Genomic DNA, 109,841 nt, shown 5'->3' with positions numbered 1-109,841 from the left:
CGGCAAGGTGAACCTCTACCTCGAGGTCGGCGACCGCCGCGCGGACGGCTACCACGAGCTTTCCACCGTCTTCCACGCCGTGTCGCTGCTCGACGAAGTGACGGTCAGCACCTCGGATGTGCTGACACTCGAGGTGGCGGGTGAGGGCGCCGAGTCGCTGCCCACCGACGACCGCAATCTCGCCTGGCGGGCGGCCGAACTGATGGCCGAGCACGTCGGCCGCGCCCCGGACGTCGCCATCGCCATCGACAAGACCATTCCGGTGGCCGGCGGCATGGCGGGCGGCAGCGCCGACGCGGCCGCGGTGCTGGTGGCGATGAACGAGTTGTGGGAGCTCGGGGTGCCGCGGCGCGACCTGCACGCGTTGGCCGCGCAGCTGGGCTCCGACGTGCCGTTCGCGCTGCACGGTGGCACTGCGCTCGGCACCGGGCGCGGTGAGGAACTGGCAACGGTGTTGACCCGCAACACCTTTCACTGGGTGCTCGCGTTCTCCGACGGCGGTCTGTCGACCGCGACGGTGTTCTCCGAGATCGACCGGCTGCGCGAAGCGCAGGACCGCACGCTGCCGCCGCGGCTGGAGTCCGCCGAGCCGGTGCTGGCCGCGCTGGCATCGGGGGATCCGGCCGAGCTCGCGCCGTTGCTGGGCAACGACCTGCAGCCCGCCGCGCTGACGCTCGACCCGTCGCTGCGCCGCACCCTGCGTGCGGGCGTCGAGGCCGGCGCGTTGGCGGGCGTCGTCTCCGGGTCGGGACCGACCTGTGCGTTCCTGTGCACGTCGGCCGGTTCGGCTGTCGACGTCGGCACCGAACTGGCGGGCGCCGGCGTGTGCCGGACCGTGCGGGTGGCCAGCGGGCCGGTGCACGGCGCGCGGGTGGTGCCGAGCCCGTCGGCGTCGGTGTAGGCGTCCGCGGGACCGGATCGCCAGAACTGTGACAAACGCCTCAATACACGCGCGCGTTTGGCAGTTACTTAAGAGTCTCCTAAGATGAGCGACGGTGAGAGCTAGCGGTCGAGCAGTGGACGCGAATTCCTCCGTCGCTACCGACGGTGGGCGTCCGAACGGATCCGGCCGCGCCGCGGCGACATCACCGATTCGAGACGAAACCGCTGCCCAAACGTGTGCGCGCCTCCATGCGAAGGTCGTTCAACAGGCGGAACATGGCAAACGCGCATGTGCACAGGGGCAGATGTCGGCGAGGAGGTCGTCGTGAGCAAGTTCACCGAGAAGATGTACCGCAATGCCCGCACCACCACCCGGGGCATGGTCACCGGCGAACCCCATGAGCCGGTTCGGCACACCTGGGGCGAGGTGCACGAGCGGGCTCGGCGCATCGCCGGTGGACTCGCCGCAGCGGGCGTCGGGCGCGGGGACGCGGTCGGCGTGCTCGCCGGGCTTCCCGTCGAGATCGCTCCGACGGCCCAGGGCCTGTGGATGCGCGGTGCCTCGCTGACGATGCTGCACCAGCCCACCCCCCGCACGGACCTCGTGATGTGGGCCGAGGACACGATGAACGTCATCGGCATGATCGAGGCCAAGGCCGTCATCGTCTCCGAGCCGTTCCTGGTGGCGATCCCCGTGCTGGAAGAGAAGGGCATCACGGTCCTGACCGTCGAGGACCTGCTGGCCGCTGAGCCGATCGATCCGATCGAGGTCGGCGAAGACGACCTGGCGCTGATGCAGCTGACGTCCGGTTCGACCGGGTCGCCCAAGGCCGTGCAGATCACGCACCGCAACATCCACTCCAATGCCGAGGCGATGTTCATCGGCGCGCAGTACGACGTCGAGACCGACGTGATGGTGAGCTGGCTGCCCTGCTTCCACGACATGGGCATGGTCGGCTTCCTGACCATCCCGATGTACTTCGGCGCCGAGCTGGTCAAGGTCACCCCGCTGGACTTCCTGCGCGACACGCTGCTGTGGGCCAAGCTCATCGACAAGTACAAGGGCACGATGACCGCCGCCCCGAACTTCGCCTACGCGCTGTTCGCCAAGCGGCTGCGCCGGCAGGCCAAGCCCGGCGAGTTCGATCTGTCGACGTTGCGGTTCGCGCTGTCGGGCGCCGAGCCCGTCGACCCCGCCGACGTCGAGGACCTGCTGGACGCGGGCAAGCCATTCGGCCTGAACCCCGGGGCGATCCTGCCGGCCTACGGCATGGCCGAGACCACGCTGGCGGTGTCGTTCTCGCCGTGCAACGCGGGCCTGGTGGTCGACGAGGTCGACGCCGACCTGCTGGCCGCGCTGCGCCGCGCCGTGCCGGCCACCAAGGGCAACACCAAGCGGCTGGCCGATCTCGGCCCGCTGCTCACCGACCTCGAGGCCCGCGTCATCGACGACCACGGCAATGTCATGCCGCCGCGCGGCGTCGGGGTCATCGAACTGCGCGGCGAGTGCGTGACGCCGGGCTACATGACGATGGGCGGTTTCATCCCCGCGCAGGACGAGCACGGCTGGTACGACACCGGCGACCTCGGCTACCTGACCGAGGACGGCCACGTCGTGGTCTGCGGCCGCGTCAAGGACGTCATCATCATGGCCGGCCGCAACATCTACCCGACCGACATCGAGCGCGCGGCGGGCCGCGTGGAGGGTGTGCGGCCGGGGTGTGCGGTCGCGGTTCGCCTGGACGCCGGGCACTCGCGGGAGACCTTCGCCGTCGCCGTCGAGTCCAACGCCTGGCAGGACCCCGCCGAGGTGCGCCGCATCGAGCACCAGGTCGCCCACGAGGTGGTCGCCGAGGTCGAGATGCGGCCGCGCAACGTCGTCGTGCTGGGGCCGGGCAGCATCCCGAAGACGTCGTCGGGCAAGCTGCGCCGTTCGACCTCCGTCTCGCTGGTCACCTAGCCCCTCCTTCCGCGAGCGAGCGTGTCTGGACGCGACACGCCGCGTGTGGACGGCACGTCACGCACGCTCGCGGCCGGTGGGCGGCAGGTAGTCGCCGATGAGCTCACGGTTCCACCACCGCCGGTCCTCGCGGAGTTCGCGCCAGGACGTGAAGCGGTACTCGTACAGTCGGGCCCGCACGTAGCGTGGCGGCGCGTCGGGGAACGGGTTGTGGCCGAACAGTCGCAGCGTGGCGGGGTCGCCGCGCAGCAGCCGGTCCATCAGCGGTCCGAACCACTCTCGCGCATAGGCCGGCGACAAAGCGGCGAACCACATCAGCCAGTCCAGCCGCAGGTGGTAGGGCGCCCACTGACGCGGCATCCGGTGCGGATCGCCCGGTTTGCCCCGAAAGCCGTACTCCTTCCACACCGCATCCGGCGTGGGCTGGGCCGCGTCGGTGCCTTCGATCACCACCTCGTGGCGCACGCGCCCGACGGTGCCGAACGCCCCATAGGTGTTCACCAAGCGCAGCGCGTTGAACGACGCGTTCATCTTCTGTGCCCGGCCGATCATGTTGGCCACCGGCCAGTAACTCAGCACCACCGTCGACGCCGCGCCCGCGATCACGAGGGCGGCGAACCACCCCGGTGTCGCCGTCACTGAGGGAGCCGCGGGCACGGGCAGCACCGTGGCGAACGCGGCCCGGTCGACCGCACTGAACGCGAGGAGGATCGTCAGCCAGTTCAGCCACGCGAAGTTCCCGGACGCCACCAGCCACAGCTGCGTGACGATGATGACCGCCGCCGCGATCGATGCGACAGGTTGCGGAAAGAACAGCCCGAACGGCACGACCAACTGGGCGACGTGGTTGCCGGCCACCTCGACGCGGTGCAGCGGCCGGGGCAGGTGATGGAAGAACCAGCTCAGCGGCCCCGGCATCGGCTGCGTCTCGTGGTGGTAGTCCAGGCAACTCAGGTCACGCCAGCATGGATCGCCGCGCAGTTTGATCAGCCCGGCGCCGAACTCGACGCGGAACAGCAGCCAGCGCAGCAGCCACAGGGTCAGCAGCGGCGGGGACGTCTCGTCGTTGCCCAGCAGCATCATCAGGACGCCCGCCTCCAGCAGCAGCGACTCCCAGCCGAACCCGTACCAGCGCTGGCCCACGTTGACGATCGACAGGTAACCCACCCACAGCGTCAGCCACGCCAGCGTCGCCACCCACAGCGGGACCGCGTCGTCGGCTCCGGCGACGATCGCGCCCGCCAGTGCCGCGCCGGCCCAGCAGACCGCGGCGAAGAAGCGGTCGGAGTAGTGCAGGTGAAAGATGCTGGGCGCGATCCGGAACGGCACCCGCGTGACGAAGTGCGGTATCGGCAACAGGCCATCGCATCCGAGCAGCGCGCGGAACTGGCGGCCCGCACCGATGAACGCGATCAGGTACACCGCCGCCACGCCGCGCTGCAGCACCTCCCGGGCCAGCCAGTATCCCGGTGCGGCGAACCAGTCCGCGTGCACGGTTTCAGTCAACGCCGTCGCCTGCCGCGGCAAAAGCATTGGCCGGATGTCGGTCGGCGCGGATACCGTCGAGGCCATGGACCCGGCCATCGAAGCGATCGACCTCGTCAAGCGGTTCGGTGACCACACCGCGGTCGACGGGGTCAGCTTCGCCGTCCCGCCGGGCAGCGTGCTCGGTCTGCTGGGACCCAACGGCGCGGGCAAGACGACCACGGTGCGGATGATGACGACGCTGACCGAACCCACCAGCGGCACCGCGCGGGTGGCGGGATACGACGTGCGCGCAGAGCCCGACCAGGTGCGCCGCCACATGGGGCTGACCGGTCAGGTCGCGACGGTCGACGAGTTGCTGACGGGCCGGGAGAACATCCGCATGATCGGCGGCCTCTACGGCATCCGGCGCCGAGCGCTGGAGAAGCTGGGAGATCAACTGCTGCAGCAGTTCTCGCTGACCGAGGCGGGCGACCGGGTGGTGAAGTCCTACTCAGGCGGCATGCGCCGCCGGCTGGATCTCGCCGTCAGTCTGCTCGCCTCGCCGCCCGTGCTGTTCCTCGACGAGCCGACCACCGGCCTCGATCCGCGCAGCCGCAGCGAGCTGTGGGAGGTGCTGCGCGGGCTGGTGGCCGAGGGCACCACGCTGTTGCTGACCACGCAGTATCTCGAAGAGGCCGACCAGCTGGCCGACAACATCGTGGTGATCGACCAGGGCCGCATCATCGCCGAGGGTTCCCCGCTGCAGCTCAAGCAGCAGGCCGGCCGGGCCAGCCTGGTGATCACGGTCGGCGACGCGGCGGATCTGCCGGCAGCGCAGGACCTGCTGCGACGCACCGGGGCCGAGGTGTTCGTCGACGCGGCGGCGCGGCGGCTCACCGCGTCGGCCGACGGGCTGGACGACATGATCGCCGTCGCCGGCTGGTTCCGCGACAGCGGCATCGGCGTCGACGACATCGGGTTGTCCCGGCCCAGCCTCGACGACGTGTTCCTGAGCTTGACCGGCCACCGTACCGACGAATCCGAGGAGGTCGGCGCATGACCGCGCTGGACACCGAACACCCCGCGGCCGTGCGCGTCGACCGGGTGCCGACGCGCCCGACGAATCTGGTTCAGCAGTCGTGGATCATGGTGAAGCGCAACATGATCCACACCAAGCGGATGCCCGAGATGCTCAGCGACGTGACGGCGCAGCCCATCATGTTCGTGCTGCTGTTCGCGTTCGTGTTCGGCGCGTCGATCACCAACACCGGGGGAGCCTCCTACCGGGAGTTCCTGCTGCCGGGCATCCAGGCGCAGACCATCGTGTTCTCGGCGTTCGTGGTGGCCTCGGGCATCACCGCCGACGTCGAGAAGGGCATCATCGACCGGTTCCGCTCGCTGCCGATCTCCCGGTCGTCGGTGCTGATCGGGCGCAGCGTCGCGAGCCTGATCCATTCGTCGTTGGGCGTGGTGGTGATGGCGCTGACGGGGCTGGCGATCGGCTGGCGCATCCGCGGCAGCATCGCCGAGGCGGTGCTGGCGTTCGCCCTGATCCTGGTGTTCGGCTTCGGGATGATCTGGTTCGGCATCCTGGTCGGATCGCTGATGCGCACCGTCGAGGCGGTCAACGGCGTGATGTTCACCGTGCTGTTCCCGGTGACGTTCCTGGCCAACACCTTCGTGCCGACGGAGCCGATGCCGCACTGGCTTCGGGTGATCGCCGAGTGGAACCCGGTGTCGTCGTTGGCGCAGGCGATGCGCGAACTGTGGGGCAACGGCGGGCCGGCGGCCCCCGATGCGCAACTGCCCCTGCATCACCCGGTGCTGTCGACCATCCTGTGGTCGCTGGCGCTGACCGCGGTCTTCGCGCCGTTCGCGCTGGCCGCCTACCGGCGCCGCACGTCCGGCTAGCACCGCGAGGCTGAGTATTGTGTACGATACTCAGCATGGCGCAGAAGTTGCCCCCGCGGCTGGCCGACCATCCGACCGTCCGGAAGGTGCAGGCGCACCCGTCGCGTCCTCCCGGCGTGATCGACGCGGACTGGTTGCGCGCGATCTGCCGGGAGGCGGGCGTCGACGACGTCGGGTTCGCCCGCGTCGCCGATCCGGCCTTGGCCTCCGAGGTCGAGCACGTGCAGGCGGCGCTGCCGGGCGCCGTCAGCTACCTCTCGCTCGTCGTCAAGATGAACCGCGACAACGTCCGCTCGACGGCACGCAGCGTCGCCAATCAGGAGTTTCACCGCAGCGGCGAGATCATGAACGAGGCCGCCCACCGCATCACGCGCATCCTCCAGGACGCGGGGCACCGCGTGGTCAACCCGTCGGCCACCTTCCCGATGGAGATGGATCGCTACCCGGGCCGCATCTGGGTGGTGGCGCACAAGCCGGTCGCCGTCGCCGCGGGCATGGGCGTGATGGGCATCCACCGCAACGTCATCCACCCGCGATTCGGCAACTTCATCCTGCTCGGCACGATCCTGGTGGCCGCTGACATCTCCACTTACGATGCGCCGCTGGACTATTCGCCCTGCCTGGAGTGCAAGCTCTGCGTGGCGGCCTGCCCGGTCGGGGCGATCAAGAAGAACGGCGACTTCGACTTCGTCGCGTGCTCGGTGCACAACTACCGCGAGTTCATGGGCGGCTTCACCGACTGGGTGCAGACCGTTGCCGACAGCGAGGACGCCGAGGACTTTCGCTCCCGGGTCAGCGATTCGGAGAACGCGTCGATGTGGCAGAGCCTGTCGTTCAAGGCGAACTACAAGGCGGCCTACTGCCTGGCGGTCTGCCCGGCGGGGGAGGAGGTGATCGAGCCCTACCTCGATGACCGCAAGGGGTTCATGGATCTCGTCCTCAAACCGTTGCAGGACAAGGTGGAGACGCTGTACGTGCTCCCGGGTTCGGAAGCCGAGGCGCACGCCGTCAAGCGGTACCCGCACAAGCCGGTGAAGCGGGTCGACAGCGGCATCCGGGGTGTCCGCGGCCGGTGACGTATCGCGGCGAACGGTCGCGGGATCACCGGCGCGGAGGTTAGATGAGGCTGGCTGCCGGCCAGACGCTGTGCCTGCGCCGAGGTGGCCGCTGGAGGAGGAACGAATGGTGTGGATCCGTGGCCTGTCGGCCGGACTGCTGTGCGCGGTCGCGCTGGCGCCACCCGCGTGGGCCGGCGGACCCGGGGGAGTAGTGGACACCGGTGTGGTGTCCCGGGCCGTCGGATCCGGACTGCGGGACGGAACGCTGATCGGCTTCACGGCCACCGGCCCCACCAACGAGATGGCCGCCTCCGCGGTGATCGCCGCCTGCCAGGCGGCCGGGGCGGAGCAGTGCAGCAGCGACGAACAGACCAACGACGTGTTCTGCATCGTGTCGGTCGGGGCCGACGACGGCAGCGGCATCGTGTCGGGCGGCGCGGGCGCCACCCCGGAGGCGGCACGCGAGGACGCCTTCCGTCATGTCGGCCAGGCGAATCTGACACTCGACCCGGCTGCCCGCATCCTCGCGTCGTCCTGCCCGTGACTCACGCTCTCGGAAGTGGAGTGACCATGACCAGTTTCTGGAAGTACGCGTCGGCGGCACTGATCGCGAGTGGCGTTGCCGCCGGCCTTGTTTCGGCGCCGACGGCCGTCGCGCAGGCGACCTGCCAGGAGGCCGGCGGCCTGACCCGGTGCGAGACCAACGGCAGCGTCTCGATCAAGACGGTGCCCGGAACGCGCGCGCCGAACGTCGCCGACACGATCCCCCGCAACAACAACCGGTCGGGCATCGTCCTGACCTGGTAGCCGGTCAGGCCCAGGCGTGCACCACGTTCTGGGCCGGTTCGAGGCCCTGGCCGATCAGCAGTTCGACCGCGTCGGCGGCCTGCTCGCAGATGGTCGCGATCTCCGGGCGCTCCCGGGAGTTGAACGGTTCCAGCACGAACGACGCCCCCGACTGCCGTCCCGGCGGCTTGCCGATGCCGACCCGGACGCGGTGAAAGTCGTTGCTGCTCAACGCCGATCCGACCGAGCGCAGGCCGTTGTGCCCGGCCACCCCGCCGCCGTACTTGAGCCGGATCCGGCCGAACTCGATGTCGAGTTCGTCGTGGACGATGATCACGTCCCGCGGGGCCACCGAGTAGAACTTGGCCAGCGGGCCGACCTGGCGCCCGGACTCGTTCATGTAGACGCGCGGTTTGGCCAGCACCACCGGGCGGCCTGCCAGCCGCCCGGTGGCCACGTCGGCCCCGGACTTCTTGTGCACCTTGAACGTCTCGCCGATGCGGTCGGCGAGGATGTCGACGACGAGGAAGCCCAGGTTGTGCCGGGTGAGCGCGTACTGCGGGCCGGGGTTGCCCAGGCCGACCACCAGCTGGGGTTCGGCCACGACGACGGCGTCCTACTCGGAGTCGCCGGCGGACTCGCCCTCGCCGCCCTCGGCCTCGGCTTCGGCCTCGGCAGCCTCGGCGGCCTGCTCCTCGATCGACTCGCCGCCACCCTCGGCCTCGAGCTCCTCCTCGGTCGGCGCGGGCACCACGTTGACCACGAGCAGCTCGGGGTCGGACACCAGCGTCACACCCGAGGGCAGTTCGACGCCGCCGGCCAGGATCTGGGTGCCTTCCTGGGCGCCCTCGACCGACACGGTGAGCTGCTCGGGGATCGACTGCACGTCGGCCTCGATCTCGATGGAGTTGGCTTCCTGGGTGACCAGGGTGCCGGGGGCGGCGTCACCCTCGACGGCGACGTTGACCTCGACGGTCACCTTCTCGCCGCGGCGCACGACGAGCAGGTCGGCGTGCTGGATGTTGCGACGGATCGGGTGGATCTCGAGCGACTTGGTCAGCGCGAGCTGCTCCTTGCCGGCGATGTCGAGCGTGAGCACGGCGTTGGTGCCGGCGTTACGCAGCACCGCGGCGAAGTCGTGGCCGTCGAGCTCGAGGTGCTGGGGCTCGGTGCCGTGGCCGTAGAGGACCACGGGGACGCGGCCCTCGCGGCGGGCGCGGCGCGAGGCGCCCTTGCCGGTCGCGGTGCGGACCTGGGCGGTCAGATTGTTCGGGGCGTTCTTCGCCATGTTCGGTACTCCTGTGCCGGTGGTGTCGGACACGGCCAGGGTCACACGAACTGCAGATGCTCAGTTCCCGTCGATAACGGCGGCCCGTCGGTTGGCCACCCTCGCCGTGATGCGTCGACCAGGGTAGCTCAGCACCCGGCTACAGCGGAAATTCGACCTCGGTGAGCTGCTCGGACAGCGTCCACAACGCGGCGGCCTTGGCGCGGTTGCGGGCGGCGGGGGTGCGCCAGGCCGCGCCGGTCGGGCCCCGCATCGCGAACCGGGGTCCGACGAACGTGTCGCCGGGCAGGTCCTGCGCAGTGGCGTAGAGCGTCTGGCGGGCGCCGAAGTCGGCGTCGGTGGCGAAGAACTGGTTCCCGGCGTCGTAGATGCGGCTGCCGAACCGGCTGCCCGTCTGGCCCTGCAGGTTGGTGGCCGAATAGCCGGGATGGGCGGCCAGCGCCCGCACCGGTGAGCCGGCCGCGGTCAGCTTGCGCTGCAGTTCGCTGGTGAACAGCAGGTTGGCCAGCTTCGACTGCGCGTAGGCGGGCCACGCCAGGTAGGGCCGGGACTTCCAGTTGAGGTCCTTCAGGCTCAGGCGGCCGAAGACGTGCATGAACGACGACACCGTCACCACCCGGTCGGTGAGCCGGGGCAGCAGCAGGTTCGTCAGCGCGAAGTGACCCAGGTGGTTCGTGCCGATCTGGCTCTCGAATCCGTCGACGGTCAGCGCGTACGGCACCGCCATGATGCCCGCGTTGTTGATCAGCACGTCGACCCCGGACACACCGTCGGCGAACGTCCGGATCGACGACAGGTCCTGCAGATCGAGGTGGCGCACCTCGACGTCACCGGTCATGCCGTCCGCGGCCGCCTGGCCCTTGTCGGTGTTGCGCACGGCGAGGATGGTCCGTGCGCCCACGCGTGCCAGCTCGCGGGCGGTGACCAGGCCCAGTCCGCTGTTGGCGCCGGTGACGATCACGGTGCGGCCGGTGAAGGAGGGAAGGTCCGCGGCGGTCCACTGGCTCATGGCCACCACCCTAGAGTCGCGCCGAAACGGCATTCCGGCAGGCCCTCAGTCGAACTTCCGCTGCCGGAATGCCGTTTCGGCGGGGACGGGGGAGGACGTCAGCGGATGCTGGGCTTCGGCACGGTGACCGAGAAGCCGCCGATGATGGCCTCGATGTCGCCGGCCTGCTCGGCGGCCTTGTCGGCGAAGCCGGTGACGGTGAATTGGATCAGGTAGCGCTGCGACTTCGGCGGCGCGCCGGTGGCGATGACGATCCGGTTGTAGCTGTGCATCCGCGCACCGTTGAGGTCGTAGCTGCCCTCGATCATCGACGACGGGAAGCCGTCGAACGGGTCCGTCGAGGCGCCGAGCTGCGTGAAGTTCTGACTCATCTGGGCGTCGACGTTGGCGTGCGTGAGCGCCTCGGCGACGTTGAAGTCGCCGTTGAGCTCGAACACCATCAGCATCGCGGTCGGGTAGGTGTCGCCCTTGGCGATCATCCGGGTGCCCGGCGCGAGGTTGGTGTTCTGGTAGGGCCGCCAGCCCGGCGGCGACGGCATCGTCACCGTGATGTCGGTCAGCCGGTCAGGCGCGACGGGCTGACCGGCGACGCCGGCCTGTTCGAGGTAGGCGGCGATCGGCACGGGCGCGGCGCCGGGCGCCGTGGAGGTCGGCGCCGCGCTGGGCGCGCTGGACGTCGACCACACCGCCTGGTAGTCGGGCGCTTCGGGCGCGCAGCCGACCACGCTCAGCATCACCGCGGCAGCCGCGGCCACCCGGCGAGCCGTCACAGAATCTCGCGAACGTTGTCGATCGGGCGCGCCAGCCGGGTGCCCTTCGGCGTCACGACGAACGGGCGCTCGATCAGGATCGGGTGCTCGGCAAGAGCGTCGAGCAGTTCGTCGTCCGAGGCCGACGCCAGCCCGAGTTCGGCGTAGAGCGGTTCGCGGGTGCGCACCGCGGCACGCACATCGATGCCGGCCTCGGCGATCATCGTGGCGAGCTCGGAGCGTGACGGCGGGTTCTTCAGGTAGAGCACGATCTCGGGGTCGATGCCGTTGTCGCGCAACAGGTCCAGCGTCTTGCGCGACGTCGAGCAGCGGGGGTTGTGCAGGATGCGAGCGCTCATGCCGATCCGTCGAACAGCCCTGTCACCGAACCGTTCTCGAACACCGCGCGAATGGTGTTGGCCAGCAGCGGCGCGATCGAGAGGACCGTCAGCTGCGGGAACATCTTGTCCTCGCCGATCGGCAGGGTGTTGGTGACGATGACCTCGCGCGCTCCGCTGTCGGCCAGCCGCTCCCGGGCCGGGTCGGAGAGCACGCCGTGCGTCGCGGCGATCACGACGTCGGCCGCGCCGTCCTGCTTGAGCAGACGGACCGCGCCGGCGATGGTGCCGCCGGTGTCGATCATGTCGTCGGTCAGGATGCAGGTCTTGCCGCGCACGTCACCGACCACGCGGTTGGACTTCACCTGGTTGGGCACCAGCGGGTCGCGGGTCTTGTGGATGAATGCCAGCGGGACGCCGCCCAGGGAGTCCGCCCATTTTTCGGCGACGCGCACGCGGCCGGAGTCGGGGGAGACGACCACCATGTCGTGGTCGGCGTAGTTCTCGGCGATGTAGCCGGTCAGCAGCTTCTGCGCCCGCATGTGGTCGACGGGGCCGTCGAAGAAGCCCTGGATCTGGTCGGTGTGCAGGTCGACGGTGACGATCCGGTCGGCGCCTGCAGTCTTGTAGAGATCGGCGACCAGGCGGGCGGAGATGGGTTCACGACCGCGGTGCTTCTTGTCCTGCCGGGCGTACGGATAGAACGGCAGGATCGCGGTGATGCGCTTGGCGCTGCCGCGCTTGAGCGCGTCGATCATGATCAGCTGTTCCATCAGCCACTGGTTCAGCGGCCACGGATGGCTCTGCAGCACGAACGCGTCGCAGCCGCGCACCGATTCGTCGAAGCGGACGAAGATCTCGCCGTTGGCGAAGTCCCGCGCGGTCTGCGCGGTGACGGCGACGTCCAACTCCTTGGCGACCTGCTCGGCCAGTTCGGGGTGCGCCCGACCCGAGAAGAGCATCAGATTCTTGCGGTTGTCGGTCCAGTCGTGGCTCACAGCGCTGCCCTCGGCTTCTCGTCATCGATGGGGGGATCGATTCCCGGGCCATCGTACGTAGCGGTGACTCGCGCACGCTGGCGGGTTACCAGAATGCCAATAAACGGCGACGAATCGCTACTCGCCGGTAGCTTCAGCGGCCGCCCGGGCCGCTGCCGCAGCCTGTGCCGCCGCGCTACCGGGGCGTTTGCGTTCCACCCAGCCCTCGATGGTGCGCTGCGGTCCGGCGGAGACGGCCAGCGCGCCGGGCGGTACGTCCTCGCGCACGACGGTGCCCGCTCCGGTGTAGGCGCCGTCGCCGATCGTCACCGGGGCGACGAACATGGTGTCCGATCCGGTGCGGACATGGGAGCCGATCGTGGTGCGGCTCTTTGTCTCGCCGTTGTAGTTGACGAAGACGCTGGACGCCCCGATGTTGCTGTGGTCGCCGATGTCGGCGTCACCGACGTAGGTCAGGTGCGGCACCTTGGTGCCGGTGCCGATGGTGGCGTTCTTCACCTCGACGAACGCCCCCAGCTTGCCGGCCTCCCCGAGCACGGTGCCGGGACGCAGGTAGGTGAACGGGCCGACGGCGGCGTCGTCACCGATCACGGCGAGCTGGCCGTGGGTGCGCACCACCGACGTGCGGTCGCCCACCTCGACGTCGGTCAACGTGGTGTCGGGGCCGATCTCGCAGCCCGCGCCGATCTCGGTGGTGCCGAGCAGCTGGGTGCCGGGCCGCACGACGGTGTCGCGGCCGATGGAGACCTCGACGTCGATCCACGTCGTCGCCGGATCGATGATCGTCACGCCGGCGCGCTGGTGCGCGGCGACGATGCGCCGGTTCAGCTCGGCGCCCAGCGCAGCGAGCTGCACGCGGTCGTTGACGCCGGCCACCAGCGCGGGGTCGTCGACGTGCCGGCCGAGCACTGGGTGGCCGTCGCTGCGCACGATCGCGAACACGTCGGTGATGTAGAGCTCCTGCTGGGCGTTGTGGGCGCGCAGCCGGCTCAGCGCCGAGCGCAGCACGCCGGCGTCGAACGCGTACACCCCGGCGTTGACCTCGGTGATCGCCTGCTGGGCCGGGCTGGCGTCGGCCTGCTCGACGATGCCGATCACCTCGCCGTCCTGGGTGCGCAGGATCCGGCCGTAGCCGGTGGGGTCGGCGGTCGTGGTGGTGAGCACCGTGGCCGCGGCGGCGCCCGCGGTGTGGGTGGCGATCAGCGCGGCGAGGGTGTCGGCGTCGAGCAGCGGCACGTCGCCCGAGGTCACGACCACCACGCCGGCGAAGTCGTCGGGCAGCGCCGCGAGCCCGCATCCGACCGCGTGTCCGGTGCCGCGCTGCTCCTCCTGGACGGCGATCTCCACGCGTCGCCCGACGGCGGCGCCGATCTCCAGCGCCGCCGGGGCCACCCGTTCCCGGTCACGGCCCACGACCACGACCAGATGCGTCGGCGCCACCGCGGCGACCGAGCGCACGGCGTGGGCGAGCATGCTGCGGCCGGCGAGGGTGTGCAGGACCTTCGGGGTGTCGGAATTCATCCGGGTGCCGGATCCCGCGGCCAGAATCAGGACGGCTGCGTTGCCTGCGTCGCCCATCGTTGTCGTCCTTCCCCTGCGCGAGCGTGCGTGTCTGTACCCGACACTCCGTCCGCGGGTGTCACTGTGCGCACGCTCGTCGCGAGTGAGTGCTCCGTCGCCAGGACTCGAACCTGAACTATCTGAACCAAAATCAGAGGTGCTGCCGATTACACCACGACGGATCGGTGACGTAATACGCGTGCGACTCTAGCTCAACGGGAGATCAGGAACCCGGGTGCGCGAACCCGCGCGATTCCGACCTGGCGGGCTGGTGAGCGCCGAACGGGACGGCCGCCAGGAGGGTCACACGCTGACTGCGTCCGGTCGGCAGCCGGTAGCTGCACTGCCGGCCGGGCGTCGCCCCGAGGAGCGCGCTGCCCAGCGGTGAGTAGACGGTGTAGACCTCCAGTTCGTCGTCGGTCGTGCCGCGGGTGCCGAGCAGGAACGTCTCGGTGTCCCCGGTGTCGTCGAACCGGACCGTGAGAACCATGCCGGGCTCGGCGACGCCGTCGTCGGGCGGGATGCGGGTGTGGCCAGCCCTGCTGAGCAGTTCATGGATCTCACGGATGCGGTGTTTGCGGGCGAGCCACGCGTCGACGACCTGATCGGTGCGGGCCTCGGCGTCCGCCGCGTGCGGCAGGGTGAGCAGGCCCGCCAGTTCGGCCTCCAGCGCAGTGCGGGTGTGCGGCGTCATCCAGACGCTGTCGTGGTTGGTGGGCACGTGGTGTCCTTCCGGTGTGGTGATCGTCGTCAGGGGCGGGTCGGATCGGCGCCGCCCCTGACGACCGGGAACCCTCGTACGAGGGGAGATTCAGCGTCGTCGCAGCGGATCGAACGCCCGTGCCGCCTCGGTCTGCTTGCCCGTGACGATCTGCTCGGCGAGCAGACGGCCGGTGGCGGGACCGTGCGCGAGGCCCCACATTCCGTGCCCGCCCGCGACGTACAGACCGCGGTCGACCTGCCCGATCAGCGGCATGCCGTCATCGGTCACCGGCCGGGAGCCGACCCATTCGGCATGGCGTTCCTGCCAGCGCACCCCGTCGAGCAGCGGGGCTGCGGACGCGACGATCGCCTCGATCCGGCGCCGGAACAACGGCTCCTCGGGGCGGCGGAACTCCATGGTCCCGGCGACACGCAAGCCCGTGCGGTATGGCGTGCACGCCACACGCGCCTCAGGCAGATAGATCGGACCGGGCAGCGGCCGGTCGACCGGAACCGAGAAGGAATAGCCACGTCCCGCGTGCAGCCCGACGCGGATCCGACGGCCCCACAGGGAGGTCAACCAGGCGCCGGTCGCGACGACTGCGGCATCGGCGTGCAGCGGTTCCCCGGCGCGCACCTCGACGCGCACCCCGCCGGGCACCGGAAGCACCCGTTCGACGTCCCCGGTGCGGATCGTGGCGCCGCGCTCGACGACAGCGCGGGCCAGCGCATGGGTGAAGCGGCCGGGGTCGACGAAGCGCTGTCCCGAGACAGCGACGACGCTGGCGATCTGCGCCGACGCGATCGGCACGTGGGTGCGCAGCGCCGCGCCGGCCAGCACCTCGACGGTCGGCTTGTGCACCCCCTGAATCCGGTCGAGCTCACGCCGGAAGGCGACCGCACGGTCGGCGTCGCGGAACGCGACGGCGATGGAGGTGTCGGTCACCGGGGCGTCCACCCCGTTGGCCACCAGCACGTCGAAGGTCTCGAGCGCCTCGTCGTTGAGCACCGCATTGGCCCGCGCCGCCCGCTGCCAGACGCCGGGCCGGCAGTTCGCGGCGAACCGCACCAGAAACCGCGCCAGGACGGGGTCCGCGCGCAGCGGGATGTGCAGTGCCGCGGCGGGATCGGCCATCGCGCGCAGCCCCTCGCGCAGCACGGACGGCGAGTTCAGCGGCGCTGTCAGCGCCGGGGACACCCAGCCGGCATTTCCCCACGACGCTCCTGCCGCGACACCGGTGCGGTCGACGACGGTCACATCGACCCCGCGGTCCTGCAGGAACCACGCCGTCGACAGCCCGACGATGCCCGCGCCGACGACGACCACAGACCGGGGACCGCCGTCCATCCCGGACCTGCCCGACATCGCATCCTCCTTCTCCGATGACCGATGACTCCATGGTCGGGTCCCGGAGAGACGCAGCTGTTGTGCTGGCAGGACAAACAAGCAGGCGCACAGTGTCGAATCTCGACAAAGAGCTCAGTCGCGGACAGCGAGTTCGATCATCATGGCGAACCGCTTGTCGGCATCGTCGAGCTGCAGCTCGGTGAGTTCGGCCATGCGGCGAATGCGGTACCGCACGGTGTTCTCGTGGACCCCGAGCCGCAGCGCGGTGCGGACAGGGTCGCCGTGTTCCTGCAGCCACGCGCGCAGGGTGACCACGTAGGCCGTGCCGTGCGCGGCGTCGTGCGCCCTCAACTCGGCGACGGCCCCGCGGTGCGGACGACGGCCCACGCCTGCCGCCGTCTTGAGGCGTTGCAGCACCACGTCGTTCCACGACTCGTCGTAGGCCGGGGGATCCGCGACACCGGTGCCCTCGTGCAGTGCCAGGCACTCGTCGGCTTCGCTGCGCGCCACCGCGAGATCGGTGGCGGTCGCCGGTGCGCTGATTCCAGCATGGACCGTCAGCTGGCGGGGCAGTGCTGTGATCAGCGCGGTCACCCAGGCCCGGGCGATGGCTGCCTCGTCGGCTGCGAGCACGGTGTACACCGTGGTGTCGGCCAGGGCGCTGCGCGAAGGGCGCGACCAGCCGAAGCCGGCGGTCGCGAGCTCGAACGCCTGCAGCAGCGCCGCGTGCCGTTCGCCGCCGTCCTGGGCGCGCAGGGCGATCACCCGCAACGCCGAGGGCGGCAGTCCCAGGCGGCTGGCCAGGGTCGCCGAGTCGGCCGGCGCCTCGAGCAGCCGGATCACCAGTTCCGACTCGACCTGACGTTCCAGGTCGGCACTGGCCCGCGAGCGCAGCACATGCAGGGCGACGGTGTGCGCGCCGTCCGCAAGCGCCCTTCGCTGTTCACCGGCGAGTGCGCGGGGCGTGGCGACCCACACCGAGCCCAGGACATCCCGGCCCGCGCGTGCCGCGACGACCATCCGGCCGGTCAGCCCGGCGTCCGGATCGGCCGGCACGAAAAGGGGCTCGTCCGACACCGACAGGTGGGCGAACACCCCGGCGGCCTCGAGGCGGGCGCGCACGTCCACAGGAGCCTGGCGGGCGAGGATCGTCGCCGCGCGCGCCGGGTCGGCGTCCTGCTGGCCGCGCGAGAATGCCAGCACCCGTGACTGCCGGTCCTCGATGACGACGGCGCCGCCGACCGCCCCGGACAGGCTGTCGGCCAGGGCGAACAGGTCCGTCGGTCCTCGGCCCGAATCGGTCTCCCGCCCTTCCAGAACGAGGCCGTAGACGACCGCGGCGAACTCGCTCCACGACATCGCGGAGTCGATGACCACCAGCGCGATGCCCCCGGCGTCGGCGATGGTGCGGTCCGCCGCGCGGGTGAGCACGACGACCGCGCCTGCGGCGGTGGCCCAGTCCAGCGCCTCGGCCTGGTTCGACGCGCCCACGGCGAGCAGTACGTCGCCCGGCATCGTGCGTCCGTCGACGACCTCGGGCAGCACGACGCTGCGCAGCTCGGTCGACCGGTCCGCCGTGCCGGCCTGCCAGCGGGCGCCGTAGCCGCCGAGGACGTTGATCAGCCGATCCAGCGTGATCACGGAGCTTGACGGTACGCCGGGGCGCCGCGGTTTAGGCTGGGACGCGTGGCCGCAGCCGACAAGGAAGTCCGCGCCCCCCGCGCCCGGATGACCGGCAGCGAGCGCAGGCAGCAGCTGATCGAGATCGCCAAGTCGCTGTTCGCCGAGCGCGGTTTCGACGGCACCTCCATCGAGGAGATCGCGCTGCGGGCCAATGTCTCCAAGCCGGTGGTCTACGAGCATTTCGGTGGCAAGGAGGGCCTCTACGCCGTCGTCGTCGACCGCGAGATGTCCGCGCTACTCGACGGCATCACCGCGTCGCTGACCAACAACCGCTCCCGCGTGCGCGTCGAGCGGGTGGCGCTGGCGCTGCTGACCTACGTCGAGGAGCACACCGACGGGTTCCGCATCCTGATCCGGGACTCGCCGGCCAGCATCACCTCGGGCACCTATTCGACGCTGCTCAACGACGCCGTGAGCCAGGTCTCCTCGATCCTGGCCGGGGACTTCTCCCGGCGCGGCCTGGACCCCGACCTCGCACCGCTGTACGCCCAGGCGCTGGTCGGTTCGGTGTCGATGTCGGCGCAGTGGTGGCTCGACACCCGCGAGCCGAAGAAAGAAGTGGTGGCCGCGCATCTGGTGAACCTGATGTGGAACGGCCTGACCCATCTCGAAGCCGACCCCCACCTGCAGGACGAGTAGCGGGATCGGTCGCGCCGCCGGCGGGGCCTACGATGGGGGCATCATGACCGCATCGGGGACCCTTCATGTCCACACCCCGATCGCGGGCCTCGTCGAGCTTGCGCTGCGCGACCCCTCTCTGCAGGAAGTCACGCGCCGTGCCGCCGACCGGCCCGCCGATCTCGATCTCGTCGGCCCTGCCAGCGCCCGGCTCTTCGTGGCCGCCGCGCTCGCGCAGGCCGGCCCGCTGCTCGCTGTCACCGCGACGGGGCGCGAAGCCGACGACCTGACCGCGGAGCTGAAGGGTGTGTTCGGCGACGCGGTCGCGATGTTCCCGTCGTGGGAGACGCTGCCGCACGAACGGCTGTCGCCCGGCGTCGACACCGTCGGCGCGCGAATGATGCTGCTGCGCCGCCTCACCCATCCCGACGACGACCGGCTGGGCTCGCCGCTGCGGATCGTGGTGACCACCGCGCGGTCCTTGCTGCAGCCGATGGCCCCGGACCTGGCCGACATCGAACCGGTCACCCTGACCGTCGGCTCCGATGCGGACTTCGACGCCACCGTCGCGCGCCTGGTCGACCTGGCCTACACCCGCGTGGACATGGTCGGCAAACGCGGTGAGTTCGCCGTGCGCGGCGGCATCCTCGACGTGTTCCCGCCCACCGCCGAGCATCCCGTGCGCGTCGAGTTCTGGGGCGACGAGGTGTCCGAGATGCGGATGTTCTCGGTCGCCGACCAGCGGTCGATCCCCGAGATCGACGTCACCACCGTGATCGCGGTGCCGTGCCGCGAGGTGTTGCTAACCGCCGACGTGCGCCAGCGTGCGCAGGCGCTGGCCGCCGAGCATCCGGTGCTGGAGAACAGCGTGCCGGGCAGTGTGCCCGACATGCTGGCCAAGCTCAGTGAGGGCATCCCGGTCGACGGCATGGAAGCGCTGCTGCCGCTGTTGCGCCCGGCCGACCTGGTGACGCTGCCGTCGCATCTGCCCCCCGGGACGCCGCTGCTGATCTGCGATCCGGAGAAGGTCCGCAGCCGCGCCGCCGATCTGATCAAGACGGGGCGCGAGTTCCTCGAGGCGTCCTGGTCGACGGCCGCCGTCGGCGGCGACGCTCCGATCGACCTCGAGGCGCTCGGCGCGTCGGGGTTCGTCGGTTTCGACGACGGACGCGACGCGGCGCGGGCCGGTGGGCACCCGTGGTGGACGCTGAGCCAGCTCACCGCCGAGGCCGGCCTGACCCTCGACATCAGGCCGGCGCCGTCGGCGCGCGGTCAGCAGCATAATCTCGACGAGATCTTCGTGATGCTGCGCGCCCACGTCGCCACCGGCGGCTACGGCGTCGTCGTCACCCCCGGCACCGGCACGTGCATGCGGGTGGTCGAGCAGCTCGGCGAAGCCGACACTCCCGCAACGGTTCTCGAGCCCGGTGCGATGCCCCGCGAGGGCGTGGTGGGCGTGATGAAGGGTCCGCTGCACGACGGCGTGGTGATCCCCGGCGCCAACCTGGTGGTGATCACCGAGACCGATCTGACGGGCAATCGGGCCGCCGCCACCGAGGGCAAGCGGCTCGCGGCCAAGCGGCGCAACGTCGTCGATCCGCTCGCGCTGACCGCCGGGGACCTCGTGGTGCACGACCAGCACGGCATCGGCCGGTTCGTCGAGATGACCGAACGGGTGGTCGGCGGCGCCCGTCGCGAGTACCTGGTGCTCGAGTACGCGTCGGCCAAGCGCGGTGGCGGCACCGACAAGCTGTACGTGCCGATGGACTCGCTGGACCAGCTGTCGCGCTACGTCGGCGGTGAGGCGCCGACGTTGAGCCGCCTCGGCGGCAGCGACTGGGCGAACACGAAAACCAAAGCGCGCCGGGCGGTTCGGGAGATCGCGGCGGAGCTGGTCACGCTGTACGCCAAGCGCCAGGCCTCTCCCGGGCACGCGTTCGCCCCGGACAGCCCCTGGCAGACCGAGATGGAGGACGCGTTCGGGTTCACCGAGACCGTCGACCAGCTCACCGCCATCACCGAGGTCAAGTCCGACATGGAGAAGCCCGTTCCGATGGACCGGGTGATCTGCGGCGACGTCGGCTACGGCAAGACCGAGATCGCGGTGCGCGCGGCGTTCAAGGCCGTGCAGGACGGCAAGCAGGTCGCGGTGCTGGTGCCGACGACGCTGCTCGCCGATCAGCATCTGCAGACGTTCAGCGCGCGCATGACCGGGTTCCCCGTCACCGTGAAAGGCTTGTCGCGCTTCACTTCTCCATCGGAATCCAAGGCCGTGCTGGAGGGGATGAAGGACGGCTCGGTCGACATCGTCATCGGCACGCACCGGCTGCTGCAGACCGGGGTGACGTGGAAGGACCTGGGCCTGGTCATCGTCGACGAGGAGCAGCGCTTCGGCGTCGAGCACAAGGAGCACATCAAGTCGATGCGCACCCACGTCGACGTGCTCACGATGAGCGCCACCCCGATCCCGCGCACGCTGGAGATGAGCCTGGCGGGCATCCGGGAGATGTCGACGATCCTGACCCCGCCCGAGGAGCGGTACCCGGTGCTGACCTATGTCGGCCCGCACGACGACAAACAGGTCGCGGCCGCGCTTCGCCGCGAGATGCTGCGCGACGGGCAGGCGTTCTACATCCACAACCGGGTGCGTTCCATCGACCAGGCCGCCGCGCGGGTGCGCCAACTGGTGCCCGAGGCGCGCGTGGTGGTGGCGCACGGGCAGATGCCCGAGGAGCAACTGGAGCGGACGGTCGAGGGTTTCTGGAACCGGGAGTTCGACATCCTGGTGTGCACCACGATCGTCGAGACCGGCCTGGACATCTCCAACGCCAACACGTTGATCGTGGAGCGCGCCGACACGTTCGGGCTGTCGCAGCTGCATCAGCTGCGCGGCCGCGTGGGGCGCTCCCGTGAGCGCGGATACGCGTATTTCCTGTACCCGCCCGAGGTTCCGCTGACCGAGACGGCCTATGACCGGCTCGCGACGATCGCGCAGAACAACGAGTTGGGCGCGGGGATGGCCGTCGCGATGAAAGACCTCGAGATCCGCGGCGCGGGCAACGTGCTCGGCGCCGAGCAGTCCGGCCACGTCGCCGGGGTGGGTTTCGACCTGTACGTGCGGCTGGTGGGCGAGGCGGTCGAGGCCTACCGGGCGGCCGCGGACGGGAAAACCGTTGCCACACCGGAGGAACCGAAGGATGTGCGGATCGACCTGCCGGTCGACGCGCATCTGCCGCCTGACTACATCGGCAGTGACCGGTTGCGGTTGGAGGCCTACCGGCGGCTGGCCGCCGCGCAGGACGACGCCGCCGTCGACGCGGTCATCGAGGAGCTCAACGACCGGTACGGCCCGCTGCCCGAGCCGGCGCAGCGCCTGGTCGCGGTGGCGCGCCTGCGCCTGCTCGCCCGGGCGCACGGAGTGACCGAGGTCGGTGCGCCGTCGGCGTCGACGGTGCGGATCTCGCCGCTGACGCTGCCCGATTCGGCGCAGCTGCGGCTCAAGCGGCTCTACTCGGGTGCCACCTACCGCGCCACCACCTCGACCGTGCAGGTGCCGATTCCGCGGGCCGGCAGTGGCGTGGGGGCGCCGCGTATCCGCGATCTCGAGCTCGTCGCGTTCGTCGCGGGTCTGCTTCTCGCCATCGACGGGAATCCGCAGGCGCAAGTTGATATAACCAAGTTCGGAGGTGGCTCATGACGGTTGTCCTGGTGGACCCGCGCCGCCCCTCGCTGGTGCCCGTCGAGGCGATCGAGCTGCTCTCCGGTGACGTGCAGTACACCGAGGAGATGCCGATCAAAGTGCCGTGGTCGCTGCCGTCGGCCCGGCCCGCCTACGAGGGCGATCCCGCACCCGTGCTGCTGTCGTCCGATCGCGACCACCCGTCGGTGGCCGCGCGGCTGGCCGCCGGCGAGCGGGTGATCGCCGCGCCGGAGCCCGCGCCCGGCGAGCATCTGGTCGACGCCGTGGCGATGATGGACAAGCTGCGCACCGCGGGCCCGTGGGAGAGCGAGCAGACCCACGACTCGCTGCGGCGGTATCTGCTCGAGGAGACCTACGAGCTGTTCGACGCGGTGCACGGCGGAGACCTGACCGAGTTGCGCGACGAGCTCGGCGACGTGCTGCTGCAGGTGCTGTTCCACGCCCGTATCGCCGAGGACGCGCCGGAGAACGCGTTCGGCATCGACGACGTCGCCGACGCGCTGGTCCGCAAGCTCGGCAATCGCGTGCCCGCGGTGCTCGCCGGCGAGTCGATCTCGCTGGAAGATCAACTGGCACAGTGGGAAGCACGCAAGGCGCTGGAGAAGTCGGCGCGCCAGTCGATCATGGACGACATCCCGACGGCGCAACCCGCGCTGGCGCTGGCGCAGAAGGTGCTCGCCCGCGCCGAAGGCGCCGGCTTCCCGCCGGAGCTGGTGCCCGATGCGCTCACCTGGATCACCGTGACGGCCGATTTCGACGCCGAGAACGCTTTGCGCTCAGCGGTATTGGAGTTCATGGCCGATGTCCGTGCCGCCGAGCGGTCCGCGGCCGCGGCGCAGCGCGGCGATGACGTCGCCGAGGAGCTCGACGACAGCCCGCACGCGGTGATCTCCGCCGACGAATGGCGTGCCCACTGGCCGCACGCGATCGTCGACGACCCCGAGTCCGAGTCGGCGGAGGCGGACGAGGAGGCTGAGCGCGAGGCCGAGGAGCCCGAGCGCGAGGACTGACCGCGACGAGATCCACTGTGTGCAGCGATCTGGTCGAACTTTCTCCGCAGAGCGTGGATTTCGTGCGTTCCGGATTCTCAGGAGTCGCAGGTATGCACGTTGTGCACCGGTGCACTCGCACTTCGTCTGCACATCGTGCAGAGATGTGACTGCTGTGGCGGCCGAGTCCCCGCCCGAGGTCAGTCGAACAGTGTCGAGCCCCAGAACGTCGACGTGTCGCCCTCGCGGATGCCCGGCGGGCAGGCGAACAGCGCGGAGCTCGTCGGCGTGATGTATTCGTTCAGCGCGTCCTTGCGCGACAACGCATTCTGCATCGGGATGAATTGCGTGAGCGGGTCGCGGACGAATGCAATGAAGAACAGCCCGGCGTCGAGGTGGCCGAAGCCGTCCGAGCCGTCGGTGAAGTTGTAGCCGCGGCGCAGGATCTCGATGCCGCCGAGGTTCTCCTTCGACGCGAGCCGCACGTGCGCGACCTCGTCGATCAGCGGCTTGTCCTTCTTGTCCTTGAGCGAGAAGTTCAGCTCGTCGAACTCCTCGGACTGACCCATCGGCGCGCCGCTGCCCTTCTGCCGGCCGATGACGCGTTCCTGCTCGAGTAGCGTGGTGCGGTCCCACTGCTCGATCCGCATCCGGATCCGCCGCGCCACCAGATAGGTGCCGCCGGTCAGCCAGGCGGGCCCGTCGCCGTCGCCGACCCACACGAACCGGTTCAGCTTGTCGGTCTCGTCGGAGCGCAGGTTCGCCGTTCCGTCCTTGAAGCCGAACAGGTTTCGCGGCGTCGTCTGGTCGCGGGTGGTCGACGACGTGCGGCCGAAGCCGAGCTGGGAGTAGCGCACCGCGACGGTGCCGAAGCCGATGCGGGCCAGGTTGCGGATCGCGTGGACGGCGACCTGCGGGTCGTTGGCGCAGGCCTGCACGACGATGTCGCCGCCGCTGCGGGCCGGTTCGATCTTCTCGTTCGGGAACTTCGGCAGGTCGACCAGCTGCGCGGGCTTCTTGTCCGCGATGCCGAACCGGTCGACGCCGTCCTTGACGAAGAACGACGGGCCGAATCCGATCGTCAGCGTCAACTGCGACGGCGGCAGGCCGAGCGCCTCACCGGTGTCCGTCGGTGGGGCATAGGGGTTCTGGCCGGTGGCCCCGTTCTTGAACGCCTCCTGGCCCTGCGTCATCCGCTCGGCCATCTCGGTCCAGTCGGCCAGCATCTTGATGACGTCGTCGCGGCTGTTCGTCGTCACGTCGAACGTCGCGAAGTGCATGCGGTCCTGCGCCTCGGTGACGATGCCCGCCTGGTGTTCACCGCGGAACGGGACCGCGGTCTCCAGGTGCACGGCGGGCGCGGCCGCGGTCGCGCGGCCGGCCAGCGCTCCGGCGCCGGCTGCGCCGACCACCGCGGCGCCGACTCCGGCCGCGCCGAACAGCTTCCGCCTACTCAGCCCCTGCCGTGCGGGCACGGGCTCATTGGGGTGCGATGACACCCTGCACCTGGCTCACCTCTTTGCTCAACGCGTCGATCGCGCGCGAGAGCTCCTGACGTTCGGGCTCGGTGACGCTGTCGTAGCCGACGAATCCGTCGCCCTGGCGGTACTTCTCGAGCAGCTTCTCGGCCTCGGCGAACCGCTGGTCGACGCGCTTGCCCAGATCGGCGTTGCGCTCGTCGAGGATCGGCCGCACCGACGCCACCGCGGTCTGGCTGCCCTGCAGGTTGGCGTTGAAGTCCCACAGGTCGGTGTGGCTGAAGATGTCCTCTTCGCCGCTGATCTTGCTGGTGGCGATCTCGTCGAGCAGACCCTGTGCGCCACCGGCGATCTGGGTGGAGTCGATCGTGTAGTCGGGCGCCTTCACGCCGGCGTCGAGTTCCTTGACGTCGGCCACCAGCTGGTCGGCGATCGCGTTGGTGTCGGGCTGCAGCCCGCTGACCCACAGGTCCTTCTCGAGCCGGTGGAACCCGGTCCACTTCTGGCCCGGCTCGAGGTCGGCCTCCCGCAGGTCGATGCGCGGGTCGAGGTCGTTGGGGAACGACTCGGCGACGGGCTCGATGCGCTCGTAGTAGGTCCGCGCCGTCGGGTACTGCGCTTTGGCGGCCTCGATGTCACCGGACTTGATCGCGGCGACGAACGACTCGACGGCCGGGATGAGGGCGTCGCTCTGGCTGTTGATGTAGCGCTTGTAGCTGTCGGCGGCTTCCTTGAACTTGCCCTCGGTGTCGATCTCGACGGCGTCGCCGGTGACGGTGAAGTCGCCGCGGATGCCGTCGCCGATCATGCCGGGCTTGCAGGCCGTCTGATAGGTGCCGGGTTGGGAGAGCTGGACGACGAGCTTGCGCTGCAGTCCGGGGGAGATGTTCTCCACCTCGCCCATCACGCGCTCACCCTCGCCGTAGACGTAGAACTCGGTCACCTTGTTGCCGTTGTTCGTGATCACGAACGTGTTCGTTCCGGTGGTGCCGGCGGACCCGGACAGCTGGCACGAGGTGTCGGAGGCGTCGACGGTGATCTGGGCGGGCGCTTCGGAGCCCTCGGCGGCACCTGCGGACTCCTCCTTGGCCTGGCAACCGCTCAACGCCAGGGCGGCCAGGGCCGCGGTGAGCACGACGGGGTGAACCTTCACGTGGTGGACCTTTCGGGATCGGGTAGGGGAGCGGGTCGGGCCGGGCGAGCCGGCGCCGGGGTGGGACGCAGGAACAGGGCGAGCACGACGGCGAGGTAGGCCAGCCAGCTGACCAGCTGCAGCACCGTCGGGGTGGGGGTGACGTTGAAGACGCCCTGGATCACCTCGCCGTACCAGGAGGACCAGTTGAACCAGGTGGTGATGTCGAAGGCCTTGGTGGCCAGGCCGGGGAGCCAGCCGACCGTCTGCAGGGCGCCGATGCCGTAGGCGAGGATGCCGGCGGCGACGACGATCAGGAAGACGCCGGTGTAGGTGAAGAACTTGGCGAGGTTGATGCTCAGCGCGCCGCGATACATGCCGTAGGCGATGACCCCGGCGATCAGCACGCCGACGACGAGTCCGACCAGCGGCCAGTTCGTCGTCGCCTCGGCGTACCCGACCATGAACAGGGCGGTTTCCACGCCTTCGCGGCCGACCGCGAAGAAGGCCAGCAGCGCGACGGCCGGCGGGCCGGTCTCGAGGGCCTGGGCCATGTCGTTGCGCAGTTCGCCTGACATCCCGGCGGCGGCTCTGCGCATCCAGAGCACCATCGTGGTGACGATGACCACGGCGATCAGGGACGCGACTCCCGCGATGGCCTCGGCGGCCAGGCCGGTGATGGTGTTCTCGCCGAACTGGATGACCAGGAACACGGTCAGCGTCAGCGCGATCGCGGCGCCGACGCCCAGCCACACCCATCTGAGCGCGTCGCGACGGTCCGACTTGACCAGGAAGGCGACCAGGATCGACACCACGATGGCCGCCTCGAGGCCCTCACGCAGGCCGATCAGGCCGCTGCCGAACAGCTGGGAGGTGATGTTGGGGGAGGCTGCCAGGGTGGTCGAGGACATGCTGACCGGCAGGTCGGTGATCATGCTCATCGAATCGTCCTCGCTACGTCTGTGGCACCTAGCCTTGCCTAAGCAAAGCAAGGTGTGGCTCACCTTGCTTAGCGTTGCGCTAAGTGAATGTACACCGCCCCTCCGCGGCCCGGGATGAGTCTTAAGTCCTTTGGTGCGTGGCAGCATGGCTAGGAACCAGAGTGGGTTGAGGAGTCCGGTGACACGGGTGCGTTGGCTGCAGGCGGTGGCCGTGATCGGTGCGACAGCGCTGCTCCTGGCCGCCAGCTGTTCCTGGCGGCTCGGCAGCCCGATCCCCGACGGGGTGCCGCCGCCCGCCGGCGATCCCGTCCCTCAGATCGACACCTATGCAAAGGGCCGGCCCGCCGATGCGCTGCACGAATGGGCCGCGCAGCGCGCCCCGGCGCTGGGCATTCCGGTGACGGCACTGGAGGCCTACGCCTACGCCGCCCGCGTCGCGGAGGTGGAGAACCCCGACTGCCACCTGAAGTGGACGACGCTGGCGGGCATCGGCCAGGTGGAGAGCCACCACGGCACCTACCGCGGCGCGACGATCGCGCGCAACGGCGACGTGACGCCACCGATCCGCGGTGTGCTGCTCGACGGCACCGGCGGCAACCTGGAGATCCTCGACAACGACTCGGTCAGCCACGACCCGGCCGTGGAGAGCAAGGGTGACGAACCGTTCGCCCGGGCCATGGGGCCCATGCAGTTCATCCCCGAGACGTGGCGGCTCTACGGCGTCGACGCCAACAACGACGGGCAGATCAGTGCCGACAACATCGACGATGCGGCGCTGTCGGCGGCCGGCTATCTGTGCTGGAGCGGGAAGGACCTGGCGACGCCGCGCGGCTGGATGGACGCGCTGCGCGCCTACAACCACTCCGACCAGTACGCGCGCACGGTCCGCGACTGGGCGACCGCCTACGCCGGCGGACACCCGCTGTAGAGCACGCCACGCGAACGGCCACCCTCTAGGCTCAGTGCTGATCGTTCGTCCGAAGACCAAGGAGGCAGTCGTGCCCATCATCGAGCAGGTCGGAGCCCGCGAGATTCTCGACTCCCGGGGCAACCCGACGGTGGAGGTCGAGGTGGGTCTGCTGGACGGCACCGTCGCCCGCGCCGCCGTGCCCTCGGGCGCCTCCACCGGCGAGCACGAGGCCGTGGAGCTGCGCGACGGCGGGTCGCGCTACCTCGGCAAAGGTGTCCAGAAGGCCGTGGAGGCGGTGCTCGACGAGATCGCCCCGGCGGTGATCGGCCTGGGCGCCGACGAGCAGCGGCTCGTGGACCAGGCGCTGGTCGATCTCGACGGCACCCCCGACAAGTCGCGGCTGGGCGCCAACGCGATCCTCGGCGTCTCGCTGGCGGTGGCCAAGGCCGCGGCCGACAGCGCCGCGCTGCCGCTGTTCCGCTACGTGGGCGGGCCGAACGCGCACATCCTGCCGGTGCCGATGATGAACATCATCAACGGCGGCGCGCACGCCGACACCGGCGTCGACGTCCAGGAGTTCATGATCGCCCCCATCGGCGCGCCGAGCTTCAAGGAGGCGCTGCGCTGGGGCGCGGAGGTCTACCACGCGCTCAAGTCGGTGCTCAAGAAGCAGGGCCTGGCCACCGGGCTGGGCGACGAGGGCGGCTTCGCCCCGGACCTGCCCGGCACCAAGGCCGCGCTGGATCTGATCGGTACGGCCATCGAGGCGGCGGGCCTGAAGGTCGGCAGTGACGTGGCGCTTGCGCTCGACGTCGCGGCCACCGAGTTCTACACCGAGGGCACCGGCTACGCGTTCGAGAAGGAGACCCGCACCGCCGAGCAGATGGCGGCCTTTTACGAGCAGCTGATCGGCGCGTACCCGCTGGTGTCGATCGAGGACCCGCTGTCGGAGGACGACTGGGACGGCTGGGTCGCGCTGACCACCGCGATCGGGGACCGGGTGCAGCTCGTCGGCGACGACCTGTTCGTCACCAATCCCGAACGGCTCGAAGACGGCATCGAACGCGGCGCCGCCAACGCGCTGCTGGTGAAGGTGAATCAGATCGGCACGCTGACCGAGACGCTGGACGCGGTGTCGCTGGCCCACAACGCCGGTTACAAGACGATGATGAGCCACCGCAGCGGCGAGACCGAGGACACGACGATCGCCGATCTCGCGGTGGCGGTCGGCAGTGGTCAGATCAAGACCGGCGCCCCGGCCCGCAGCGAGCGCGTCGCCAAGTACAACCAGCTGCTGCGCATCGAGGACGAGCTCGGCGACGCCGCCCGCTACGCCGGTGACCTGGCGTTCCCGCGATTCGAAGGCGGAGCGAAATAGCCTGTGCCCGAAGCGAAACGGCCCGATCCCCGGCGGCGCACGTCCCGGCCCGCGAAGCCGGGTAAGCCCGGCGATGCCGGACGGGCCAAGCCGCGCGGCACCTCGGTCCGGCGCGAGCGCCCTGTGGCTCAACTCCCCGCGCCGGAACGCGAGCCGGGGCAGGAGCTCGAGCTGCAGCCGGCGGGGACGTCGATCCGCGAGTCGATCGCGGCGTCGGTGGAGGCCGCCGCCGATCAGCGGTTCGGGTCGACAGCGCGGCGCGCGGCGATCCTGGCCGCGGTGGTGTGTGTGCTGACCCTGACGATCGCGGGTCCGGTGCGCACGTACTTCGGGCAGCGCACCGAGATGAAGCAGCTGCAGGCCTCGGAAGCCCAATTGCGGGACCAGATCGCCGATCTCGAGGCGCAGAAGGCCAAGCTGGCCGATCCGGTGTTCATCGCGGCGCAGGCGCGCGAACGGCTGGGCTTCGTGATGCCGGGGGAGATCCCCTATCAGGTGCAATTGCCGCCCGGAGCCACACAGCCCGGCGCGGCGCCGGAGGGCCAGACCGCGGTCACCAGCTCCGACCCCTGGTACACCGCGCTGTGGCACACCATCGCCGATGCGCCGCACGGACTTTCGCCCACCGCGCCCCCGCCCGTACCGCCGGCACCGCCCGGGCCGCCACCACCGCCGCCGCCCGGTGGTTGAGCCCGAAGATCTCAAGATCGTCGCGCGGCAGTTGGGCCGGGAGCCGCGCGGTGTGCTCGAGATCGCCTACCGCTGCCCCGACGGCGACCCCGCCGTGGTCACGACGGCGCCGAGACTGCCTGACGGCACCCCGTTCCCGACGCTGTACTACCTCACCCATCCGGTGCTGACGGCCGCAGCCAGCCGGCTGGAGTCCTCGGGGCTGATGCGCGAGATGACCGAGCGGTTGGAGCACGATCCCGAACTGGCGGCCGCCTACCGGCGGGCGCACGAGTCGTATCTGGCCGAGCGCGACGCGATCGAACCCCTGCACACCACGTTCTCCGGCGGCGGCATGCCCGACCGGGTCAAATGCCTGCACGTGGTGATCGCACACGCGTTGGCGAAGGGCCCCGGCGTGAACCCGTTCGGTGACGAGGCGTTGGCGATGTTGGCGACCGAGCCGGCGATGACCGGCATTCTCGATCCGGAGGTGTGGACCAATGGCTAGGGTGGCCGCCGTCGACTGCGGGACCAATTCGATGCGGCTGCTGATCGCCGACGTCACCGACGGTCGGCTGGTCGATGTGCACCGCGAGATGCGGATCGTGCGACTGGGTCAGGGTGTGGACGCGACCGGGGAGTTCGCCCCCGACGCGCTGGCCCGGACCCGCACGGCGCTGAGCGCCTATGCGGCATTGATGCGCGATCACGACGTGACCGCGGTGCGGATGGTCGCGACATCGGCGGCCCGCGACGTCAGCAACCGCGAGGAGTTCTTCGCGATGACCTCGGAGGTCCTCGGCGCCGTGGTCCCCGGTTCGGTGGCCGAGGTGATCACCGGCGCGCAGGAGGCGGAGCTGTCGTTCCGCGGCGCGGTCGGTGAATTGGACCCGGCCGGTGCGCCTTTCGTGGTCGTCGATCTCGGCGGCGGCTCGACCGAGGTGGTGCTCGGCTCGGATGACGTCGCTGCCGCCTACTCCGCGGACATCGGCTGCGTACGCCTGACCGAACGCTGCCTGCACTCCGATCCGCCCACCGACGACGAGATCGCCGCGGCGCGCGCGGTGGTGCGGGAGGCGCTTGGCGAAGCGCTACGGGTGGTGCCCGTCGAGCAGGCTCACACGTGGGTCGGGGTGGCGGGCACGATGACCACGCTGGCCGCGCTGGCGCGCCGGATGACGACCTACGATTCCGACGCGATCCACCTGTCGTCGGTCGGCTTCGACGACCTGCTGCCGGTGTGTGCCGACCTGCTGGCGATGACGCGCGCGCAGCGCGCGGTGCTGGGCCCGATGCACGAGGGCCGCGTCGACGTCATCGGCGGGGGCGCGCTGATCGTGCAGGAGCTCGCGGAGATGCTGGGTCAGCGCGCCGGCATCCACACGCTGGTGGTCAGCGAGCACGACATCCTGGATGGGATCGCGCTGTCGATCGCGTGAGACCGGCTCAGTGACTGGCCGCCCGCCGCATCCGCGGCCGGCGCTTGGTCGGGTCGTGCTGACCGGCGAGGGTGATCGCGAGCAGCACCATCACGGCGCCGACGCCGGCGTGCAGCCAGTTGTCGGCGCCGTTGAGCGGTAGGACGTGGGCGTCGCTGCCCCGCTCGACGAACAGGCCGTAGAGCCACAGCGCGAGGTAGATCAGGCCGCCGACCAGGAGGTAGGCGCGTGCCGCGGCATAGGTGCGGGCGCCCGCGAACCCGGCGACCCCCACCACGATGTGGATGATGTTGAGCAGGGCCGACACCGCGAAGGTGCCGAACAGGAGCGCGCCGGGGCGCTGACCGGTCCAGCTCAGCTGGTCGACGCCGGAGGTCACCCCGGGAACGAAGCCCAGCACGCCGATCACCGTCAGCGCGACGGCGACGATCAGCGCTGCACCCTGCACCGCCATGTATTTCGGGGCGTTGGCCATCCCGACTCCCTTCACGTCGTCGTTATTGACGTGCGTGCTGGAGAGGTACCCATCGTGGCGCCCGGATAACACCCGGGCGGCGGTCAGGGCCGCAGGATCGGGGCGAGCTTGTCCAGCACCGTCGGGTCCTCGATGGTGGAGGGCACGGGTTCGTCGCGGCCGGTGGCCAGCCCCCGCATGGTCTTGCGCAGGATCTTGCCCGACCGGGTCTTGGGCAGGGCGGGCACGACGTCGACGAGACGGAACGCGGCCACGGCACCGATCTCGTCGCGCACCAGTTGAATCAGCTCCTCGGCCAGTCCCTCGGTGGACGCGCCGGCCTTGACCACGACGAGCCCGCGCGGCGCCTGGCCCTTGATCTCGTCGGGCACCCCGATCACCGCGCATTCGGCGACGGCCGGGTGGGTGGCCAGCACCTCCTCGATGGCGCCGGTGGACAGCCGATGCCCGGCGACATTGATGACGTCGTCGATGCGGCCCATCACGAACAGGTAGCCGTCCTCGTCGAAGTGGCCGCCGTCGCCGGTCAGGTAGTAGCCGGGGTGCTCGGTCAGGTACGACGACTCGTAGCGGGCCTCGGCGTTCCACAGCGTCGGCAGCGTGCCCGGCGGCAGCGGCAGCCGGATGCAGATGGCGCCCTCCTGCCCGGGCCCGCAGCCGTATCCGTCCTCGTGCAGGATGCGGACGTCATAGCCGGGCATCGGCACCGTCGGTGACCCCGCCTTGATCGGAAGCGGCTCCACGCCAACGGGATTGGCGGCGATCGCCCAGCCGGTCTCGGTCTGCCACCAGTGGTCGATCACCGGGACGCCGAGCTTGTCCGACGCCCAGTGATAGGTGTCGGGGTCGAGGCGCTCGCCGGCCAGGAACAGGTACTTCAGCGCCGAGCGGTCGTAGTCGGCGAGGTACTTGCCCTCCGGGTCCTCCTTGCGGATGGCCCGGATCGCGGTCGGTGCGGTGAACAGCGCCTTGACGTTGTGCTCGGAGATCACCCGCCAGAACGCGCCGGGGTCGGGGGTGCCGACGGGCTTGCCCTCGTAGAGCACCGTCGTCGCGCCCAGAAGCAGTGGCGCATAGACGATGTAGGAGTGGCCGACCACCCAGCCCACGTCGGAGGCGGCCCAGAACACCTCGCCGGGGGCGATGTCGTAGATGTGGCGCATGCTCCACAGCAGCGCGACGGCGTGGCCGCCGTTGTCGCGCACGATGCCCTTGGGTTTGCCCGTCGTGCCAGACGTGTAGAGCACGTAGAGCGGGTCGGTCGCGGCGACGGGAACCGGGTCGACGGGCGCGGCGGCCATCACGTCGGCCCAATCCAGATCACGGCCGTCGGTGAGCTCGCAGCGGTGCCGGTCCCGCTGCACCACAACGCAATTTCGTGGTGGGTGCGCCGTCATCTCGATCGCCGCGTCGAGCATCGGCTTGTACTCCACGATGCGCGTCGGTTCGATGCCGCAGGACGCGGAGACGATCACGGTCGGCTGCACGTCGTCGATGCGCACCGCCAGTTCGTGCGGCGCGAACCCGCCGAAGACGACCGAATGCACGGCGCCGAGCCGTGCGCAGGCCAGCATCGCGATGACGGCCTCGGGGATCATCGGCATGTAGATGACGACCCGATCGCCCTTGCCGACGCCCAGGGCCCGCAGCGCGCCGGCGAACCGGGCGGTGTGGTCGAGCAGTTCGCGATAGGTGTAGGTGCGCTGGGTGTCGGTGACGGCGGAGTCGTAGATCAGTGCGGCCTGCTCACCCCGGCCCGCCTCGACGTGGCGGTCCAGCGCGTTGGCGCAGGTGTTGAGTTCGGCGTCCGGGTACCAGCGGTAGAACGGCGGGTGGCTGTCGTCGAGGATCCGCTGCGGCGCGCGAGACCAGGTCACGGCGGTGGCGGCGTCGGACCAGAAGGCTTCGGGGTCGGTGATGCTGGCGTCGAAGAGGTCGCGGTACCCGGGCATATCAGCACCGTAAACCCTCCCCGTTAGTCTCAGGGGCATGACGAACCAACCCCCGCCGATCGGAGGGGTCCGCCGGAGTCATGTGACTGCCCGAGGGGTGCGTTTTCATGTCACCGAGGCCGGGCCGGAGGACGGCAGGCCGGTGCTGGCGCTGCACGGCTGGCCGCAGCACCACTGGGCCTATCGCGACCTGTTGGCCGATCCGCCGCCCGGGCTGCGGATCATCGCGCCCGACCTTCCCGGGTACGGATGGTCAGGCCCGGCGCCGCACAAGTGGGCCAAGGAGGACGTGGTCAGCGACCTGGTGGCGCTGATGGACGCCCTGGGTCTTGAGCACGTGCTGCTCGTCGGCCACGACTGGGGCGGTTACATCGGCCATCTGCTGGCCCTGCGGGTGCCCGAGCGGATCGACGGCTACCTGGCGCTCAACATCGCGCACCCGTGGGTGTCGACCAAGACGCTGGCGCCGCACCTGTGGCGGTTCCTGCTGTACCAGCCGTTCGTGGCGTCGATCGGGGTGCCGCTGCAGCGCCGCACCCGCTACCTGGAGCGGGTCGTCTTCGGGGCGGCGGCGCCGGAGATCGACCGCGAGACGGCCCGGGTGTACGCCGACGCGTTCCGCGATCCGATGGTCGCCCGCACTGCGCGCGACACCTACCGCACGTTCCTGCTCCGGGAGGTGCGCGAGGGTGCGCGCACCCCGGAGCGGCGCCGGTCCACGGTGCCGACGCGGGTGTTGTTCGCCCAAAAGGACCTCGCCATCCACCCGTCACTGGCGGCGGCCGAGACGGCCCGCGCCGACGACTACACGCTGGAGTTGGTCGACGGCGGGCACTTCATTCTCGACGAGCAGCCGGAGTTGGTGCGCGCCAAGCTGATCGAGCTCGTCAACGAGGTGCCTGCCCGGTAGCTTCCCGTAAAAGGTGAGCACCGGGGCGTCAAGATGTCGCAAGGGGCGCCCACTGGCCGCCCGTGTCCGCGTAGACCGAGAGCATGGCTGTTCTCGACCTCCCGCGTCCCGCCCATCGCCTCCCGTCGTCGATCCGGTGCATTCGGCGGATCCTGCCGACGGCGGCGTGCGGCATTCCTGCGCGAGCTCTCGGTGATCCGGCGGTGGCCGCCTGGGGGCGCGCCCACGGCATCACGGTGACCGTGTGTGGCGACGACGAGGTGGAGCAGGTCGGGCGGCTCGGCATCCGGCCCGAGCATGTCGTCCTCCGATGCGGTCCGTCGACGGCGACGATCGGGAACGCGGTCGGCGCCGGGGTGGTCCGATTCATCGTCGCGACCGATCGACACGTCGATGTCCTCGCGGGAACCGGGCGCCCCGGAATCGGGGTGTACCTCGACGAGCAGGGGCCGGGGGTGATCGGGGAACGCCGCATCGACGTCATCGGGCTGCACGCCGATGTCGATGACTCCGACGGCGCGCTCGAGTGGGGAGTCGCGGCCGAGCGGATGCTGTGCCGGATGTCGGTGTTGCGCACCTGCGGGCTGGCGCTGGCGCGGATGAGCCTGGCCGGCGGGGACGCCGGCGCGTGGGTGTACGGCGCCGGAGTGACCAGTCGGGCGGCCGCGACGGCCGTCGACGACGCGTTGACCGAGGGTTGCGCGAGGTGGCGATTGCCGCGGCCGGCGGTGCTGCTGGGACCGCGGGTCGCGTGAATCAGCGGCCCACCAGCCCTGCGGCCCGGGCGCGGGCGACGCTGTTCTCCCACGCACATTCGCCGGCAGCCAGCACGACGAGCGCAGTGAGCAGCGCCAGCGTGGAGACCGTCCACGACAGCAGGGGAGACGCCGATCCCGGGGTGGCCAACAGCATCACCGCCAGGCTTGCGGGCAGCGCAAGGACGGCTGCGCACCCGAGCAGTCGGGTGTCGATCGCGCGAGACATGACTCAACGGTGCGACCCGCCGCTGAGAACTTGCTCACCGTCGGCTGTGGAAAACGTATGTAATTCCGCCGATCAGGCGGGGGGAGGTTCCTTGGTGAGCGCCTGGTAGCCGCGGGCGCCGGCCCGCTGAAGACTGGCCCGGACCAGCCCGACGATCAAGCCCTGGAGTGCGCCCACCAGCAGCACCGATCTGGTCGAATAACTCAGGTCCTTGGGGTCCGGCGGTTCGGGATCGTTCTGGCCCACACGCTTCCAGATCTGACCGAAGATCTGGCCGGCCAACAAGCCGCCGCCGACGCCGGTGGCGACCGACAGCGGGGTGTACAGCTTCTGTGACAGTTTGCTCATGACGGGCCTCCTGCCGGGAAAGATACCCGGGCCTGCCGTCGCCAAACGCGACGCATCCCGCGGTCGCGGGTGGGAGGATCGGCGTCGTGGGTACCGATCCTCCCGCAGACGATCAGGGCTGGGACCAGCGCGAGCGCCAGGAGACGGAAACCGAACGGCTGGACCGTAATTGGGCCAGCCTGTTGCAGGAGCTGCGTGTCGTGCAGACCGGGGTGCAGCTGCTGACCGGCTTTCTGCTGACGCTGCCCTTCCAGCAACGCTTCACCATGCTCGGCGACGCGATGCAGAGGGTCTACCTCGCCACGGTCAGCGCGGCGGTGCTCTCCACCGCGCTGTTGATCGCGCCGGTCGGCATGCACCGGGTGCTGTTCCGGCGCCACCGGTTGGGCACGCTGGTGTCGGCCGCGCACCGCTGCGCGTACACGGGTTTGCTGTTGCTCGGAGTGGCCGTCACCGGCATGACGGTCATCATCTTCGACGCGGTCGCCGGTCTGACGCCGGCGCTGGTCGCGGGCGGGTGCGCGCTGCTGTTGTTCACCGGATTCTGGTTCGTGCTCCCGCTGAGCATGCGCGCCGGCGAACCGTGATTCCGGCGGGCTGAACGCGTTTCAGGACCTGAAAGCGCTGAGCGCGTCCCGCGCCCGGTCCAGGACCGATGCGAAGGGCCCCGCCGCGAAATTCGCCGCCCCGGACTCCACACCGGGATGCGGATGCGTCGGGGCGATGCGCTCGGCGACGGCCACGGCGTCGGCGAGCTTGGCCAGTTCGTCCTCGCTGACCGCCTCCTCCAGCGCGGTGAACTCCAGTTCCTCTTCATTGGCGGCGTGCGTGAGCACCGCGCCCTGCAGGTGGATGAGCGCCTTGCCGAACTCGGCGCTGTCGATCGGCAACTCCTCGATGTCGCGAAGCAGGACCTTCGCGTCGTGCTCTTCGGCCAACCGCGCGTCGACGATCGCCTGGCCGCCGTCGACCTTGCGCCGCACGCGGGGATGCACCACCATCTCCTCGGCCGTCTCGTGCACGGCGAGCATGGTCCGGAGTCGGGTGAACGCGTCCTGACGGGTCTCGGCGTCTGCGGCGTCCAACACCTCGACGAACAGCGCCTTGATGGTCTCGTGCTGCGTCTTGAGGTAGTCGATGACGTCGCGGGCCGAGGAGATGCTCGGAGCGGACACTGGAACCTCCTGCTGCTGTTGATACTTGAGCTGGGCGAAACGCATCGATGCGCATCGCGTGGTGGGTGCGGTACCCGTCGCCGCGACCGTGAAACGCGCGCCCGGGCGGGTCCCCGGCGTTTGAAGGGGTCACTGCCGGGTATCGCAGCCGGTCATGAAGGCTGTCACCTGGCATGGTCGGCGCGATGTGCGCGTCGACACCGTGGAAGATCCGAAGCTCGAGGAGCCCACCGACGCGATCATCGAGGTCACGTCGACGAACATCTGCGGCTCCGACCTGCACCTGTATGAAGTTCTCGGTGCGTTCATGAACCCGGGGGACATCCTCGGTCACGAGGCGATGGGCGTCGTCCGTGAGGTCGGGGCGGGGGTCGGCGACCTCACTGTGGGCGACCGCGTCGTCATTCCGTTCCAGATCTCTTGCGGGCACTGCTTCATGTGCGACGAGCAGTTGTACACACAGTGCGAGACCACCCAGGTCCGTGATCAGGGGATGGGCGCCGCCCTCTTCGGGTATTCCGAGCTCTACGGCGAGGTGCCGGGCGGGCAGGCTGAGTACCTACGGGTGCCGCAGGCGCAGTTCACTCACATCAAAGTTCCTGAGGGGCCGCCCGATTCGCGATTCGTCTATCTGTCGGACGTGCTGCCGACGGCCTGGCAGGGGGTTGCGTACGCCGGCATCCCCGACGGCGGTTCGGTGACGGTGCTGGGTCTGGGACCGATCGGCGACATGGCCGCACGGATCGCCCAGCACCTCGGTCATCGGGTGATCGCTGTCGACCGCGTGCCGGAGCGGCTGGCGCGGGCCACGGCGCGCGGCATCCAGACCATCGATATGCGCGAGCTCACAGGATCGGTCGGCGACGCGGTGCGCGACCTGACCGACGGGCGGGGCACCGACTCGGTGATCGACGCGGTCGGCATGGAGGCGCATGGTTCCCCGGTCGCGCAGGCCGCCCAGACGGCCACCGCGTTCCTGCCCGATTTCATCGCCAAGCCGTTCATGCAGAAGGCCGGGGTGGACCGACTCGGCGCGCTGTACTCGGCGATCGATTGCGTGCGCCGGGGCGGCACGATCTCCCTGAGCGGCGTGTACGGCGGGATGGCCGATCCGCTGCCGATGCTGACGTTGTTCGACAAGCAGATTCAGCTGCGGATGGGCCAGGCGAACGTCAAGAAGTGGGTCGACGACATCATGCCGTTGCTGACCGACTCCGACCCGCTGGGCGTCGACACGTTCGCCACCCATGTGCTGCCCCTCGACCAGGCTCCGCACGCCTACGACATCTTCCAGAAGAAGCAGGACGGCGCCGTCAAGGTCATGCTGCAGCCCTGAGCCTCTCCCGCGGTAGATGCGGCGATTCAGTGGGTATCTGCTGTTGCGCACATGTATCGGTGGGCGAGGGGTACGGCGGATGCGACTGGCGCGCAGCAAATTGGACACACCGGGAATCGTTCGTAAGAGGCGAGGCAAGGGCTTCGCCTACTACGGACCGGACGGCGAATTGCTGGCCGACCCCGCCACCGCTCAGCGGATCAAAGATCTGGTCATCCCGCCGGCGTGGAAGAACGTGTGGATCAGCCCGCGGCCCAACGGGCACATCCAAGCGGTGGGTGTCGATGCCGCCGGCCGTCGCCAGTACCTGTATCACGAACGATGGCAGCAGGAGCGGGCCGAGGAGAAGTTCGACCGGGTCCTCGAGCTCTCCACCCGGCTGCCGGAGTGGCGTGCGCGGATCGCGGGTGATCTCGCCGGCCGCGGGCTGACCCGAGATCGGGTGCTGGCGCTGGCGCTGCAGCTGCTCGACCGCGGATACTTCCGTGCCGGTGGCGAGCGGTCCGCCGAGGAGCACGAGCATTACGGGCTCGCCACGCTGCTCTGTGAGCACGTGACATTGAAGAAGAACGCCGTGGAGTTCGACTATCCGGCCAAGAGCGGGGTGCAGCGCACCGTCGAGGTGGACGACCCCGAGGTGGTGCGCGCGGTCCGGTCGCTGATGCGGCGCACCGAGCGCACGGATCGGCTTCTGGTGTGCCGCAGCGGGTCCAGTGGGTGGGTCGATGTCAGGGCCGATGACCTCAATGCGCGCTTCAAGGAGATCGTCGGCGAGGAGTTCACCGTCAAGGATTTGCGCACCTGGCATGGCACCGTCCTGGCGGCCGCGGCATTCGCCGATGCGAAGCCGCCCACCTCGAAGACCGCGGCCAAGCGGGAGACCTCCGCGGTCATGAAGGAGGTGTCCTCCGAGCTGGGCAACACTCCGGCGGTGGCGCGCGCGTCTTACGTGGACCCCCGGGTGGTGGTCGGATATGAGCGCGGGATGACGATCGCCTCGGCGACGCGGCGCGCGGAGAAGATCCCCGATGCCGATCGCGCGCAGGAGACCCTCGAGAAAGCCACGCGTCAACTCATCCGCCGGGTGGCACGCGATAGCGGTGTTTGACGGCCCACCGCGGCGGAAAACCTACAGACAGCGGAATGTTGTAGGAGGTAGATCCATGCCGAATTCGTCGATCAAGAACGAGAAGATGTATGAGGATCTTCGGCGCGAGGGCAATTCGAAGGAGAAAGCGGCCCGCATCTCGAACGCCGCGGCTGCTCGCGGTTCGTCGTCAGTCGGTCGCAAAGGTGGTCAGTCCGGTTCGTACGACGACTGGAGCGTCGATGAGCTCAAACAGCGCGCCAAGGAACTGGGTTTGACGGGTTATTCACGCCTGACCAAGGACAAGCTCATCTCCGAGTTACGCAATCACTGAACTGCGTCAGTCCTGTTGCGCGCGCGCCTCTGCGCCGGACTCCTCGGTGTCGATGTCGTCGTCTGAGCCGGCGCGTCCGACGTACGGTCCGTCGGCGTTGTCGCCATCACCCTCGCTGGCCCGTGAGCCGGCCACCTTGGGGTCGGCGTCGACGTCGGATTCAGCCTTCTCGGAACGGGGGTTGCTCATCAGTGCCTCCTGTTGCGGGTGAGCAACGGCATGCCCGAACGCCCCGGACCTAAACCCGGCGCGGAATCGATGACCGAGCTGTGACCTGTGTGCGGCTTCCGTTTGTGCGTAGGCGGCCCGGGTAACGCTGTGTCAAGACCGGTGACGCGCACTTCGGTGCGCGCGCCCGACTCGGGTAGCGACGAGAGGAGTCCACACATGCCTGATACTTCACGCGATCCCGTCGACCACGCACGCACCACCCGGCAGCACGCCGGCGAGACGATGAAGGCAGGCGTGAACGCGCCCGGGCTGATCGGTGTCGGCCTCGGAGTGCTGGCCCTGGTGGCGGGGCTGTTCTCGTTCGCCAACGGATCCCGCACCACCGGGATCATTGCCGTCGTCCTCGCGCTGGCACTTGCCGGCGCCGGGCTCGCCTGGCTGGCGTCGCGGCACCGCAAAGTGCAAGAGAAGCAAGTGGATTGGCACCGAGAGAACCCCGACGCGCACTACGAGCCGCCGACGAGCTGAGTCCTCTCAACGCCCAGAAGTGAAGCGCTGCAGGAAGCGTTGCGTCCGCTCTTGACGTGGCGAGTCGAGAACGTCTGCTGCGGACCCGGATTCGACGATCTGCCCGTCGCTGAGGAAACACACGGTGTCGGCCACGTCGCGGGCGAAAGCCATCTCGTGGGTGGCCATCACGATCGTCGCTCCCGACGCGGCGAGCTCACCCACCAGGGTGAGCACCTCGCCGACGAGTTCGGGATCCAGCGCGCTGGTGATCTCGTCGAGCAGTAGCAGCTTGGGCTCGTAGGCGAGCGCGCGGGCGATGGCGACGCGCTGCTGCTGGCCGCCGGAGAGCTTGTCGGGATAGGAATCCGCGTGCGACGCCATGCCGACGCGCTCGAGCAGATCTCGGCCGCGCTGCTCGGCCTCGGTTCGGCTGCGGCCGTGCACCACTCGCGGTGCCAGAGCGACATTGCTCAGTGCGGTCATGTGCGGGAACAGATTGAACGACTGGAACACCATGCCGATGGCCTGGCGAGCCTGTTCGGCATCGATACGCGGGTCGCTGATGTCGCGGCCACCCAGGATGATCTGGCCGTCGTCGATCTCCTCCAGGAGGTCGATGCAGCGCAGCAGGGTCGACTTGCCCGAACCCGACGCGCCGATGAGCACCACCACCTCGTGTTCCGCGACGTCCAGATCCACCCCCGACAGCACGGTGCGGTCGTGGTAGGCCTTGACCAGGCCGCGTACCTGAAGCAGCGGGTCGACGCCGGTCACAGCGCGCCCTGCCTCGTCGCCGAGCGCCGCGCCGCCCAATCCGCCAGCCGGGCCGACGGCACCGCGAGGGCGACGAACAACAGACCGGCCACCACGTACGGCGTGAAGTTGTAGGTGGTGGCGGACTGGATCTGGGCGGCGCGCACGGCGTCGACAGCGCCGAGGACCGAGATCAGCCCGCAGTCCTTCTGCAGGGCGACGAAGTCGTTGAGCAGTGCGGGGGTGACTCGCCGGGTGGCCTGGGGGAGCACCACCAGCCGCATGGTCTGCCGATACGTGAGGCCCAACGAGCGTGCCGCCGCGAACTGCGACGGATGCACGGATTCGATGCCGGCCCTCAGCACCTCGGCCACGTAGGCCGAGTAGACCAGCACCAGCGCGAGACCACCCAGCAGCACGGGGCTGGTCGGCAGGCCGGTGAGGCGCAAACCGGGCAGTCCGAACCCGACGAGGTAGAGGCAGATGAGCAGCGGCAGGCCGCGGAACAGGTCGACGTAGCCGGTGGCCAGCGCGCGCAGCGGGAACCAGACGGGCCCGCGCAGAGTGCGCAGCGCCGCCAGCGCCAACCCGACGAGCAGCACCAGGATCTGGCAGACGATCAGCACACGGATGTTGAGCCACAGACCGGACAGCAACGCGGGCAGGCTGTCCCAGCCGACGCGCAGGTTGAAGAATGAGTTCTGGACGCGCGACCAGCCGGGCGCCGAGGTGACGGCCACGAGCACGACCGCGGCGAACACCACCGTCGACAGCAGCGCGATTCCCGTGGAGCGGCGCGCCCGCGCCTGCCGGTAGGCGACGCGGTCGATGCCGACGGCCGTCACGACAGGACCGGTGCGTTCCCCGCCTGCGCGAGCCACGTCGTCTGGAGCTTTGCGAGTTCGCCGCGGTCGCGGAGCTGGTCGACCGCGCGCGAGACGCACGCGGTCAGCGGGCTGCCCTTGTCGAGGACGATGCCGAACTGTTCCGGCTTGTCGGAGCCGGCCGGAAGCTGGCCGACGATGACGCCGTCGGTCAGTTCGGACTGGATCTGGAAGGCGGTGGGCAGGTCGACGACGAGGCCGTCGATCTGCCCGTTGCTGAGCGCGGCCTTGGCGTCGTCGTTGTTGTTGAACACGGCGACGCCCGGGTCGATCTTCTGCGCGGCGGTGTAGCTGGTGGAGCCCACCTGCGCGCCGAGCTTGAGTCCTTTGAGGCCGTCGACGGTGGTGACTTTGGCCGCGGGTGAGGACTTCAGGGCGACGACGGTCTGCGTGACGTCGTAGTAGGGGGAGGAGAAGTCGACGGCCTGCTTGCGTTCGTCGGTGATCGAGAACTCGTTGAGATCGGCGTCGAACTGCTTCGGCCCGGGTGCGATGGCCGCGTTGAAGGGGACGCGGACCCAGGTGACGTTCTCGCGGGCGTAGCCGAGTTCGGCGGCCACGGCGTAGGCGACGGCCGATTCGAAACCCTTGCCGTTGGCGGGGTCGTCGTTGTCGAACCACGGCGCGTAGGCCGGTTGGTCGGTGGCCAGGGTGAGGGTCCCCGGCTTCAGTGTGGCGAGGTTGTCCTTGGTGCAGGCGTCGGCGCTGGCGGAGGTCGACGACGCGGTCGACGAGTTCTCGTCTGCGGGGGCGCAGGCGCCGAGCGCCATGGATGCGGTGGACACGGTGAGGAGCGCGCAGAGGACACCAGTGAGGCGATGCATGCGCGGCATCATTGCGCATCTGGCTCGCCACCGCCACGGATCGAGGCGACGTGATCGCTAGTCGCTCCGAGGATCGCGGGCTATTGGCCGTACAGCCCGGGACAGGCGTTGTAACGTTCGGCACGTCCGCCGCGCCTGCCTCGAGGAGCACTGTGGCCGTCACCGACGCACCCGCTCACGACCGGCCGTGGCGCCGTCCCGGTTCCCTGCGGTACGCGCTGGGCCGGTTGCGCAGCATCGTCCGGCCGCCGGTCGAGGTCTACAGTCCCGCGCCGGGGTCGGTGACCGTCCACCACGACGTGCCGGTGACCACCCGCGACGGCACCGTGCTGCGCGTCAATGTGTACCTCCCGTCGGGCGGTGACCGGTGCCCCGTGGTGCTGTGCGCGCACCCCTACGGCAAGGACAACCATCCCCGGAAGCGGACGCGGCTCCCCGGCTATCGCATCCCTTTTCAGTACCGTGCGCTGAGACAACCGGCACCCGTTCGCTTCTCGGCGCTGACCGGATGGGAGGCGCCCGATCCGGCCTGGTGGACCGCGCACGGATTCGCGGTGGTGAACTGCGACCTGCGCGGCGCCGGCACCTCCGACGGTGTGGGCTCGGTGCTGTCGGACCAGGAGGGCGAAGACGTCTACGACCTGATCGAGTGGGCGGCGGAGCAGTCGTGGAGCAGCGGCGCCGTCGGGATGCTCGGCGTGTCCTATCTGGCGATCTCGCAGTGGAAGGCGGCCGCGCTGCATCCGCCGCATCTGCGTGCGATCGTCCCGTGGGAAGGGTTCACCGACGCCTACCGCGACCTGATGCGGCCGGGCGGCATCCAGGAGGTCGGGTTCGTCAAGCTGTGGACCCGCGAACTGCGCAACATCCGCCTCACCTACGACGTGGGGGCGGGGAACACGAAACATCCTCTGCGGGATGACTTCTGGTGCTCGCTGGTGCCGGACCTCGAGCGCATCGCGGTGCCTGCGTTGATCTGCGGGAGCTTCTCCGACAACAACCTGCATACGCGCGGGTCGGTGCGCGCCTTCGAGAACATCTCCTCACCCGACCGGCATCTGTTCACCCACCGCGGCGGCAAGTGGGCCACGTTCTATTCGGACGAACCGCTGCGCACCCAGTTGGCCTTCCTGGATCGCCACCTGCGCGGCGGGGAGGCCGCACCGCCGCCGCGCGTGCGGCTGGAGGTCCGCGAAAGTCGTGACCAGGTCGTGGAAGTGCGCAACGAATCGAGCTGGCCGCTGGAGCGGACGACGTGGACGCCGCTGTACCTGACCGAGGGCGGATTGCGGGGGGAGCCGGCGCCGGTCGGCGGCTCGATGAGCTTCGACACGCGCTCGTCTGGACTCACATTCGGGTGGACGGCGCCGCGGGATGTGGAGCTGACGGGCCCAATGGCATTGCGGCTGTTCGTGAGTGCGGATGCCGACGATGTGGACCTGTTCGTCGGCGTGGAGAAGTGGCGCGGCGGCACCTATGTTCCGTTCGAGGGTTCGTACGGCTTCGGCCGGGACCGGGTGAGCACCGGGTGGCTGCGGGCGTCGATGCGGGCACTCGATGAGGAGCAGTCGCGGCCGTTCGCGCCGGTCCACACGTTCACCGACCCGCAGAAGTTACGGGCGGCAGAGGTGGTCAAGGTCGATATCGCGCTCGGGCCGTCGGCCACGGTGTTCCGGCGCGGAGAACAGCTCCGGCTGGTGATGGCCGGGCGTTGGCTGTGGCCGCGCAACCCGCTCACGGGACAGTTCCCCGGCGCCTACGAGCGGCGGTCGCGGGGAACCGCCACGGTGCACTGGGGCCTGGAGCGGCAGGCGAGGCTGCTGGTCCCGGTCATCGACTGAGCTCGGCGCGCCGAGCGTGCGTCCTGGGCGGCTTGCCGGCCTCTCCGACGCCGTCCGCGCACGTTCGGCGGCACGGGCGGATGTCTAGGATCAGGCGACGGCCCCCATAGCCCAATTGGCAGAGGCAGCGGACTTAAAATCCGCCCAGTGTCGGTTCGAGTCCGACTGGGGGCACGTTATAGGCGCTGGTAGAGCCGTTTTCGGTCGCCCTAGTCGACGATACAGACCGCTTCACCCCGGCGTTACCCCGGCGCGTGGCGGGAACGCGACCGCGGGACCGCGCACCTAGCTAACACGCCCACCTGGCCCGCTCATGGCTGCGTAGGCGTGATGCCGCGCCGGTATCGCCGAAGGGGGCGGGCTTCGTCAAGCATGCGTCAGTCGCCGATGTAGCGAGCGATGGCGGGGATACCCCATGAGATATCTCAAACCCCTTGACAGGTATCTCAACGGGTGTCAGACTTATCTCAACCGGAGTCGGCGGGGCTCCAGAACTCGAAAGGGAGAATGATGGCAATGATCGACATGACGGTGAAGGTTCCCGAAGAACGCGTTGCGGACTTCTATCAGATGTACGGCGCGTGGTTGAACGGTGAGCCCGCAGAAACCGCGACAGTCGTTGCGGCGTCGACCGATCGCGACCTCAAATCGTGGTCTAGCGTGGATGAGGAATTGGCAGCGGAAGTTTGGGGTCGGCTAAGCGAACCCGCGAAGCGACTGTTCTCAATCCTCATTGACAATCCTGGCCAACGATTTAGCGGGCAAGACCTTGCCGACTTGCTCGACATCTCCAATGGCAAGCACGGTGTCGCCGGATTGCTCGGGTGGCCGGGGCGACACTGCCACGCAGTAAATCGAGAATGGCTGTGGTCTTTTGCGTACCCAGACGGCGAGCTAGCGGAGTACTGGTTGACCCCTGAGAACGCTGACCTGTTCCGCGGTGCTCGTGATCGCGGCGAATAGATCACAACTTCCACCGCGCCTTGGCTACTACGGAGGACCGAATGCCCTACACACCTGCTAGTTGGGGCTACTCCGAGGGCGAGTGGGAGCAACTTCTTCTTGCCGCCGAAGAGATGCTCATCCAACTCGTGCCCGCAACATTCGGACATTTGCCCGCCTATTCGGATGTCAGGGATGAAATAGCGAGGCGTACAGGGCTGCGAGAATTCGACTTGGGAACTGATCACGGCCGCAACGGAATCGGATGGTTGTTGGGTAGCCTCAACGACCGATTGTGGGACCAGGCCGAACCTTTTGCCGGGAGTTCGGCATGGCGGGTTGTTTGGTGTCGTCGGTGGTCGTTCACAAGAACGACCGGGACAACCCCATTGGGCGGGCGTTCTATACCTATGCACGCGAACGTGGTCTAGACCCTGGGCGGGGCCGCGCGGCGCAGGAGGATTTTCTCCTGCGGCAACAATCCGCTGCGGCGAAGTTTTGGGCTGGGCGTCGCAGGCTTGCGCGACACGCGTCTAGCAGTCCGACCGGGGCGGGGTCTGAGGTCACCCACCCCGGTCGGAGGTCCTCGGAGGAACCCCTCGAAGTCGTCGACGCCGAACTCGTCGACGAATACCCCGCCGACCCGCCTCATCGCTCCGCTCACGGCCCCGTACCCGCCGACGGGGGCGACGGCCCGACCCCGAGACCGCATTTCGCCGACGAGCCGCCGAGCCGCCCGCCCGGTACCGAGCTTCAGACGTGGGAGGACGCAGTGGCCGACCTCCGTGATCGGGGTCAGCGGTGAACGCCCATAGAGCCCGCTCAGAGGCCCACTGGCTTGTCGGGCCGTCGCCCGGCTACGGCGGACCGGCAGGGCCCAACCCGCACGGCAGAACAACGATGAACAGTGTTAGCCAACGAACGCCAACGCGCTGTTCAGCGGCTCATGCAGCGTTCGCTGCTGGCGTACTTTTCGGGGCGTAAGGCCGAACCGTTCGGTTGAGCCCCGGGAAGAAAGCAGAGAAGCGAATGACTGGGAACGCGAATTGCCTGCGGCCGTTGATGTTTGCGTACACGCGCGTCAGCACTGAGGACCAGGCAGACAAACGCAACGGGCTCGAAGCGCAACGCGCCGCGATCGACGCTGAAGCCAAACGGCGCGGCTGGGATGTCGAGCACTTTGCCGACGAGGGCGGCAGCGGCAAGAACATCAACCCCAAACTGGCTGAGGCGCTTGAGCTCTTGGCATTAGGTCAAGGCGAGGGGTTGATCGTTGCGAAGCTAGACCGACTGTCCCGGTCGATCATCCATGCGGCCACGATCATCGAATGTGCCCAGAAGCAAGGCTGGTCGCTGGTTCTGCTCGACCTCGGCGTCGACCTGACCACCGCAGCCGGCCGCATGTTCGCAATGAATCTGGTGAATTACGCCCAATACGAGCGCGAGCTGATCAGTGAGCGGACCAAGGCGGCACTCGCGGCCAAGCGAGCACGCGGCGAGCGGATCGGCCGACCACGCCTGGTGCACGCGGGCCTCCTGCGTCGAATCGTCATGGACCGCCAAGCTGGCTTGAGCTACGCCAGAATCGCCAACGCGCTTGAGGCCGAATGCATCCTGTCGCCCGCTGGCCGGCCCAACTGGCAGTCGTCAACCGTGCGCCGCATCTACCAATCTGCGACCGCTACAACCGAAATGGAGAAGACAGCATGATCGTACAACTCACCGAGGCCGACATGCAGGAGGTTCGTGCCGCTGCGTACTGGCGCTGGGCTGAGGACAATCCGCAGCACGCAGCAGACCGCCTTGGCTGTGAATTGGTCAAACCGGCTCAGCACCCCAGCCCGCCGAAGTCGACCAAGCCACGGCGTCGGTCGTGGCGGAAGCCCGGCGGCGACCCATCCCGGCGCAACCAGGCGCACATGCGCCGAATTAGGCACGAACGATGAACGCGGACCACGACTACTACAAGCGCGGCACGCGAGTTCGCGTGGCGTTGTCCGGCGACCCGAGAAACCGGCAGCAGGGCCGTGTGGTCAGCAGCTACAACGACGCGGGCGACATGGTTCACGTTGTCGAGTTCGGCGGCGGCGAGACAGGCGAGTACATCACCGAAGAATTACGGTCCGCCGAAGTCGGCAACCGCTGGGAAGCGTAAGAGTAGCAATGGCATACACGTACGTGCCCATGAAACTAGGCAGCGACGCAACGGCAAGATCGCGAAGCGATACGAGGTCGTCTGGCGCGAGCCCGTTCGTGACGAGTTCGGTCTACCAACCGGGCGCACACGAGCGCGGCAGGAGAGCTACTCGACCCGCGATGCCGCAGAAGCGCGCCGCGACGAACTCAACGCTGCGAAGCACACCCACGCGGGCACCAGCGCCCTGGCCGACCAGAGGGCCAAGGGGAGCAGCCGTTTGGCTTTTACGCGCGGGCCTGGCTCGACGCGCAGGCCGTTCGGGTCGCCAGCGGCAAGGTAAAGCAGCGCACGGTGGACGAGTACGAACGCCAGCTACACACCTATGTGCTCGGCGAGCTAGGCAGTCTCGCGGTCGCGGCAGTCACGCCGGCCCATCTGGAGAAGCTGTTAACCGCCCTGGTACGCCAACAATCTCGCCAGGGCGACAAGAAGCCGATCACCCCCGGCACCGTCAAGCATGTCTGGGATGTCGTGCGTCGGGTGCTCCGCTACGCCGTCCAGCACGGCGCGCTCGACGCGAACCCTGCGGACCGGGTGGACTTCTCTGCGAGCCGGGCGACCGGCGACCACGCCGAGTTCGAACACCACCCGCTCACGACCGCAGAAGTCGGCGCGCTGAGCGCGGCGGTCTCGGGTTACCCGCCCGAGGGCTACGACGGCCCAGAACTCCCTGCGTACCCGGTGTGCGGGCTTCTGGTCGAGTTCCTCGCGTACACAGGCCTACGGGCCGCTGAGGCCGCAGGGCTGGAGGTCGCTGACCTTCGATTCGGGCCGGGACCGACGTGCTCGGTGCGGGTCGCGCGGACGAAGGACCGAAAGAATGGTGTCTGGGTCGTCGGCACCCCGAAGAGCAAGCGCAGCCGCCGAACCGTGCCTCTCCCGCCCTGGCTCGCTCGACGGATGGCCGACTACCTCGCGACCGACCACCCCCGCGCGGACGAACCGACCGCGCCCCTCTGGCCTTCGCGGAAGAACGGGGGCGGATACCGCCCGGCAGGGGAGCGGTACGCGGTACCGCTCGACTGGTCCCAGCCGCTCGCGCTCGGAACCTTCTACGACACGATCCTCAAGCCAGCCCTGGAGGCGGTCGGCCTACCCGCGAGCCGCCCCGCGACGAAGGATGCGCCCGCTACTCGGGGCGTACGCCTCCACGACCTCCGGCATACGTTCGCGGTCCTCCAGCTCTCGGCGGGCACGCACCTTATGCAGGTGTCAAAGTGGTTGGGGCACAGTACCTACACGCTCACGCTCGACGTCTACGGCGACTATATCCCGGAGCAGGATGGTGGAGCGGCCAACACTCTGCCCGAGCCACCCGCGCCTGTTCAGCGGGCCGAGGCGAGCAATGTGGTGCCGCTGCGGCGGGAGGGCTAGGCATCATGGATGTGGATGTCGTAGGTCGGCGAGGTGCCAACCAATTATCTCGCCTCTTGCGCCCAGAACTGCAACTACGCCTTGAGGCTGCAGATTGCGAAGAGCGTTTCTGACGGCGTCGGTCCTTGACGCGAAATAACGAAAGGGTTGCTTATTCTGGTTAAGCCTGCACCATCGGTTTCCCCGCTCAGCGACGTAGCGCACGACAATGTTGCCGGCAAGTTGGACGCGCGTGTCGGTGTCAGCCGTCGGAACATTGTCGGCGATTCGGGTCATCCCAGCGCTGAAAATTACATCGAACGCGAAACAGAGCGCAGTCGCCAAATCCGCGATCTCCACTAGATCGGTGTAGTCGACTGGCTGTCCATCATGTGCTGCAGCATTACGCTTAACAAGGCAAGTCGAGAAGCGGCCTCTAATCGGTGACCCTACGTTTCCAACGGTGTCGAGCAGGCTTTGCATCTGATCCCATGGACGATCGAGGTGCAGCCTGCCTATCGCTGCTCCGATGTCGTCGGCAGATATGTTCGAGCCGCTTCTCAGAACCGAATACTCGTGAATGCCGTACTGCTGCCTATTAGCAGTACTAGCTACTGCTCCCGCCACGGCACGGATTATCTGAATTTCGTTGCTCTTATCATAGCCCGCTTCGCGAACGCCGTTCTTTATGGCGTCAATAACAGCCGCCTTGCGGAGGCCAGGGGGCAGATCATCAAAATCCAGCGACGAGACCAACGGAAGATTATTAAAATGCTCGCTGGCGCGGCTCTTTAAATAGTCTTCCATAGCGTTGAAGGCCACAACGTAGAGACCCCTTCGCAACAGATCGGCCATCTTATTTGCGCTTCTGTTAGAGGCAAGAGGGGCGAGACTCTGCAGAGGTGCAGAATTAGCGGCATCGCGTATGCCGACAATATTGTCCAGAAACTCGTCACGCGCGCCAGGCATCGTTTTGGTCGACCTGTTTGCTAAGCGAAATCGCTGAGGCACTCGATTGTTCGCATAATACGATACGTAAGGCGCCTCGGCGTATTGGTTCCGGTCCTAATCGCAGCGTTGAAGTCTTCGTCGTCGAAGAGATCTTTGTAACGGGCTATCATCTTTTCGCGGTTGCGGATCACCGTTGAAAGCTGATAATCCGACATCGAACTTACGGCGATCATCTGAGCGTCATAGAGGCCACTAAGCATTTGGTTCCGCCACTGGCCTCGCTCGAATCTCTGGAACGCATGACGCCCGAAGATGCTCTCGCAGGCTGCGAGGGCCCTCACAAACTGACTCTCCTTTTCTGACAGAAACTTCTCGTCTGGATCGCGATGGGCGCGCATGTACGAATTCATTGACTTCCTGAAGTCACCGCTGAAGTCGCGCCAGTATGCATCGACGGTGAAGAATCGAAGAACGTATTCGACATCTTGCATTGCTTTAAACGCTGGAGAACGGGTGGTGGTAATCTTCAGTCGGTTGCGCAAAAAGTTGTTTTCTGCGAGCCGCTGAAGAAGATCGTTGAATGCTCCCCTGTATAACACGTTACGAATTTCTTGAGCGTTTAATGCTTCCCCGCCGGAATTGAGGCGATGAAATACTTCGTATTTTGTTTCTGGATCTGATTGACGTAGCAATGTCACCACGCGGATATACGGTCGCACACGCAGAGCGTTGGCAAGTTCGTCAGGCAGCTCCAGAAACCGCTTACCCTCGATTTCTTCGAATCGAGAAAGATTTGTCAACGCAAGCGTATTGGACATGAATTGATTTATGGATGTGATGCGCTGTTTCCCGTCAATTACAGAGTATCGGCCGAATTGTTCCTCGGCGAGGTAGACGGGCGGCACCGGAATGTTCAGTAGAAACGACTCGATGAGCGCAGAGGACTGCGCCTGTGTCCACCGGTCTCGTCGTTGAAATTCTGGTTTGACGTCGATGGCGCTAGTTTCGACCATCTGCGAGACAGATTCGAGTGACAGATCTGATGATTGCAGCACAAGACTTACTTGAGCGTCCTCGAAGCGCTTCGCAATTTCACGGTCTCTTGCGGAACTACGCGACGATTTACGAATGTCCTCTTGATGGGCCAATGACGTCCCCGAAACCTTTCGCGCTGCCACCGAGGCTCAAGCCTGGCTGGTACGCCCAGTATGCCCGCGCGCTGCCCTGAGAGTTGGAAGTCCGCCACGGAGGTTATATCGCGTGTCGCCCCCTAGCTAACAGGTGGCAACGCGTGCTACCCCGGCGTCACCCCGGCGACCGGGGGCCTACCGAGGGCGGACTCTAGGCGACCCGGACCCGTACCGATACCGGCCCTTGATCAGCGGTTACAGGGCCTGCAACGAACAGTTCGGGCTGGTCGCGAATAGCGGCCTAGCTTTACATAAAATCCGCCCAGTGTCGGTTCGAGTCCGACTGGGGGCACCGGAAGGCGCGATGCCGGGGGGTGGCTGTCAGCCCCCTGGTCCTTCGCGATCGATGCGCACAGGGGCATCGCCGATGCCGCGCGATTCACCATCGTCAGGCGCTGTCGCGCAGATCCGTTCCGGTGACGCGCAGGCGCGGCGGTCCATCCTTCGGGCGTCGCGACCCGATGCGTACGAATCCCGCTTCACGGACGACGCCCAGTGGACCGGGTCCGGTGAACCGGGCCAGGCCGGATGCGTAAAGCGCGTAGCCCGCCTTCGCCTGGCGGAAGCCGACCAAGGTCCCGAGGCCGGTCAGGCTGGTCAGGCCGAGAAGCCCGAGGGCGGCAGCGGTGAACAGTGCCCACACCGACACGTTGCGGATGAACGTGCCGACGCAGGGAGAGCCCAGAAGCCCCAGGCGAGAATGCGCCTGATCGGTGAGTGCTTGTGCGATCGCGGGCAGCGACGACGTTTCGGCCGCCAATGTCATCGACATCCTGTGCAGCATGTCCTGATCGATCTCCAGGTCGCCCAGTTGCATTGCCTGAAGAGCGGACATCGGCATCCCCTGAAGAGCGCCCAATGTCGTTGTCAGCCACGGAAGTTGCGTCGCGAGAAACGCCGTCGTGGAGGGGTTTTGGAATACCGTGCCCATCACCCGGGTGTCTCTGGCGTCGAAGCGATTCAGCACGGGTGTCGCGCCCGACCCGCCCAGCTGCTGTTGCCACTGCATCAGCCACTGAAGCTGAAACCACGTCAACAGGACGAACCACTGCAGTATGCCGGGCGGTGCGGCCACCGTTCCCGGGACGAGGGATACCGTCATGGGAACCGCGGTAACAACAACGGGTGCAACGACACTCGGCTCAACAGCGGGTAGAGAAGGCTGATCGAGGGCGGCGGCGACAGTCTCCACGGCGGAAGTGACACTGGCGACGGGCGTGGGATCGGCGGCGGGCGCAGGGTCACTCGCGGTGACCGTGCTGACCGGGTCTGTGGTGGTGCCCGCCGTGGAGTCGTCTGTCACCGTGGCTACTGCGATCGCGGGCGCCGGCGGAGTCGACCCTGAGGACGAATTCGCCTCGGGTGTCGAAGAACTGGCCCCCGTGGTAGATCCGGTGTCCTGAACCGGTGGAGTCGGGTCGGTGGTCGGGTTGTCTTCGCCCGGGACGGTCGGCGTGTCCGGCGTGGTGGCCGGCGGATCTGGAGGGGAATCGACCTCGGTCGCAGGAGAGTTGTCTTGCGCGGGTGGGCTGGGGTCGGTTGTCGGGCTGTTCTCGAGCGACGGATCGTCGTGCACTGGAGGCGAGGAATCCGCCGTGCTGTCCGTTGCGGTAGGCGTATCGCCAGCCGGTGACTCCACCTGGTCGAGTTGTTCCTCGGCACTGGTGAGCCGAGATGTCTCGGAACTCTCGGCGGCGTCGGTTTCCCTTGCCTCGGTCTCTGTCTGTGAGGTCTCGACTGTCGTGGCCGATCGCCGCGTCGACGTGCTGTCGGAGCGGTCAGTGTTCTGGGAGCTGTCGTGGCTGACTGAGTCGGTCGCGTTCGACGTGCCGGTTCCAGTGTCGGCATAGGCGACGGCTCCGCCGCCGCCCACGACGACGAGCATCGAGAACACGGCTCCGCCCGCGGCTACCACCCGCCAGTCCGGCAAGGTGGCTTGGCTGCGTTCCCGGCCCTGCGGCCTCATCGCTGTTTCCAGATCCCGTGCGTGGCTCGAGGAGGGCCCGATCAAGCGACGGGATCGTCGGCGAGCTGCTCCCTGCGCCGCAGTTCGTCGACGGTGTCCACGAGATCGCGCTGCGCCTGTGGTGACAGTCCGATCGTCCGTGCCGCGACACGGCGGACACCTTCGTCGCGAAGGCCGGCCAGCAGGGTCAACTCTTGGTCGAGCTTCGCGTAGTAGGAGTCATCGGTGAAGAAGGCAGGTCTGATCCGGAAGAAGTTGGCCAACGCGGCCATGGTCGTGGGGGACGGATTGGTCCGGGTTCCCGATCGCAGCTGCGACAGGTAGGGGGCCGACATCGTCAGGCCTTCAGCCTTCAGCGCCGCGACGACTTCGGCGGAAGTGTGCGGTCCGCGCCCTGGCGGATACACCGTCTCGAAGAGTCGGTTCAGTCGCGCTGCGAATGTGTTCATATCTGCTCCCACCCGGTTGGCGGCGTCCGGCCCGCCGATTCAGGATAGGTACCAGATTCCTCGTCGCCAACCTCTTGACGAAGTCGACAGCTGTAAATCGGATCGTCTTCACAGTTCTCATCAGCGAGGCATTTGCGTACGCAAGCACTCTGATGTGCCTACGACGCGGTATGGGCAGCTCAGCGACGTGAGCCGGCGGCACGATGCCTGCACAGTCCGAACCCGGCTCCGCGCCGAATACGGTGCGTGGGACAGCCCCGGATCCGACAACGCCTTCGCGCATCTCTTGCCGCATTCAATGTGGTGATGGCGCTGTCCGGGATCGTTGTCCTGCTCAGCCTCGACGTTCGCGTGGAACGGCGTGCCGGCCCGCCGGTGCTGCCCGACCTCTACTTCCTCACCGAGAAGATGCCGGTCGACCAGCGCACGGTGCCCCCGTTACCCGGCGCGCAATGGGGCACCATCATCGGCGCACCGCAGGGTGGTCCGGCCCCCGTCACCCCGCCGGAGTGCGGCATCTTTCAATCCGAGGGCGAGGCTACGCAGAAGGTGCTGGCGCTGCGCTCCGCCAACGGGGCCGCGATCGGTGTCGAACTGGCCCTGACTCCGCGCCCCGTCGACGCGGACGGTCTCGTCGAGAAATGCGCGACGTTCTCCATGACCACGCCGGCCCTGCGTTCAACGACCCGCCTGGACGCTGCCCAGTTCGGTCCGATCCCGCCTGAGGCGGTCAGCGTGCAGATGCACACGAGAACCGCGACGGCCACACAATCCCTCGCATGGGATATCGCCATGATCGTGGGCACTCATCGCGGATTACTGGTGACCGCGGAGTACACGCCCGGACCGCGCGGCGACTTCGATCCGGCCCTCGCGGCGAAGCTGCCGGCCTTGTATCGAGCTCAGCTGGCGCGACTGGACAAGTTCTGAGTTGCTCTTAATGACGTTGTGCGTCAGGACCACTCGGCGAGCACCCGCATCTTGCCCGCTTTGACCCCCGCCTCCCGGCGCAGCCTCTTCAACTCGGGGGCGAAGGCGTTGCGCTCGTTGTCCTGAAAGTTCAAGGGCAATTGGAGCGCTTTGATCAATTTCGCTTCGAGGTGCCAGGGCTCCGGGTGCAGCACCCACGACACTGTGGCGTTCTCGGCCATCCATCGGGTCAGGATCGCTTCACCGCCGGCGAAGGTCTGGCGCTTACCGGAACCGACCCGGCGCAGCGCGAAACCCAGTTCGCTGCCGAGCAGCACCCCCAACGATTTGCGCAGCGTCGAACCGTCGGCACCGGCGTTGCCCGCACCGAAGTGGTAGCGGATGCGTTTGCGGAGATCCTGCGGGGTCTGCGGTTTACCGTCGGCGCGCGGCGGGCCGGGGCTCACTCCCACGTAGAGCAGCGTCCAGCCATCGCGCTCTTCGCACCCGGAGACGTCGATATTGCCGGGGATTTCACGGAACCACCATCCGTGCGCACCCGCCTGCGCGGGAACGGGATCTGACTCGGAGAACACCTCTTCGCGTGTGAAGCGTTGTGCCGTAACAAATTTCGCTACGATCTCCGCGGTTCGCTTCTCCGACATCGATCCAGCCATGTCCGACAGCCTAATCGTTCTCGCGGGCGGCTTCGTGACCCGTGATGCGGCTCGCTCCTCAGGTCGCGGCGTGCAATTGGGTCTCGGTGGTCTCGAGCAGTTCCTGCCAGGACTTCTTGAACTTGTCGACGCCCTCGTTCTCCAGGGTGAGGAAGACATCGGTGAGGTCGATGCCGATCGTGTCGAGCCGGTCGAACACGGTTCCCGCGTCGCGCGTGGTGCCCGCGATGGTGTCGCCGGTGACGTCGCCGTGGTCCGCGACGGCGTCGAGTGTCTTTTCCGGCATGGTGTTGACGGTGCCGCGGGCGACCAGTTCGGTCACGTACAGGGTGTCGGAGTAGTCCGGATTCTTCACACCGGTCGACGCCCACAGCGGGCGCTGTGGGCGGGCGCCGTCGGCGGCCAGCGCGGCGAAGCGATCTCCGACCTCGAACACTTCCTGGTAGGCGCCGTAGGCCAGGCGCGCGTTGGCCACTGCCGCCCGCCCGCGCAGATCCAGGGCTTCGTCGGTGCCGAGGACCTCCAGTCGCTTGTCGATCTCGCCGTCGACACGCGACACGAAGAACGAGGCGACGGAATGGATCCGGGACAGGTCGCGGCCGGCCTCCCTGGCCTTCTCCAGGCCTGCCAGATAGGCGTCCATGACCAGGCGGTAACGCTCGACGGAGAAGATCAGGGTGACGTTGACCGAGATGCCCTCGGCGATCACGGCGGTGATGGCGGGCAGGCCGTCCTCCATCGCCGGAATCTTGATGAGTAGGTTGGGCCGGTCGACGATCTTCCACAGCTCGATCGCCTCGGCGATCGTCTTGTCCGCATCGTGGGCCAGCCGCGGATCGACTTCGATGGACACCCGGCCGTCCACGCCGTCGGTGGCCTCGTGTGTCTCGGTCAGCAGGTCGCACGCGTCGCGCACGTCGTCGGTGGTGACGGCGCGGACGGTCGCCTCGACGTCGCTGCCCCGCTCGGCCAGTTCCTTGACCTGCGCGTCGTAGGCGTCGCCCTCGGACAGCGCCGCCTGGAAGATCGACGGGTTGGTGGTGACGCCGACGACGCTGCGGGTGTTGATCAGGTTTTTCAGGTTGCCCGACTGCAGTCGTTCGCGGGACAGATCGTCGAGCCATACGGACACCCCTGCGGCACTCAAGGCCGCGAGGTTGGAGTTCTGGGTCATTGTGTTGCCTAGTCTCGTTGGTTGTTCATGGACCGCTCGGCGGCGGCGACCACCGCGTCTGGCGTGAACCCGAATTCGCGGAACAGGGTCTTGTCGTCGGCCGACTCGCCGTAGTGCTCGAGCGAGACGATCTCGCCGGCGTCACCCACGATCTTGTGCCAGCTCTGCGCTACCGCGGCCTCGACCGCCACGCGTGCCGACACTTGCGGCGGGAGCACGCTGTCGCGGTACTGCTGGGGCTGCGACTCGAACCACTCCAGGCACGGCATCGACACCACGTGGGCGACGACGTCCTTGTCGCGCAACATCTTCTGCGCCTCGACCGCGATCTGCAGTTCTGAACCCGTGGCGATGATCATCACGTCGGCGTCGTCGATCGGGTTGCCGCCGCCCAGGACATAGCCGCCCTTGGCGACTCCGTCGAAGGCCGTGCCCTCGAGCACCGGGACGGCCTGACGGGTCAGGATGAAACCGACCGGGCCGCTGCCGTTGCCGCGGGCGATGATGCTGCGCCAGGCGTAGGCGGTCTCGTTCGGGTCGCCCGGGCGCACCACCGACAGGTTCGGGATGGCGCGCAACGCTGCCAGATGCTCGATCGGCTGGTGGGTGGGGCCGTCCTCACCGAGGCCGATCGAATCGTGGGTCCAGATGTAGATGGTGTCGATGTCCATCAGCGAGGCCNGCCAGATGCTCGATCGGCTGGTGGGTGGGGCCGTCCTCACCGAGGCCGATCGAATCGTGGGTCCAGATGTAGATGGTGTCGATGTCCATCAGCGAGGCCAGTCGCACGGCGGGGCGCATGTAGTCGGAGAACTGCAGGAAGGTGCCGCCGAACGCGCGGGTCGGCCCGTGCAGCACGATGCCCGACAGGATCGCGCCCATCGCGTGCTCGCGGATGCCGAAGTGCAACACCCGGCCGTACCAGTCGGCCTCGAAGTCCGAGGTCGAGATCGACGGCGGACCGAACGACTTCACGCCCTTGATCGTGGTGTTGTTGCTACCGGCGAGATCGGCCGAGCCGCCCCACAGTTCGGGGAGTTTGGGGGCGACGTCGTTGAGCACCTGACCGAACGCGGCGCGGGTGGCGACGGCCTTGGAACCGGGCTCCCAGTGCGTGATGTCGGCGTCCCAGCCCTCGGGCAGTTCCTCGGCGGTCAGCCGGTCGAGCAGCTTCTTGCGCTCGGGCTCGCGCTCGGCCCACGCGTCGAACGACGGCTGCCACTTCTCATGAGCCTCGCGTCCGCGCTCCACCAGCTTTCGGGTGTGCTGGATGACCTCGGGACGCACCTCGAAGGTCTTGTCGGGGTCGAAGCCCAGGATGGTCTTGGTTGCGGCGACCTCGTCATCGCCCAGCGCCGAGCCGTGCACGCTGCCGGTGTTCATCTTGTTGGGGGCCGGATAGCCGATGATGGTGCGCACGGCGATGAACGACGGCTTGTCGGTCACCTTCTTGGCTTCGGCGATCGCCTGCTCGATGCCGACCACGTTCTCGCCGCCCTCGACCTCCTGCACGTGCCAGCCGTAGGCCCGGTACCGCGCGGCGACGTCCTCGCTCAGCGCGATGTTGGTGTCGTGCTCGATGGAGATCTGGTTCTTGTCGTAGAACACGATCAGATTGCCCAGCTGCTGGGTGCCCGCCAGCGAGGACGCTTCGCTGGTGATGCCTTCTTCGATGTCGCCGTCGGAGGCGATGACGTAGATGAAGTGGTCGAACGGGCTCTCACCGGCCGGTGCGTCCGGGTCGAACAGGCCGCGTTCGTAGCGCGACGCCATCGCCATGCCCACCGCCGACGCCAGCCCCTGACCGAGCGGGCCGGTGGTGATCTCCACGCCCTTGGTGTGGCGGAACTCGGGGTGACCGGGGGTCTTGGACTTGTAGGTGCGCAGCGACTCGATGTCGGACAGTTCGAGCCCGAACCCACCCAGGTAAAGCTGCAGATACAGGGTCAGGCTGCTGTGGCCGGCAGAGAGGATGAAGCGGTCGCGGCCGAGCCAGTGCACGTCGCTGGGGTCGTGGCGCATCTGGCGCTGAAACAGCGTGTACGCCAGGGGCGCCAGGCTCATCGCCGTCCCCGGGTGCCCGTTGCCGACCTTCTGGACCGCGTCGGCGGCGAGCACACGCACCGTGTCCACGGATTCGGTGTCGATGTCCGCCCAATCGGCGGGATGGTGCGCGGCGGTGAGGGTGCCGACATCGTCGAGTGTTGTCATCGCTGGAGTCCTTCAGGTGAGCGGAAAGCTCGTCGGGCGGGGAGATCGGTGGGTTCGCAGGGCGTCACGGGCCGCACGCTCACTGGCCGTGGCCGCTGAGGAGCCGCGTCGCTTCGCTGCGGGCCTCGGCGCCGCTTTGTTCGACCTCGGCGTCGAACTGGGGGCTGGTGCGACCGACATAGCTTCCGTCGTTGCCGTCGGTGTTGGCCCGCGAACCGGCGACGCCCGCGTCGGGGGAGATGTCTGATTCCGACATCTCCTGACGTGCGGCGCGCCAGTCCCGCGTCTTCACAGACAGGCGTGTCGCCGCGCTCTTGACAGTATCGGTGAGTGTCATTGCGTCCATTCAAAAGTTGTGATCGGTACGTCCGGCGGTCGACTGCACCGGAGGGAAAACTGTTGTACGGCAGGCCGATCGCGGCTACGGCCGGAACCCTGCGACGGTCGCCTCGATAGCGGCCTGCGGCGGTGGCGCAGTCGCGGGGCGCGAGTAGGTGGGCCACATCCAGAACGATGCAGCGGGTGAAAGGGCTTCGACAGAGCACTACCCGCCAACGGGACTCGCAAACGTTCCCGGTGCGTAGCGTTGAGTGATGACGAGAACACCGCCGTTGGCGTGGCTCTACCAACTCGACCGCAGTCAGCAAGCCGCGCTGCTGGCCAACCCGCACGGATACCTGCCGTTCGGTGTCGTGGACCGCATCGCCGGCCACATCGCCGTGGCGCGACGAGACGAGACACCGCAGCAGCCGCGGTGGCAGCTGCGCGCTGCAGAAGCCAATCTGCTCGAAGACGAACGGCTGCGCCTCGACGACTGGTGGGGTGCGTTGCCCCCTGCGGCGCGGGAAGCGCTTCTGGCGACCCGCCATACCGCCGTCCCCGAGCAATACCGTGAATCTGTCCTCGATCTGGTGCCCGGTGGCATTCCGTCCGGGACGGACGTGGAGACCTCGTTCATGGCTTCGGGGATCGCGGCGGCCTACCTCGAAATGGTCCACCGCACCCAGCACGAAGGCTGACAGGGGTGATGCGCGCTCCCGGCTCCGGTTCACAGGCACTTCCATTCACCGGAAGCCGAACGTGGCCCCCGTCACACGATCCTGCTTGCGTACAGGCATGTCCCTCGCATCGACCTCCCGGACGCCACGACGCTCGAGGTGGCCCGTCGTGCTCTGTTGGCTCGCCGTCGCCCTGGACGGGTACGACCTCGTCGTCCTCGGCGCCGTCATCCCCACGCTGGCCAAACAGTCCGCGCTCGGCTTCACCAATGAATCCCTGACGCTCGCCTCGACGCTCGGATTGGCCGGCGTCGGCCTGGGCGCCGTTGCCGTCGGCCCCCTCACCGACCGGTTCGGCCGGCGCAGCACGCTGCTGACCTGCATCGCGCTGTTCTCGGTGTGCACCCTGCTCACCGCGGTCGCGCCGTCGATCCTCTGGTTCATCGTCTTCCGCGTGGTGGCCGGACTCGGCCTCGGCGCCTGCCTGCCGACCGCGCTGGCCTATATGAGCGAGCACGCCGCGCAGGGCCGATCCGGCACGGCGATGACCCGGCTGATGACCGGCTATCACGTCGGCGCGGTGATCACCGCGATCCTCGGTCTGCTGCTCATCGCGTCGGCCGGCTGGGAGTCGATGTTCGTCGTCGGCGGCCTCGCCGGCCTGGCCGTGCTGCCCCTGATGTGGTGGAAGCTGCCGGAATCGGAGACCTTCCTGGCCGCCCGCTCCAGCGAGTCGTTCGACAAGGTCAACCGGCCGCGCGACGTCGTCCGCGGACGCTACCTCGCCGTCAGCATCGGACTGTGGACGGCCTCGTTCATGGGCCTGCTGCTGGTCTACGGCCTCAACACCTGGCTGCCCTCGATCATGGGCGCCGCCGGTTACTCCATCCAGGGCGGTATCGCGCTGCTGCTGACCCTCAACGTCGGTGCGGTCATCGGTCTGCTGGTCGCGGGCCTGATCTCGGACCGCAAAGGCAACAAACCCACCGTCCTGCTCTGGTTCGGTGTCGCCGCGGTAGCGCTCGCGCTGTTGTCCATCAAGATCGGCAACACCGTGATCGTCTACGCCGCAGTGCTGTTGGCCGGCATCTTCGTGTTCAGCGCCCAGGTGCTGGTGTACGCGTTCGTCAGTGAGCTCTACCCGCCCGAAATCCGCGGCACCGCACTGGGACTGGCGGCCGGCGTGGGCCGCGTGGGCGCGATCGTCGGGCCGTTCCTCGGCGGGGCCCTGGTCAGCCTCGGCATCGCCTACCCGTGGGGGTTCTACGCTTTCGCGCTGGCCGCCCTGCTGGCCATCGCCGCGCTCGCCACCGTGCCCGCGAACCGCACCGCCGCAATGGCACCATCGTGAGATGGGGGACAGTCCCGCGCAACGACCCGCCGTCACGGTCGCCGGCCGGGCTCTGTCGCTGCTCGGCGCCTTCGACGAGGAGCACCGCCGGCTGACGCTGACCGAACTGTCGGACCGCACCGGCCTCCCGCGTCCCACCGCCCACCGCCTGATCGCCGAACTGGTGTCCTGGGGTGCGCTGGCACGAGATGCCGACGGCCACTACGTCGTCGGGCGCAGGCTCTGGGACGTCGGCATGTTGGCGCCGGTGCAGCGGGGACTGCACGACATCGCCTCGCCGTACCTGCACGACCTCTACGCCGCGACGCACGCGACGGTGCACCTCGCCGTGCGCGACGACCTGACCGCGCTCTACGTCGACCGCTTGATGGGTCACGCGTCGGTGCCGGTCGTCAGCTCGATCGGCTCGCGACTCCCGTTGCACGCCACAGGAGTCGGCAAAGTGCTGCTCGCGCATGCGCCGCAATCGGTGATCACCCGGGTCCTGGCCGACCTCACGCCCGTCACGCCCTACACCGTCACCCAACCCGGACGGATGAACCGTCAACTCGCCCGGGTCCGCGAGCACGGTTACGCGGTGACCCGCGAGGAGATGAGCCTGGGCGCCTGCTCGCTGGCCGTCCCCATCGTCGCCGACGGCGCAGTGGTGGCCGCGCTCGGCATCGTGGTGCCCACCCTCGAGTCCCATCTGACGCGGTTGACCGTGGCACTTCGGGTCGCCGCCGGGGGAATCGGTCGCTCGCTCGACCACGAGCGGCACATGACTTCCGGTCAGTGAAAGCCGGGAGTGGTCCCGGTCACGGTGCGTTGCGATGCTCGAACCATGTCTTCCTCGTCGCCGACCGTGACCCGTACCCAGGTGGCCGTCGTCGGCGCCGGTCCCGCGGGCCTCATGCTGACGCACCTGCTGCATCTGGCCGGAATCGACTCCGTCGCCATCGACCTCCGCGCACGCCGGGAGATCGAAGAGACCCACCGCGCCGGCATTCTCGAAGAGGACAGCGTCCGGCTTCTGGTCGACAGCGGCGCCTCGACGCGGGTACTGAGCGAGGGCGTCCGTCACGACGGCATCGAGTTGGGCTTCGGCGGTGCGCTGCACCGGATCGACTTCGCCGACGGCTGCGGATCCTCGACGCGGCTATATCCGCAGACCGAGATCTTCATCGACCTGGCCGACGTCCGCGCGCGGGACGGCGGCGACGTCCGCTTCGGTGTCACCGACGTGGCGGTGGGCGACCTGACCGGCCGTCCCGCGATGTGGTTCACCGACGCCGAGGGAACCCGGCACGAGGTACGCGCCGACATCCTGGTCGGCGCCGACGGATCCCGCAGTGTCTGTCGCCGCGCCGTACCCGAGGATCAGCGGCGCCAGTACTTCCGCGAGTATCCGTTCGCCTGGTTCGGGATCCTCTGCGAAGCCCCGCCGAGCGCGGACGAACTCATCTACAACCACTCCGAGCAGGGCTTCGCGTTGATCAGTCAGCGCACGGCCCAGTTGCAGCGGATGTACTTCCAGTGCGCACCCGACGACGATCCCGACGCGTGGAGCGAGGACCGGATCTGGACCGAACTGCAGAATCGGCTGCAGGCCAACGGGCACACCCTCAAAGAGGGCCCCATCATCGACAAGTCGGTGCTGCCGTTCCGCAGCTTCGTCCAGGAGCCGATGCGCTACGGCGCGATGGCACTGGCCGGCGACGCCGCCCACACCGTCCCGCCGACGGGCGCCAAGGGGCTAAACCTCGCGCTGGCCGATGTGCGGGTGCTGGCCGAGACGGTCCAGACCGCGCTCGGCTCCGGTGATCTCGACGCGTTGGATGTCTACTCCGAGCGGGCGCTGGCCCGCGTCTGGAAGGCGCAGTACTTCTCGTACTGGATGACGACGCTGCTGCACCGGCTGCCCGACGCCGAGCCGTTCGATGTGCGTCGCCAGATCGGGGAGCTGTCGGCGCTCGCGGAGTCCGCCGCGGGGTCCAGCTATCTGGCGCAGGCCTACTGCGGGTGGCCCGCGCATTCTCGCGACCGCCGGTGACTCCGCTGGCCGCGCGGCGGACCCGACGCATTCATCCGGCCGGGCAGGCACCGGGGCGGTGACGCCGCGCCGCGAGCCGGGCGGGGCGGAGTGCAGCAGTTGACTGTTCTGTCGGCGCGCCAGGGTTGCGATCCGTCCGGGGCGAGCGATGATACCGGTGTGGTTGATGATGCCAGTGTGACTTCCGGGGTCCCGACGTCGGAGACGTTCGACGAGTCTGTCGCCGCCGTCACGGCAGATCGGCCCGCAGAGCCGCCCGCGGAACCCGAGGTCTCTGCCGCGGTCCGCCGGCAGCGGACGTGGTCGATGCCGAAGTCCCCGGTGACCCGCGAGCAAGCCGACGCGGCCGGCCGCGCGGCGCTGCGCGCGGCCAGGAGCCTCGTCGGATTCGTGCTCGGCTTCGCCCGGGCGTTGGCTCGCGCGGTCACGGGGGCCGGTCGGATGATCGCAGCAGTGCCCCCCGCGGTGCAGCTCTTCGCAGGCGCCGGCGTGCTGATGCTGTCGGGCATCGTCGGCGCGATCACACTCGGCAACACCCTTGGGCTGCTCTGCACCGTCGTCGTCATCCCGGTGTGCGCCGGCGTCCTCGGCGCTCTCGCGCACCGCTGGTACAACGGCCTCGCCGCGGAGGCGACACCGCGGGCCGACCCGCAACGCCCGGAGCCGGCCACCTCAGACCTGCAGCGGTCGGTCCACTACGTCGACCGGAAACTCGCGGTGGCTCTGACGTCTCTCGGCACCGAACGTCACGAGCAGGCGGTGATAGCACTCTTTCAAGCCAAGACGGCCGTCGAGCTCACACTGGGTACGGAGCAGGACACCGCAAGCTGCAGCGACCTGTCGCTTCGCTCAGACGACTACGCCCTGCGGCCACGGATTCGAGCCGGGACCGAGCCGACACCAGCTCTGCGAGAAAGCGATTCGTTGGCGGCATCGTGACCGGAGCAGCCATCACGGGCCAGGTCGCCCTCATCGAAGACGACCACACGTTGGTCATCAACCGCGGCAGCGAGGCCGGGGTGCGGCCGGGAATGATCTTCGTGGTGAGTTCGGCCACCGGCCCGACGGTGACAGATCCCGAAACCGGCAAAGAGTTGGGGAGATTGAGCCGGGAGAAGCTGCGGGTGCGAGTCTTCGATGCGCAACCACTGTTCGCCCGTGCGCACACGTTCGCCGCGACCGGTGACTTCTACGGTCTGCTCGGGATCGCGTTCATGTCGCCGTCCTGCGAGGACGCCGTGACCGTGGACGTGGGTGACACCGTCCGACTATTGCGCGAATCGGTCGATGGACGGTCCGAACGGAACGGAACCGACCGGTAGGGCGCTGGCCCCGCCGGTGGCGGCGATGTACTCACCGTTCGTGAGAAGTCACGAAAGGTGTTCCCCTGCAATGCTTCCAGGCCGCCACGCCGCGAAGAATCTCTGTAATGCCGCCCTGCCGCCCGGCGTCGGTACTGTCGGGGGACGGGATCGTGACGACGAGAGGGGCACATGATGGCAGGAACCGATGCGCGGACATCAGCGAGGCCGTTCCTCCTCACGGCCCGGGGCTTCGCGCTGGCGTCGGTTGCCGTGTTCGTCGTCCTCTTCCTCACCGCCGGGACTCTGGTGCAGGACCACCGACTGGAGGACGTCCACGGCGGCGCGGCGATCGCGCTGCATGTCGTCACCGGAGGCCTGATGACGGCGTTGGCGGGCTTTGCGTACTCGCGCGGCCGCGGGTGGTGGGCGGCCGTGGTAGCCGGGGTGGTGTTCGTCTATTCGTTCGTCCAGGCGAGCCTCGGCGACGGCGGCACGTTGAACCTGCACATCCCCGGGGCGCTGATCGTCGTCGGGGCCACGGTGTGGCTCACAGCGTGGTTGTTCTCACCGTCGGTCGTCGGCGGCCGTTGACCGGTCAGGCTGTCTCTCGCCGCGGCACGATCATCGTCGGCACCGGAGCGTGCCGCAGGATGCGGGCCGCAGCCGAACCGAGGAACACCTGAGCTGCGGGCCCGGCCGCGCCGGAGCCCAGCACCAGGATGTCGCCCGCGGCCCACGGAACAGCGTCCACCGCGTCCCGCCACGTCGCCCCGGCACCGATCACGACCTCGGCGTCGAGGGTGTCGATGCCTGACCGCGCCTTCTCCAGTTGCGCCGTGATCTCCTCCTGGGTCCGCCGGGCCCACTGCTTGACGACGAGGTCTTCGGCGCCCGTTTCGATGGCGCCGCTGAACATCGTCACCGGTCGCACGGTGAACGACGCGATGCGCAGTCGCGCCGACCACCGCTGCGCCAACTGCGCACTCGCGGCTACCAGTCCGACTGCGTCGGCCTGGCCGCCGTAGGCGGCCGTCAGCCGCTCGATCCTCCCGCGCTGCGCGGGATAGCTGCGCGGCGCGATGGCCACCGGAACCGCCGCGGTGTGCACCAGGCGATCGGTGACACTGCCGAGGGCGACTCTGCCGAGCAGACCCGTCGACGACGAGCCGACCACCACGACGTCGGCGTTCCATTCGGCCGCGAGCTCGGTCAGGCCTTCGGGGACCGAGGCGGCCTGGTGCACGACGTGCCACACGTCCAGATCGTCGGGAAGCTGGTCGACCATGCGCTTGAGAGACTTCTGCGCCTGCGCGCCAATGTAATCGAGGTACTCGTTCTCGACCGGGTCCAGCTTCGGAGGCCATGGCCGTTCGACGATCGCCACCGCGATGATCCGGTCGCCTGTGCAGCGGGACAGCTGCGCCGCCAGATGCAGCGGCGCCGACGCCTGACCGCTGGCGTTGACGCCCGCGACGATCGTCATCGGGGAACCTGGTTGCCCACCGCTGACTTCGCGACGACGTGCGTGACCGGCACCTTGAATTGAGACCGGGCGCGGTCCACGACGTCGAAGCGCTGCCAGATCGACAGCTCCGGCGGCAGCGTCGCGATCACGATCTGGTCGGGATCGAACGTCTCGACGGCGTGATCCAGCGCGCGCAGTGGACGGTAGTCACCCAATTCGCCTTCCGCGTCCAGGTTTTCGCTGCGTAGGGCCGACAGCGTGGCGTCGAGCCGGGCCTGCGCGGCCTCCTGGGTGGCCTCGGTGACGTCACGGGGGCCGTGCGTGGCCGCGGCTCCCGTGTCCACCGGGCTGGCAGGCACCACCACCAGGTACCGCGCGTCGCGGTCAGCGCCGATGCGCGACAGTTCTGCGAGGAGTTCGTGCGAGTCGAGGGTCTGATTCGCGAGCACGAGAACGCGGTGCGGGGCGGCGGTCGGAGTCTCGACGGGTTCGAGGGGACGCTTGTTCACGAACCACTTGTTCGCGGCGAACAGCAGGATCACCACCGCCCACGACAGCAGACTCAGCACCAGCTGCGAACGCAGCGCCTTGTCGATGAACATCTGGACGAGGATCGCGACGATGCCCAGCGCGGTGAGGATCGACAGCACGGGAAACAGCCACATCTTCACGCGCAGTTCGGAATCCGGGGTGCGGTAGCGCAGCACGATCTGCGAGATCGCGATGAGCAGGTAGACGAACAGGATGATCGCGCCGCTGGAGTTGAGCAGGAACGCGAAGATGGTATCCGGCGACAGAGCCGCGGCGATCACGCACAGGAACCCGATCACCGACGATGCCAGAATCGCGTTCGCGGGCACGCCGCGGCGGGTCACCTTGACCAGGGCGGGCGGGGCTTCCCGCCGTGCCGCGAGCACGAACAGCATCCGCGACGCGGTGTACATCCCGGAATTGAGACAGCTCAGCACCGCCGTCAACACCACCGCGTTCATCACGTGGTCGGCGTAGGGGATCCCCATCTTGGTGAAGGCGGCGACGAACGGTGACGCGGACACGGCGTCGTCGTTCCACGGAAGGATGGTGACCAGCAGGAACACCGCGCCGACGTAGAAGATCAGGATGCGCAGGATCACCGAGTTGGCCGCCTTGGCGACGGCACGCTCCGGGTCGGAGGACTCCGCCGCGGCGATCGTCGCTATCTCTGCGCCCACCATCGAGAAGATCACCGTCACGATGCCGACGGTGATGGCGCCCAATCCCAGTGGCGTGAAACCGCCGTGACTGGTCAGGTTCGAGAAGTCCGCCGACTTACCCGGCCACAGTCCGAAGACGTACGCGCCGCCGAGGGCGATGAAGGCGATGATGGCGGCCACCTTGATGCCGGCGAACCAGAATTCGAACTCGCCGTAGGACGCGACGGAGAACAGGTTGGTCGCCGTCATCAGGATCATGAACACCAACGCGGACAGCCAGAGGGGGACGTCGATCCAGTACTGGATGATCTTGGCCCCGGCGATGGCTTCGAAGCCGACCACGATGACCCAGAAGTACCAGTACAACCAGCCCACGGAGAAGCCCGCCCAGTGCCCCAGCGCGTTACGCGAATAGTCCGCGAACGATCCGGTGGAGGGGTTGGCCACGGCCATCTCGGCCAGCATCCGCATCACCATGATGATCAGCACGCCGGCCATGCCGTAGGTGAGGAAGGCGCCGGGACCGGTGCCGCCGATGACGACGCCGGAGCCGACGAACAGGCCCGCTCCGATCACACCGCCGATGGCGATCATGGTGAGTTGGCGCTGGTTGAGCGCCTTCTTCAAGGTGGGTGTTGCGCTCACAGGGACCTCCAACGCCGACGGAACCCAAACCTTCAACCTACGCCCATGTGATGCGAGTCACATAGGGGTCCGGACAGGCTCTTCTGGCCGCGGCGCGTCGATATCAGGCACTGGTCGACCAAGCGCAGTTCCGGCGCGACGCGGGAGGCTGTTACTCGTCAGTGCTTCTTGTTGTCGAACAACGTCTCCGTTGTCGACTTCTTCGCCTCCGCCTTGGCGTTCTTGGCGGCCCGTTTCTCCTTGATCGACTTGCCGGAACTCTTGGACATGTTCTGGCGGGGAGATTTGTCGGACATGAGGAGCCCCTTGCTTCCGGGGGCCTAGGTGGTCCCGATGGCTCGACCGTACTCCTCGGCAGTCACGGCCGACCCGATCCGGCGCGAATGCGCGTAGGCTCATCACTATCGGGCGGCTCGGTCACCGAGCGAAACAGGCCCGACTGAAAAGGAATTCCCCATGGCATCGCCACCGTCGATCCGTTCACCGTACGACCTTCGCGTCGACCTCGTCGCGGACACCATCACCCAGCATTCCAAGCTGAAGAGTGAGGCTGCGCACGACCTCGCGGTTCGAATCCTGCACACGCTCAACGCCATTCCCGAGAAGGTGCGCTGACCGAATGACCGTCAAGGTCACGCTGCCCGACGACCAATTCGACACCTACATGCGCTTCGGTGATACCTACCTTGAGCACGCCGACGGCAGCCTCGAGGTGTTCCGCACCGGTGCCAGATCACTGAGCTACGGCTCGACGGAATGGATCGGTGTGGAGGGCGATCAGCGTCGCTCGAAGGTGCGACTCTTCCGGCGCTGATTTGTCGGACCCCTCTGTGAGGATGGTGGCATGTCCTCGCCGGCAACGTCTTTGGTCGCCTCCCGGCGTATCGATGAGCGGTTGGACGTGTTGTTCGACGAGCTGGCCGAGCTGACCGGTCAGCGCAACGCGATCGACGGCCGCATCGTGTCGATCGTCGCCGAGATCGACCGCGACGGGCTGTGGTCCGCCGCGGGCGCCCGCTCGGTGGAGAACCTGGTGGCCTGGAAGACCGGGGTGTCCCCGACCCGCGCCAAAGTCCTCGCCGCGGTGGCCCACCGCCTCGAGGAGTTCCCCCGCTGCGTCGACGGTTTGCGCGAGGGGTGGCTGTCGCTGGATCAGGTCGGCGTGATCGCCCAGCGCGCCGCCGACGGCTCCGACGCCCACTATGCCGAGCTGGCCCGCACCGCCACCGTCAGCCAGCTGCGTACCGCCCTCAACCTCGCCCCCAAACCGAAACCCAAGCCCGAACCCGAGCCGGAACCCGAGCCTGAGGCCGAGGCTGAGGTGGTGCCCGAGCCGGTGTGCACGATCAGCCACACCACCGACGAGCAGTACACCTGCTGGCAGATCCGGTTGCCGCACGTCGAGGCCGCGAAGTTCGAGGCGGCGCTGCAGTCCCACAAAGATGCCCTGATCGCGCAGTGGAAAGCGCTCGACCCCACGGCCACCCGCCCCCCGATGCCCACCACCGGCGACGCGTTCGTTGCACTCGTTCATGCCGGCTGGGACGCCGACGCCGCCGCCCGCCCGCACGGGCAGCGCACCACCCTGGTGGTGCACGTCGACGTGAAAGACAAGATCGCCGCCCTGCATCTGGGGCCGCTGCTCTCCGACGGCGACCGGCAGTACCTGAGCTGCGACGCCACCTGCGAGGTGTGGTTCCACCGCGACGGGCAGATCCTCGGCGCGGGCCGGTCCACCCGGGTGATCAACCGGCGACTGCGCCGCGCCCTGGAATACCGCGACCGCTGCTGCGCGGTCCCGGGCTGCGGCGCCACCGCGGGTCTGCACGCCCACCACCTCCGGCACTGGGAAGACGGCGGACCCACCGACCTGGACAACCTGGTGCTGCTGTGCCCCTATCACCACCGGGCGCATCACCGCGGCACCATCACCATCACCGGACCCGCCGACCGGCTCGTCGTCACCGACCGCGCCGGCCGACCCCTGACCAACCGATCCCTGGCCCGCCCACCCACCACCGCACCACCGGAGGTCGCGCCCTGCCGCGGACCCACCGGCGAACGCGCCCACTGGTGGTGGTACGAACCGTTCGACCCCCAGCGCCCACCCTCGCCCAACTAGGCCGGGCACTATCGCGCAACCGTAACTATCGGCTTTGCCGGGCTGCTGGCCTGCGCCCCCATCGCCCACGCGGGCACACCCGGTGGCTCCCGTTCCCCTGCAGGGCTCTGACTGCGATCCGAACCACGTGGGCGCCTGCGTGCGGATCGCCAGCGACGTCGACTGTGCCAGCGGCTCCGGGTAACGGACCCGTTTACGTCCAGGGTTCGAGGACCGATACGACCTCGGGACGGCAACGGCATTGCCTGCGAGTCCCAGGCCGAGGGCGGGCGCTCCAGCGGGCCACCATGGCTGTGACAACGCGCGAAACGCTGATGAAGAAATGCGTTCGGTATAAGGAGCTCTCGTCGTCGAACACCGTCTTCGCCGCGACCTGCCTCAGCCCGCGATGTCGGCGTCGATCCCGTCGGCGCGGCGTTCCCCGGCGACGATGGTGAGCTGAACCCGCGATCGCACGTCCAGCTTGCGGAAGACAGCACGCAGATGAGTGTTCACCGTATGGGTGGAGACCCCCAGCTCAGTGGCCGCCGACCGGTTGGTGTGTCCGCGGGTGATCAGGTCGACGACCCGCAGCTCGGTCGGGGTCAGTGCCGCCCAGCCGGAGCTGGGGCGCCCGGGCCTGACTCCAGAGTTACCGTCCACCAGGCTCTCCCGGGGGAGGTGAGCTGCTACGGCGCTGCTTCCGGCCGTCGCGCCTGCCTCACGGTAGATGGCTCCAGCTTCGGTCAGTGCGGTCATCCCGTCGTCCCGGCGTCGTCCGGCCAGCAGCGCCGCGCCCAAGTCGGTGAGGGCGTCGGCGAGCAACAGAGGCCGCGGTGACCCGCGTAGCGCCGTCACCGCCTCGGCGAGAACCTCCTCGTCGTCGTTCAACAGCCCGCGGATGTGCAGGGCGGTCCCCTCGAAGGTCGCGATGCCGGGATTGCGCTCCGCGGCAAGCTCCGCGACGCGGGCGGCTCTACCGGCGAATCGCCGATCGCCCGCGTTCAGGCCCATGCGGGCTAGGAATCTCATCCAGGGTGCGGTCCACTGCCACGGATCCCGCGCGTCGCCCTCGTCGTCGATCAGCGGCGCCAGGATCGCCATGCCGGCGCCGACATCTCCCGTGATCGCCTTCAGCATTCCGCCCACCACCTGGAGGCGTAGGGACTGCGCGTCGGCTCGGAGCCGGTCGTCTGCGGGGGCCAGAAGATCTGCGGCGCGACCCAGATCGCCCCGACGGGCGGCCACCGCGGCGAGGACCGTTGTGGCGTTCAACCAGAACCCGTTGTTTCCGGTCTCGTCGGCCAGTCGCAGCAACCTGATCGCTCCCGCTTCGGCCGCGTCGAGTCGGCCGAGGTCGTTGTCCTGCCACATCTGGGCGTAGAGGATGGACGGCAGTTGGTCGTCGTCGCGGTCCCGCGCCCGGCCGATCCTGTCCAGCAACAGCTGGGCGTCGTCGTAGCGGTCGAGGTGCTGCAGCGTTCGGATCTCCTCGGCGAGGTATGAGGAGTCGGACAGGGTCCTCAGGTCGGCGAAGCGGCGGAGCGCGACGAAGTGGCGTCCCTCGTTGCGCGCGGTTTCGATCAATGCCACCGACGCCATCCTCTGAGCATGCTCGTCGCTGTGGCGGCGTGCCTCGGCCAAGGCATTGCGTGCCATGGCTTCTGCGGAGGCGGCGGGTTGATTGCGCGACGCGGCCAGTGCCTCGGCCGCGCGCAGGCGGGCGCGCAGCGCGTCGGACAGACCCTCGCGGCCCGCCGCGCGGCGCGCATGCTGCGCCATGCCCACGTAGTCGCCGGCGTGCCAGAGAGCCCGGCACACGTGGACTTCGATGCGCGCCATCGTCTCCGGGTCCTGCGCCGCGGCGAGCAACCTCCGCGCCACGGTCAACGCCTCACCTTCGCGCTGTACGCCAACCAGCGTCTCGACGGCACGCTCCCCGGTGCGCAGCCACAGCGAGGTGAACGGGGTGGTGAGGTGCAGTGCCTGATGGGCGAATTCGGCGGCCTGATCGGGCATCGACCCCTGGCATTCGCGCGCGGCGTCGAGCAGTGCGACAACAGTCTCCTCGTCGTCATGCTCCGCGCTGGCCCGCAGGTGCGCCGCAGCCGCAAGCGGGGATCCGCCGCGGCCGAGAATGTGCCGGGCGCAATGTCGATGGAGGTTCCGTCGCTCATCGGCAGGGATGTCGGCGTAGACCGCGTCGCGGATGAGGTCGTGGGGCGACGAGACGGTGTCGTCGAAGGTGCGCAGCAGTCCGTTGGCCGCGGACTCCCGCGCCAGGGACCAGACGTGAGCGTGGGAGATCCCGCCCAGCAGTTCGGCCGCATCGGCGACGGCGAGACTGCGGGCCCAGACCGCCGTCAGCCGGGTCAGCGCCACCGCGGACTCCGACAGCCCGGCCAGCCGGGCGTGTACACCGTAGGCCAACTCGGTGTGCAGATCGCTCGGGGACTCTCCACGCTCGTGTCGCCGCGCCAGGCCGTCGATGACCTGAACGGCGAAGAACGGGTTGCCGCCCACACCGGCCAGCAGGCTGCGGGTGTGTTCGGTCAGCGGGGCGTCCAGCCGGTCCACCGCGAGCTGCTCGATATCGCCGAAAGGTAATGGGCCGAGGGGGATTCGGGCGATCATGGCCGGATCGTGGACACCCCCGACGATTTCTGTGAGCGGATCGCCGGGCAGCAGCCTGCTGGCGAATACCCACACCACCGGAGAGTCCGCCAGTCGGGAGGGTAGGACCCTCAGGGCGAACATCGTCAACCGGTCGGCCCACTGGACGTCATCGATGGCGATCAGCGTGGGGGCCTGCGCTGAGAGCTCCCCGAGCAGGATGCTGATCCGGTCCACCAGCCACAACGGTTTGTCGTACAGCGACGCCAAGCCGGCGAATGCGTCGTCGGTCAGCAGCGGTTGGGCGCCCGAGCGCAGCGCCACCAGCAAGGGCGCGCCCGGGGCGATCTGATCGCCCTGCTCGGCCTTGCCCGTGCCAACCCGGAACCCGGACCGCCGGGCCTCCTGGGCGACCGCGTTCACCACCGCCGACTTCCCGATGCCGGGCTCACCGCTGACGACGACCACCGATCCGCGCCCAGTGCGCTCCGACGACCGCAGCGCCGCGAGCGCCACGGACATCGCATCGTGGCGTCCCGCCAATGCGGACTGCGACATGAGTGGTCCTGTCTTTCGTCCTCTGAACAACGCGTCGCCGCGGCGGTGTCATTCCGCAGCGCCATGTCCTCGCATGAACGGACGACTTCGGCACCGCGCGCGGGTACCCCTGAGGCGGCCAAAGATCGTCAATTCGTGCGATGGGCACCACCGGTCTTCAGTGATTGAGTGAGCGCGGCTGACGAATTTACCCGTCAGTAACTTACCGAGTCCACACAGCAGGGATACCGTTATGCACGCCATCGATCGCAGACCAGCCGCCGCCGGCGTGGCCCTTCTCGGCGCCACCGTCATTGCCGCCTCCGCGGTGTTGCCTGCAGCGAACTTCTCTCTGCCGCAAGCGCTTTCGCCCCACGTCCTGTTTACCGACGTGGGGCTGACCGCGGCGTCAGACCCGCTGGAGCTCTACCGCACGGTGTTCCTCGAAGCCGGCGCGAACCTCAAGACATTGCTCGAGAACACTCACCCGGGGCAGGTGGTGGGGCAGCTCATCGCCAACCAGATCAGCAGCGCCGTCGCGCTCGGTCATGGTCTGGCGACCGCCGGCGGAGGTGTGGCCGATGCGCTGACCACACAGGTCCCTGAACTCGTCGACACCGCGTTCACGGAACTCGCGGCGGGCAACATCGCCGGGGCGACGAACGCTCTGCTGCAGATTCCGCTCGCAGTGGTGGTGCCGGCCGCCGGTCTGCTGCCCGTGCTCGGAGACGTCCTCACCAAGCCGTTGCAGAACGTGATCAACGTGATCCACGCGTTCACCGCAGATCCGCTGGCCACACTGCTCGCGGTCAGCGGCTTCATCGCCCCGCTGATCAGCATTCCGGCGGCAGCCGCCGAAGCGATCCAGACCGTGGTGAGTTCCGTGGGCACGGGGGATCCGAAGGCCTTGGTCCACGCGCTGGTCAGCGCTCCCGCCGTATTCCTCGGCGGCGTCCTCAACGGCGGTATCGGCCCCGATCTGGGTCCGTTGGTCTCACCCGGGCTGCCGGTCAAGGCCGGCGGGCTGCTGAGCTCGGCCGGATTCGTCTTCAATGACGACGGCTCCTTCTACCTCAACACCGGCGGGCCGCTCTATTCGCTGCAGCAGGTGCTCAAGCTGGTCAAGGACGCCATCACCCCGGCGACGACTCCAGCGACGACCCCGGTGCCGGCCACTGACGAGGTCACCGCGATCCCGTCCGCGGGCGCCGCCACCGTCACGCTCACGACCAAGGACGCCGCACCAGCCGAGGACGCCGCACCGATCAAGGACGCTGCACCGGCCGCCGACGACGCGTCGGCGCACCCGGCCGCCCCTGTCGACCCGCGACCGGCTACGACCGACGACGGCGCCGAGACCGCTCCGTCGGACACCGGTGACGCGGCGTCCGATCCAGTCGCACCGCCGTCGTCGACACCGGAGCACGACGCAGAGGCCGCCACGGGAGAGGCCACCGACGAGCCGGCGTCCCCGCGAAGCGGCGAAGCGACGAAGAGCGACGACGATACCGCGGGCGCGCACCCGGCCGGCGGCGCCGTCGGCTCCGGTGATGCGGCCGGTGCCACGCGCCCCACCTCAGCCCGGCCCACCGCACAGCATCATCTTCCGCGGGCCGTCGGCAAGGCAAAGGCTGCGGCGCACGCGGGATAGGTCGGCGACGACGGGTCCCGCGGCGACCGCGGTCGGACGTGCTCAGGGCGAGCGGGGCAGCTGCGCTCCCTCTGCGCGGACGGAGCCGCGGCGCCTCGGGGCCTGCTCCGCGGAGAGCGGAGTAGCGATGTCTTCCAATGACTTTCCTTCGGCGTCCACGGCCAGGAACCAGGCGACCAGCCCGCCGGCGATCATCACCGCCGCACCCAGCAGGTAGCCCAGGAACAACCGGAACGGCTCGGACCCGTCACCGATCAGGGCGCCGTAGATCACGGGCCCCAGCGCGCCGAAGCACTGTGCGATCGCGAAGAACACCGCGATCGCCTTTGCCCGCACCTCGAGCGGGAAGATCTCGCTGACGGTCAGATACGCCGAGCTGGCCCCCGCCGAGGCGAAGAAGAAGATGACACACCACGCGATGGTCTGCGTCAGCGCGTTGAGCGCTCCGGCGTTGAACAACACGGCGCTGAACGCCAACAGCAACCCGGAGAGAATGTAGGTCCCGGCAATCATCTTCCGGCGGCCGATGGTGTCGAAGAAATGGCCGATCGTCAGCGGCCCGGCCAGGTTGCCCACCGCGAAGGCGATCAGATACAGCGGCGTCGACTCCGACGGCACCCCGTAGAACTTGCCCAGCACCAACGTGTACGTGAAGAAGATCGCGTTGTAGAGAAACGACTGGCTGATCATCAGCGAGGCACCCAAGATCGAGCGACTCGGATACTGCCGGAAGAGCACCCGGGTCAACGCCAGGTAGCCGATCTTCTCCGTCGGCCGCAGCTCGATCGCCTTGCTCTCGTCGACGGGCGGTAACGAGGCGCCGGTGGCCTTCACCTCGCGTTCGATGTAGGAGATCGACTCCTCGGCCGCCGCCTCCCGGCCGTTCATCACCTGCCAACGTGGGCTCTCCGGCAGATGCCGACGCACCACGAGGATCACCAGGCCCAGCACCGGTCCGATCAGGAACGCCAGGCGCCACCCCACGCTGAGGTCCATTGCCTTGAGGAACACGAACGTGCCCAGCGTGCCGAGTACGGCTCCCGCCCAATAGGTTCCGTTCACCGCGATGTCGACCCGGCCCCGGTAGCGCGCCGGGATGAGCTCGTCGATGGCCGAATTGATGGCCGCGTATTCGCCGCCGATACCCATGCCGGCGATGAACCGCGTGACGTACAGGAACGCCACCCAGCCCGCGCCGTTGCCGAGCGTCAACGCCGTCAGCGCACTGCCGAGGAGATAGACCCCCAGCGTCACCATGAACAGGTTGCGGCGACCCAGCTTGTCCGAGAGCCGTCCGAAGAACAACGCCCCGACCACCTCGCCGGCCAGATACACCGTCGCGAGGAGCCCGACCGCGGCCGACGAAAGACCAAGTGTCTCGGGCTGACTCAGCGTGTCGGCGACCGCGCTGGCGATCGTGATCTCCAGACCGTCCAGAATCCAGGCCACCCCGAGGGCGATCACCATCCGCGTGTGGAACGACGACCACGGCAATCGGTCGATCCTGGCCGGAATGAGACTGCGGATCGCTCCGTCGGTACTGGTGGGTGATGCCATGACCGCCTCCTCGCCACGCCCTGGTCGAAAGCGGGACTTCCCACCAGAATGCGGTCGGAAACCCCCGATTTCTGCGCGGGCGTCAGCAGGGGTGCTCACAGGCCGACCCGGACGTGACTACGGTGGCGGGATGGCATCACCACGCGTCGCCGTCGTCGGAGCGGGACTGTCCGGCGCCGCGTGCGCGCACGCGCTGGCGCAGCGCGGCATCGCCGTCGAGATGTTCGAGCGGGGACGCGCGCCCGGCGGCCGGATGGCGTCGCCGACCGTGCAGGGCCGCCGCGTGGACGTGGGCGCCGCGTACTTCACGGTCAAGGACTCCGGGTTCTCGGCCGTCGCCGACAGCTGGGTCGAGCGCGGCCTGGCTCACCCGTGGACCGACACCTTCGACGTGCTCTCACCCGACGGGCGCGACGCCACCACGGGGCCTGTCCGCTTCGCCACCTCCGGTGGGCTGCGGTCCCTGGTGCGCGACCTGGTGCCCGAGGGCATCCGGTTTGAGACGGAGATCGACACGCTCGACGACCTCGATCACGACGCGGTGGTGCTCGCGATGCCCGACCCGCAGGCGGCGCGGTTGGCCCCCGGCGCGTGCGAGTGGGTGGACTACGAACCGGTGATCGCCGTCGCCGCAGGCTGGGGTCAGCGCTCGTGGTCGCTGGCCGACGCCGCCTTCGTCAACGACGACCCCGACGTGTCGTTCATCGCCGACGACGGGTCCCGACGCGGCGATGGCGCCGCTGTGCTCGTCGCCCACACCACCGCGTCGCGGGCCCGACGGCATCTCGACCAGCCCGCCGACGCGGTGGCGCCCGTGCTGGCCGCGTTGCGCCGGCTGCTCGACGTCACCGTCGAACCGTCGTGGACGCACGTGCACCGTTGGACGTTCGCCAAACCCGCCGACACGCACGGTGACGCCGAGTTCGCCCTGGTCACGAGTGACCGCCTGCTGGGGGTGTGCGGCGACGCCTGGTGCCCGTCGGGCGCGCCGCGCGTGGAGTCGGCGTGGATGTCGGGCCGGCGGCTCGGCGCCGCGATCGCGGATGCGGTGGAAGGGAATACGAGATGAACGTCGTTGAGCTGTGGCGCTTTCCGGTCAAGTCGATGGGCGGGACCCGGGTCGACACGTTGCGGATCGACCGGCGGGGCGTGCACGCCGACCGGCTGTGGGCGGTGCGCGACGTGGAGAAGGGCGTGACCGCCTCGGCGCGACGGATCCCGGTCCTGCTGCAGTGCTCGGCGCGTTACGCCGCCGACCCCACCGAGGACGCCGGGCCCGGCAATGTTCCGGCCGTCGTCATCACGATGCCGGACGGCCGCGAATTCGACGGCGCCGACCCGAAGGCCGACGCGGCGCTCAGCGAGCTGGTGGGCCGCGAGGTGCGCCTGGTGGCGCTGCCGGCGCCGAAAGACACCAGCGCGCACCGTATGTCGCTGCAGACCTCGCTGGACAACTTCGCCGCCGATCAGGTCCGTCGCGACTTCGGGCTGGGCGACACCGACGAGCTGCCGGACACGTCGGTCTTCTCCACGCGCCAAATGGTGACGCTGGCACGCTATTCCACGCCGCCCGGAACGTTCGTCGACCTCAGCCCGGTGCATGTGCTCACGACGGCGAGCCTGCGCAGCCTGTCGGCCGACGGAAACCCCTACGACATCCGGCGGTTCCGGCCCAACGTGCTCGTCGACGTCGACGCTGACGGGTTCCCCGAATCGGCGTGGGTGGGCGGGGAGGTGCGGCTCGGCGCCGTCGTGCTGTCGGTGACGAACCCGACCATCAGGTGCGTGGTGCCCACCCGCCCCCAGCCGGGCGTGGAGCTCGACACCTCGCTGACGCGCCGGCTGGCCGAGCGCACCGACCGCTTCCTCGGCATCTACGCCGACGTCGCGACGCCGGGCACGGTGCGCGTCGGCGACGACGTGAGTGCTCGACCGGCAGCGCCGCCCGGGGTGGTGCAGCGCGCGACCGCGGCGGCCGGCAAGGCGGCCACCCGCGGTCTGCAGAAGGTGCTCGAGACGACGGTGCTGCGCACCAGGAGTTGACGGTCGTGTAACGGCGACCGCATGCCGACCGACCTCACCTGTGACCGATGTGTCGCAAGGTGCTGCCGAGACGGATGAACGGAGGCCGGACGGTGAGTCGACGAGATACCACCCTGTCGTCGTTCGCGCGGACCCAGTGCCTGCGCCTGCCCCCGCCGAAGGAGGACGCGTGGAACTGGCAGCTGCGCGGCAGCTGCCGGGGATACCCGGCCGAGACGTTCTTCCCGGAGTGCTATTCGCGTTCCGAGCAACGCAAGCGGGAGAACGCCGCGAAGGTCATCTGTCGTCAGTGCCCGGTGCTCGAGCAGTGCCGCGCCCACGCACTGCGCACACCGGAGACCCACGGTGTGTGGGGGGCGATGACCGCGGGCGAGCGCGCGCGGGCGCTGCTGCGGCGAAACGAGTACCGGCCGGCGGTCAGTCCTGCTGGAGTCGACCATCCGGCGTGACGTGGAAGGTGCCGTCCTCGTGCGCGCCGGGAAGATCCGGCATCTCGTGGCGGCCGCCGGCCGACCGGCGCCGGGACGACCACACCAGCGCGCCCACCGTGGACAGGCCGGCGACGGTCACCGTCCGCCAGAACACGTGCCGCGCGGACGTCGTGTCGCTCATGCGCCGAGAATGCCCACGACCGCGCGGATGTAATCCCTAACCGCTGCCGGTGTGCCGGAGATGGTCCGGCTGGCTCACCCATCCCGGCGGCACATCGACCGACAGCGCGAGGTGCACGAAGCGGCCGACCGCGGCCGCCGTGGCACGGATCGGGCACCACTGCAGGGTGTAGGGCAGGTACCGGGCCGGGGACAGGGGCCGCAGCACCACACCGGCGCTCACGCCCGCCACGGCGGCGGTGGTGAGCACCCAGTCGATCTCGGTTTGGGCCGGCCACCGATAGGCCGACAGATCGGTGTCGGCGAATTCGACACTCGGGGGCCGGATTCCGGCGTCGTCGAGAACCTCCTGCAACGCCAGCGACCATGCGGGGAACAGGGCCTCGCTGTGCATCCCCAGCGTCTCGGTCGCCAGGTCCGCCAGGTCCAGCGTCTCGCGGTCGGCGAGGGGATGACCGTCGCGTAACGCGATCATCACCGGTTCGGCGCAGAACACCTCGCTGAGGATTCCGGGCGGGTCGGTCACCGGCCCGCACGTGATCGCGATGTCCAGCGCACCTTCGCCGATCGCGCGCTGCAGATCCGGCAGCCACATCCGGCGTACCGCCAGGTCGACCTCGGGGGCCACCCGGTGCAGCGCGTCGGCCAGATGCGGCGCCAGCACCGGCGCGGCCGGCGGCGTGATGCCCAATCGGACGGTGCCCGCGTCGCCGTCGGCCAGGCGCCGGATCGCCGCCGCCGCGCCTTCCACGTCCTCGAGAATGGCCCTCGCGCGGCCGAACAGCTCGACGCCGGCCTGCGTCAGCGCCACCCGGCGGGTGGTGCGGGTCAGCAGGGGAGCGCCGACCTCGCGCTCCAACCGGCGGATTAGATCGCTCAGCGTCGGCTGACCGATGCGCAGCTTCTCCGCGGCGCGCCCGAAGTGCAGTTCCCCGGCGACCGCAACGAACGCCTCCAGCTGGCGCAATTCCACCCGCTGATCGTAGGCACGTGATGCTCATTGATCGACCGGCACGATCAGACCGATCGCCGATCGCCCCTTTTTCCGCGGCCCCGATCCAGCCAGGCTGAATGCCACAGCACCGGCGCGGCCCGGTCTACGACACCTTCCGAGGAGCGCCATGTCCGACACCGTCACCCGCTACCACACCGCGACCATCGACGGGCTCGACGTGTTCTACCGCGAAGCCGGCGACCCCGCCCGGCCGACATTGCTCCTCCTCCACGGGTTTCCGTCCAGCTCGCACATGTTCCGTGAGCTGATCGCCGCGCTGGCCGACGAGTACCACCTCGTCGCCCCCGACCACATCGGCTTCGGTCAGTCCGCCATGCCGTCGGTCAACCAGTTCACCTACAGCTTCGACCGGCTCACCGAGATCACCGAGAAGTTGATCGAACACCTGGGCCTCGAGCGCTTCGCGATCTACATCCACGACTACGGCGCCCCGATCGGTCTGCGCATCGCCAGCGCGAGGCCCGAGCGGATCACCGCGATCATCAGCCAGAGCGGCAACGCGTACACCGAAGGCTTCACGCCGTTCTGGGACCGCCTCTTCGCCCACGCGCAGGATCGCGCCGCCAACGAGGACGAGGTGCGTGAGTACTTCACCCCCGAGACCACCCGGTGGCAGTACACCCACGGCGTTCCCGCCGACCGGCTCGACCGGATCGCCCCCGAGACGTGGCAACTCGACCAGGCCGGGCTCGACCGCAAGGGCAACGACGCCGTCCAGCTGCAGCTCTTCTGGGACTACCAGTTCAACCTCGACGGTTACCCGGCGTTCCAGGAGTACTTCCGCACCCACCAGCCGCCGCTTCTGGTCACCTGGGGTCGCAACGACGAGATCTTCGGCGCCGCAGGGGCCGAGGCCTTCAAACGCGACCTCCCCGACGGCGAATACCACCTGCTCGACGCCGGGCACTTCGCGCTGGAAACCCACGGCGACGAGATCGCCGGCTACATCCGCGACTTCCTCGGCCGACAGGAAGCGCTGCGGTGAACTACGACGCCGCGGACACCGCCGTCGTGGTCATCGACCCCCAGGTCGACGTGCTCAGCCCGGCGGGCAAGAACTGGGAGGTGCTGGGCGCCAGCGTCACCGAGAACCGGACCGTCGAGCATCTCGTCGCGCTGCTCACCGCCGCGAAGGCGGGCGGCTACGGGGTGTTCGTCTCCCCGCATTACTTCTATCCGACCGACCACCGGTGGCTGTTCAACGGGCCGCTCGAATCCGACGAGCTCCGCACCGGCACGTTCGCGCGGCGCGGCGCACTCACCCTCGACGGCTTCGCGGGGTCGGGAGCGGACTGGCTCGAGGAGCTCGAGCCGATGATCGACGACGGGTCCACGGTGGTGGCCAGCCCGCACAAGGTGTGGGGTCCGCAGACCAACGACCTGGTGTTGCAGCTGCGCAAGCGGCGCATCGCGACGGTGGTGCTGTGCGGCATGCTCGCCAACATCTGCGTGGAGTCGCATCTGCGGGATCTGCTGGAGCAGGGCTTCGAGGTGGCCGTGGTCCGCGACGCCACGGCCGGACCGCGGCACCCGGTGTTCGGCGACGGCTACCAGGCCGCGCTGGTCAACTACGGATTTTTGGCACATGCCGTGCCGACGACGAGCGAGGTGGTCGCCGCGATGACCGCCGCACAGGAAGGCGCGAGCAGTGAGTGAATCCCGTCCACCGTTCCCCCCGTTCGACCTGACCTCTGCGCTGCAGAAGGTGCAGGCCGCCGAGGATGCCTGGAACACCTGCGATCCGCACCGGGTCAGCCTCGCGTACACGCCCGACAGTGCGTGGCGCAACCGCGACCAGTTCCTCACCGGACGCGACGCGATCGTCGAGTTCCTCACCGCGAAGTGGCAGCGCGAACTCGACTACGCCCTGCGGAAAAGCCTGTGGGGCTTCCGGAACAACCGCATCGGCGTGCGATTCCAGTACGAATGCCGCGATGCGTCGGGGCAGTGGTGGCGCAGCTACGGCAACGAGCTGTGGGAGTTCGACGACCACGGACTGATGCGCCGGCGCGAGGCCAGCATCAACGACATCCGGATCGAGGAATCGCAGCGACGCTACTTCGGGCCGCGTCCCGAGGAGGAGCACGGCCACGAAATCCCGCTCCAGTGATCGTCATTCGCGTCTCGGAGGCGCCATGAGCAAGCGCTACGGCACCATCGCCTTCACCGACGACGTCCGCGCTGTACAGGCCGAGCACGGCAGCGAGACCTTCTACGGTCGCAAGGCCGACGCGGGTGCGAGTTCACCGGGTCCGGATCCGCTGACCGAGGACGAGAAGGAGTTCCTGGCCGAACGGGACGGCTTCTACCTCGCCTCGATCGGCGAGACGGGCTGGCCCTACGTGCAATTCCGCGGCGGAACAGCGGGATTCGTGCACGTGCTGGACGACCACACGATCGGCTGGGCCGACTTCCGCGGCAACCTGCAGTACATCAGCACCGGGAACATGGCCGGTGATGACCGTGTCGCGCTGATCGCCGTCGACTACGCCCACCGACGCAGGCTGAAGATCTTCGGCCACGCCCGCATCGTCACCGCCGACGCGGACGCCGACCTGCTGCGCTCCCTGTCCGACGACAACTACGACGCGGTGGTCGAACGTGCCGTCGTCGTCGCCGTGGAGGCCTACGACTGGAACTGCCCGCAGCACATCACCCCCCGCTTCACCGTCGCCGAACTCGACAGCGCGCTGGCGCCGACCCGCAGCCGGCTCGCCGCGCTGGAAGCCGAGAACGCCGACCTGCGCAAGNACCCCCCGCTTCACCGTCGCCGAACTCGACAGCGCGCTGGCGCCGACCCGCAGCCGGCTCGCCGCGCTGGAAGCCGAGAACGCCGACCTGCGCAAGCGTCTCTCACAACGGAACAGTTGATGCGACCGACCCCCATAACCGGATCAGGCGCGCGCCCGTGGGTCTAGCCTCAACCTGATCATCGTCGACAGGGAGGTCAGCATGCGAGCCGGTTGGACGGGACGTACCGTCCCGGAAGCGGCGGGGNGCCCGTGGGTCTAGCCTCAACCTGATCATCGTCGACAGGGAGGTCAGCATGCGAGCCGGTTGGACGGGACGTACCGTCCCGGAAGCGGCGGGGTGGTGGACGCACATCGGCCGCCGCGTGGTCTATCTGGTCGGGGTTCTCCTCGTGGTGGGAATGGGTTCGGTGCTGTCGGCCGCCCCGCAGGCCCACGCACAGGGGCAGACCTACACCGTCGCGACCGACACCACCTTCGCGCCGTTCGAATTCCAGGACAAAGAGGGCAATTTCGTCGGTATCGACATGGACCTGATCCGGGCGATCGCCAAGGACCAGGGCTTCACCGTCGACATCAAGCCCCTCGGATTCGACGCCGCGCTGCAGGCCGTGCAGGCCAACCAGGTCGACGGCGTCATCGCGGGCATGTCGATCACCGACGAACGCAAGAAGGTCTTCGACTTCTCCGATCCCTACTTCGAGTCCGGCATCCAGATGGCGGTGCTGAAATCGAACAACGACATCAAGTCCTATGAGGACCTCAAGGGCAAGCGCGTCGCGGTCAAGAACGGCACGCAGGGCTCTGATTTCGCCAACTCGATCAAAGACAGATACGGCTTCGAGGTGGTGTCGTTCGCCGACTCGTCGTCGATGTTCGACGAGGTGCGGACCGGCAACTCCGACGCGGTCTTCGAGGACTACCCGGTGCTGCTCTACGGCATCGCGCAGGGCAACGGCTTCAAGACCGTGACCCCCAAGGAAGACCCGACCGGCTACGGCTTCGCCGTCAACAAGGGCCAGAACCCCGAACTGCTGAGCAAGTTCAACGAGGGCCTGAAGAACCTCAAGGCCTCCGGCGAGTACGACAAGATCATCAGCGCCTACCTCGGGGAAGAGGCCACCACCGACGACAACTCGTTCCTCGGGCTGATCAAGAGCACCTTCCCGCTGCTGCTCGAGGGCCTCAAGATGACCGTCATCCTGACGGTCGTGTCGATCTTCTTCGCGCTGATCCTCGGCGTCATCTTCGGGCTGTTCCGGGTGTCACGGGCCATCTGGCTGCGCGCCATCGGCACCACCTTCGTCGACATCTTCCGCGGCACGCCTCTTCTGGTGCAGGCGTTCTTCATCTACTTCGGCATCCCGTCGGCGCTCGGCTTCCAGATGTCCGCGCTCACCGCCGGCATCATCACGCTGTCGCTGAACGCGGGCGCCTACATGACCGAGATCGTCCGCGGCGGCATCCTGTCGGTCGACAAGGGGCAGATGGAGGCCGCGCGCAGCCTGGGCATCGGCTACCTGCCGACGATGCGCAAGGTGATCCTGCCGCAGGCCATCCGCACGATGATCCCGTCCTACATCAACCAGTTCGTCATCACGCTCAAGGACACCTCGATCCTGTCGGTGATCGGCATCGCCGAACTGACGCAGACGGGCCGGATCATCATCGCCGGCAACTACCAGTCGTTCAACATGTGGCTGATCATCGGCATCATCTACTTCATCGTCATCATGGCGCTCACCAAACTCTCGGACCGACTCGAGAAGAGGCTCGTGAAATGAACCAACTGGCACCCGAGACCGCGACGGAACACAAAGGCGCGGTGAAGATCCGCATCGAGGGGCTGAAGAAGTCCTTCGGTGATCTGGTGGTGCTCGACGGCATCACCACGACCGTCAAGGAGGGCGAGGTCGTCTGCGTGATCGGGCCGTCCGGTTCGGGCAAGTCCACGTTCCTGCGGTGCCTCAACAAGCTCGAGGACATCACCGGCGGCACGGTGGTCATCGACGAGTTCGATCTGACCGACAAGAAGATCGACCTCGACAAGGTGCGCCAGCGCATCGGCATGGTGTTCCAGCACTTCAACCTGTTCCCGCACATGACGGTGATCGACAACGTCACGCTGGCCCCGCTGCTGACCAAGAAGATGGACAAGGCCGCTGCCGAGAAACGCGCCATGGAACTGCTGGGCCAGGTGGGTCTGGCCGAGAAGGCGCACGTCAAACCCGCGACGCTGTCCGGCGGGCAGAAGCAGCGGGTGGCCATCGCCCGGGCGCTGGCGATGAACCCGTCGATCATGCTGTTCGACGAGGCCACCAGCGCGCTCGATCCGGAGATGGTCGGGGACGTGCTGGAGGTGCTGCGCACGCTGGCCGCCGAAGGCATGACGATGGTGGTCGTCACCCACGAGATGGGCTTCGCCCGCGAGGTGGCCTCGCGGGTGATCTTCATGGCCGATGGCAACATCGTCGAAGACGACACGCCCGCCGAGGTGTTCGACAACCCCAAACACCCTCGGCTGCAGGACTTCCTGTCGAAAGTCTTGTAGCCCCACACTCCGCGGGAATTTCTCCCCGGAGTTGGTGTTGACTGGGGGCATGACTGAGCAACCGCAGCTGAGCCCCACCGACTGGGTTCGCGACCAGACCAAACAGATCCTCGAGCAGGGGACCACTGAGGGCGTCGAGATCATGGACCGTCCCGTCGTCCTGTTCACCACCACCGGGGCCAAGTCCGGCCAGAAGCGCTACGTGCCGCTGATGCGCGTGGAGGAGAACGGCAGGTACGCCATGGTCGCCTCCAAGGGCGGCGATCCGCAGCACCCGTCGTGGTACCACAACGTCAAGGTCAACCCCACCGTCACCGTCCAGGACGGCGAGGAGGTCAAGACCATGACCGCCCGTGAGCTCGAGGGCGAGGAGCGCGAGCACTGGTGGGCGCTCGCGGTCGAGAACTACCCGCCGTACGCCGAGTACCAGACGAAGACCGATCGGCAGATCCCGGTCTTCATCGTGGAGTAGCCAGAACCCGGTAGACCGGCCTGGCCGCCGTTTGCGGAAAACGGACGCTGCACCCTCGGTAATTGATTTGCACTGGCGTCAATTGCCACGGGTGCGGACACGGGTGGTGGGGACGGCGCTAAGCAGGGTGAACAGGGTGACAGCACCCCGGATGTGACGAATCTGTGAGCGGATCCGGCGATTTGCTACGGGTCCGGTCACGTTCCGGTTACGGTGATTGCTGCTGTCAACCCGTGATCCTTGCTGGCTCCCCGGCGGGGACGCTTCCGAAAGGGGCGCCATGCCTTCCGTTCGTCCATTTGTCACGGCGGGTGTGGCGCTGGTGGGCGCCAGCGTCATCGCCGTCTCACCCGTCACCCCGACGCAGCCGCAGATCCGGACCGTCGGCATGGACGTCGCGCTCGTGGCCGCCACCACCAACGACTTCTGCCAGGGGGTCTCGGGAACGCTCTGCCAGACGGCGGGCGCCGAGGAACTCACCGGCGCACCGGCGGCGGCCGCCGCGCCGAGCGGTGCGCCCAACCTGTCGCCCAGCCTTTTCAATATCCCGGCGAACCTGTTCATCGCGCTGGCCAACGTGCCCTACAACTTCTTCAACGCCCTGGGGCAGGGCGACGTCAACCTCGGGGATCTCCCCGACAGCGGCTTCAGCTTCACCAACTCCCGGGACGGCATCGACCTGAACCAGACCGGTGTGGTCGGCCTGACGGCGGACCTGGAGTACGGCGGAAGCTGGTGGGTGTATCACCCGTTCAACGTGCTCGGTACCGACTCGGCCGACATCGCCCGCTACCAGTCGCTGGTCAACGTGCTGCTGCCGTTCCCGGCACTCTCGGTCGGTCTGGGCAACATCCTCGCGACGGTGGCCGCCTCCCAGCTGCCGATGAACGTCGGCTGCACAGGCACCAACGTCGGCGGCTGCGACCACCCCGAGCAGATCCTGTCCACGATGTTCGACCTGCGGCACATCGTCGCGCTGTTCTCCCCGGGCGGTTACACCTTCCCCGCCGTCAAGAACCCGATCACCTGCAGCTCCGACGGGCTGTGTGACATCAAGGATCCCGACGGGGAGCCCGAGCCGTGGTCAGAGGGCACCTACGCGCTGAACCTGTTCGATCCGTTCGAGAACTTCTACAACAGCCTGCTCGAGACGCCCGACTTCAGCCAGATCAAACTGCCGACGCTGCAGATGATCGTGGGCACCATCACCGGTCTGCTGCGTGGGCTCAACACAGCGTTCAACCCGTTCGTCGTCGGCACCCAGTGCGGGTTGTGCTCGCTGTTCGTCAAGGTGCCGCCCGGCGAGACCCGGCCCGGCCCGATCAATCCGGGTGCGGAGATCCCCGGCAAGCCGGGCACGCAGACGGCGACGCTGGTCGCGGCCACGGACACCGCCGCGGCCGATGCGCCGCCGGTCGAGCAGCGTGGTGGGGCATCGAGTGACGACACGAAAGCCCTGGCGCGCGAAGAGGATTCGACGCAGGAGGAGAAGGGCGGCGATACGACGTCGGCCGAGCCGGTCTCCGACAACGAGGAACCGCAGCAGGGCGACGTCGACGAGACCGACGACACCACCGTCGCCGACGATGTGACGCCGGAGCCCGACGTCACCGAGGACGACACCGAGGATACGGCTGCCGGGACCGACGCTTCCGACGCGTCGGACGCCGGCGACGCGGGTGACGACGCCTCGTCGGCCGCCGACGACAGCAAGGCCGACGACACGAAGAAGGCCACCGGCAACGACATCGGCACCACCGGGGGCACGTCGTCGCCGGGGACGACCAACTCGTCGACCGCGGGCAGTACGTCGGGCTCCGACGACTGACCGGCTCCGATCAGGAGGCCGCGGCGTCGGCGGTGTCGGCCCCGGCGGACGGTCGGGTGCTCGAGACGGCCGGACGCTGCGGTTGCCGGCGGTCGGCCTGACGGGCGGTCCGTCGTTCGGCGGCCTCGGCCTTCCGGTCCTTCCACAGGCTGCGTCGCGGCTTCTGCGGCTTCTGCGGCTCCGTCGCCGGCGCCTGGGCGGCCTCTGTCGCGTCCACCGCATCGGCTGTCGCGGCAGAAGTCTGATTGCGCTTGTAGGCCCGGTCGACGATCGGTCGCAGCTTGGCGTCGAGTGCGGCGATCTTGTCGGGGTCTGCGCCCTTCGACAGCATCGGCTGCAGCAGCGGCAGCACCGGGGTGGGGATCAGGATGCTCGTCGTCACCCCGCCCCGGGAATTCGGCTCCGAGACCGTGATGTGGTCGGCGGGCACCTGGGAGATGTCGTAGTAGGCCATCGGCACGTGCAGCAGGAAGCCACCCATCACCGCGTTCATCACCGCGAGCCCGTTGAACGAATTGTCAGGCCAGTCGGCGATGCCGTCGTACTCGGCCTTGACCACCTTGAGGTTGTACTGAGTCTCCGGCAGCGGCTGGTATTTCACGCCGGTCCCGCGGTACCACCGGGCGCTGATGCCCCCGTACACCGCTGCATCCAGTTCCGTCGGCGACGGCGGGTTCGGATCCTGATCCAGCATCCGCAGCACGTTGTAGATCACCGGTGAGCCTGCCGAGACACTGCCGATCGTCTTGGGGCCCGGGGTGGTGTACACGGCGGCGTAGAGGTTCTCGGTGCCGACGTCGACGGAGTACTTGAATCTGTTCACCTGACCCGGGAAGGCGACATTGACCCGCGTGTAGTCGGCGAAGTAGCCGCCCATCGCGGTGGCCATGTCCTCGTCGGTCAGCACGTGATATTTGCCGGCGCCGCCGACGAGCAGCGCGGTCGCGGCCTCCGCGGTGGCGGGGGAGACGGCCAGCAGGCACAGTCCCAGCAGGATGACGAGTCTTTTCATCGAAGGTCCCCTGTCCTCCGGACCGCTCCGTTGCGGTCATCTGATCAGTGTCGCGCTCCGACCGCCTCTTCGTGGGCGAGTTTGCGGGGTTCGGTTCAGCGCTTTGCCGACGACGGCGCGACGGGGACGTCGAACAGGGTGTCGGGGTAGACCTCCGGGGTGAGCGTGAAGTGCCACCACTCCTTGTCGTAGTTCTCGAACCCGTGTTGCTTCAGCCCGCCCATGAGCAGCAGGCGATTGTCGAGCTCGCTGCCCTGCACACGGGGATCGAGCGTGTGCGCCAGCGTGTCGAAGCAGTCGTATCCGGTGCCCATGTCGATGCCGGCGTCGGCGAAGCGCTGCCCCGCCGGGGCGGTGCAGTCGACCAGCGGCTGCCCGGCGATGTACACCGGTTCGGGCCTCGCGGGAAGGGCGACCAGCGTCAGGTCGACCGTGCTGGCTCTGCTGTGGCCCGACTTCTCGGCAATGTAGCCGTCGGCGAACAACCGGCTCTTGTCCACCCGCGGGTAGAACTCCGCCTTCATCTGCTGATCGGCGAGGTCGCGCGCCCACGAGACGAAGTCGTCGACCGCACGTTGCGGGCGATAGCAGTCGTACACCTTGAGCGAGTATCCGCGGCTGAGGAAGTCGCGCTGCGCGTCGCGCAGCGCCTCGGCCGCCGGGCGCGCCAAGAGGCACATCGGCGCCTCGTAGCCGTCGACCCGGCGGCCGGTGAAGTTGTGCTCGGTGGCATACCGGATGTCGAGCAGGATCGACGGGTCGACGTCGCTGAGCGAGACGAGGTCGGGACGCGCCACGGGATCGGGTTGGGCCGATACCGGCGGAGCGCCCGTGCCCGCCGTGAGAACCGCGCAGACGGCGAGTGTGGCCGCCACTCGGCGGCCCATCAGCTGAAGTGAGTTCGAGGGCGCGGCAACGGTTCTCCGTCCACGGTGAGATCCACCTTCTCGTTGTAGAAGGCCACCAGGTTGGCGATCGGGGCCACCGCGGGCAGCGGCGTGTGATAGGTCCAGGCGATGTCGGCGTGCACCGTGCCGTCCACCTCGGCCGACCAGTAGCCCGAGGTGACGCCCTTGTACGGGCACAGCGTCTGAGTCTCCGACGGGTGCAGCACCTCGAACGAGATTTCCGTCCGGTCGATGTAATACCTTGTGGGCAAGCCTGTTTCGAACAGCAGCACGGGGCTCTTGGTGTCGGCGACCGTGACCCCGCCGATCGCGACCGTGACGTGCCGGTGCGAGCGCAGCGCATCGACCCGCGCGTACGGGTTGCGGGGGTGGCCGTAGATCGGCTCGTCCTCCTCGAACCAGTCCAGGGCGTCCCACGCGAAGCGCACCATGCCGGCGACCGGACCGTCACCGTCGTCGAACACCCGCGCAGCCGACGGGACCGTTCGCCCCGCGCCGGTGAGGGCGAACGTGCGCGACGGCCCGAGTTGCACGCGCTGCGGATGGTTCTCGTCGACCAGGACGCCGGCCGCGACATCGGAGAGCGGGATGTAGTACTGCGGGTAGTACGGCAGTTCCCACACGTACCGCGCCGCGGTGGTGTCGAAGACCGGCTGGCCGCCCAGGAATCCGCGCACCCGCCGCGGTACCGGTTCCACGCGCCCCCGCGCGGCGGCGGGTGGCGGATAGTTCGGCGGGGGGGCGGCGTCCATGCTCACCGTCGGTCTCCTTGTCGTGGTCCGATCTGCGAAACTGTATGCCCGGCTGTCCCAGCGGCGAAGGAGAACACATCCCGTGACCGCGCGCGGCTCGCTCGTCATCGCGGTGACGGCGATCCTCGCCGGAGTCGTCATCGGTTTCGTCGGCGGTGCGTTCCGCTGGTGCCTGCAGACCGCCGAGCGGCTGCGCCTGGACCTGGTCGACTGGGCGCACCAGCTACCGGGCCCGGGCTGGCTGATCCCGGTGGCCGCCGCAGCGGCGGGAGCGGCCCTGGCCGCACTGATCGTGCGCCGGCAGCCGCTGGCGGCAGGAAGCGGTATCCAGCATGTCGAGGCCGTTTACCACGGTCATGCGCGCCCACCGCTGATCGGACTCATGTTCGGCAAGTTCGTCGGCGGCGTGCTCGCGATCGGGTCCGGAATGGTGCTCGGCCGGGAGGGCCCGACCGTGCACATGGGGGCGGCCGTCGGCGCGCAGGCCGCCCGGGGTGCGCGCCTGGGCGACGCCGACATCCGGATGATGCAGACCGCGGTGGGCGGCGCCGGCCTGGCGGTCGCCTTCAACGCGCCGATCGCGGGGGTGCTGTTCGCCGTCGAAGAGGTGACCAAGGCGTTCCGGCTGCAGATGGTGCTGGCCACCACGCTCGCGTCGGCCACGGCCGTCGGCTGCTCCCGGCTGATCCTGGGCAACCACCCCGACTTCGCGGTGGCGAGGATGGCCGCCCCGGCGCTGGCCTGGCTGCCGCTGTTCCTGGTCTTCGGGGTGCTGACGGGCCTGCTCGGCGCCGTGTACAACCAGACGGTGCTGTGGTTCCTCGACCACGTCACCGCGGTCGCGCGCATTCCGGCCATCGTCAAGGCGACGGTGATCGGGGCGCTCGTCGGGCTGGCCAGCGTCGTGGTGCCGCTGTCGGTCGGCGACGGCCAGACGCTGACCCAGCTGCTCCTGGGCGGGCACACCCTGGTGCTCGCCCTCGTCGCGGGATACCTCGCGATCCGCTTCGTCGCCGGTCCGCTGTGCTACTCGGCCGCCCTGCCCGGCGGCCTGTTCGCGCCGCTGCTGGCCGTCGGTGCGCTGTGGGGTGTGCTGTTCGTCGGCGTCTTCGGCCTGGTGTGGCCGCACGACGTGACCTCGCTGGCGATCCCGGTGGCCATCGTAGGGATGGCGGCGTTCTTCTCGGCGACGGTCCGCGCGCCGGTGACGGGCATGGTCATCGTCATCGAGATGACCGCCACGACGTCGGTGACCGTGCCGATGCTGGGCGCCACCGCCGCCGCGGTGCTGGCCGCACAACTGGTCGGGTCACCGCCGATCTACGACAGCCTGCGCGAGCGCATGGTGCCCGAACGCCCGGCCGGCGGCGCGCCGGACGATCAGGACGGGCAGTAGGTCTGGGTGGCCGCGCCGACGAAGAACCCGCTCTGCTCGACGGTCCAGCCGGCGGGTTCGCTGATCTCGACGGCCACCTGCTCGGGCGCCTGCCCGGCGCCGACGTAGTCGCAGACCGCCGACGCGAGGTTGATCGCGTTCTCCTCGCTGGAGAACGGGATGCCCTCGTTCTGGATCACGTTGATGAAGACGTCGTCGTTCGGGTCCGCCACCGCGGGGGCCGCCAGTGCGGTGGCCAGACCGGCGGCGGCCAGCGCCGCTGACATGATTCCTGTGCCGCGCATGGCGCACCTCCTACGAATTTGCTGACGGCGTGACATTACGCCGCACGCCGTGACGGATTCGTTGTTTTCCGGAAACGGCCGGGCTTTTCGCTCAGCCGGAAAAGCCAAGGGGGTTGATGACAATGGTGTGGTTCGTCGAAGGGCCCGATTCATGCTGACCACAGCGACGGCGGCCTCGGCGGACGAATGGCCGCAGCCGATTCTCTTCAATGGCGACGACCGGATGCCCAATTTTCTGCCGATGCCCGTCAGGACCGAATGGGCATTCGGTACACCGGGATTCGCCGGCGCGTGTGGTGCCTCCGGCGGGTCAGAGGACCTCGGTCGCCTCGTGGAGGGAACAAGGTCCTCACTGTGCCGCGGCCCATGTGATCGAGCGCGTGGCGGCCCTAGGTTGAGGAGCGGGAGCACACGATGAATGAATTCATGCGCAGCAGCGACGCATTCACCTGGTCGATGGAGAGCGATCCACGGCTGAGGTCGACGGTGGTCACGGTCCTCCGCCTGGACCGGACGCCGGACTGGGACGACGTTCGCGAACGTTTCCTCCGGCTCAGCGGCGACTTGCCGATGTTCCGGCAGAAGGTGGTGGCCTCACCGCCGCCGGCGCCGCCGCGCTGGCAGGACTGCGAGGAATTCGATCTCGACTTCCACATGCGCCGCATCGGCGCCCCCGGAACGGGATCGTTCGACAGCGTCCTCGAACTGGCCCGCCTGGCGCAGATGGAGGACTTCGACCGCGCCCGACCGCTGTGGAAGATCACGCTGATCGAGGGACTCGCCGACGGCGGCGCGGCCGTGCTCTGCACGTTCCACCACGCGCTGACCGACGGGGTGGGCGGCGTGCAGATCGCGATGGCGCTGTTCGGGCTCACCGACCTGCCGCCGCAATCCGACGCCACCGACGAGGTCGCGCGCCAGCCGTTGTTCGGGGAGTACTGGGACACCGCGCGCTACAGCGCCGGGCTGGTCGGGGGAGCACTCGCCGGGGTGGCGACGGAGGTGCCGCGGCTGCTCGTCGACGGGATCCGGCACCCGGTGCAGACCCTCGGCTCCGTCGCCGAGATGGCCACCTCGGTCTACCGCGTGGTGCGGCCGGTGAACCAGACGGGATCGCCGCTGATGAAGCGGCGGACCCTCACCCGCCGCCTCGACGTTCTGGAGATCCCGATGCCGCCGCTGCGGGAGGCGGCCCACCGCAGCGGAGGCGCACTCAACGACGCGTTCGTCGCCGGGGTGGCCGGTGGCCTGCGCATCTACCACGAGAAGCACGATGTCGGCGTCGGCGACCTGCACCTGACGATGCCGATCAGCCTGCGGGCCGACGACGACGCACCCGGCGGCAACCGGATCACGCTGATGCGGTTCGACGTCCCGGTCGGGGTCAGCGATCCCGCCCAGCGCATCCGGCAGATCCACGAGAGAACCGACCAGGTGCGTCACGAGAAGTCGCTGCCCCACACCCAGTTGATCGCCGGCTTCCTCAACCGGATGCCGCGCTGGTACATCGGTTCGATCCTGCGGCACGTCGACTTCCTGGCCAGCGATGTGCCGGGGATACCGGTACCCGTCACCCTCGGCGGGGCGCACGTGGTGATGCAGTACGCGTTCGGGCCGACGATCGGCTCGGCCGTCAACGTCACGCTGCTCACCTACGTCGACACCTGCTCGCTGGGCATCGACGTCGACACCGGGGCGATCCCCGATGTCGACCTGTTCACCGAGTGCCTGCGGGCCGGCTTCGACGAGGTGCTCGCGCTGGCCGCCGACTGACGCGGTTCAGTTCTCGTCGGGGATCTCGTTGCGGGTCTGCCAGCCGGCGGGTGCCTCGGGATCGTCGTTCTGATGGTCGAGCTTGTCCTGCAACTCCCGCTGTTCGTCGCTGGCCTTCGTCGCGTCCTCAGGCGTGGGCGGCGGCGTGTTGTTCTGTTCCACGGCGACCTGTTTTCTCCGTTGGCCGCAGATCCAAACCCCGACAGAATGGCTCCGTGACGGAGACACCGCTGTTCTGCGGCATCGCACTCGCCGAGCGCATCGAACGTGCCGAGGCCGGGTTGATCGCGTCGGCGACCGCAGCCGCCGGGGCCCGGGGCGCCTGGGGCATCGCGATGCCCGTCGCCGGCGGCGTCGCCTGCTGCGCCGATGCCGGATCACCGATGAACAAGGTGGTCGGGCTGGGGTTCGCCGGATCGCCGGACGCGGCGGAGCTCGACGAGATCGAACGGGTCTTCGCGGCCCACGGTGTCGCGGTGGCCGTCGAGCTGTGCCAGCTGGCGGACCCGGCAGTCGCGGCCGACCTGACCGCACGCGGCTACCGACTGGTGGGTTTCGAGAACGTCCTGGGCCGGGCGCTGCCCGGCGACCTGTCGCCGCGCCCGGCGGCGGGCGTGCAGATCCGCCGCGCCGAGGCGGGGGATCTCGGGGACTGGCTCGACGTGATCATCGAGGGATTCGCCCACCCCGACGGTGCCGGAGTGCCCAGCCACGAGACCTTTCCGCGGGACGTCATCGAGCGTGCCGAGCTCGACATGGAGCGGGCCGGAGCGGTGCCGTACCTCGCACTGTGCGACGGTGCGGTCGCCGGCGGCGCCAGCATGCGGTGCGATCAGGGCATCGCCCAGCTCACCGGTGCCGCCACCGCACCCGCCCACCGCCGCCGCGGGGTGCAGGCCGCTCTGCTCGAACGCCGGCTACGCGACGCCGCCGAGCGTGGGTGCGACCTCGCCGTCGTCACCACCGCTCCCGGCTCGACGTCGCAGAAGAATGTGCAGCGCAAGGGTTTTCATCTTCTGTACACCCGCGCGGTGCTGGTCGGCGACGTCACCGCGTCGCACCGGAAGTGAGGTCTCACGCCGCCGCGTCTGCGGCGAGTACTTCACGGGCGGCGCGCTCTCCCGAGCGGACAGCTCCGTCGACGAAGCCGTACATCACCGCCGACGTCTCGGTGCCCGCCCAGTGGATGCGGCCGCAGGCCGGCCGGAGCGCGTGCCCGAACTCGGTGAGCACACCCGGTGGCGCATGGCTGATCATTCCGCCGCCGGAGTATCGCTCCACCGTCCAGTCCTGTTGCGTGAACTCAACGGGGACAGCAGCTTTCGGCCCGAACCGGTGCACGAGCGCCTCGGTGATGGCGGTGGCGCGGTCGGCCGGGGTCATCGCGCTGAGCCGACGGGCCGTGGGCCCCTCGTTCACGATGGCCAATACCCCGGGCCCGCCCGCGTGCATACCGGCGTCGATGGTGACTGCGGCGGCGGTCCCGGGAGCCGCCGACTGTCCGGTCAGGCCGTCGGCGCGCCAGAACGGTTCGCCGTAGAGGGCGTGGCATTTGAGGACAGCACCCGAGGGCATCCGCTGATGCAGGAACGTCCGGTCCACGGGAAGCGCCGGCTCGTAGATGATCTGCCCGGCAATGGCGATCGGGACCGAGACGACGACCCGCCGTCCCCGCACCTCCCGCCCGTCGCACCGCACCGTGACCCCCGCGCGGTCCTGACTGATCGAGCGTGCGGGGACGCGCAGGCACAGTCCGTCGGCCAGACAGTCGGCCATCCCGCGATAGATCGCGCCCATGCCCCCGACCGGGCGCGCGTCCTCGGCAGCGCCCTCCACGCCCAGCACGAAGTCCGGTCCGCCCGCGCTGGCCAGCTGGTACGCCACGAACAGCAGGGACAGTTCCGTGGCCGCCGACGTGTAGCAACCCGCGAGCGCCATCTCGAGCAGACCCCGCGCCTGCCGAACAGGTACATGGCGCTCGAGCCACTGCGCGAGTGTCGTCGCGTCCCACCGGTCCGCCCTCGCCGCGTCCCACGGCGCCTCCACCGGGATCGACGCGCACATCCTCCGCAGTTCGAGGAATGCGGCGGCGAGGTTTCCCGACACCCACGGTCGCATGGACCAGGGAATGGTGCCGCCGTAGCGGTAGTTCTTACCGTCAACGAGCATCAGCGCCTCGCCGTCGACGTACTGCTTGTAGGACCTGACCCCGAGCTCGGCCATCAGCGCGTGGATTCGATCCTGACCCGGGCCGATCCAGGTACCTCCGTGATCGATGTAGCTGCCGTCGGCGCGCGTTTCGGTGAAGGTGCGGCCACCTGGCCGGTCCCGCGCCTCCATGACGAGCACCGAATGCCCGGCCTGGGTGAGTCGCAACGCGGCGGTGAGGCCGGCGAATCCCGCGCCGACGACGATGTAGTCCGCGTCCTCCATGACGTCTCCGACCTCAACGGGATGAGACATTCTGCCTACGCCTGACCGGTCGGTACGTCAAGAGTTCCCGTCCCGTCACTGACGGATCAGGGTGTCCGAAGATTTTCGGAAGTGCAGTCAAACTTATTGTCGGACAGGCACTTTCGAGGTGCGCGAGTTGCACGTCCGGCATCGGCCAGGGTAGGCTGTCCGAAGCGAAGGGGAGTAGCCCCCAATCGGATGGTCGACATACTGGCCCCGCGGTCTACGCGTCGGCCCGGCCATCCGGACCGGAGTCATATCCGGTGGGCGAGACCTTCGGCCGCACAGACCGTTTCGGTTGTCGGCCGGAGGCGTGTACCCACCTCCGAACGGCAGCCACCTGACTGAGGAGTCGCTGGTGATCGCCGCACTGCTGTTGAGCTTCGCCGTGATCTTCGTGGCCGAGCTGGGCGACAAGAGCCAGCTCATGGCGATGATGTTCGCGCTGCGCTACCGCTGGTGGGTGGTGCTGACCGCGATCCTGGCGGCGACCACCGCGGTGCACGTGCTCTCCGTCGCGATCGGGCATTACCTCGGGGCCGCGCTGCCCACCCATCTGCTGGGCCTGCTGGCCGGCGCGATGTTCGTGTTCTTCGGGCTGTGGACGCTGCGCGGGGACTCGCTCAGCGACGAGGAGGCCTCGCGCGCCCAGCGCGCCACCGCGCCCGCGTTCTTCGTCGTCACCTCGGCGTTCATGCTCGCCGAGCTCGGTGACAAGACGATGCTCGCCACCATCACGCTGGCCGCCGACAACAACTGGCTGGGCGTGTGGATCGGTTCCACGATCGGCATGGTCGCCGCCGACGCGCTCGCCATCCTGGTGGGTGCCGTGGCGGGCAAGCACCTCCCGGAGCGGTTCATCCAGATCGCGGCCGCCGCACTGTTCGTGCTCTTCGGCGCGTTCATGGTGATCGAGAACGTCTTCCCCGCCGCTCCAGTACTGCTGGTCGTTGGTTGCGCCCTGGCGATCGTCGCCGTGCTGGGAGCGATCCTCCGTGCGCTGCCCGAGCGGCTGCGGCCTCCCGCGCTGCGGTCGGCGCGCCAGGAGCCGGCCCACGTGTCGGAGCCGGTGTCGCCCGGATCGACGGGCGTGCGGGACTGATTTCTCAGATCGGGGAGACCGAGCGGATCGCGATCTGCTCGGTCTCGCAGTGCCGGCACGTCAACGGGCGAACCTTCAGGCGCACGTTGGCGATTCTCAACGCTCGCTGACACATGGGGTAGGGGCAGCCGCACGACAGCGTGACCCACCACTGCGCCGGATGCGCCAGGGGTCCGCAGAAGCGTCGGCAGGTGCACAGGATGTCGGGCTCGAAATCCAGTTCCGCCAGCGACGGTTCCAGCATTGTGGTCACGGCCCCCAAGGCTAAAGTGAAGGTCGAGACTTGTGCGGGAGGCGCGCGCGGGCAGTTCGTGCGGCGCTGCGGGGCGCGCTGCGGGCGAGGCCCCGCAGGACCCCGCCCGTGCGTCCGCTGCTACAGGCGGATCCAGCGGCCCAGGAACCAGAAGCCCCACCCGTCGCCGTTGCCGGCCGGCAGTGGCCGCACCTGCTGGCCGTTGTACTGGAACGGCTGGTGATCCTGCCGGCCCTGGTCGATACCGCGGTGCTGCCAGTCGCCGTTCGGCTGAGGAGCCGGCTGGCAGGCCGGGGCGCCCGGCCGGTCGCAGGGCCCACCCGGTTCGGCGCCGGCGACCCCAGAACCTGCGGAGAGCAGGCCCGCGAGTGCGATTCCTCCGGCGATCGCCGAGGCGCCCAGCGTACGGGTGAAGGTCATGTGTCGCTCCGTTCTGTGTCGTGCATGGCAGGGCGCCATACGAGCGACGACGTTAAGGACGCGGCTTGGGTGGGCGATGTGCAGAACCTGGGTGCCCGCTTTGCATCCGGTCACGAATCGAATTCAGAACGGCTACAGCATGATTCATGTGCGACCGGTCACATGCGCGGCCGTGTCGCCCGGCAGCCGGACGGTCTCGACGAGCGAGAGCGCCAGCACCCCGCCGAGCACCACGAACGTCCACGAGAAGGAGGTCAGGACCGTCAGCGCCAGAGCGGCCACGGCGATGCCCAGGCCCGCCGCGAGTTCGTGCACCGCGGCGTTGAGGGTGTTCGCATGCGTGAGCTCCTCGCCCTCGACGTCGGCGAAGGCCAGGCTGGCGTAGGCGGTGAAACCGATCGAGCGCAACGCCCCGCTGACGTAGAGGATCAGCACCATCACCGCGACCGGCACCCCCGGCCGCAGCACGGCCAGCATTCCGAACCAGCCCACCGAGACGATCCCGGTGACCAGCAGGACGCGCTTGATGCCCCACCGGCGCATCAGCGGCGTGGTGGCCGGCTTGATGGTCAGATTGCCCAGGAACAACGCGGTGACCATCAGGCCCGCCGCGAACGGCGACCAGCCGAACTCGAGCTGGAACAGCAGCGGCAACAGGAACGGAACGGCGGTGACGACCAGCCGGTACACCGCGCCGCCGGTCACCGAGACCCGCAGCGTCCGCACCCGTAGCACCGCGGGCTGGATGAGAGGCGACGGGCTGCGCCACAGATGCCGGACCGAGATCGCCAGGAGCGCCGACCCTGTCAGCACACCGGTGCCCACCGCCGGCCACGACGTCCCGCTGGCCCGCACCTGTTCCACGGCGATGAGCGTCGCACCGATTCCGGCTCCGAGCAGGAGCAACCCGCGCCAGTCGAAGGGCCGTATCGGCGGGACAGCCGGTTCACCGCGGATCAGCTTGAGCGCCAACAGGAATCCCACCAGTCCGATCGGGATGTTGACGAAAAAAATCCACCGCCAGGACCCCAGCGTGGCGATGGCGCCGCCGAGGGCGGGCGCCACCACGGGCGCGGCGAGGGCCGGCCACGTCAGCAGCGCGATCGCCCGCACGAGGTCGGTCTTGGCGCTGAAACGCAGCACCGCCAGCCTGCCGACGGGGACCATCAGTGCGCCACCGATGCCCTGCGCCACACGCATGCCGACCAGCATCGGCAGCGTCGTGCTCAGCGCACATCCCAGCGAAGCGGCGGTGAATACGACGATCGCGATGAGGAACACCGGACGGATGCCGAACCGGTCGGCCAGCCAACCGCTGCACGGGATCAGCACCGCGACCGTCACCAGATAGGCCGAGATCGCGACGTTGACGTCGACGGGGGCCACCCCGAAAGACGTTGCGATTGCCGGGATCGCAGGCGCGATGATGCTGGCGTCCAGGATTTCCATGAAGAACGCGCCCGCAACGAGCAGTGCCATCCCCCTCGGGAACGCGGGGGATGGCACCGACTGCGTCATGGGCTCCCAACCTAGCCACCGCTCGGCCGGGCCGGCGGCTGGGTCAGCGTGTGCAGTTCAGCGTCACGGTCACCTTCGGCTTCGGGAAGGTGGTGAACACGTTGATGTCGTCGTCGTCGATCGGGATGATCTGCGCCGGACGGGAGAAGCTGTTGACGTTCGTGACCTCGCACTCGTCCAGCGGGCCGCTGCCGATGCGGTTGATCCGCACGTCGGCACCGGAGGCCTTGAGCTGGTTGATGGTCGCCACGGCGTTGCCGCCGGTGTCGGCGCTCGGTGCGGCATACGCCGGCACGGCGAACGCCGCCAGCGCGCCGAAGGGCAGCAGGCCGGCGGCCACGAATGTCTTCATGCGGAAACTCCTTGTGTCGAGGGCTCGTTGAGTGGTCACGATCGATGACACGGGGGTGAGGGCCGTTCGGTTCAACGCGCGCCGGAAAAGGTGAATTCCGTGGTGTCAGAGGGCGTCGGCGAAGTGGGTGTCGACGATGCCTCGGGCGAGGGGATAGCCCTGCAACGCCGCCGAGGCCTTCTCCGCGAGTTCGGCGACGACCGCGACGTCGAATCCGCGGGTGGTGACGACCTCCGCGATCCACGCCGTGGTCTCCGGCACCGGCCGGCTGTCTCCGGTCAGCAGCACCGCCGACACCGCGTGCAGCAGCTGGTTGAGCGCGTCGATGGCGACCTCGGCGTCGGCGCGGTCGGGCAGCGCGCGTGCCGTCACCGACCAGCCGGCCGCGAGGCCCTCGACGATCAGGCGGTGGTCGTGCTCGAGGTTGGCCTGCTCGGCCACGGCGTCCGCCGGCAGCGGCATCGCGGGCGGGACCACGGCGGGCAGATCGGCGACCGCGGCCAGTGCGCCCTGCGCATCTGCTGCCCACGCGGTCGCGCCCAGGGCCTTGGCCCGCACGTCGTCGACGCCGAACGCCGGACCGCCGACCAGGATCGGTACCCCGGCGGCGGTGCTCGCCTCGATGAACCGGCGGGTGGCGGACAGGGAGCCCAGCATCGAGCAGCTCACGGCCACGGCCTCGGGCCCGTAGTCCTGCAGGTACTGGTTCAGCCGTGCCGGGGAGGTCGCCGCACCCATCAGCACGGTGTTCCACCCGTCGCTGCGCAGCGTGCAGTCGATGATCATGGCGGGCAGCGCGTGCCACTCACGTTCGGCGCAGGCGACCAGCACGCGTCCGCGGGTCGGGGCGGCGCGCCGCACGTGACGGCTCACCGCCTTGGTCGCGGCCACGGCCATCGCGGTGGCCGCGTGCTCCTCGGCGACGGTCCACTCGCCGCGCTGCCAGCGCTCGCCGTTGTCCCGCTGGACCGCGGCGATCACGTCGGTCAGGACCGTCACCGGATCCATTCCGTCGTCCAACAGGCGCGTCATCAGCGACTGGACGGCCTTGGTGTCCCGGGATGCGACGGCGCGCACGTAGTCCTGCACGCGATCGCCGTCGGCTAGCTTCCGCATGTCACCGCCAGCATCGCGATGTCGTCGTGCGGCCGGCCGTCGACGTATTCGACGACGTGCTGTTCCACCGCCTCGCAGATCACGTCGGGCGCCGCCCCGGCGAAGGCCGGCAGCAGCGCGAGCAGCCGGTCGACCCCGAACAGCCCCTGCGCGCCGTGCGCTTCGTCGACGCCGTCGGTGAACATCAGCATCGTGTCGCCGCGGTGCAGGCGCAGCGAGATCGTGCGGTACTCGATGCCGGGGACCATCCCGCAGGCCGCGCCGAAGATCTCCAGGTGCTCGACATGCCCGTCGGCGCGCAACAGGATCGGGGCCGGATGCCCCGCCGTGGCCAGCTCCACGTCGGCGTGGGCGCCGTCGGCAGCGACGTTCACACGCGCGCACAGCACCGTGACGAACTGGTCCGTACCGGCCTCGTAGAGCACGCTGTTGAGCGCTCGCAGGAGCGCGGCGGGGTGGCGGTCGAAATGCGCTGCGGTGCGGATGCTCTGGCGGGTGCGCCCAGTCGCGGCCGCGGCGACGACACCCTTGCCGCAGACGTCGCCGAGGGTGATGAGCCAGTCCCGGTCCGAGCCGAGCACGTCGTAGAAGTCGCCACCGAGGTCGATGTGCTCGGCGGCGGGGCGGTACCGGGCAGCGAGCCGCAGGTGCTCGACATCCGGCAGCGACGGCGGCCGCAGTGCCCCGCTGAGCACCGTGGCGATCTGCCCGCGCTCCTCGTAGAGGCGCGCGGAGTCCAGCGCGATGGCGGCGCGGGACGCCAGCCGGGTGGCGAACTCGATGTCCTCGGCGTCGAAACCGCCGCGCCGGGCCAGCAGCAGCGCGCCCAGAGTGGCGCCCCGCGCGTTGAGGCCGACGGCCAGCAGCTGCTCCAGACCGAGCGCGAGCAGTTCCCCGCGCAGCAGCGGTTGCGGCAGGATGCCGGCCAGGGCCGGATCGCGGGCGTCGGTGGTGACGTCCGTGTTGCCGGTGCGCAGCAGCCGGTCCAGCCGGGTGCCGGCGATCGTCGCGAGCGGAACGGTCGCGGTGAACCCGACCGCTTCGCCGCCCTGCAGGCGCAGCACACCCGTGCGCGCGTCGGGCAGTGCCAGCACCGCCCAGTCGGCGAGCTCGGGCTTGAGCAGCGTGAGCAATCGCATCGCTGTGCGTCGGGGATTCAACGAACCGGCCAGGCCGCTCTCGACCTCTTCCGCCAGTTGTATGCGCGTACGGACTGCCCACCTCCGGTTCGCTCGCCGCCGCCAGACCACCCTCACGGTAGCCCCCGCAGACGAAGGTTTGCGCGGGTCGACGAGGTTGGCACGCGCACTCGCCCCGGCACTCCGATAGCCTGTACCGGTCGTCGCTCCCGACGCCGCATCTTCTCAGGTTCAGACTGCAGCCTTCCGACATACCCGGCCCTCCGCGGGCCGGGACGAGACGAGGCTCTCCGACGTGCAGCAATTCACCGAACACCAGGTCGACGGCGTTGTCGTCGTCGCCGCCTCCGGTGCCGTCGACATGCTGACCGCTCCCACACTGCAGGACGTGATGACGGCGGCGGCAGACCGCCGGCCGACCGGCCTGATCCTGGACATGACCGAGGCGGTCACGTCGGCGGGTACCGGGGTGTCGGAGTTCATCGTCAGTTCCGCCCGCACCCCGTCGCGGGTGCCGCCGCTGATCGACGCCACCTGCACCCCGACGTTGTCCGCCAGCCACAGCGNGATCTCGTCCTGACCGAGATCGCTTCGTCATGCGCCGGCGCGAGCTGTTGAAGGGACCATCGCCTCTCTCGAGGTCGCGTTGAAGAACTTCGCGGATTGAATGTTTGGGGATTCGCGGGACCGGGAACAGTCGCAACGCTGAGCGGCCGGGCCGCTCCCCGGAACGGCGGGCGTCGTCCCCGGGCGGAACACTGCAGAGGGAGCGCTCCCGTGGGTGACAACAATTCCGGTCCCGAAGAAGCCGTCAAGGGTGTCGTCGAAGGCGTCAAGGGCAAGGCCAAAGAGGTTGTCGGTGTGGTGACCGGCCGCGACGATCTGAAGCGCGAGGGCGAGGCTCAGCAGGACAAGGCCGACGCCCAGCGGGAGGCCGCGCAGAAGGAAGCCGAGGCCGAGAAGGCCCGCGCCGAAGCGAAGGCCAATGAGGCACGACAGAAGGCGGCCGAGCAGTCGTAGACTCGGCGCCGTGATCTCCGTGCCATGACCGTCACGTCCATCCGCAGCAGGTCAGCCGACAGTCGAAGCTTTTGCGTGGCTTCGACGTCGCTGACTGTTGCGTGCCGGACGCGGGGTCGGGGGCGGGACAAGGAGGCGACGGTCGCGGTCGCTGGTGAGGTGGACGCGGCCAACGCCAAGCACTTCGCGCATGCGGTCCGGGAGGCCGCAGGCGCCTCCCGGACGGTGGTCGTCGACCTGACCGACGTGCCGTTCATGGCGTTCGACGGCGCGTCGGCGCTGTACGCCATCAGCGCCCATTTCTCCCGCGAGGACGTCGCCTGGTGCGTCGTCGGAAGCCCGGCGGTGTCCCGCGTTCTGCAGCTCTGCGACCCCGAAGGTCTGATTCCGCAGGCGGTGGTTCCGACGCTCAGGGGCGTCGAGCCGGCCTGACCCCCGCGTCGGGGAGCGGTTCCAGCGAATTCCGCACGCCGCGGAGGGTGTCCGCGCGCCCACTTTGCTGGTGTGTCGTGGTGTGATTTGGCGCTCACTTTTGCCGTCAAACATAAGAATGCGTGTTTCGGCCGATTTCGTCACACGTTCGCCAGGCAGTTGCGGATCAGTCGACACGCGCTGTTCACCGCCGGTTTCCTCGTTGCCATCTGGAGATAACAACTGGATAACGAAGAGAATCCTAAGCATGTCCTGAGAGTCCGTGCCCGCCGGAGGCAGGTGGGGACCTTTGGCACCTCTGACCTTGATTTTCCGTCGTTAGACTCGGCTCAGACCGCGCCCGAGAGGGTTGCTGACAGACGAAATCGATCCCGGGGATGTTGTTCCCGGCGGAGGTGAGTTCTACAGATGGCTAACTTTGCGATGCCCACGGGGCGGATGCGTCAGGACAGCGCGAGTGTGTCCGGTGAGGTTGCTGTGACCGACGATGCCCTCGTGGACGCTGTGGCGGCCGACGTGGTGCTCGAGCGGGAGATCGCCGTGGGTCACGGTCCGGTCGGCGACCTCGCCGCGGGATGCGGCGCCGTCGCCGTCGCCGCCCCGGCCGACGACACCGTCACCCTTCTCGATCCGGCCACCCTCGCCGAGCGCGCCGTCGTGGCCCTCGGGGGCGAGCCGACGGCCGTCGTGGTCTCCGACGACCGCGCCTACGTCAGCATCGCGTCGGCCAACCAGGACGCCGTCGCCGTGGTGGACCTCGAGGCCGGACGGGTGACCGCGACGTTCCCGGTGGCCTCCGGAGTCACCGCACTGACCGTCAGCCCCGACGGCAAGCGCGTCTACGCGGGCCGCACCAGCGGTGACCACGTCGAGGTGACCGTCATCGACATCACGGCCGAGCGCGCCGGAACCATCGACATCGGACGGGGCCCGGCGGCCAACATCGATGCCCTGGCGATGGATCCTCGTGGCCGTCGGCTCTTCGTGGCCGTGACCGACGACCGCGGCAGCCGGCTGATCGTCGTCGACGCCGAGACCACCCGAGTGCAGCGCGTCGTGCCGGTCGGATCCCCGCTTCGTGACCTCGCGTGCGCGGGCGACACCCTGTACGCGCTGACCTCCGACCGTGCCGTCGGTGGTGCTGTGCACGTCATCGACCTGTCCGTCGCCACCGTGACCGACACGGTGGTCGTCGGCGGTGCCCCCACGCAGCTGGTGCTCAGCCCCGACGAGACGCGCGCCTACGTCGTCGATTACGACCGCGTGATCGTCGTGTGCACGGTGAGCCTCGAGATCATCGACGCCCTGACGGTCGCCGCGCGGCCGTCGTGTGTGGCGCCGTCGGCCGACGGCAGCCGGCTCTTCATCGCCGACTACTCCGGGTGCCTCAGCGTGTTCTCGGTCGAGTCGACGATCGGCATCCTGTACTCGCAGTTGCTCGCGACCGACCCGATCGCGCTGGCCGTCCCGCGGTCGCGCCAGCCCGTCACGGTCTAGGGGCGCTCAGCGCCACTGGTAGCGGGTCTTCGGCCGCCCGGCCTTGCCGTAGTCGGTGTTCCGTCGCACCGTGCCCTCGTCGGCGAGGCGCTCCAGATAGCGCCACGCCGTCACCCGGGACACCCCGATCTGCTTGGCGACGTCGTCGGCGGTGACTCCACTGTCGCCGGAATCCCTGACTGCCCTGGCGATTTCGTCGTTGGTGCCGGGCGCGACGCCCTTCGGGGCGCTGGTGCGGTCCGGCCCGATCCGCAATTCGGCCAGTGCCCGGTCGACCTCGGCCTGGCTGGCTGCGTCCGTGCCGGCGGGCAGCGCCTCGCGGTAGCGGGCGTACCGCTCGAGGCGGTCGCGGAACGCGGCGAACGTGAACGGCTTGAGCAGATAGGCCAGCGCACCGTGGCCGACGGCCGCGCGGACCATCTCCAGGTCGCGCTCCGAGGTGATCGTGATGATGTCGGGAGCCGGCCGCAGACCCGACAGCGCCGAGGCCAGTGCGATCCCGTTGGCGTCGGGGAGCCCGATGTCGAGCAGCACCAGGTCGATCGGGTCGTCCGACGCCGCCGCCTCCGAGGCCGCCCGCATCGCGTCGCGCGCGGTGTGCGCCACCGCAGCGACCGAAAAGCCCTGCAGGCGGCCCAGATACGTCTGATGCGCGTCGGCGATCAGCGGCTCGTCCTCGACGATGAGCACCCGGATCACGCGGACGCCACCGTCACCGTCACCACCGAGCCGTACGACACGTCGGCGGTGAGCTGACCGCCGTGCCGCTTGACCACCTGGGCCACCAGCGCCAGCCCCAGACCGTGCTGCTCGGCGTCGCTGCCCGACTTCGTCGAGTATCCGCGCCGCATCGCCTTCTCGAACGTCGTGGGGTCCATGCCTTCTCCACTGTCGGCCACCCGGATGAGCAGTCGGGCGTCGCTCTGGTTCACCGTCACCTCCACCCACGGATCGGTCTTGTCGCAGGCGTCCATCGCGTTGTCGATCAGGTTGCCGAGCACGGTGACCATCTCCGAACCGCTGAGCACGTGCCCGTCCCCGGCAGGCAGGTGGGTCTCCTCGGTGACGGTCAGCTCGATACCGCGCTCGTCGGCCTGCGCCGTCTTGCCCAGAAGCAGTGCCACGAGCGCCGGCTCGCCGACCGCGGTGGACAGCCGATCGACGAGTTGTTGGGACAGTTCGAGTTCCGCCGTCGCGAACCGGACCGCCTCGTCGGCGCGCCCCATCTCGACCATCGTCACGATGGTGTGCAACTTGTTGGCCGCCTCGTGCGCCTGGGACCGCAGTGAGTCGGTGAGCACCTTCAAGGAGTTCAATTCGCCCAGCGCGCCCTGCAATTCGGTGCGGTCGCGGATCGTCACCACCTCCGACGACCGCCCGGCCGACGGCACCGGGGAGCGGTTGACCACCAGCACCCGGTCGTCGGTGACGTGCACCTCGTCGCGGGCGCCGGGGGCGAAGGACCGCAGGAACTCCGGCAGATCCGCGCGGTCGACATCGCCGGCCGGCAGCGAGAGCAGCCGGCGCGCCTCGTCGTTGACCAGGGCCACGCCGTCGCGGTCGAGCACGATCAGCCCCTCGGACACCGAGTGCAGGATCGCGTCGTGGTGGTCGTACATCACCCGCAGCTCCTCGGGCCGCAACCCGCGGGTCTGCCGCAGCAGCCGGCGGCGGATACCCCACACCCCGACCAGCGACACCGCCAGCGCGCCCGCGCCGACGGTCGCGATCAACGGCCACTGCGAGCGCCACCGCTCGGCCAGGCTCTTCTGCAGGATGCCTGCGGCCACCAGGCCGACGATCCGACCCGACGCATCGCGCACCGGCGCCACCGCACGGATCGACGGTCCCAGCGTGCCGGTGTAGGTCTCGGTGAACGTCTCGCCGCGCAGCGCCGGCTCGATGGTGCCCAGATAAGCGCCGCCGATCTGGGACGGGTCGGTGTGGGTGAACCGTGTCCGGTCCGGCGCCATGATCGTGATGAACGCGATGTCGGTGTGCGTGCGCACCGTTTCGGTGACGGGCTGCAGGATCTCGGTGGCCCGGCCCGATTCGATCGCGGCCGCGGTCGACGGGGCGTCGGCCAGCGACGTGGCGATGCCGACCACCTGCTCCCTGGCCGCGGCGTCGCCGTCGCGGCGGGCGTCGACCAGCGCGAGCACGCTGCCGGCCGCGACGATCAACGCGATCACGAGCACCTGCAGCACGATCGCCTGGCCGGCCAGGGACCGCGGCCACGCCGCCCGCATCCGTCCCATCGCGCCGCGCCTCCTCTGAACGAAATGCACTAAAACGTGACCTGGCTCACGCGCTCACCGACCATCCTTTCAGACCACTTCGCGACATCGACTCTGGAGGAAGCACATGACCACCACCACGGACAGGCCGGCTCACGAGCCACGGCCGGCCGACGCGCCCAAGCGGCGCGACCGCACCCACTGGCTCTACATCGCGGTCATCGTCGCGGTGCTCGCCGGTGTCGGGGTCGGCATCCTCGCACCCGAGGTGGGCAAGAGCGTCGGCGTACTCGGCACGATGTTCGTGGCGCTGATCAAGATGATGATCGCGCCGGTCATCTTCTGCACGATCGTGCTGGGCATCGGATCGGTGCGGAAGGCGGCCACCGTCGGCAAGGTCGGCGGGCTGGCGTTCGTGTACTTCCTCGTGATGTCGACATTCGCGCTGGCGNACCGTCGGCAAGGTCGGCGGGCTGGCGTTCGTGTACTTCCTCGTGATGTCGACATTCGCGCTGGCGATCGGCCTGGTGGTCGGCAACCTGCTGCATCCGGGAACGGGACTGCACCTGTCCGAGAGCGCCGCGGGCAAGGGCGCGGAGCTGGCCGACAAGGCGCACGAGGCCGGCGGCCTGATGGACTTCGTGCAGGGCATCATCCCGACGTCGCTGTTCTCCGCGCTGACCGAAGGCAGCGTGCTGCAGGCCCTGTTCGTCGCGCTGCTCGTCGGCTTCGCGATTCAGGGCCTCGGCCGCGCCGGTGAGCCGATCCTACGCGGCGTCGAGCACCTGCAGAAGCTGGTGTTCAAGGTGCTGGTGATGATCCTCTGGCTGGCCCCGATCGGCGCCTTCGGGGCGATCGCCAACGTCGTCGGGCAGACCGGCTGGGCCGCGGTGGGACAGCTGCTGACGCTGATGGTCGGCTTCTACATCACCTGCGCGATCTTCGTCTTCGGTGTGCTCGGTGCGCTGCTGCGGGTGGTGTCCGGGGTGTCGATCTTCAAGCTGGTGCGCTACCTGGCCCGCGAATACCTCCTGATCGTGTCGACCTCGTCGTCGGAATCGGCGCTGCCCCGGCTGATCGCCAAGATGGAGCACCTCGGCGTCGACCGCTCGACCGTCGGCGTGGTCGTGCCCACCGGCTACTCGTTCAACCTGGACGGCACCGCGATCTACCTGACCATGGCCTCGCTGTTCATCGCCGGCGCGCTGGGTGACCCGCTGTCGCTGTCCGAGCAGATCGGCCTGCTGGTGTTCATGATCGTCGCCTCGAAGGGTGCGGCCGGTGTGACCGGTGCGGGCCTGGCGACCCTGGCGGGCGGTCTGCAGGCCCACCGGCCGGACCTGCTCGACGGCGTCGGACTGATCGTCGGCATCGACCGCTTCATGTCCGAGGCGCGTGCGGTCACCAACTTCTCGGGCAACGCGGTGGCCACGCTGCTGGTCGGGTCGTGGACGCACACGGTGGACAAGGCCAAGGTGTCCGCGGTGCTGGCCGGACGGGATCCGTTCGACGAGCTGACCATGCTCGACGACGACCACGGCTCGCGCGTTCAGGAGCCGCAGCAGGAGAAGGTCCCTGCCGCGGTGTAGAGCGCGCAGGAAAGTCCCGGCCGGATCCCCTCCGGCCGGGACTTTTCTTCGTGGGTGAGCGGCCGCGGGCTCAGTGCGAGCAGTCCAGCGAGACCGAGATCGACTGGTGCACCACCACATCGATGACGTCGACGTCGCGCGAGCGGCCGTGCCGGTCCACCACGCGCACCGGTTGGGTGACCTGCTGCGGATTGCGCACGCTCAGCACCGTGCAGTTCTCGAGCGGGGCGCTGCCGACGCGGTCGATGTTGACCGTGTAGCCCGCGCTGCGCAGTTGTTCGATCACGATCAACGGGTTCTGGTCCTCGGCGGCCGCCTGGCCCGCCGGGCTCAGCGCGACCCCGAGTGCCGCCGCCACCGCCATCCATGCCCATCGCATGGTCTACCTCCGTCACCCCGGCCCCTGCTGGTGATATCGCTTACGGGAGGTGACACGTTTCGCGAGCCGTGCGGGTTCACCGTGCCCGGCGAAAACCCCTAGCGCTCGGCGCGCTGGTAGGCCGTCACCACCGCCGCTCCGCCCAGTCCGATGTTGTGCTGCAGCGCGGCGGTGACGCCGTCGACCTGACGCTTGTCCGCGTCACCGCGCAACTGCCACGTCAACTCGCTGGACTGCGCGAGCCCCGTCGCACCCAGCGGATGGCCCTTGGAGATCAGCCCGCCCGACGGGTTGACCACCCAGCGTCCGCCGTAGGTGGTGTCCTCGTCGTCGATCAGCTTGGGCGCCTCGCCGGGCCCGCACAGTCCGAGGGCCTCGTACAGCAGCAGCTCGTTGGCCGAGAAGCAGTCGTGCAGTTCGATCACCTGGAAATCCTGCGGGCCCAGCCCCGACTGCTCGTAGACCTTCTGCGCCGCTTGCACATTCATGTCGTAACCGATGATGTTGGCCGCGCTGCCGTCGAACGTCGACGCGAAGTCGGTGGTCATCGCCTGCCCGACGATCTCGACCGCGCGGCCGGCCAGGTCGTGCCGCTCCACGTAGTCCTCACTGGCCAGCACCACGGCCGCCGATCCGTCCGACGTCGGCGAGCACTGCAGCTTGGTCAGCGGGTCGGAGATCATCTTCGCCGCCAGGATGTCGTCGAGGCTGTACTCGTCTTGGAACTGGGCGTACGGATTGTTGACCGAATGCTTGTGGTTCTTGTAACCGATCTTCGCGAAATGCTCGGCGGTGCTGCCGTACCTGCGCATGTGCTCGCGACCGGCCGCGCCGAACATCCACGGCGCCACCGGGAACTGCATGGTGTCGATCTCGTTGAGCGCCAGGATGT

111 protein-coding genes, 2 tRNA genes and 4 pseudogenes (2 of these 117 running past the window's edge) are annotated in these 109,841 nt (G+C 68.7%); 61 read left to right on the top strand and 56 right to left on the bottom strand.

Annotation, left to right across the window (positions count from 1 at the left end):
* Positions 1–901 carry the 3' portion of a 4-(cytidine 5'-diphospho)-2-C-methyl-D-erythritol kinase gene (locus MCHUDSM44219_RS19555; protein WP_048419895.1) on the top strand. It extends 68 nt beyond the left edge of the window, so 901 of the gene's 969 nt are visible here — the last part of the coding sequence; its start codon lies beyond the left edge, outside the window; its stop codon occupies positions 899–901.
* Positions 902–1,207: 306 nt separating this feature from the next.
* On the top strand, positions 1,208–2,842 hold the full coding sequence (locus MCHUDSM44219_RS19550; RefSeq protein WP_048420015.1) for a fatty acyl-AMP ligase: 1,635 nt from the start codon (positions 1,208–1,210) through the stop codon (positions 2,840–2,842).
* A gap of 57 nt (positions 2,843–2,899) precedes the next feature.
* On the opposite strand, the gene MCHUDSM44219_RS19545 is transcribed toward MCHUDSM44219_RS19550, so the two are convergent.
* Positions 2,900–4,336 carry a lipase maturation factor family protein gene (locus MCHUDSM44219_RS19545; RefSeq protein WP_236695522.1) on the bottom strand — a complete coding sequence of 479 codons (1,437 nt, stop codon included), beginning with the start codon at positions 4,334–4,336 and terminating at the stop codon, positions 2,900–2,902.
* A gap of 46 nt (positions 4,337–4,382) precedes the next feature.
* On the opposite strand from MCHUDSM44219_RS19545, the gene MCHUDSM44219_RS19540 reads away from it, so the two are divergent.
* The 5 genes from MCHUDSM44219_RS19540 (at position 4,383) to MCHUDSM44219_RS19520 (ending at position 8,085) form a co-directional block, all read left to right on the top strand.
* Positions 4,383–5,369: an efflux ABC transporter ATPase subunit, DrrA-related gene (locus tag MCHUDSM44219_RS19540; protein ID WP_172506292.1), complete on the top strand. Its 987-nt coding sequence runs from the start codon at positions 4,383–4,385 to the stop codon at positions 5,367–5,369.
* Positions 5,366–6,220 (top strand): ABC transporter permease, encoded by an 855-nt coding sequence (locus MCHUDSM44219_RS19535; protein ID WP_048419893.1) that lies wholly within the window; start codon positions 5,366–5,368, stop codon positions 6,218–6,220. Before MCHUDSM44219_RS19540 ends, MCHUDSM44219_RS19535 begins: the two co-directional genes overlap by 4 nt.
* A gap of 35 nt (positions 6,221–6,255) precedes the next feature.
* Positions 6,256–7,296, top strand: coding sequence for an epoxyqueuosine reductase (locus MCHUDSM44219_RS19530; RefSeq protein ID WP_048419892.1), 1,041 nt, complete (start codon positions 6,256–6,258; stop codon positions 7,294–7,296).
* Between the two features lie 106 nt (positions 7,297–7,402).
* The gene (locus MCHUDSM44219_RS19525; RefSeq protein ID WP_048419891.1) at positions 7,403–7,822 is read left to right on the top strand and encodes a hypothetical protein; all 420 of its coding nucleotides are present in this window, start codon (positions 7,403–7,405) and stop codon (positions 7,820–7,822) included.
* A gap of 26 nt (positions 7,823–7,848) precedes the next feature.
* Positions 7,849–8,085 carry a hypothetical protein gene (locus tag MCHUDSM44219_RS19520; RefSeq protein WP_048420013.1) on the top strand — a complete coding sequence of 79 codons (237 nt, stop codon included), beginning with the start codon at positions 7,849–7,851 and terminating at the stop codon, positions 8,083–8,085.
* A 4-nt stretch (positions 8,086–8,089) separates the two neighbouring features.
* On the opposite strand, the gene pth is transcribed toward MCHUDSM44219_RS19520, so the two are convergent.
* The 11 genes from pth to MCHUDSM44219_RS19465 all read right to left on the bottom strand — a co-directional run bounded on the left by pth (position 8,090) and on the right by MCHUDSM44219_RS19465 (position 17,697).
* Positions 8,090–8,668, bottom strand: coding sequence for an aminoacyl-tRNA hydrolase (pth, locus tag MCHUDSM44219_RS19515; protein ID WP_048419890.1), 579 nt, complete (start codon positions 8,666–8,668; stop codon positions 8,090–8,092).
* Positions 8,669–8,680: 12 nt separating this feature from the next.
* Positions 8,681–9,352, bottom strand: a complete 672-nt coding sequence (locus MCHUDSM44219_RS19510) for a 50S ribosomal protein L25/general stress protein Ctc (RefSeq protein WP_048420012.1) — start codon at positions 9,350–9,352, stop codon at positions 8,681–8,683.
* A 139-nt stretch (positions 9,353–9,491) separates the two neighbouring features.
* On the bottom strand, positions 9,492–10,361 hold the full coding sequence (locus tag MCHUDSM44219_RS19505) for an oxidoreductase (RefSeq protein WP_048419889.1): 870 nt from the start codon (positions 10,359–10,361) through the stop codon (positions 9,492–9,494).
* A 98-nt stretch (positions 10,362–10,459) separates the two neighbouring features.
* Entirely contained in the window at positions 10,460–11,131 is a 672-nt protein-coding gene (locus MCHUDSM44219_RS19500) for an LpqN/LpqT family lipoprotein (RefSeq protein ID WP_048419888.1), read from the bottom strand.
* The gene (arsC, locus tag MCHUDSM44219_RS19495) at positions 11,128–11,469 is read right to left on the bottom strand and encodes an arsenate reductase (glutaredoxin) (protein ID WP_048419887.1); all 342 of its coding nucleotides are present in this window, start codon (positions 11,467–11,469) and stop codon (positions 11,128–11,130) included. The genes MCHUDSM44219_RS19500 and arsC overlap by 4 nt, the downstream gene beginning before the upstream one ends.
* The gene (locus MCHUDSM44219_RS19490) at positions 11,466–12,446 is read right to left on the bottom strand and encodes a ribose-phosphate diphosphokinase (protein WP_048419886.1); all 981 of its coding nucleotides are present in this window, start codon (positions 12,444–12,446) and stop codon (positions 11,466–11,468) included. Before MCHUDSM44219_RS19490 ends, arsC begins: the two co-directional genes overlap by 4 nt.
* A 117-nt stretch (positions 12,447–12,563) precedes the next feature.
* Positions 12,564–14,024 carry a bifunctional UDP-N-acetylglucosamine diphosphorylase/glucosamine-1-phosphate N-acetyltransferase GlmU gene (gene glmU / locus MCHUDSM44219_RS19485; protein WP_048419885.1) on the bottom strand — a complete coding sequence of 487 codons (1,461 nt, stop codon included), beginning with the start codon at positions 14,022–14,024 and terminating at the stop codon, positions 12,564–12,566.
* Between the two features lie 92 nt (positions 14,025–14,116).
* Positions 14,117–14,188 (bottom strand) — tRNA-Gln (locus tag MCHUDSM44219_RS19480).
* A gap of 41 nt (positions 14,189–14,229) precedes the next feature.
* Positions 14,230–14,700, bottom strand: coding sequence for a GreA/GreB family elongation factor (locus MCHUDSM44219_RS19475; protein WP_048420011.1), 471 nt, complete (start codon positions 14,698–14,700; stop codon positions 14,230–14,232).
* A gap of 117 nt (positions 14,701–14,817) precedes the next feature.
* Positions 14,818–16,074, bottom strand: coding sequence for an NAD(P)/FAD-dependent oxidoreductase (locus MCHUDSM44219_RS19470; RefSeq protein WP_048419884.1), 1,257 nt, complete (start codon positions 16,072–16,074; stop codon positions 14,818–14,820).
* A 114-nt stretch (positions 16,075–16,188) separates the two neighbouring features.
* The gene (locus MCHUDSM44219_RS19465) at positions 16,189–17,697 is read right to left on the bottom strand and encodes a PucR family transcriptional regulator (protein ID WP_048419883.1); all 1,509 of its coding nucleotides are present in this window, start codon (positions 17,695–17,697) and stop codon (positions 16,189–16,191) included.
* Between the two features lie 87 nt (positions 17,698–17,784).
* Between MCHUDSM44219_RS19465 and MCHUDSM44219_RS19460 the strand changes: the two genes are divergently transcribed.
* The 3 genes from MCHUDSM44219_RS19460 to MCHUDSM44219_RS19450 are packed head-to-tail and all read left to right on the top strand — an operon-like array spanning position 17,785 to position 23,067.
* Complete coding sequence (locus MCHUDSM44219_RS19460) at positions 17,785–18,378, top strand: TetR/AcrR family transcriptional regulator (RefSeq protein WP_043412005.1); 594 nt, start codon at positions 17,785–17,787, stop codon at positions 18,376–18,378.
* A gap of 43 nt (positions 18,379–18,421) precedes the next feature.
* Positions 18,422–22,054, top strand: coding sequence for a transcription-repair coupling factor (gene mfd, locus MCHUDSM44219_RS19455; RefSeq protein ID WP_048419881.1), 3,633 nt, complete (start codon positions 18,422–18,424; stop codon positions 22,052–22,054).
* Complete coding sequence (locus MCHUDSM44219_RS19450; protein WP_048419880.1) at positions 22,051–23,067, top strand: nucleoside triphosphate pyrophosphohydrolase; 1,017 nt, start codon at positions 22,051–22,053, stop codon at positions 23,065–23,067. Before mfd ends, MCHUDSM44219_RS19450 begins: the two co-directional genes overlap by 4 nt.
* A gap of 179 nt (positions 23,068–23,246) precedes the next feature.
* On the opposite strand, the gene efeB is transcribed toward MCHUDSM44219_RS19450, so the two are convergent.
* The 3 genes from efeB to efeU are packed head-to-tail and all read right to left on the bottom strand — an operon-like array spanning position 23,247 to position 26,597.
* Positions 23,247–24,545 carry an iron uptake transporter deferrochelatase/peroxidase subunit gene (gene efeB, locus MCHUDSM44219_RS19445; RefSeq protein ID WP_048419879.1) on the bottom strand — a complete coding sequence of 433 codons (1,299 nt, stop codon included), beginning with the start codon at positions 24,543–24,545 and terminating at the stop codon, positions 23,247–23,249.
* A complete protein-coding gene (efeO, locus tag MCHUDSM44219_RS19440) occupies positions 24,526–25,677 on the bottom strand; it encodes an iron uptake system protein EfeO (RefSeq protein ID WP_048419878.1) in 1,152 nt (383 codons plus the stop codon). Before efeO ends, efeB begins: the two co-directional genes overlap by 20 nt.
* Positions 25,674–26,597: an iron uptake transporter permease EfeU gene (gene efeU, locus MCHUDSM44219_RS19435; protein ID WP_048419877.1), complete on the bottom strand. Its 924-nt coding sequence runs from the start codon at positions 26,595–26,597 to the stop codon at positions 25,674–25,676. The genes efeO and efeU overlap by 4 nt, the downstream gene beginning before the upstream one ends.
* Before the next feature lie 178 nt (positions 26,598–26,775).
* Between efeU and MCHUDSM44219_RS19430 the strand changes: the two genes are divergently transcribed.
* The 5 genes from MCHUDSM44219_RS19430 (at position 26,776) to MCHUDSM44219_RS19410 (ending at position 30,996) form a co-directional block, all read left to right on the top strand.
* Positions 26,776–27,525, top strand: coding sequence for a lytic transglycosylase domain-containing protein (locus MCHUDSM44219_RS19430; RefSeq protein ID WP_048419876.1), 750 nt, complete (start codon positions 26,776–26,778; stop codon positions 27,523–27,525).
* A 70-nt stretch (positions 27,526–27,595) separates the two neighbouring features.
* Complete coding sequence (eno, locus tag MCHUDSM44219_RS19425) at positions 27,596–28,885, top strand: phosphopyruvate hydratase (RefSeq protein WP_048420010.1); 1,290 nt, start codon at positions 27,596–27,598, stop codon at positions 28,883–28,885.
* A gap of 3 nt (positions 28,886–28,888) precedes the next feature.
* A complete protein-coding gene (locus MCHUDSM44219_RS19420) occupies positions 28,889–29,575 on the top strand; it encodes an FtsB family cell division protein (protein WP_048419875.1) in 687 nt (228 codons plus the stop codon).
* Complete coding sequence (locus MCHUDSM44219_RS19415; RefSeq protein WP_048419874.1) at positions 29,568–30,065, top strand: DUF501 domain-containing protein; 498 nt, start codon at positions 29,568–29,570, stop codon at positions 30,063–30,065. The genes MCHUDSM44219_RS19420 and MCHUDSM44219_RS19415 overlap by 8 nt, the downstream gene beginning before the upstream one ends.
* A complete protein-coding gene (locus tag MCHUDSM44219_RS19410; RefSeq protein ID WP_048419873.1) occupies positions 30,058–30,996 on the top strand; it encodes a Ppx/GppA phosphatase family protein in 939 nt (312 codons plus the stop codon). The genes MCHUDSM44219_RS19415 and MCHUDSM44219_RS19410 overlap by 8 nt, the downstream gene beginning before the upstream one ends.
* 7 nt (positions 30,997–31,003) lie before the next feature.
* Here MCHUDSM44219_RS19410 and MCHUDSM44219_RS19405 read toward each other — a convergent pair whose 3' ends face one another.
* Together MCHUDSM44219_RS19405 and MCHUDSM44219_RS19400 are read right to left on the bottom strand one after the other, a co-directional pair.
* Positions 31,004–31,471 carry a DUF4383 domain-containing protein gene (locus tag MCHUDSM44219_RS19405; protein ID WP_048419872.1) on the bottom strand — a complete coding sequence of 156 codons (468 nt, stop codon included), beginning with the start codon at positions 31,469–31,471 and terminating at the stop codon, positions 31,004–31,006.
* Between the two features lie 83 nt (positions 31,472–31,554).
* Positions 31,555–33,423, bottom strand: a complete 1,869-nt coding sequence (locus MCHUDSM44219_RS19400) for a propionyl-CoA synthetase (protein ID WP_048419871.1) — start codon at positions 33,421–33,423, stop codon at positions 31,555–31,557.
* 37 nt (positions 33,424–33,460) lie between these two features.
* On the opposite strand from MCHUDSM44219_RS19400, the gene MCHUDSM44219_RS19395 reads away from it, so the two are divergent.
* Together MCHUDSM44219_RS19395 and MCHUDSM44219_RS19390 are read left to right on the top strand one after the other, a co-directional pair.
* The gene (locus MCHUDSM44219_RS19395; RefSeq protein WP_048419870.1) at positions 33,461–34,333 is read left to right on the top strand and encodes an alpha/beta fold hydrolase; all 873 of its coding nucleotides are present in this window, start codon (positions 33,461–33,463) and stop codon (positions 34,331–34,333) included.
* Between the two features lie 83 nt (positions 34,334–34,416).
* A complete protein-coding gene (locus MCHUDSM44219_RS19390) occupies positions 34,417–35,088 on the top strand; it encodes a hypothetical protein (protein ID WP_048419869.1) in 672 nt (223 codons plus the stop codon).
* A 1-nt stretch (position 35,089) separates the two neighbouring features.
* Here the strand turns inward: MCHUDSM44219_RS19390 and MCHUDSM44219_RS19385 are convergent, their stop codons facing one another.
* Together MCHUDSM44219_RS19385 and MCHUDSM44219_RS19380 are read right to left on the bottom strand one after the other, a co-directional pair.
* Positions 35,090–35,317: a hypothetical protein gene (locus MCHUDSM44219_RS19385; RefSeq protein ID WP_048419868.1), complete on the bottom strand. Its 228-nt coding sequence runs from the start codon at positions 35,315–35,317 to the stop codon at positions 35,090–35,092.
* Positions 35,318–35,389: 72 nt separating this feature from the next.
* Positions 35,390–35,665 (bottom strand): DUF4235 domain-containing protein, encoded by a 276-nt coding sequence (locus MCHUDSM44219_RS19380; RefSeq protein WP_048419867.1) that lies wholly within the window; start codon positions 35,663–35,665, stop codon positions 35,390–35,392.
* An 86-nt stretch (positions 35,666–35,751) separates the two neighbouring features.
* On the opposite strand from MCHUDSM44219_RS19380, the gene MCHUDSM44219_RS19375 reads away from it, so the two are divergent.
* On the top strand, positions 35,752–36,252 hold the full coding sequence (locus MCHUDSM44219_RS19375) for a DUF6328 family protein (protein WP_048419866.1): 501 nt from the start codon (positions 35,752–35,754) through the stop codon (positions 36,250–36,252).
* 21 nt (positions 36,253–36,273) lie between these two features.
* On the opposite strand, the gene MCHUDSM44219_RS19370 is transcribed toward MCHUDSM44219_RS19375, so the two are convergent.
* The gene (locus MCHUDSM44219_RS19370; RefSeq protein WP_109777851.1) at positions 36,274–36,840 is read right to left on the bottom strand and encodes a hemerythrin domain-containing protein; all 567 of its coding nucleotides are present in this window, start codon (positions 36,838–36,840) and stop codon (positions 36,274–36,276) included.
* Between the two features lie 154 nt (positions 36,841–36,994).
* Between MCHUDSM44219_RS19370 and MCHUDSM44219_RS19365 the strand changes: the two genes are divergently transcribed.
* From MCHUDSM44219_RS19365 to MCHUDSM44219_RS19355, 3 genes are all read left to right on the top strand, one after another.
* On the top strand, positions 36,995–38,176 hold the full coding sequence (locus tag MCHUDSM44219_RS19365) for a zinc-dependent alcohol dehydrogenase (RefSeq protein ID WP_048419864.1): 1,182 nt from the start codon (positions 36,995–36,997) through the stop codon (positions 38,174–38,176).
* A 79-nt stretch (positions 38,177–38,255) separates the two neighbouring features.
* On the top strand, positions 38,256–39,284 hold the full coding sequence (locus tag MCHUDSM44219_RS19360) for a DNA topoisomerase IB (RefSeq protein ID WP_048419863.1): 1,029 nt from the start codon (positions 38,256–38,258) through the stop codon (positions 39,282–39,284).
* Positions 39,285–39,339: 55 nt separating this feature from the next.
* Complete coding sequence (locus tag MCHUDSM44219_RS19355) at positions 39,340–39,597, top strand: DUF7218 family protein (RefSeq protein ID WP_048419862.1); 258 nt, start codon at positions 39,340–39,342, stop codon at positions 39,595–39,597.
* A gap of 6 nt (positions 39,598–39,603) precedes the next feature.
* Here MCHUDSM44219_RS19355 and MCHUDSM44219_RS19350 read toward each other — a convergent pair whose 3' ends face one another.
* Positions 39,604–39,786 carry a hypothetical protein gene (locus MCHUDSM44219_RS19350; protein ID WP_048419861.1) on the bottom strand — a complete coding sequence of 61 codons (183 nt, stop codon included), beginning with the start codon at positions 39,784–39,786 and terminating at the stop codon, positions 39,604–39,606.
* 198 nt (positions 39,787–39,984) lie between these two features.
* On the opposite strand from MCHUDSM44219_RS19350, the gene MCHUDSM44219_RS19345 reads away from it, so the two are divergent.
* Positions 39,985–40,296: a hypothetical protein gene (locus tag MCHUDSM44219_RS19345; protein ID WP_048419860.1), complete on the top strand. Its 312-nt coding sequence runs from the start codon at positions 39,985–39,987 to the stop codon at positions 40,294–40,296.
* A gap of 6 nt (positions 40,297–40,302) precedes the next feature.
* Here MCHUDSM44219_RS19345 and MCHUDSM44219_RS19340 read toward each other — a convergent pair whose 3' ends face one another.
* The 3 genes from MCHUDSM44219_RS19340 to MCHUDSM44219_RS30520 are packed head-to-tail and all read right to left on the bottom strand — an operon-like array spanning position 40,303 to position 42,739.
* Complete coding sequence (locus MCHUDSM44219_RS19340) at positions 40,303–41,052, bottom strand: amino acid ABC transporter ATP-binding protein (protein WP_048420009.1); 750 nt, start codon at positions 41,050–41,052, stop codon at positions 40,303–40,305.
* On the bottom strand, positions 41,049–41,876 hold the full coding sequence (locus MCHUDSM44219_RS30525; RefSeq protein WP_197044604.1) for an amino acid ABC transporter permease: 828 nt from the start codon (positions 41,874–41,876) through the stop codon (positions 41,049–41,051). The genes MCHUDSM44219_RS19340 and MCHUDSM44219_RS30525 overlap by 4 nt, the downstream gene beginning before the upstream one ends.
* Positions 41,873–42,739 (bottom strand): ABC transporter substrate-binding protein, encoded by an 867-nt coding sequence (locus tag MCHUDSM44219_RS30520; protein ID WP_048420008.1) that lies wholly within the window; start codon positions 42,737–42,739, stop codon positions 41,873–41,875. Before MCHUDSM44219_RS30520 ends, MCHUDSM44219_RS30525 begins: the two co-directional genes overlap by 4 nt.
* Before the next feature lie 152 nt (positions 42,740–42,891).
* Between MCHUDSM44219_RS30520 and MCHUDSM44219_RS19325 the strand changes: the two genes are divergently transcribed.
* The 7 genes and pseudogenes from MCHUDSM44219_RS19325 to MCHUDSM44219_RS19310 all read left to right on the top strand — a co-directional run bounded on the left by MCHUDSM44219_RS19325 (position 42,892) and on the right by MCHUDSM44219_RS19310 (position 49,093).
* The gene (locus MCHUDSM44219_RS19325; RefSeq protein WP_048419858.1) at positions 42,892–44,580 is read left to right on the top strand and encodes a CocE/NonD family hydrolase; all 1,689 of its coding nucleotides are present in this window, start codon (positions 42,892–42,894) and stop codon (positions 44,578–44,580) included.
* 100 nt (positions 44,581–44,680) lie between these two features.
* Positions 44,681–44,754 (top strand) — tRNA-Leu (locus MCHUDSM44219_RS19320).
* A gap of 336 nt (positions 44,755–45,090) precedes the next feature.
* Complete coding sequence (locus tag MCHUDSM44219_RS29105) at positions 45,091–45,543, top strand: DUF6416 domain-containing protein (protein WP_201778158.1); 453 nt, start codon at positions 45,091–45,093, stop codon at positions 45,541–45,543.
* 1,041 nt (positions 45,544–46,584) lie between these two features.
* A complete protein-coding gene (locus MCHUDSM44219_RS19315) occupies positions 46,585–47,232 on the top strand; it encodes a recombinase family protein (protein WP_048420007.1) in 648 nt (215 codons plus the stop codon).
* 232 nt (positions 47,233–47,464) lie between these two features.
* The gene (locus MCHUDSM44219_RS30195; RefSeq protein WP_162232099.1) at positions 47,465–47,677 is read left to right on the top strand and encodes a hypothetical protein; all 213 of its coding nucleotides are present in this window, start codon (positions 47,465–47,467) and stop codon (positions 47,675–47,677) included.
* 318 nt (positions 47,678–47,995) lie between these two features.
* Positions 47,996–48,196, top strand: a pseudogene (locus tag MCHUDSM44219_RS31740) (tyrosine-type recombinase/integrase); the annotation flags it as partial.
* A complete protein-coding gene (locus tag MCHUDSM44219_RS19310) occupies positions 48,191–49,093 on the top strand; it encodes a tyrosine-type recombinase/integrase (RefSeq protein WP_413783627.1) in 903 nt (300 codons plus the stop codon). The pseudogene MCHUDSM44219_RS31740 and the gene MCHUDSM44219_RS19310, both read left to right, overlap by 6 nt.
* 3 nt (positions 49,094–49,096) lie before the next feature.
* On the opposite strand, the gene MCHUDSM44219_RS29820 is transcribed toward MCHUDSM44219_RS19310, so the two are convergent.
* The 4 genes from MCHUDSM44219_RS29820 to MCHUDSM44219_RS19290 all read right to left on the bottom strand — a co-directional run bounded on the left by MCHUDSM44219_RS29820 (position 49,097) and on the right by MCHUDSM44219_RS19290 (position 53,628).
* Positions 49,097–49,927 carry a hypothetical protein gene (locus tag MCHUDSM44219_RS29820; protein WP_131722332.1) on the bottom strand — a complete coding sequence of 277 codons (831 nt, stop codon included), beginning with the start codon at positions 49,925–49,927 and terminating at the stop codon, positions 49,097–49,099.
* A 134-nt stretch (positions 49,928–50,061) separates the two neighbouring features.
* On the bottom strand, positions 50,062–51,201 hold the full coding sequence (locus MCHUDSM44219_RS19305; protein ID WP_201778157.1) for a DUF262 domain-containing protein: 1,140 nt from the start codon (positions 51,199–51,201) through the stop codon (positions 50,062–50,064).
* Positions 51,202–51,601: 400 nt separating this feature from the next.
* Entirely contained in the window at positions 51,602–53,179 is a 1,578-nt protein-coding gene (locus MCHUDSM44219_RS29815; protein WP_131722331.1) for a hypothetical protein, read from the bottom strand.
* Between the two features lie 41 nt (positions 53,180–53,220).
* Entirely contained in the window at positions 53,221–53,628 is a 408-nt protein-coding gene (locus tag MCHUDSM44219_RS19290; protein WP_048419855.1) for a helix-turn-helix transcriptional regulator, read from the bottom strand.
* 306 nt (positions 53,629–53,934) lie between these two features.
* Here MCHUDSM44219_RS19290 and MCHUDSM44219_RS19285 point away from each other — a divergent pair, with 306 nt between their 5' ends.
* Positions 53,935–54,558, top strand: coding sequence for a hypothetical protein (locus MCHUDSM44219_RS19285; RefSeq protein WP_131722330.1), 624 nt, complete (start codon positions 53,935–53,937; stop codon positions 54,556–54,558).
* 23 nt (positions 54,559–54,581) lie between these two features.
* Here the strand turns inward: MCHUDSM44219_RS19285 and MCHUDSM44219_RS19280 are convergent, their stop codons facing one another.
* From MCHUDSM44219_RS19280 to MCHUDSM44219_RS30040, 5 genes are all read right to left on the bottom strand, one after another.
* On the bottom strand, positions 54,582–55,214 hold the full coding sequence (locus MCHUDSM44219_RS19280; protein ID WP_048419853.1) for a GIY-YIG nuclease family protein: 633 nt from the start codon (positions 55,212–55,214) through the stop codon (positions 54,582–54,584).
* Positions 55,215–55,272: 58 nt separating this feature from the next.
* Entirely contained in the window at positions 55,273–56,388 is a 1,116-nt protein-coding gene (gene tal, locus MCHUDSM44219_RS19275; protein WP_048419852.1) for a transaldolase, read from the bottom strand.
* An 8-nt stretch (positions 56,389–56,396) separates the two neighbouring features.
* On the bottom strand, positions 56,397–57,059 hold the full coding sequence (locus MCHUDSM44219_RS31225; RefSeq protein WP_413783626.1) for a transketolase-like TK C-terminal-containing protein: 663 nt from the start codon (positions 57,057–57,059) through the stop codon (positions 56,397–56,399).
* Between the two features lie 11 nt (positions 57,060–57,070).
* The coding region (locus MCHUDSM44219_RS31220; RefSeq protein WP_413783625.1) for a transketolase family protein at positions 57,071–58,599 on the bottom strand (1,529 nt) is incomplete at its 3' end.
* A gap of 79 nt (positions 58,600–58,678) precedes the next feature.
* Complete coding sequence (locus MCHUDSM44219_RS30040) at positions 58,679–58,936, bottom strand: hypothetical protein (protein ID WP_048419851.1); 258 nt, start codon at positions 58,934–58,936, stop codon at positions 58,679–58,681.
* A 256-nt stretch (positions 58,937–59,192) separates the two neighbouring features.
* On the opposite strand from MCHUDSM44219_RS30040, the gene MCHUDSM44219_RS19260 reads away from it, so the two are divergent.
* The 7 genes from MCHUDSM44219_RS19260 (at position 59,193) to MCHUDSM44219_RS19230 (ending at position 64,875) form a co-directional block, all read left to right on the top strand.
* On the top strand, positions 59,193–59,618 hold the full coding sequence (locus MCHUDSM44219_RS19260; RefSeq protein WP_048419850.1) for a hypothetical protein: 426 nt from the start codon (positions 59,193–59,195) through the stop codon (positions 59,616–59,618).
* A gap of 97 nt (positions 59,619–59,715) precedes the next feature.
* Entirely contained in the window at positions 59,716–60,948 is a 1,233-nt protein-coding gene (locus MCHUDSM44219_RS19255; RefSeq protein WP_048419849.1) for an MFS transporter, read from the top strand.
* 1 nt (position 60,949) lies between these two features.
* Positions 60,950–61,726 (top strand): IclR family transcriptional regulator, encoded by a 777-nt coding sequence (locus MCHUDSM44219_RS19250; RefSeq protein ID WP_048419848.1) that lies wholly within the window; start codon positions 60,950–60,952, stop codon positions 61,724–61,726.
* A gap of 45 nt (positions 61,727–61,771) precedes the next feature.
* Positions 61,772–62,980, top strand: coding sequence for a 4-hydroxybenzoate 3-monooxygenase (locus MCHUDSM44219_RS19245; protein ID WP_048419847.1), 1,209 nt, complete (start codon positions 61,772–61,774; stop codon positions 62,978–62,980).
* Between the two features lie 177 nt (positions 62,981–63,157).
* A complete protein-coding gene (locus MCHUDSM44219_RS19240) occupies positions 63,158–63,919 on the top strand; it encodes a hypothetical protein (protein WP_236695519.1) in 762 nt (253 codons plus the stop codon).
* Positions 63,916–64,302 (top strand): hypothetical protein, encoded by a 387-nt coding sequence (locus tag MCHUDSM44219_RS19235; RefSeq protein WP_109777841.1) that lies wholly within the window; start codon positions 63,916–63,918, stop codon positions 64,300–64,302. The genes MCHUDSM44219_RS19240 and MCHUDSM44219_RS19235 overlap by 4 nt, the downstream gene beginning before the upstream one ends.
* 174 nt (positions 64,303–64,476) lie before the next feature.
* The gene (locus MCHUDSM44219_RS19230; RefSeq protein WP_048420004.1) at positions 64,477–64,875 is read left to right on the top strand and encodes a hypothetical protein; all 399 of its coding nucleotides are present in this window, start codon (positions 64,477–64,479) and stop codon (positions 64,873–64,875) included.
* Positions 64,876–64,879: 4 nt separating this feature from the next.
* Here MCHUDSM44219_RS19230 and MCHUDSM44219_RS19225 read toward each other — a convergent pair whose 3' ends face one another.
* From MCHUDSM44219_RS19225 to MCHUDSM44219_RS30380, 3 genes are all read right to left on the bottom strand, one after another.
* Complete coding sequence (locus tag MCHUDSM44219_RS19225; protein WP_048419845.1) at positions 64,880–65,767, bottom strand: universal stress protein; 888 nt, start codon at positions 65,765–65,767, stop codon at positions 64,880–64,882.
* A complete protein-coding gene (locus MCHUDSM44219_RS19220) occupies positions 65,764–67,587 on the bottom strand; it encodes an amino acid permease (RefSeq protein WP_048419844.1) in 1,824 nt (607 codons plus the stop codon). Before MCHUDSM44219_RS19220 ends, MCHUDSM44219_RS19225 begins: the two co-directional genes overlap by 4 nt.
* Positions 67,588–67,745: 158 nt before the next feature.
* A complete protein-coding gene (locus tag MCHUDSM44219_RS30380) occupies positions 67,746–67,883 on the bottom strand; it encodes a hypothetical protein (protein WP_165762029.1) in 138 nt (45 codons plus the stop codon).
* A gap of 160 nt (positions 67,884–68,043) precedes the next feature.
* On the opposite strand from MCHUDSM44219_RS30380, the gene MCHUDSM44219_RS30375 reads away from it, so the two are divergent.
* Genes MCHUDSM44219_RS30375 through MCHUDSM44219_RS19210 form a run of 3 tightly spaced genes read left to right on the top strand, consistent with a single transcriptional unit; the run spans position 68,044 to position 69,709 of the window.
* Positions 68,044–68,202 (top strand): DUF6307 family protein, encoded by a 159-nt coding sequence (locus MCHUDSM44219_RS30375; protein ID WP_165762028.1) that lies wholly within the window; start codon positions 68,044–68,046, stop codon positions 68,200–68,202.
* A 4-nt stretch (positions 68,203–68,206) separates the two neighbouring features.
* Positions 68,207–68,401: a hypothetical protein gene (locus MCHUDSM44219_RS19215; RefSeq protein WP_048419843.1), complete on the top strand. Its 195-nt coding sequence runs from the start codon at positions 68,207–68,209 to the stop codon at positions 68,399–68,401.
* A gap of 30 nt (positions 68,402–68,431) precedes the next feature.
* Positions 68,432–69,709 carry an HNH endonuclease signature motif containing protein gene (locus MCHUDSM44219_RS19210; protein ID WP_048419842.1) on the top strand — a complete coding sequence of 426 codons (1,278 nt, stop codon included), beginning with the start codon at positions 68,432–68,434 and terminating at the stop codon, positions 69,707–69,709.
* A 378-nt stretch (positions 69,710–70,087) separates the two neighbouring features.
* Here MCHUDSM44219_RS19210 and MCHUDSM44219_RS19205 read toward each other — a convergent pair whose 3' ends face one another.
* Positions 70,088–72,859, bottom strand: a complete 2,772-nt coding sequence (locus MCHUDSM44219_RS19205) for an AAA family ATPase (RefSeq protein ID WP_048419841.1) — start codon at positions 72,857–72,859, stop codon at positions 70,088–70,090.
* A 232-nt stretch (positions 72,860–73,091) separates the two neighbouring features.
* On the opposite strand from MCHUDSM44219_RS19205, the gene MCHUDSM44219_RS19200 reads away from it, so the two are divergent.
* Complete coding sequence (locus MCHUDSM44219_RS19200) at positions 73,092–74,489, top strand: hypothetical protein (protein WP_048419840.1); 1,398 nt, start codon at positions 73,092–73,094, stop codon at positions 74,487–74,489.
* 42 nt (positions 74,490–74,531) lie between these two features.
* Here MCHUDSM44219_RS19200 and MCHUDSM44219_RS19195 read toward each other — a convergent pair whose 3' ends face one another.
* A complete protein-coding gene (locus MCHUDSM44219_RS19195) occupies positions 74,532–76,046 on the bottom strand; it encodes an MFS transporter (protein WP_048419839.1) in 1,515 nt (504 codons plus the stop codon).
* A 130-nt stretch (positions 76,047–76,176) separates the two neighbouring features.
* Between MCHUDSM44219_RS19195 and MCHUDSM44219_RS19190 the strand changes: the two genes are divergently transcribed.
* The 3 genes from MCHUDSM44219_RS19190 to MCHUDSM44219_RS29100 all read left to right on the top strand — a co-directional run bounded on the left by MCHUDSM44219_RS19190 (position 76,177) and on the right by MCHUDSM44219_RS29100 (position 78,538).
* Positions 76,177–77,115, top strand: coding sequence for an NAD(P)/FAD-dependent oxidoreductase (locus MCHUDSM44219_RS19190; protein WP_048419838.1), 939 nt, complete (start codon positions 76,177–76,179; stop codon positions 77,113–77,115).
* Positions 77,112–78,089: an MOSC domain-containing protein gene (locus MCHUDSM44219_RS19185; RefSeq protein ID WP_048419837.1), complete on the top strand. Its 978-nt coding sequence runs from the start codon at positions 77,112–77,114 to the stop codon at positions 78,087–78,089. The genes MCHUDSM44219_RS19190 and MCHUDSM44219_RS19185 overlap by 4 nt, the downstream gene beginning before the upstream one ends.
* Before the next feature lie 92 nt (positions 78,090–78,181).
* Positions 78,182–78,538, top strand: coding sequence for a WhiB family transcriptional regulator (locus tag MCHUDSM44219_RS29100; protein WP_236695518.1), 357 nt, complete (start codon positions 78,182–78,184; stop codon positions 78,536–78,538).
* On the opposite strand, the gene MCHUDSM44219_RS19180 is transcribed toward MCHUDSM44219_RS29100, so the two are convergent.
* Positions 78,507–78,701, bottom strand: a complete 195-nt coding sequence (locus MCHUDSM44219_RS19180) for a hypothetical protein (RefSeq protein WP_048419836.1) — start codon at positions 78,699–78,701, stop codon at positions 78,507–78,509. The two genes, MCHUDSM44219_RS29100 and MCHUDSM44219_RS19180, sit on opposite strands and share 32 nt — an antisense overlap.
* 36 nt (positions 78,702–78,737) lie before the next feature.
* On the bottom strand, positions 78,738–79,673 hold the full coding sequence (locus tag MCHUDSM44219_RS28515) for a LysR family transcriptional regulator (RefSeq protein WP_053081302.1): 936 nt from the start codon (positions 79,671–79,673) through the stop codon (positions 78,738–78,740).
* Between the two features lie 148 nt (positions 79,674–79,821).
* Between MCHUDSM44219_RS28515 and MCHUDSM44219_RS19170 the strand changes: the two genes are divergently transcribed.
* From MCHUDSM44219_RS19170 to MCHUDSM44219_RS19135, 8 genes and pseudogenes are all read left to right on the top strand, one after another.
* Complete coding sequence (locus MCHUDSM44219_RS19170) at positions 79,822–80,700, top strand: alpha/beta fold hydrolase (RefSeq protein ID WP_048419835.1); 879 nt, start codon at positions 79,822–79,824, stop codon at positions 80,698–80,700.
* A complete protein-coding gene (locus MCHUDSM44219_RS19165) occupies positions 80,697–81,371 on the top strand; it encodes a cysteine hydrolase family protein (protein WP_048419834.1) in 675 nt (224 codons plus the stop codon). The genes MCHUDSM44219_RS19170 and MCHUDSM44219_RS19165 overlap by 4 nt, the downstream gene beginning before the upstream one ends.
* Positions 81,364–81,825, top strand: coding sequence for a nuclear transport factor 2 family protein (locus tag MCHUDSM44219_RS19160; RefSeq protein WP_048419833.1), 462 nt, complete (start codon positions 81,364–81,366; stop codon positions 81,823–81,825). The genes MCHUDSM44219_RS19165 and MCHUDSM44219_RS19160 overlap by 8 nt, the downstream gene beginning before the upstream one ends.
* A gap of 25 nt (positions 81,826–81,850) precedes the next feature.
* Positions 81,851–82,465 (top strand): annotated as a pseudogene (locus MCHUDSM44219_RS19155) (pyridoxamine 5'-phosphate oxidase family protein); the annotation flags it as partial.
* Positions 82,466–82,866: 401 nt separating this feature from the next.
* Positions 82,867–84,249: an amino acid ABC transporter substrate-binding protein/permease gene (locus MCHUDSM44219_RS19150; RefSeq protein WP_236695525.1), complete on the top strand. Its 1,383-nt coding sequence runs from the start codon at positions 82,867–82,869 to the stop codon at positions 84,247–84,249.
* On the top strand, positions 84,246–85,016 hold the full coding sequence (locus tag MCHUDSM44219_RS19145) for an amino acid ABC transporter ATP-binding protein (protein ID WP_048419832.1): 771 nt from the start codon (positions 84,246–84,248) through the stop codon (positions 85,014–85,016). Before MCHUDSM44219_RS19150 ends, MCHUDSM44219_RS19145 begins: the two co-directional genes overlap by 4 nt.
* A 49-nt stretch (positions 85,017–85,065) precedes the next feature.
* Positions 85,066–85,488, top strand: a complete 423-nt coding sequence (locus tag MCHUDSM44219_RS19140; RefSeq protein ID WP_048419831.1) for a nitroreductase family deazaflavin-dependent oxidoreductase — start codon at positions 85,066–85,068, stop codon at positions 85,486–85,488.
* Between the two features lie 280 nt (positions 85,489–85,768).
* The gene (locus MCHUDSM44219_RS19135; protein ID WP_048419830.1) at positions 85,769–87,316 is read left to right on the top strand and encodes a hypothetical protein; all 1,548 of its coding nucleotides are present in this window, start codon (positions 85,769–85,771) and stop codon (positions 87,314–87,316) included.
* Positions 87,317–87,326: 10 nt separating this feature from the next.
* Here the strand turns inward: MCHUDSM44219_RS19135 and MCHUDSM44219_RS28510 are convergent, their stop codons facing one another.
* From MCHUDSM44219_RS28510 to MCHUDSM44219_RS19120, 3 genes are all read right to left on the bottom strand, one after another.
* Positions 87,327–88,328, bottom strand: a complete 1,002-nt coding sequence (locus MCHUDSM44219_RS28510; RefSeq protein ID WP_053081300.1) for a PE-PPE domain-containing protein — start codon at positions 88,326–88,328, stop codon at positions 87,327–87,329.
* Positions 88,329–88,423: 95 nt separating this feature from the next.
* Positions 88,424–89,215, bottom strand: a complete 792-nt coding sequence (locus MCHUDSM44219_RS19125) for a M15 family metallopeptidase (RefSeq protein ID WP_048419829.1) — start codon at positions 89,213–89,215, stop codon at positions 88,424–88,426.
* Complete coding sequence (locus tag MCHUDSM44219_RS19120) at positions 89,215–89,988, bottom strand: DUF427 domain-containing protein (RefSeq protein ID WP_048419828.1); 774 nt, start codon at positions 89,986–89,988, stop codon at positions 89,215–89,217. Before MCHUDSM44219_RS19120 ends, MCHUDSM44219_RS19125 begins: the two co-directional genes overlap by 1 nt.
* Before the next feature lie 82 nt (positions 89,989–90,070).
* On the opposite strand from MCHUDSM44219_RS19120, the gene MCHUDSM44219_RS19115 reads away from it, so the two are divergent.
* Entirely contained in the window at positions 90,071–91,384 is a 1,314-nt protein-coding gene (locus MCHUDSM44219_RS19115; RefSeq protein ID WP_236695517.1) for a H(+)/Cl(-) exchange transporter ClcA, read from the top strand.
* Here MCHUDSM44219_RS19115 and MCHUDSM44219_RS19110 read toward each other — a convergent pair.
* On the bottom strand, positions 91,369–91,668 hold the full coding sequence (locus tag MCHUDSM44219_RS19110) for a DUF732 domain-containing protein (protein ID WP_048419827.1): 300 nt from the start codon (positions 91,666–91,668) through the stop codon (positions 91,369–91,371). The two genes, MCHUDSM44219_RS19115 and MCHUDSM44219_RS19110, sit on opposite strands and share 16 nt — an antisense overlap.
* Before the next feature lie 414 nt (positions 91,669–92,082).
* Between MCHUDSM44219_RS19110 and MCHUDSM44219_RS19105 the strand changes: the two genes are divergently transcribed.
* Positions 92,083–93,441, top strand: a complete 1,359-nt coding sequence (locus MCHUDSM44219_RS19105; protein WP_048419826.1) for a wax ester/triacylglycerol synthase domain-containing protein — start codon at positions 92,083–92,085, stop codon at positions 93,439–93,441.
* Positions 93,442–93,447: 6 nt separating this feature from the next.
* Here the strand turns inward: MCHUDSM44219_RS19105 and MCHUDSM44219_RS30370 are convergent, their stop codons facing one another.
* Entirely contained in the window at positions 93,448–93,603 is a 156-nt protein-coding gene (locus tag MCHUDSM44219_RS30370; RefSeq protein ID WP_165762012.1) for a hypothetical protein, read from the bottom strand.
* A gap of 53 nt (positions 93,604–93,656) precedes the next feature.
* On the opposite strand from MCHUDSM44219_RS30370, the gene MCHUDSM44219_RS19100 reads away from it, so the two are divergent.
* On the top strand, positions 93,657–94,511 hold the full coding sequence (locus MCHUDSM44219_RS19100; RefSeq protein ID WP_048419825.1) for a GNAT family N-acetyltransferase: 855 nt from the start codon (positions 93,657–93,659) through the stop codon (positions 94,509–94,511).
* Positions 94,512–94,515: 4 nt separating this feature from the next.
* Here MCHUDSM44219_RS19100 and MCHUDSM44219_RS19095 read toward each other — a convergent pair whose 3' ends face one another.
* Positions 94,516–95,874 (bottom strand): flavin monoamine oxidase family protein, encoded by a 1,359-nt coding sequence (locus MCHUDSM44219_RS19095; protein ID WP_048419824.1) that lies wholly within the window; start codon positions 95,872–95,874, stop codon positions 94,516–94,518.
* A 379-nt stretch (positions 95,875–96,253) separates the two neighbouring features.
* On the opposite strand from MCHUDSM44219_RS19095, the gene MCHUDSM44219_RS19090 reads away from it, so the two are divergent.
* Positions 96,254–96,997 (top strand): TMEM165/GDT1 family protein, encoded by a 744-nt coding sequence (locus tag MCHUDSM44219_RS19090; RefSeq protein ID WP_048419998.1) that lies wholly within the window; start codon positions 96,254–96,256, stop codon positions 96,995–96,997.
* 4 nt (positions 96,998–97,001) lie between these two features.
* On the opposite strand, the gene MCHUDSM44219_RS19085 is transcribed toward MCHUDSM44219_RS19090, so the two are convergent.
* From MCHUDSM44219_RS19085 to MCHUDSM44219_RS19060, 6 genes are all read right to left on the bottom strand, one after another.
* Positions 97,002–97,241, bottom strand: a complete 240-nt coding sequence (locus MCHUDSM44219_RS19085) for a hypothetical protein (RefSeq protein WP_048419823.1) — start codon at positions 97,239–97,241, stop codon at positions 97,002–97,004.
* Positions 97,242–97,370: 129 nt separating this feature from the next.
* Complete coding sequence (locus MCHUDSM44219_RS19080; RefSeq protein ID WP_048419822.1) at positions 97,371–97,670, bottom strand: hypothetical protein; 300 nt, start codon at positions 97,668–97,670, stop codon at positions 97,371–97,373.
* 144 nt (positions 97,671–97,814) lie between these two features.
* Positions 97,815–99,149: an MFS transporter gene (locus tag MCHUDSM44219_RS19075; RefSeq protein ID WP_048419821.1), complete on the bottom strand. Its 1,335-nt coding sequence runs from the start codon at positions 99,147–99,149 to the stop codon at positions 97,815–97,817.
* Positions 99,150–99,231: 82 nt separating this feature from the next.
* Positions 99,232–99,540 (bottom strand): hypothetical protein, encoded by a 309-nt coding sequence (locus tag MCHUDSM44219_RS19070; RefSeq protein WP_048419820.1) that lies wholly within the window; start codon positions 99,538–99,540, stop codon positions 99,232–99,234.
* Between the two features lie 105 nt (positions 99,541–99,645).
* Positions 99,646–100,656, bottom strand: a complete 1,011-nt coding sequence (locus tag MCHUDSM44219_RS19065; protein WP_048419819.1) for a cobalamin B12-binding domain-containing protein — start codon at positions 100,654–100,656, stop codon at positions 99,646–99,648.
* Positions 100,644–101,795, bottom strand: a complete 1,152-nt coding sequence (locus tag MCHUDSM44219_RS19060; protein ID WP_082162279.1) for a PP2C family protein-serine/threonine phosphatase — start codon at positions 101,793–101,795, stop codon at positions 100,644–100,646. The genes MCHUDSM44219_RS19065 and MCHUDSM44219_RS19060 overlap by 13 nt, the downstream gene beginning before the upstream one ends.
* A 777-nt stretch (positions 101,796–102,572) precedes the next feature.
* Between MCHUDSM44219_RS19060 and mbp1 the strand changes: the two genes are divergently transcribed.
* The 3 genes from mbp1 (at position 102,573) to MCHUDSM44219_RS19040 (ending at position 104,744) form a co-directional block, all read left to right on the top strand.
* A complete protein-coding gene (gene mbp1 / locus MCHUDSM44219_RS19050; RefSeq protein ID WP_048419817.1) occupies positions 102,573–102,815 on the top strand; it encodes a microaggregate-binding protein 1 in 243 nt (80 codons plus the stop codon).
* A 75-nt stretch (positions 102,816–102,890) separates the two neighbouring features.
* A complete protein-coding gene (locus MCHUDSM44219_RS19045; RefSeq protein ID WP_236695515.1) occupies positions 102,891–103,247 on the top strand; it encodes an STAS domain-containing protein in 357 nt (118 codons plus the stop codon).
* 477 nt (positions 103,248–103,724) lie between these two features.
* Complete coding sequence (locus MCHUDSM44219_RS19040; protein ID WP_236695514.1) at positions 103,725–104,744, top strand: MmpL3/TtfA transport complex stabilizer; 1,020 nt, start codon at positions 103,725–103,727, stop codon at positions 104,742–104,744.
* Between the two features lie 6 nt (positions 104,745–104,750).
* On the opposite strand, the gene MCHUDSM44219_RS19035 is transcribed toward MCHUDSM44219_RS19040, so the two are convergent.
* Both MCHUDSM44219_RS19035 and MCHUDSM44219_RS19030 read right to left on the bottom strand, forming a co-directional pair.
* Positions 104,751–105,443 (bottom strand): response regulator, encoded by a 693-nt coding sequence (locus MCHUDSM44219_RS19035; RefSeq protein ID WP_048419814.1) that lies wholly within the window; start codon positions 105,441–105,443, stop codon positions 104,751–104,753.
* Positions 105,440–107,002, bottom strand: a complete 1,563-nt coding sequence (locus tag MCHUDSM44219_RS19030; protein WP_082162278.1) for a sensor histidine kinase — start codon at positions 107,000–107,002, stop codon at positions 105,440–105,442. The genes MCHUDSM44219_RS19035 and MCHUDSM44219_RS19030 overlap by 4 nt, the downstream gene beginning before the upstream one ends.
* Before the next feature lie 106 nt (positions 107,003–107,108).
* Here MCHUDSM44219_RS19030 and MCHUDSM44219_RS31215 point away from each other — a divergent pair.
* Together MCHUDSM44219_RS31215 and MCHUDSM44219_RS19025 are read left to right on the top strand one after the other, a co-directional pair.
* A pseudogene (locus tag MCHUDSM44219_RS31215) lies at positions 107,109–107,432 on the top strand (cation:dicarboxylate symporter family transporter); the annotation flags it as partial.
* Between the two features lie 63 nt (positions 107,433–107,495).
* Positions 107,496–108,570 (top strand): annotated as a pseudogene (locus tag MCHUDSM44219_RS19025) (cation:dicarboxylate symporter family transporter); the annotation flags it as partial.
* A 70-nt stretch (positions 108,571–108,640) separates the two neighbouring features.
* Here the strand turns inward: MCHUDSM44219_RS19025 and MCHUDSM44219_RS19020 are convergent.
* Together MCHUDSM44219_RS19020 and MCHUDSM44219_RS19015 are read right to left on the bottom strand one after the other, a co-directional pair.
* Positions 108,641–108,949: a hypothetical protein gene (locus MCHUDSM44219_RS19020; RefSeq protein ID WP_048419812.1), complete on the bottom strand. Its 309-nt coding sequence runs from the start codon at positions 108,947–108,949 to the stop codon at positions 108,641–108,643.
* Positions 108,950–109,047: 98 nt separating this feature from the next.
* Positions 109,048–109,841, bottom strand: partial view of a lipid-transfer protein gene (locus tag MCHUDSM44219_RS19015; protein WP_048419996.1) — the 3' portion only. It continues 427 nt past the right edge of the window; only the last 794 of its 1,221 coding nucleotides appear in the window; its start codon lies beyond the right edge, outside the window; the stop codon is at positions 109,048–109,050.

Source organism: Mycolicibacterium chubuense (assembly GCF_001044255.1).
GTDB classification, from domain to species: domain Bacteria; phylum Actinomycetota; class Actinomycetes; order Mycobacteriales; family Mycobacteriaceae; genus Mycobacterium; species Mycobacterium chubuense.
The sequence above is the reverse complement of the archived record's forward strand: the minus strand, read 5'-3'. Positions and strand labels throughout refer to the sequence as shown.

What these genes read in the sequence shown, in the direction of transcription:
- MCHUDSM44219_RS19540 (WP_172506292.1), top strand. Translation starts at nt 4,383, where the DNA reads ATGTCGGTCGGCGCGGATACCGTCGAGGCCATGGACCCGGCCATCGAA.
- MCHUDSM44219_RS19535 (WP_048419893.1), top strand. Translation starts at nt 5,366, where the DNA reads ATGACCGCGCTGGACACCGAACACCCCGCGGCCGTGCGCGTCGACCGG.
- MCHUDSM44219_RS19530 (WP_048419892.1), top strand. Translation starts at nt 6,256, where the DNA reads ATGGCGCAGAAGTTGCCCCCGCGGCTGGCCGACCATCCGACCGTCCGG.
- MCHUDSM44219_RS19525 (WP_048419891.1), top strand. Translation starts at nt 7,403, where the DNA reads ATGGTGTGGATCCGTGGCCTGTCGGCCGGACTGCTGTGCGCGGTCGCG.
- MCHUDSM44219_RS19520 (WP_048420013.1), top strand. Translation starts at nt 7,849, where the DNA reads ATGACCAGTTTCTGGAAGTACGCGTCGGCGGCACTGATCGCGAGTGGC.
- MCHUDSM44219_RS19510 (WP_048420012.1), bottom strand. Translation starts at nt 9,352, where the DNA reads ATGGCGAAGAACGCCCCGAACAATCTGACCGCCCAGGTCCGCACCGCG.
- MCHUDSM44219_RS19505 (WP_048419889.1), bottom strand. Translation starts at nt 10,361, where the DNA reads ATGAGCCAGTGGACCGCCGCGGACCTTCCCTCCTTCACCGGCCGCACC.
- arsC (WP_048419887.1), bottom strand. Translation starts at nt 11,469, where the DNA reads ATGAGCGCTCGCATCCTGCACAACCCCCGCTGCTCGACGTCGCGCAAG.
- glmU (WP_048419885.1), bottom strand. Translation starts at nt 14,024, where the DNA reads ATGGGCGACGCAGGCAACGCAGCCGTCCTGATTCTGGCCGCGGGATCC.
- MCHUDSM44219_RS19475 (WP_048420011.1), bottom strand. Translation starts at nt 14,700, where the DNA reads ATGACGCCGCACACCCGCACTGCGCTGGAGGCCGAACTGGCGGGCCTG.
- MCHUDSM44219_RS19470 (WP_048419884.1), bottom strand. Translation starts at nt 16,074, where the DNA reads ATGTCGGGCAGGTCCGGGATGGACGGCGGTCCCCGGTCTGTGGTCGTC.
- MCHUDSM44219_RS19460 (WP_043412005.1), top strand. Translation starts at nt 17,785, where the DNA reads ATGACCGGCAGCGAGCGCAGGCAGCAGCTGATCGAGATCGCCAAGTCG.
- mfd (WP_048419881.1), top strand. Translation starts at nt 18,422, where the DNA reads ATGACCGCATCGGGGACCCTTCATGTCCACACCCCGATCGCGGGCCTC.
- MCHUDSM44219_RS19450 (WP_048419880.1), top strand. Translation starts at nt 22,051, where the DNA reads ATGACGGTTGTCCTGGTGGACCCGCGCCGCCCCTCGCTGGTGCCCGTC.
- efeU (WP_048419877.1), bottom strand. Translation starts at nt 26,597, where the DNA reads ATGAGCATGATCACCGACCTGCCGGTCAGCATGTCCTCGACCACCCTG.
- MCHUDSM44219_RS19410 (WP_048419873.1), top strand. Translation starts at nt 30,058, where the DNA reads ATGGCTAGGGTGGCCGCCGTCGACTGCGGGACCAATTCGATGCGGCTG.
- MCHUDSM44219_RS19405 (WP_048419872.1), bottom strand. Translation starts at nt 31,471, where the DNA reads ATGGCCAACGCCCCGAAATACATGGCGGTGCAGGGTGCAGCGCTGATC.
- MCHUDSM44219_RS19400 (WP_048419871.1), bottom strand. Translation starts at nt 33,423, where the DNA reads ATGCCCGGGTACCGCGACCTCTTCGACGCCAGCATCACCGACCCCGAA.
- MCHUDSM44219_RS19395 (WP_048419870.1), top strand. Translation starts at nt 33,461, where the DNA reads ATGACGAACCAACCCCCGCCGATCGGAGGGGTCCGCCGGAGTCATGTG.
- MCHUDSM44219_RS19390 (WP_048419869.1), top strand. Translation starts at nt 34,417, where the DNA reads ATGGCTGTTCTCGACCTCCCGCGTCCCGCCCATCGCCTCCCGTCGTCG.
- MCHUDSM44219_RS19385 (WP_048419868.1), bottom strand. Translation starts at nt 35,317, where the DNA reads ATGTCTCGCGCGATCGACACCCGACTGCTCGGGTGCGCAGCCGTCCTT.
- MCHUDSM44219_RS19380 (WP_048419867.1), bottom strand. Translation starts at nt 35,665, where the DNA reads ATGAGCAAACTGTCACAGAAGCTGTACACCCCGCTGTCGGTCGCCACC.
- MCHUDSM44219_RS19365 (WP_048419864.1), top strand. Translation starts at nt 36,995, where the DNA reads ATGAAGGCTGTCACCTGGCATGGTCGGCGCGATGTGCGCGTCGACACC.
- MCHUDSM44219_RS19360 (WP_048419863.1), top strand. Translation starts at nt 38,256, where the DNA reads ATGCGACTGGCGCGCAGCAAATTGGACACACCGGGAATCGTTCGTAAG.
- MCHUDSM44219_RS19355 (WP_048419862.1), top strand. Translation starts at nt 39,340, where the DNA reads ATGCCGAATTCGTCGATCAAGAACGAGAAGATGTATGAGGATCTTCGG.
- MCHUDSM44219_RS19350 (WP_048419861.1), bottom strand. Translation starts at nt 39,786, where the DNA reads ATGAGCAACCCCCGTTCCGAGAAGGCTGAATCCGACGTCGACGCCGAC.
- MCHUDSM44219_RS19345 (WP_048419860.1), top strand. Translation starts at nt 39,985, where the DNA reads ATGCCTGATACTTCACGCGATCCCGTCGACCACGCACGCACCACCCGG.
- MCHUDSM44219_RS30520 (WP_048420008.1), bottom strand. Translation starts at nt 42,739, where the DNA reads ATGCATCGCCTCACTGGTGTCCTCTGCGCGCTCCTCACCGTGTCCACC.
- MCHUDSM44219_RS29105 (WP_201778158.1), top strand. Translation starts at nt 45,091, where the DNA reads ATGGCAATGATCGACATGACGGTGAAGGTTCCCGAAGAACGCGTTGCG.
- MCHUDSM44219_RS19315 (WP_048420007.1), top strand. Translation starts at nt 46,585, where the DNA reads ATGTTTGCGTACACGCGCGTCAGCACTGAGGACCAGGCAGACAAACGC.
- MCHUDSM44219_RS30195 (WP_162232099.1), top strand. Translation starts at nt 47,465, where the DNA reads ATGAACGCGGACCACGACTACTACAAGCGCGGCACGCGAGTTCGCGTG.
- MCHUDSM44219_RS29820 (WP_131722332.1), bottom strand. Translation starts at nt 49,927, where the DNA reads ATGGCCGATCTGTTGCGAAGGGGTCTCTACGTTGTGGCCTTCAACGCT.
- MCHUDSM44219_RS29815 (WP_131722331.1), bottom strand. Translation starts at nt 53,179, where the DNA reads ATGAGGCCGCAGGGCCGGGAACGCAGCCAAGCCACCTTGCCGGACTGG.
- MCHUDSM44219_RS19290 (WP_048419855.1), bottom strand. Translation starts at nt 53,628, where the DNA reads ATGAACACATTCGCAGCGCGACTGAACCGACTCTTCGAGACGGTGTAT.
- MCHUDSM44219_RS19285 (WP_131722330.1), top strand. Translation starts at nt 53,935, where the DNA reads ATGGCGCTGTCCGGGATCGTTGTCCTGCTCAGCCTCGACGTTCGCGTG.
- MCHUDSM44219_RS19280 (WP_048419853.1), bottom strand. Translation starts at nt 55,214, where the DNA reads ATGGCTGGATCGATGTCGGAGAAGCGAACCGCGGAGATCGTAGCGAAA.
- tal (WP_048419852.1), bottom strand. Translation starts at nt 56,388, where the DNA reads ATGACCCAGAACTCCAACCTCGCGGCCTTGAGTGCCGCAGGGGTGTCC.
- MCHUDSM44219_RS31225 (WP_413783626.1), bottom strand. Translation starts at nt 57,059, where the DNA reads ATGGACATCGACACCATCTACATCTGGACCCACGATTCGATCGGCCTC.
- MCHUDSM44219_RS30040 (WP_048419851.1), bottom strand. Translation starts at nt 58,936, where the DNA reads ATGACACTCACCGATACTGTCAAGAGCGCGGCGACACGCCTGTCTGTG.
- MCHUDSM44219_RS19260 (WP_048419850.1), top strand. Translation starts at nt 59,193, where the DNA reads ATGACGAGAACACCGCCGTTGGCGTGGCTCTACCAACTCGACCGCAGT.
- MCHUDSM44219_RS19255 (WP_048419849.1), top strand. Translation starts at nt 59,716, where the DNA reads ATGTCCCTCGCATCGACCTCCCGGACGCCACGACGCTCGAGGTGGCCC.
- MCHUDSM44219_RS19250 (WP_048419848.1), top strand. Translation starts at nt 60,950, where the DNA reads ATGGGGGACAGTCCCGCGCAACGACCCGCCGTCACGGTCGCCGGCCGG.
- MCHUDSM44219_RS19245 (WP_048419847.1), top strand. Translation starts at nt 61,772, where the DNA reads ATGTCTTCCTCGTCGCCGACCGTGACCCGTACCCAGGTGGCCGTCGTC.
- MCHUDSM44219_RS19230 (WP_048420004.1), top strand. Translation starts at nt 64,477, where the DNA reads ATGGCAGGAACCGATGCGCGGACATCAGCGAGGCCGTTCCTCCTCACG.
- MCHUDSM44219_RS19225 (WP_048419845.1), bottom strand. Translation starts at nt 65,767, where the DNA reads ATGACGATCGTCGCGGGCGTCAACGCCAGCGGTCAGGCGTCGGCGCCG.
- MCHUDSM44219_RS30380 (WP_165762029.1), bottom strand. Translation starts at nt 67,883, where the DNA reads ATGTCCGACAAATCTCCCCGCCAGAACATGTCCAAGAGTTCCGGCAAG.
- MCHUDSM44219_RS30375 (WP_165762028.1), top strand. Translation starts at nt 68,044, where the DNA reads ATGGCATCGCCACCGTCGATCCGTTCACCGTACGACCTTCGCGTCGAC.
- MCHUDSM44219_RS19215 (WP_048419843.1), top strand. Translation starts at nt 68,207, where the DNA reads ATGACCGTCAAGGTCACGCTGCCCGACGACCAATTCGACACCTACATG.
- MCHUDSM44219_RS19210 (WP_048419842.1), top strand. Translation starts at nt 68,432, where the DNA reads ATGTCCTCGCCGGCAACGTCTTTGGTCGCCTCCCGGCGTATCGATGAG.
- MCHUDSM44219_RS19205 (WP_048419841.1), bottom strand. Translation starts at nt 72,859, where the DNA reads ATGTCGCAGTCCGCATTGGCGGGACGCCACGATGCGATGTCCGTGGCG.
- MCHUDSM44219_RS19200 (WP_048419840.1), top strand. Translation starts at nt 73,092, where the DNA reads ATGCACGCCATCGATCGCAGACCAGCCGCCGCCGGCGTGGCCCTTCTC.
- MCHUDSM44219_RS19195 (WP_048419839.1), bottom strand. Translation starts at nt 76,046, where the DNA reads ATGGCATCACCCACCAGTACCGACGGAGCGATCCGCAGTCTCATTCCG.
- MCHUDSM44219_RS19190 (WP_048419838.1), top strand. Translation starts at nt 76,177, where the DNA reads ATGGCATCACCACGCGTCGCCGTCGTCGGAGCGGGACTGTCCGGCGCC.
- MCHUDSM44219_RS19185 (WP_048419837.1), top strand. Translation starts at nt 77,112, where the DNA reads ATGAACGTCGTTGAGCTGTGGCGCTTTCCGGTCAAGTCGATGGGCGGG.
- MCHUDSM44219_RS19180 (WP_048419836.1), bottom strand. Translation starts at nt 78,701, where the DNA reads ATGAGCGACACGACGTCCGCGCGGCACGTGTTCTGGCGGACGGTGACC.
- MCHUDSM44219_RS19170 (WP_048419835.1), top strand. Translation starts at nt 79,822, where the DNA reads ATGTCCGACACCGTCACCCGCTACCACACCGCGACCATCGACGGGCTC.
- MCHUDSM44219_RS19150 (WP_236695525.1), top strand. Translation starts at nt 82,867, where the DNA reads ATGGGTTCGGTGCTGTCGGCCGCCCCGCAGGCCCACGCACAGGGGCAG.
- MCHUDSM44219_RS19145 (WP_048419832.1), top strand. Translation starts at nt 84,246, where the DNA reads ATGAACCAACTGGCACCCGAGACCGCGACGGAACACAAAGGCGCGGTG.
- MCHUDSM44219_RS19140 (WP_048419831.1), top strand. Translation starts at nt 85,066, where the DNA reads ATGACTGAGCAACCGCAGCTGAGCCCCACCGACTGGGTTCGCGACCAG.
- MCHUDSM44219_RS19135 (WP_048419830.1), top strand. Translation starts at nt 85,769, where the DNA reads ATGCCTTCCGTTCGTCCATTTGTCACGGCGGGTGTGGCGCTGGTGGGC.
- MCHUDSM44219_RS28510 (WP_053081300.1), bottom strand. Translation starts at nt 88,328, where the DNA reads ATGAAAAGACTCGTCATCCTGCTGGGACTGTGCCTGCTGGCCGTCTCC.
- MCHUDSM44219_RS19125 (WP_048419829.1), bottom strand. Translation starts at nt 89,215, where the DNA reads ATGGGCCGCCGAGTGGCGGCCACACTCGCCGTCTGCGCGGTTCTCACG.
- MCHUDSM44219_RS19120 (WP_048419828.1), bottom strand. Translation starts at nt 89,988, where the DNA reads ATGGACGCCGCCCCCCCGCCGAACTATCCGCCACCCGCCGCCGCGCGG.
- MCHUDSM44219_RS19110 (WP_048419827.1), bottom strand. Translation starts at nt 91,668, where the DNA reads ATGCGCGGCACAGGAATCATGTCAGCGGCGCTGGCCGCCGCCGGTCTG.
- MCHUDSM44219_RS19105 (WP_048419826.1), top strand. Translation starts at nt 92,083, where the DNA reads ATGAATGAATTCATGCGCAGCAGCGACGCATTCACCTGGTCGATGGAG.
- MCHUDSM44219_RS19095 (WP_048419824.1), bottom strand. Translation starts at nt 95,874, where the DNA reads ATGGAGGACGCGGACTACATCGTCGTCGGCGCGGGATTCGCCGGCCTC.
- MCHUDSM44219_RS19085 (WP_048419823.1), bottom strand. Translation starts at nt 97,241, where the DNA reads ATGCTGGAACCGTCGCTGGCGGAACTGGATTTCGAGCCCGACATCCTG.
- MCHUDSM44219_RS19080 (WP_048419822.1), bottom strand. Translation starts at nt 97,670, where the DNA reads ATGACCTTCACCCGTACGCTGGGCGCCTCGGCGATCGCCGGAGGAATC.
- MCHUDSM44219_RS19075 (WP_048419821.1), bottom strand. Translation starts at nt 99,149, where the DNA reads ATGGCACTGCTCGTTGCGGGCGCGTTCTTCATGGAAATCCTGGACGCC.
- MCHUDSM44219_RS19070 (WP_048419820.1), bottom strand. Translation starts at nt 99,540, where the DNA reads ATGAAGACATTCGTGGCCGCCGGCCTGCTGCCCTTCGGCGCGCTGGCG.
- MCHUDSM44219_RS19065 (WP_048419819.1), bottom strand. Translation starts at nt 100,656, where the DNA reads ATGCGGAAGCTAGCCGACGGCGATCGCGTGCAGGACTACGTGCGCGCC.
- MCHUDSM44219_RS19060 (WP_082162279.1), bottom strand. Translation starts at nt 101,795, where the DNA reads ATGCGATTGCTCACGCTGCTCAAGCCCGAGCTCGCCGACTGGGCGGTG.
- MCHUDSM44219_RS19030 (WP_082162278.1), bottom strand. Translation starts at nt 107,002, where the DNA reads ATGGGACGGATGCGGGCGGCGTGGCCGCGGTCCCTGGCCGGCCAGGCG.
- MCHUDSM44219_RS19020 (WP_048419812.1), bottom strand. Translation starts at nt 108,949, where the DNA reads ATGCGATGGGCATGGATGGCGGTGGCGGCGGCACTCGGGGTCGCGCTG.